This window comes from Sphingomonas sp. GW821-FHT02B09, from assembly GCF_059421875.1.
In genome coordinates this window covers 1-115,343 of record NZ_JBWKVV010000007.1, presented here as the reverse complement: position 1 = coordinate 115,343, position 115,343 = coordinate 1, and the positions used below count along the sequence as shown (strand labels likewise).

96 protein-coding genes and 3 pseudogenes (1 of these 99 running past the window's edge) are annotated in these 115,343 nt (G+C 65.0%); 61 read left to right on the top strand and 38 right to left on the bottom strand.

Annotation, left to right across the window (positions count from 1 at the left end; translation table 11 throughout):
- The 4 genes in view from AC07U4_RS20635 to AC07U4_RS20620 are tightly spaced (at most 30 nt apart) and all read left to right on the top strand, a layout consistent with a single transcriptional unit that may run on beyond the window.
- A protein-coding gene (locus AC07U4_RS20635; protein WP_495196856.1) for a metallopeptidase TldD-related protein crosses the window boundary here: on the top strand, positions 1-1,407 show its 3' portion. Its footprint begins 42 nt before the window's first position; the window shows 1,407 of its 1,449 coding nt (coding positions 43-1,449); its start codon lies beyond the left edge, outside the window; it ends in the stop codon at positions 1,405-1,407.
- A gap of 19 nt (positions 1,408-1,426) precedes the next feature.
- The gene (trxA, locus tag AC07U4_RS20630) at positions 1,427-1,750 is read left to right on the top strand and encodes a thioredoxin (protein ID WP_495196855.1); all 324 of its coding nucleotides are present in this window, start codon (positions 1,427-1,429) and stop codon (positions 1,748-1,750) included.
- Entirely contained in the window at positions 1,747-2,574 is an 828-nt protein-coding gene (locus AC07U4_RS20625) for a hypothetical protein (RefSeq protein ID WP_495196854.1), read from the top strand. Before trxA ends, AC07U4_RS20625 begins: the two co-directional genes overlap by 4 nt.
- A gap of 30 nt (positions 2,575-2,604) precedes the next feature.
- A complete protein-coding gene (locus tag AC07U4_RS20620) occupies positions 2,605-4,476 on the top strand; it encodes a DUF6055 domain-containing protein (protein ID WP_495196853.1) in 1,872 nt (623 codons plus the stop codon).
- A 360-nt stretch (positions 4,477-4,836) separates the two neighbouring features.
- Here AC07U4_RS20620 and AC07U4_RS20615 read toward each other — a convergent pair whose 3' ends face one another.
- Positions 4,837-5,106 carry an HU family DNA-binding protein gene (locus tag AC07U4_RS20615; RefSeq protein WP_495196852.1) on the bottom strand — a complete coding sequence of 90 codons (270 nt, stop codon included), beginning with the start codon at positions 5,104-5,106 and terminating at the stop codon, positions 4,837-4,839.
- Between the two features lie 190 nt (positions 5,107-5,296).
- Here AC07U4_RS20615 and AC07U4_RS20610 point away from each other — a divergent pair, with 190 nt between their 5' ends.
- From AC07U4_RS20610 to AC07U4_RS20585, 6 genes are all read left to right on the top strand, one after another.
- Entirely contained in the window at positions 5,297-5,644 is a 348-nt protein-coding gene (locus AC07U4_RS20610) for a hypothetical protein (RefSeq protein ID WP_495196851.1), read from the top strand.
- On the top strand, positions 5,641-5,871 hold the full coding sequence (locus AC07U4_RS20605; RefSeq protein ID WP_495196850.1) for a hypothetical protein: 231 nt from the start codon (positions 5,641-5,643) through the stop codon (positions 5,869-5,871). Before AC07U4_RS20610 ends, AC07U4_RS20605 begins: the two co-directional genes overlap by 4 nt.
- A 66-nt stretch (positions 5,872-5,937) precedes the next feature.
- A complete protein-coding gene (locus AC07U4_RS20600; RefSeq protein ID WP_495196849.1) occupies positions 5,938-9,261 on the top strand; it encodes a DEAD/DEAH box helicase in 3,324 nt (1,107 codons plus the stop codon).
- On the top strand, positions 9,261-10,070 hold the full coding sequence (locus AC07U4_RS20595; RefSeq protein ID WP_495196848.1) for a hypothetical protein: 810 nt from the start codon (positions 9,261-9,263) through the stop codon (positions 10,068-10,070). The genes AC07U4_RS20600 and AC07U4_RS20595 overlap by 1 nt, the downstream gene beginning before the upstream one ends.
- A 140-nt stretch (positions 10,071-10,210) precedes the next feature.
- Positions 10,211-10,501 (top strand): I78 family peptidase inhibitor, encoded by a 291-nt coding sequence (locus AC07U4_RS20590; RefSeq protein ID WP_495196847.1) that lies wholly within the window; start codon positions 10,211-10,213, stop codon positions 10,499-10,501.
- Between the two features lie 15 nt (positions 10,502-10,516).
- On the top strand, positions 10,517-10,882 hold the full coding sequence (locus tag AC07U4_RS20585; RefSeq protein ID WP_495196846.1) for a hypothetical protein: 366 nt from the start codon (positions 10,517-10,519) through the stop codon (positions 10,880-10,882).
- Between the two features lie 504 nt (positions 10,883-11,386).
- Here the strand turns inward: AC07U4_RS20585 and AC07U4_RS20580 are convergent.
- From AC07U4_RS20580 to AC07U4_RS20560, 5 genes are all read right to left on the bottom strand, one after another.
- The gene (locus tag AC07U4_RS20580) at positions 11,387-11,572 is read right to left on the bottom strand and encodes a hypothetical protein (RefSeq protein WP_495196845.1); all 186 of its coding nucleotides are present in this window, start codon (positions 11,570-11,572) and stop codon (positions 11,387-11,389) included.
- Between the two features lie 292 nt (positions 11,573-11,864).
- On the bottom strand, positions 11,865-12,212 hold the full coding sequence (locus AC07U4_RS20575; RefSeq protein WP_495196844.1) for a lysozyme inhibitor LprI family protein: 348 nt from the start codon (positions 12,210-12,212) through the stop codon (positions 11,865-11,867).
- A gap of 113 nt (positions 12,213-12,325) precedes the next feature.
- Positions 12,326-14,026: an FAD-dependent monooxygenase gene (locus AC07U4_RS20570; protein ID WP_495196915.1), complete on the bottom strand. Its 1,701-nt coding sequence runs from the start codon at positions 14,024-14,026 to the stop codon at positions 12,326-12,328.
- A 260-nt stretch (positions 14,027-14,286) separates the two neighbouring features.
- Complete coding sequence (locus AC07U4_RS20565; RefSeq protein WP_495196843.1) at positions 14,287-14,676, bottom strand: hypothetical protein; 390 nt, start codon at positions 14,674-14,676, stop codon at positions 14,287-14,289.
- Between the two features lie 13 nt (positions 14,677-14,689).
- Positions 14,690-14,962: a type II toxin-antitoxin system Phd/YefM family antitoxin gene (locus AC07U4_RS20560; RefSeq protein ID WP_495196842.1), complete on the bottom strand. Its 273-nt coding sequence runs from the start codon at positions 14,960-14,962 to the stop codon at positions 14,690-14,692.
- A gap of 638 nt (positions 14,963-15,600) precedes the next feature.
- Here AC07U4_RS20560 and AC07U4_RS20555 point away from each other — a divergent pair.
- The 3 genes from AC07U4_RS20555 (at position 15,601) to AC07U4_RS20545 (ending at position 18,246) form a co-directional block, all read left to right on the top strand.
- Positions 15,601-16,422 carry a site-specific integrase gene (locus AC07U4_RS20555; RefSeq protein ID WP_495196841.1) on the top strand — a complete coding sequence of 274 codons (822 nt, stop codon included), beginning with the start codon at positions 15,601-15,603 and terminating at the stop codon, positions 16,420-16,422.
- Between the two features lie 211 nt (positions 16,423-16,633).
- Positions 16,634-17,701, top strand: coding sequence for a DUF3500 domain-containing protein (locus tag AC07U4_RS20550; RefSeq protein ID WP_495196840.1), 1,068 nt, complete (start codon positions 16,634-16,636; stop codon positions 17,699-17,701).
- Positions 17,683-18,246: a hypothetical protein gene (locus AC07U4_RS20545; protein ID WP_495196839.1), complete on the top strand. Its 564-nt coding sequence runs from the start codon at positions 17,683-17,685 to the stop codon at positions 18,244-18,246. Before AC07U4_RS20550 ends, AC07U4_RS20545 begins: the two co-directional genes overlap by 19 nt.
- A 63-nt stretch (positions 18,247-18,309) precedes the next feature.
- Here AC07U4_RS20545 and AC07U4_RS20540 read toward each other — a convergent pair whose 3' ends face one another.
- The 3 genes from AC07U4_RS20540 to AC07U4_RS20530 are packed head-to-tail and all read right to left on the bottom strand — an operon-like array spanning position 18,310 to position 23,608.
- Positions 18,310-20,769: a PepSY domain-containing protein gene (locus tag AC07U4_RS20540; protein WP_495196838.1), complete on the bottom strand. Its 2,460-nt coding sequence runs from the start codon at positions 20,767-20,769 to the stop codon at positions 18,310-18,312.
- Entirely contained in the window at positions 20,766-21,452 is a 687-nt protein-coding gene (locus AC07U4_RS20535) for a hypothetical protein (protein ID WP_495196837.1), read from the bottom strand. Before AC07U4_RS20535 ends, AC07U4_RS20540 begins: the two co-directional genes overlap by 4 nt.
- Positions 21,452-23,608 carry a TonB-dependent siderophore receptor gene (locus AC07U4_RS20530; protein WP_495196836.1) on the bottom strand — a complete coding sequence of 719 codons (2,157 nt, stop codon included), beginning with the start codon at positions 23,606-23,608 and terminating at the stop codon, positions 21,452-21,454. Before AC07U4_RS20530 ends, AC07U4_RS20535 begins: the two co-directional genes overlap by 1 nt.
- A gap of 192 nt (positions 23,609-23,800) precedes the next feature.
- On the opposite strand from AC07U4_RS20530, the gene AC07U4_RS20525 reads away from it, so the two are divergent.
- The 4 genes from AC07U4_RS20525 (at position 23,801) to AC07U4_RS20510 (ending at position 27,935) form a co-directional block, all read left to right on the top strand.
- A complete protein-coding gene (locus AC07U4_RS20525; RefSeq protein ID WP_495196835.1) occupies positions 23,801-23,980 on the top strand; it encodes a type IV toxin-antitoxin system AbiEi family antitoxin domain-containing protein in 180 nt (59 codons plus the stop codon).
- A 73-nt stretch (positions 23,981-24,053) separates the two neighbouring features.
- Positions 24,054-26,519, top strand: coding sequence for a TonB-dependent receptor (locus AC07U4_RS20520; protein WP_495196834.1), 2,466 nt, complete (start codon positions 24,054-24,056; stop codon positions 26,517-26,519).
- 7 nt (positions 26,520-26,526) lie between these two features.
- Entirely contained in the window at positions 26,527-27,258 is a 732-nt protein-coding gene (locus AC07U4_RS20515) for a tetratricopeptide repeat protein (protein ID WP_495196833.1), read from the top strand.
- A complete protein-coding gene (locus AC07U4_RS20510) occupies positions 27,252-27,935 on the top strand; it encodes a Fe2+-dependent dioxygenase (RefSeq protein WP_495196832.1) in 684 nt (227 codons plus the stop codon). The genes AC07U4_RS20515 and AC07U4_RS20510 overlap by 7 nt, the downstream gene beginning before the upstream one ends.
- Before the next feature lie 68 nt (positions 27,936-28,003).
- On the opposite strand, the gene AC07U4_RS20505 is transcribed toward AC07U4_RS20510, so the two are convergent.
- On the bottom strand, positions 28,004-28,780 hold the full coding sequence (locus AC07U4_RS20505) for a COG4705 family protein (protein ID WP_495196831.1): 777 nt from the start codon (positions 28,778-28,780) through the stop codon (positions 28,004-28,006).
- Positions 28,781-28,901: 121 nt separating this feature from the next.
- On the opposite strand from AC07U4_RS20505, the gene AC07U4_RS20500 reads away from it, so the two are divergent.
- The 5 genes from AC07U4_RS20500 to AC07U4_RS20480 are packed head-to-tail and all read left to right on the top strand — an operon-like array spanning position 28,902 to position 36,441.
- Positions 28,902-29,897, top strand: a complete 996-nt coding sequence (locus tag AC07U4_RS20500; RefSeq protein ID WP_495196830.1) for an efflux RND transporter periplasmic adaptor subunit — start codon at positions 28,902-28,904, stop codon at positions 29,895-29,897.
- The gene (locus AC07U4_RS20495; protein ID WP_495196829.1) at positions 29,897-32,998 is read left to right on the top strand and encodes an efflux RND transporter permease subunit; all 3,102 of its coding nucleotides are present in this window, start codon (positions 29,897-29,899) and stop codon (positions 32,996-32,998) included. The genes AC07U4_RS20500 and AC07U4_RS20495 overlap by 1 nt, the downstream gene beginning before the upstream one ends.
- Positions 32,995-34,371 carry an efflux transporter outer membrane subunit gene (locus AC07U4_RS20490; RefSeq protein ID WP_495196828.1) on the top strand — a complete coding sequence of 459 codons (1,377 nt, stop codon included), beginning with the start codon at positions 32,995-32,997 and terminating at the stop codon, positions 34,369-34,371. Before AC07U4_RS20495 ends, AC07U4_RS20490 begins: the two co-directional genes overlap by 4 nt.
- A 4-nt stretch (positions 34,372-34,375) precedes the next feature.
- Positions 34,376-35,050 carry a response regulator transcription factor gene (locus AC07U4_RS20485; protein WP_495196827.1) on the top strand — a complete coding sequence of 225 codons (675 nt, stop codon included), beginning with the start codon at positions 34,376-34,378 and terminating at the stop codon, positions 35,048-35,050.
- A complete protein-coding gene (locus tag AC07U4_RS20480; RefSeq protein WP_495196826.1) occupies positions 35,050-36,441 on the top strand; it encodes a sensor histidine kinase in 1,392 nt (463 codons plus the stop codon). Before AC07U4_RS20485 ends, AC07U4_RS20480 begins: the two co-directional genes overlap by 1 nt.
- Here AC07U4_RS20480 and AC07U4_RS20475 read toward each other — a convergent pair.
- A complete protein-coding gene (locus AC07U4_RS20475) occupies positions 36,358-36,678 on the bottom strand; it encodes a LysR substrate-binding domain-containing protein (RefSeq protein ID WP_495196825.1) in 321 nt (106 codons plus the stop codon). The genes AC07U4_RS20480 and AC07U4_RS20475 overlap by 84 nt on opposite strands.
- Positions 36,679-36,905: 227 nt before the next feature.
- Here AC07U4_RS20475 and modA point away from each other — a divergent pair, with 227 nt between their 5' ends.
- From modA to AC07U4_RS20460, 3 genes are read left to right on the top strand one after another with little or no spacing between them, the layout of a single operon-like run.
- A complete protein-coding gene (gene modA, locus AC07U4_RS20470) occupies positions 36,906-37,694 on the top strand; it encodes a molybdate ABC transporter substrate-binding protein (protein WP_495196824.1) in 789 nt (262 codons plus the stop codon).
- Positions 37,695-37,703: 9 nt separating this feature from the next.
- Positions 37,704-38,369 carry a molybdate ABC transporter permease subunit gene (gene modB / locus AC07U4_RS20465; protein WP_495196823.1) on the top strand — a complete coding sequence of 222 codons (666 nt, stop codon included), beginning with the start codon at positions 37,704-37,706 and terminating at the stop codon, positions 38,367-38,369.
- The gene (locus AC07U4_RS20460; protein WP_495196822.1) at positions 38,362-39,075 is read left to right on the top strand and encodes an ABC transporter ATP-binding protein; all 714 of its coding nucleotides are present in this window, start codon (positions 38,362-38,364) and stop codon (positions 39,073-39,075) included. Before modB ends, AC07U4_RS20460 begins: the two co-directional genes overlap by 8 nt.
- Before the next feature lie 71 nt (positions 39,076-39,146).
- Here the strand turns inward: AC07U4_RS20460 and AC07U4_RS20455 are convergent, their stop codons facing one another.
- Entirely contained in the window at positions 39,147-39,461 is a 315-nt protein-coding gene (locus tag AC07U4_RS20455) for a hypothetical protein (protein WP_495196821.1), read from the bottom strand.
- A 341-nt stretch (positions 39,462-39,802) separates the two neighbouring features.
- Between AC07U4_RS20455 and AC07U4_RS20450 the strand changes: the two genes are divergently transcribed.
- From AC07U4_RS20450 to AC07U4_RS20440, 3 genes are read left to right on the top strand one after another with little or no spacing between them, the layout of a single operon-like run.
- Entirely contained in the window at positions 39,803-40,804 is a 1,002-nt protein-coding gene (locus AC07U4_RS20450) for an SDR family oxidoreductase (protein ID WP_495196820.1), read from the top strand.
- Between the two features lie 5 nt (positions 40,805-40,809).
- Complete coding sequence (locus tag AC07U4_RS20445; RefSeq protein ID WP_495196819.1) at positions 40,810-42,630, top strand: glycoside hydrolase family 15 protein; 1,821 nt, start codon at positions 40,810-40,812, stop codon at positions 42,628-42,630.
- A 28-nt stretch (positions 42,631-42,658) separates the two neighbouring features.
- Complete coding sequence (locus AC07U4_RS20440) at positions 42,659-43,552, top strand: SDR family oxidoreductase (RefSeq protein ID WP_495196818.1); 894 nt, start codon at positions 42,659-42,661, stop codon at positions 43,550-43,552.
- 93 nt (positions 43,553-43,645) lie between these two features.
- Here the strand turns inward: AC07U4_RS20440 and AC07U4_RS20435 are convergent, their stop codons facing one another.
- Positions 43,646-44,749: an NAD(P)-dependent alcohol dehydrogenase gene (locus AC07U4_RS20435; RefSeq protein ID WP_495196817.1), complete on the bottom strand. Its 1,104-nt coding sequence runs from the start codon at positions 44,747-44,749 to the stop codon at positions 43,646-43,648.
- Between the two features lie 207 nt (positions 44,750-44,956).
- Here AC07U4_RS20435 and AC07U4_RS20430 point away from each other — a divergent pair, with 207 nt between their 5' ends.
- The 3 genes from AC07U4_RS20430 (at position 44,957) to AC07U4_RS20420 (ending at position 48,057) form a co-directional block, all read left to right on the top strand.
- Positions 44,957-45,163, top strand: a complete 207-nt coding sequence (locus AC07U4_RS20430; RefSeq protein WP_495196816.1) for a TOBE domain-containing protein — start codon at positions 44,957-44,959, stop codon at positions 45,161-45,163.
- A 1-nt stretch (position 45,164) separates the two neighbouring features.
- Positions 45,165-45,536, top strand: coding sequence for a winged helix-turn-helix domain-containing protein (locus AC07U4_RS20425; RefSeq protein ID WP_495196815.1), 372 nt, complete (start codon positions 45,165-45,167; stop codon positions 45,534-45,536).
- Positions 45,537-45,636: 100 nt separating this feature from the next.
- Complete coding sequence (locus AC07U4_RS20420) at positions 45,637-48,057, top strand: TonB-dependent receptor (protein WP_495196814.1); 2,421 nt, start codon at positions 45,637-45,639, stop codon at positions 48,055-48,057.
- 27 nt (positions 48,058-48,084) lie between these two features.
- Here the strand turns inward: AC07U4_RS20420 and AC07U4_RS20415 are convergent, their stop codons facing one another.
- On the bottom strand, positions 48,085-49,017 hold the full coding sequence (locus tag AC07U4_RS20415; protein ID WP_495196813.1) for a cytochrome-c peroxidase: 933 nt from the start codon (positions 49,015-49,017) through the stop codon (positions 48,085-48,087).
- Between the two features lie 26 nt (positions 49,018-49,043).
- Positions 49,044-49,538, bottom strand: a complete 495-nt coding sequence (locus AC07U4_RS20410) for a homogentisate 1,2-dioxygenase (RefSeq protein WP_495196812.1) — start codon at positions 49,536-49,538, stop codon at positions 49,044-49,046.
- A gap of 93 nt (positions 49,539-49,631) precedes the next feature.
- Here AC07U4_RS20410 and AC07U4_RS20405 point away from each other — a divergent pair, with 93 nt between their 5' ends.
- The 3 genes from AC07U4_RS20405 (at position 49,632) to AC07U4_RS20395 (ending at position 52,779) form a co-directional block, all read left to right on the top strand.
- Complete coding sequence (locus AC07U4_RS20405; protein WP_495196811.1) at positions 49,632-51,710, top strand: TonB-dependent receptor plug domain-containing protein; 2,079 nt, start codon at positions 49,632-49,634, stop codon at positions 51,708-51,710.
- Between the two features lie 440 nt (positions 51,711-52,150).
- A complete protein-coding gene (locus tag AC07U4_RS20400) occupies positions 52,151-52,396 on the top strand; it encodes an AbrB/MazE/SpoVT family DNA-binding domain-containing protein (protein WP_495196810.1) in 246 nt (81 codons plus the stop codon).
- Positions 52,393-52,779, top strand: a complete 387-nt coding sequence (locus AC07U4_RS20395; RefSeq protein WP_495196809.1) for a type II toxin-antitoxin system VapC family toxin — start codon at positions 52,393-52,395, stop codon at positions 52,777-52,779. The genes AC07U4_RS20400 and AC07U4_RS20395 overlap by 4 nt, the downstream gene beginning before the upstream one ends.
- Before the next feature lie 513 nt (positions 52,780-53,292).
- On the opposite strand, the gene istB is transcribed toward AC07U4_RS20395, so the two are convergent.
- Together istB and istA are read right to left on the bottom strand one after the other, a co-directional pair.
- A complete protein-coding gene (gene istB / locus AC07U4_RS20390) occupies positions 53,293-54,021 on the bottom strand; it encodes an IS21-like element helper ATPase IstB (RefSeq protein ID WP_495196808.1) in 729 nt (242 codons plus the stop codon).
- Complete coding sequence (gene istA / locus AC07U4_RS20385; RefSeq protein ID WP_495196807.1) at positions 54,008-55,519, bottom strand: IS21 family transposase; 1,512 nt, start codon at positions 55,517-55,519, stop codon at positions 54,008-54,010. The genes istB and istA overlap by 14 nt, the downstream gene beginning before the upstream one ends.
- A gap of 232 nt (positions 55,520-55,751) precedes the next feature.
- On the opposite strand from istA, the gene paoA reads away from it, so the two are divergent.
- From paoA to AC07U4_RS20335, 10 genes are all read left to right on the top strand, one after another.
- Entirely contained in the window at positions 55,752-56,393 is a 642-nt protein-coding gene (gene paoA / locus AC07U4_RS20380; RefSeq protein WP_495196806.1) for an aldehyde dehydrogenase iron-sulfur subunit PaoA, read from the top strand.
- On the top strand, positions 56,390-57,343 hold the full coding sequence (locus AC07U4_RS20375) for an FAD binding domain-containing protein (protein WP_495196805.1): 954 nt from the start codon (positions 56,390-56,392) through the stop codon (positions 57,341-57,343). Before paoA ends, AC07U4_RS20375 begins: the two co-directional genes overlap by 4 nt.
- A complete protein-coding gene (paoC, locus tag AC07U4_RS20370) occupies positions 57,340-59,550 on the top strand; it encodes an aldehyde oxidoreductase molybdenum-binding subunit PaoC (protein ID WP_495196804.1) in 2,211 nt (736 codons plus the stop codon). Before AC07U4_RS20375 ends, paoC begins: the two co-directional genes overlap by 4 nt.
- Positions 59,551-59,656: 106 nt before the next feature.
- Positions 59,657-60,751: an aldo/keto reductase gene (locus AC07U4_RS20365; RefSeq protein ID WP_495196803.1), complete on the top strand. Its 1,095-nt coding sequence runs from the start codon at positions 59,657-59,659 to the stop codon at positions 60,749-60,751.
- Positions 60,752-60,795: 44 nt separating this feature from the next.
- A complete protein-coding gene (locus AC07U4_RS20360) occupies positions 60,796-61,455 on the top strand; it encodes an isochorismatase family protein (RefSeq protein WP_495196802.1) in 660 nt (219 codons plus the stop codon).
- Positions 61,456-61,588: 133 nt separating this feature from the next.
- Complete coding sequence (locus AC07U4_RS20355; RefSeq protein WP_495196801.1) at positions 61,589-63,979, top strand: membrane-bound PQQ-dependent dehydrogenase, glucose/quinate/shikimate family; 2,391 nt, start codon at positions 61,589-61,591, stop codon at positions 63,977-63,979.
- A gap of 17 nt (positions 63,980-63,996) precedes the next feature.
- Entirely contained in the window at positions 63,997-64,395 is a 399-nt protein-coding gene (locus tag AC07U4_RS20350; RefSeq protein ID WP_495196800.1) for a (R)-mandelonitrile lyase, read from the top strand.
- An 11-nt stretch (positions 64,396-64,406) separates the two neighbouring features.
- Positions 64,407-64,904 carry a (R)-mandelonitrile lyase gene (locus AC07U4_RS20345; RefSeq protein WP_495196799.1) on the top strand — a complete coding sequence of 166 codons (498 nt, stop codon included), beginning with the start codon at positions 64,407-64,409 and terminating at the stop codon, positions 64,902-64,904.
- Positions 64,905-64,930: 26 nt separating this feature from the next.
- Positions 64,931-65,650, top strand: coding sequence for a LysR family transcriptional regulator (locus AC07U4_RS20340; protein WP_495196798.1), 720 nt, complete (start codon positions 64,931-64,933; stop codon positions 65,648-65,650).
- Complete coding sequence (locus tag AC07U4_RS20335) at positions 65,635-66,333, top strand: transposase (RefSeq protein WP_495196797.1); 699 nt, start codon at positions 65,635-65,637, stop codon at positions 66,331-66,333. Before AC07U4_RS20340 ends, AC07U4_RS20335 begins: the two co-directional genes overlap by 16 nt.
- A gap of 42 nt (positions 66,334-66,375) precedes the next feature.
- Here the strand turns inward: AC07U4_RS20335 and AC07U4_RS20330 are convergent.
- From AC07U4_RS20330 to AC07U4_RS20320, 3 genes and pseudogenes are all read right to left on the bottom strand, one after another.
- Positions 66,376-66,630: pseudogene (locus AC07U4_RS20330) on the bottom strand (hypothetical protein); the annotation flags it as partial.
- Positions 66,599-66,874, bottom strand: a complete 276-nt coding sequence (locus tag AC07U4_RS20325; protein WP_495196796.1) for an EAL domain-containing protein — start codon at positions 66,872-66,874, stop codon at positions 66,599-66,601. The gene AC07U4_RS20325 and the pseudogene AC07U4_RS20330, both read right to left, overlap by 32 nt.
- A gap of 332 nt (positions 66,875-67,206) precedes the next feature.
- A complete protein-coding gene (locus AC07U4_RS20320) occupies positions 67,207-67,851 on the bottom strand; it encodes a sigma-70 family RNA polymerase sigma factor (RefSeq protein WP_495196795.1) in 645 nt (214 codons plus the stop codon).
- A 192-nt stretch (positions 67,852-68,043) separates the two neighbouring features.
- Here AC07U4_RS20320 and AC07U4_RS20315 point away from each other — a divergent pair, with 192 nt between their 5' ends.
- The 4 genes from AC07U4_RS20315 (at position 68,044) to AC07U4_RS20300 (ending at position 72,962) form a co-directional block, all read left to right on the top strand.
- A complete protein-coding gene (locus AC07U4_RS20315; protein WP_495196794.1) occupies positions 68,044-68,586 on the top strand; it encodes a TetR/AcrR family transcriptional regulator in 543 nt (180 codons plus the stop codon).
- A gap of 110 nt (positions 68,587-68,696) precedes the next feature.
- A complete protein-coding gene (locus AC07U4_RS20310; protein ID WP_495196793.1) occupies positions 68,697-69,893 on the top strand; it encodes an HlyD family secretion protein in 1,197 nt (398 codons plus the stop codon).
- A 1-nt stretch (position 69,894) separates the two neighbouring features.
- On the top strand, positions 69,895-71,472 hold the full coding sequence (locus tag AC07U4_RS20305; protein ID WP_495196792.1) for an MDR family MFS transporter: 1,578 nt from the start codon (positions 69,895-69,897) through the stop codon (positions 71,470-71,472).
- Positions 71,472-72,962: an efflux transporter outer membrane subunit gene (locus AC07U4_RS20300; protein WP_495196791.1), complete on the top strand. Its 1,491-nt coding sequence runs from the start codon at positions 71,472-71,474 to the stop codon at positions 72,960-72,962. The genes AC07U4_RS20305 and AC07U4_RS20300 overlap by 1 nt, the downstream gene beginning before the upstream one ends.
- Before the next feature lie 843 nt (positions 72,963-73,805).
- On the opposite strand, the pseudogene AC07U4_RS20295 reads toward AC07U4_RS20300, so the two are convergent.
- The 11 genes and pseudogenes from AC07U4_RS20295 to AC07U4_RS20245 all read right to left on the bottom strand — a co-directional run bounded on the left by AC07U4_RS20295 (position 73,806) and on the right by AC07U4_RS20245 (position 94,503).
- A pseudogene (locus AC07U4_RS20295) lies at positions 73,806-74,160 on the bottom strand (MucR family transcriptional regulator).
- Between the two features lie 570 nt (positions 74,161-74,730).
- Positions 74,731-75,006: a hypothetical protein gene (locus AC07U4_RS20290; protein ID WP_495196790.1), complete on the bottom strand. Its 276-nt coding sequence runs from the start codon at positions 75,004-75,006 to the stop codon at positions 74,731-74,733.
- 732 nt (positions 75,007-75,738) lie between these two features.
- On the bottom strand, positions 75,739-76,797 hold the full coding sequence (locus AC07U4_RS20285; RefSeq protein WP_495196789.1) for an AAA family ATPase: 1,059 nt from the start codon (positions 76,795-76,797) through the stop codon (positions 75,739-75,741).
- An 84-nt stretch (positions 76,798-76,881) separates the two neighbouring features.
- Positions 76,882-77,553, bottom strand: a complete 672-nt coding sequence (locus AC07U4_RS20280) for a response regulator transcription factor (RefSeq protein WP_495196788.1) — start codon at positions 77,551-77,553, stop codon at positions 76,882-76,884.
- A 63-nt stretch (positions 77,554-77,616) separates the two neighbouring features.
- Positions 77,617-80,760: a TonB-dependent receptor domain-containing protein gene (locus AC07U4_RS20275; protein WP_495196787.1), complete on the bottom strand. Its 3,144-nt coding sequence runs from the start codon at positions 80,758-80,760 to the stop codon at positions 77,617-77,619.
- Positions 80,761-80,976: 216 nt separating this feature from the next.
- Positions 80,977-82,359: a sensor histidine kinase gene (locus AC07U4_RS20270; RefSeq protein WP_495196786.1), complete on the bottom strand. Its 1,383-nt coding sequence runs from the start codon at positions 82,357-82,359 to the stop codon at positions 80,977-80,979.
- A gap of 79 nt (positions 82,360-82,438) precedes the next feature.
- A complete protein-coding gene (locus AC07U4_RS20265) occupies positions 82,439-87,916 on the bottom strand; it encodes a hypothetical protein (protein ID WP_495196785.1) in 5,478 nt (1,825 codons plus the stop codon).
- Entirely contained in the window at positions 87,913-90,381 is a 2,469-nt protein-coding gene (locus AC07U4_RS20260; protein ID WP_495196784.1) for a VWA domain-containing protein, read from the bottom strand. The genes AC07U4_RS20265 and AC07U4_RS20260 overlap by 4 nt, the downstream gene beginning before the upstream one ends.
- 11 nt (positions 90,382-90,392) lie before the next feature.
- Positions 90,393-92,096, bottom strand: a complete 1,704-nt coding sequence (locus AC07U4_RS20255) for a hypothetical protein (RefSeq protein WP_495196783.1) — start codon at positions 92,094-92,096, stop codon at positions 90,393-90,395.
- Positions 92,093-93,004, bottom strand: a complete 912-nt coding sequence (locus AC07U4_RS20250; RefSeq protein WP_495196782.1) for a DUF58 domain-containing protein — start codon at positions 93,002-93,004, stop codon at positions 92,093-92,095. Before AC07U4_RS20250 ends, AC07U4_RS20255 begins: the two co-directional genes overlap by 4 nt.
- Entirely contained in the window at positions 93,001-94,503 is a 1,503-nt protein-coding gene (locus AC07U4_RS20245) for a hypothetical protein (protein ID WP_495196781.1), read from the bottom strand. The genes AC07U4_RS20250 and AC07U4_RS20245 overlap by 4 nt, the downstream gene beginning before the upstream one ends.
- 218 nt (positions 94,504-94,721) lie before the next feature.
- On the opposite strand from AC07U4_RS20245, the gene AC07U4_RS20240 reads away from it, so the two are divergent.
- From AC07U4_RS20240 to AC07U4_RS20215, 6 genes are read left to right on the top strand one after another with little or no spacing between them, the layout of a single operon-like run.
- The gene (locus AC07U4_RS20240) at positions 94,722-97,469 is read left to right on the top strand and encodes a M16 family metallopeptidase (RefSeq protein WP_495196780.1); all 2,748 of its coding nucleotides are present in this window, start codon (positions 94,722-94,724) and stop codon (positions 97,467-97,469) included.
- Positions 97,470-97,512: 43 nt separating this feature from the next.
- Positions 97,513-98,394 (top strand): aspartyl protease family protein, encoded by an 882-nt coding sequence (locus AC07U4_RS20235; RefSeq protein WP_495196779.1) that lies wholly within the window; start codon positions 97,513-97,515, stop codon positions 98,392-98,394.
- Positions 98,391-99,368 (top strand): SGNH/GDSL hydrolase family protein, encoded by a 978-nt coding sequence (locus AC07U4_RS20230; RefSeq protein ID WP_495196778.1) that lies wholly within the window; start codon positions 98,391-98,393, stop codon positions 99,366-99,368. The genes AC07U4_RS20235 and AC07U4_RS20230 overlap by 4 nt, the downstream gene beginning before the upstream one ends.
- A complete protein-coding gene (locus AC07U4_RS20225) occupies positions 99,368-100,663 on the top strand; it encodes a GDSL-type esterase/lipase family protein (protein WP_495196777.1) in 1,296 nt (431 codons plus the stop codon). The genes AC07U4_RS20230 and AC07U4_RS20225 overlap by 1 nt, the downstream gene beginning before the upstream one ends.
- Positions 100,663-102,069: an MBOAT family O-acyltransferase gene (locus tag AC07U4_RS20220; protein WP_495196776.1), complete on the top strand. Its 1,407-nt coding sequence runs from the start codon at positions 100,663-100,665 to the stop codon at positions 102,067-102,069. Before AC07U4_RS20225 ends, AC07U4_RS20220 begins: the two co-directional genes overlap by 1 nt.
- Positions 102,070-102,085: 16 nt before the next feature.
- The gene (locus AC07U4_RS20215) at positions 102,086-102,439 is read left to right on the top strand and encodes a hypothetical protein (protein WP_495196775.1); all 354 of its coding nucleotides are present in this window, start codon (positions 102,086-102,088) and stop codon (positions 102,437-102,439) included.
- 5 nt (positions 102,440-102,444) lie between these two features.
- Here AC07U4_RS20215 and AC07U4_RS20210 read toward each other — a convergent pair whose 3' ends face one another.
- Positions 102,445-103,005, bottom strand: coding sequence for a cell wall hydrolase (locus AC07U4_RS20210; RefSeq protein ID WP_495196774.1), 561 nt, complete (start codon positions 103,003-103,005; stop codon positions 102,445-102,447).
- 272 nt (positions 103,006-103,277) lie between these two features.
- Here AC07U4_RS20210 and AC07U4_RS20205 point away from each other — a divergent pair, with 272 nt between their 5' ends.
- Positions 103,278-103,715 (top strand): M16 family metallopeptidase, encoded by a 438-nt coding sequence (locus AC07U4_RS20205; protein ID WP_495196773.1) that lies wholly within the window; start codon positions 103,278-103,280, stop codon positions 103,713-103,715.
- On the opposite strand, the gene AC07U4_RS20200 is transcribed toward AC07U4_RS20205, so the two are convergent.
- Together AC07U4_RS20200 and AC07U4_RS20195 are read right to left on the bottom strand one after the other, a co-directional pair.
- Complete coding sequence (locus AC07U4_RS20200) at positions 103,604-104,800, bottom strand: IS1182 family transposase (protein ID WP_495196772.1); 1,197 nt, start codon at positions 104,798-104,800, stop codon at positions 103,604-103,606. The two genes, AC07U4_RS20205 and AC07U4_RS20200, sit on opposite strands and share 112 nt — an antisense overlap.
- A gap of 177 nt (positions 104,801-104,977) precedes the next feature.
- Positions 104,978-105,220 (bottom strand): HAD family hydrolase, encoded by a 243-nt coding sequence (locus tag AC07U4_RS20195; RefSeq protein ID WP_495196771.1) that lies wholly within the window; start codon positions 105,218-105,220, stop codon positions 104,978-104,980.
- 29 nt (positions 105,221-105,249) lie between these two features.
- On the opposite strand from AC07U4_RS20195, the gene AC07U4_RS20190 reads away from it, so the two are divergent.
- Positions 105,250-105,567 (top strand): hypothetical protein, encoded by a 318-nt coding sequence (locus AC07U4_RS20190; RefSeq protein WP_495196770.1) that lies wholly within the window; start codon positions 105,250-105,252, stop codon positions 105,565-105,567.
- 295 nt (positions 105,568-105,862) lie between these two features.
- Here AC07U4_RS20190 and AC07U4_RS20185 read toward each other — a convergent pair whose 3' ends face one another.
- Positions 105,863-106,522, bottom strand: coding sequence for a hypothetical protein (locus AC07U4_RS20185; RefSeq protein WP_495196769.1), 660 nt, complete (start codon positions 106,520-106,522; stop codon positions 105,863-105,865).
- A gap of 302 nt (positions 106,523-106,824) precedes the next feature.
- On the opposite strand from AC07U4_RS20185, the gene AC07U4_RS20180 reads away from it, so the two are divergent.
- From AC07U4_RS20180 to AC07U4_RS20170, 3 genes and pseudogenes are all read left to right on the top strand, one after another.
- On the top strand, positions 106,825-107,220 hold the full coding sequence (locus tag AC07U4_RS20180; protein WP_495196768.1) for a hypothetical protein: 396 nt from the start codon (positions 106,825-106,827) through the stop codon (positions 107,218-107,220).
- 489 nt (positions 107,221-107,709) lie between these two features.
- A complete protein-coding gene (locus AC07U4_RS20175) occupies positions 107,710-108,396 on the top strand; it encodes a nucleotide-binding protein (RefSeq protein WP_495196767.1) in 687 nt (228 codons plus the stop codon).
- A gap of 638 nt (positions 108,397-109,034) precedes the next feature.
- Positions 109,035-109,992 (top strand): annotated as a pseudogene (locus AC07U4_RS20170) (IS481 family transposase).
- Between the two features lie 436 nt (positions 109,993-110,428).
- On the opposite strand, the gene AC07U4_RS20165 reads toward AC07U4_RS20170, so the two are convergent.
- The gene (locus tag AC07U4_RS20165; RefSeq protein WP_495196766.1) at positions 110,429-111,577 is read right to left on the bottom strand and encodes a hypothetical protein; all 1,149 of its coding nucleotides are present in this window, start codon (positions 111,575-111,577) and stop codon (positions 110,429-110,431) included.
- Positions 111,578-111,734: 157 nt separating this feature from the next.
- On the opposite strand from AC07U4_RS20165, the gene AC07U4_RS20160 reads away from it, so the two are divergent.
- Both AC07U4_RS20160 and AC07U4_RS20155 read left to right on the top strand, forming a co-directional pair.
- On the top strand, positions 111,735-112,967 hold the full coding sequence (locus AC07U4_RS20160) for a site-specific integrase (RefSeq protein ID WP_495196765.1): 1,233 nt from the start codon (positions 111,735-111,737) through the stop codon (positions 112,965-112,967).
- A 498-nt stretch (positions 112,968-113,465) separates the two neighbouring features.
- On the top strand, positions 113,466-113,735 hold the full coding sequence (locus AC07U4_RS20155; protein WP_495196764.1) for an HU family DNA-binding protein: 270 nt from the start codon (positions 113,466-113,468) through the stop codon (positions 113,733-113,735).
- Between the two features lie 502 nt (positions 113,736-114,237).
- On the opposite strand, the gene AC07U4_RS20150 is transcribed toward AC07U4_RS20155, so the two are convergent.
- Positions 114,238-114,435 (bottom strand): hypothetical protein, encoded by a 198-nt coding sequence (locus AC07U4_RS20150; protein ID WP_495196763.1) that lies wholly within the window; start codon positions 114,433-114,435, stop codon positions 114,238-114,240.
- Positions 114,436-114,538: 103 nt separating this feature from the next.
- Positions 114,539-114,979 carry a hypothetical protein gene (locus AC07U4_RS20145; protein ID WP_495196762.1) on the bottom strand — a complete coding sequence of 147 codons (441 nt, stop codon included), beginning with the start codon at positions 114,977-114,979 and terminating at the stop codon, positions 114,539-114,541.
- Positions 114,980-115,343: the final 364 nt, after the last annotated feature.

Genomic DNA, 115,343 nt, shown 5'->3' with positions numbered 1-115,343 from the left:
TACGGGCTCGACGATGCGGTATTGTCCCGCGCACTGGCCGATGCGGCGCCACGCGGCACCGACCTCGCCGACCTGTATCTGGAAGCTGCGACAACGCGGCGATGGACGTTGGAGAACGGCCGCGTCACCGGCGGCGGCTTTGGCAGCGAGCAGGGCGCGGGCATTCGAGTCGCTCAGGGCGCGGAGATCGCGTTCGCGCACGGTGCTGACCTGCGCCCGGTAGCGCTGGCGCAGACAGCAGCGGCCGCTGCGGCGCTAGCCGGTCGGTCCGGCAACGGCGCGATGCCCGCAGGACTCGCCTTGCACGCGGTCCCGTCCGCATCGACGCTATATCCCGCGATCGATCCGGTCGGGAGCGCCGACGACCTGGGTTGGATTGCCCTGCTCAAGAAGGTCGAAACGCTGGCGCGCGCAGCCGATCCGCGCGTGATCCGGGTCGATGCACAGGTGATGGCGGTGGGCCATGTGATGATGGTCGTCGACCTCGATGGCCGCCTGTCGGGCGACGTGCGGCCGATGGTCCGCCTGTCGGTAACGGTGCTTACGGAGCAGGGAGCGCGGCGAGCACGGGGCCATGCTGCGATCGGGGGGCGCTATGGACTGGACGGGATCGACCCGGCAACGCTGCGCGGCACCGTCTCGCGCGCGGTGCGCATCGCCTGCGTCAACCTAGACGCGCGGCCAGCGCCGGTGGGCGAGCTGCCGGTGGTGCTTGCGCCCGGCTACCCCGGCGTGCTGTTTCACGAGGCGGTGGGCCACGGTCTGGAGGCCGACCATCACCGCAAGCGCCTGTCGGTGTTCTCGGACCGTATTGGCGAGCGGGTAGCGGCACCGGGAGTCACCGTGATCGACGACGGCGGCGTGCCGGGGCGGACCGGGTCGCTGGCGGTGGATGACGAAGGCACGCCCGCTGACCGTACCGTGCTGATCAAGGACGGCATCCTCGTCGGGCTGATGTACGATCGGCTGAACGCCGGATTGATGAACGCGCGCCCGACCGGCAACGGCCGGCGTCAGTCCTATGCCCACCTGCCGATGCCCCGCATGACCAATACCTTCCTGGCGCCCGGCAGCGACGATCCGGCGGACATCGTCGCCTCGGTGAAGCGCGGCATCTACGCCGTGGAGTTCGGCGGCGGGCAGGTCGATATCACCACCGGTCGCTTCAATTTCAGCACCACCGAGGCGTATCTGATCGAGGACGGACGCATCACCGCGCCGATTTCCGGGGCGACCCTGATCGGTGCGGGGGATGAAGCGTTGCGCCACGTCGACATGATCGGACCCGACCTGGCACTCGACAGTGGCGAGGCGACCTGCGGCAAGATGGGACAATGGGTTGACGTGGGCGTCGGCCAGCCGACCGTGCGGATCAACCGAATGATGGTCGGCGGGCGCGGCGGCTGATCGGAATAGGAGAAGAAGGATGAGAACGATCGCTCTGACGCGGGAAGATTTTTCCCCGCGCGCGCTGGCGGCGGACGCGGGTGTCGTGCTGGTGGATTTCTGGGCACCGTGGTGCGGCCCGTGCCGCGCGCTTGCTCCGGTGCTGGAGGATTTGGCTGAGGATTTCGCCGGGCGCGCGACGATTGCGAAGGTGGATACGGAGGCAGAGCCGGCCCTGGCGGCGGAACACGGCGTGTCGTCCTTGCCCCTGCTCCTGCTGTTCCGTGACGGACAGGAGGTTCGCCGTGTCATCGGCGTGCAGTCGCGCAGCCGGTTGGCGATGATGATCGAGGACGCGCTTTGAGCGGAGTGGGCGGGGCGTTCGGCGGCAGCCAGACCGTCAAGACGGCATTGCTGGCCCGGATCGATGCCGCGCTGGCGGATGGCAGGCTGGATTTCGACCCCGCACGCGGGGGGGCAACCAGCGCACTGTCAATCGCGGTTGACAGTGCCGATCCGGCCAACTTCGCCGCCGCGTTCGGCTTTCCGCTGCCGCTCGCCGCGCTGCTGGATCCGGTTGCGCAGACGCAGCCGTCCGCCGTCGCGGCAACCGCTTTCGTACGAGACTGGGTGCTGGTGGTGCGGCCCGGCAGCGATCTGACCGATGTAGGCTCGGCGCTGATGCTTCACATGCTTGCCGCGCCCGAACTCGCTCTTTGGCGTTCCGATATAAGCGAAGGCCTCGCCACGCTGCACGGTGCCCGCAACGCGACTGCCGACGATTGGCGCAACGAGAGGTATCGTGTCATGGAAGCGGCGGATACCGCCGGGAATGCCGAAGAGCGATCGATCGCTGCGCTTTGGGAAGCTGCGGTCTGGCCCACCGATCGCGGACGCTCCACCCTGTCCGCCGCTTTTGGCGCATGGCGAAGGCTGCGCAGTTACGCGCCGCAATGGTCAGCCGCTCAGGAAGAGAGGGCCCAAGCCGTGCTTGGAAAGATCAGAGATGACCAGCACGCCCGACACGGACCGGAGGTCGAACCGGATTATCCGAGCCTCTTTCACCAACGTGACGAAGCGCTGGCGGTCGGTTTCGAAAGCAACCTGCGGTGGGTGAACGAACACGCTCTTCAGCGCGCGCGGGATTTTGCGCAACGCTGCATCGCTGAGCTTGGGGCGGCACGCTGAGCGTGACTGATGAATTGAAGGGGACGAAATATGAACCGGACGATGCGCCTGCTTATCTCGACTGGCATCGGCGCGGCGTTGGCGGGGTGTGGCGGCAGCAGTGGCGGAGGTGACGTCCCCGCTGTAACGCCGACACCCTCGCCCTCCGTCACACGCGATGCTTTTGGTTGCGTTAGCGGGAATTGGAACGTCATCGGCGGCGTTCCCACCCAGACCCGTTATCAGACCGACCACTTTGCTTTTCACTGGAACGGCACCGCCGTCTCCGATGCCGATGCGACCCAGGCCGGGCAAATCCTGGAAAACGCCTACGCGTTCTATGCGACAAAGATCGGATTCAAGCCGCCGCAGTGCGAATCGTCGTCAAAGACGAAGATCAACGTCAACATCGGCGGCGACGCCTCGGTCAGTACGGCTGGTAGCCGGGATGGTACCGGCTATATCGACATGACCCCGCTGGGTCTGGCCACACCTCATACCGTCGCGCATGAACTGGTCCATGTCTTCCAAAGCACGACGCCGGGGTGGACGGTGCTGCCGCGCTCTTTTTGGGAGACGCACGCCAACTTCATGGTGGCGCAAATCCCGAATTTTCGAAGTGATGTAGATTGCTCGGAGGACGCGGTAAACTCCGCTTACCTAGCGCATGGCAACGCCCGCACCCGGTACTGCGGGTGGCAGTTTTGGGACAGGATCGCGCAGACATATGGTTATGCTGCGGTGAACGACGTCTGGGCACGGCCCGGAACGACCGGGGATCAATATGCAGCGCTGGCCGCCAATCGGAGCTGGTCCGCGGCGCAGCTCAATGACGTGTTCGCCGACTGGGCGATCCGCAACGTGACCTGGGATTATACCGGCCCGGACGGCTTCGATCGTGGATCTGTGTTCCGTGCGGCTTACGGCGCATACGAGCCGGACACGCCCGTGGCGTTTCGTGCTCGCCGACTGACCACGCTGGAACCGCTCGATATCGCCAAGCGACGCTTTTCGGTTCCGTTTGCGTGGGCACCACAGCGCTGGGGATACAATCTCGTACGGCTGGTCCCTGATGCGGGCGCGGCATCGCTCTCCGTCAGCTTCCGGGGCGTGCCGCAGGAGCGGTCCGCCGTCGCTACGCTGCCGGGGGCATCGAATGAACCGCAACCGCTGCCAACGCCTGCTTCAGGGTGGCGCTGGTCCGTGGTCGTCGTCGATGCTCAGGGTTCGCCACGCTATGCGCGCGTCCTGCAAGGCGGCGACGAAAGTCTCTCTGTTCCCCTGCGTGCAGACGACCGTGGCGCCTATTTGATGGTCATGGCCGCGCCGACCATGCTACAGCACATCATTGACGACCAGCCCTATTACTCGATCTACCGCTATCCCTGGATGGTGCAAATCGATGGCGCGATGCCGTGGGGTTATCAAACCGCCGCGCCGGATCGCATCGCGAACGGGCGGCGCCATGCCAATGGTGGGGGCTGGGTAGGCCCTAGAGCCAGCGTCTCGGCATCGGCCTATGTCGGCCCTTACGCCCGCGTCTACGGCGGCACGGTCGTGGGTAATGCGCGGATCGAAGACCATGCTATCGTAGCCTCCGGCACCATCGGCGGCAATGCCCGTGTCGATGCGCTGACTGTTCTGGCAGGCACGTCGACGCTGGGTGACGATGCGCGAATCGGCGGCGTATTCGGCACGATCGCTGGTAACGGTTTCGCGCTGTCGGGCACCGCGCAACTGCTGGGGGACGTCCAGATCTACGGCGACAACCGCCAGATCAATATGCCGCTGTTCAGCGGTTTCTCACGAGGTGTATATTACGGCATGATCCTGCAGTCAGATGCAAGTGACGTGGCCAAAGGCGCGTCACGCACCGATCCCGTTCTTGAAGTATCGATGCAGCCTGGTTTTGTATGGCGCTAGCGTCTGTATCCTGAACGACATCACCCCGATGGCCGCTATTGGAGCAACGGATGCTCCCTCAGGCCCGGTAGTGCCGCTAGCGAGCAGAGGCCGGCGATCGGATGAGGAGCCAATGCACAAGTTCGTGATCGAAACCCTGCTGTTCCTCGTCGGCGTGCTCGTCTCCTTTGGTCTGCGGTGGCTGGTATGGCGCTGGTTGCGATCCCGCCGGCCATCAATGACGCCGGCACCCATCGCCGACGATGGTGACGGCGGAAAGGTCATCCCGCTGGTCGCGACCTTCACCGGGCTGCGTGGCCTGTCGTGGGTCGGGCTCGCAGTCAAATTAGCGCCGGCGAGCTGCCCGCCGGCGCCACACCATCAGAGCTTGTCCTTCAACGCCTTGGCTGCCGTAAACGACACCGTCTTCGACGCGGCAATGGTCATTGCCTCCCCGGTCGCCGGGTTACGACCCTGACGTTCCGGACGATCTTTGACGGCAAATTTGCCAAAGCCGGGAATGGAAACGTCTTCGCCCTTGGCAGCCGCACTGGCGATCTGGTCGAATACGGCAGTGATCGCCGCCTTGGCATCGCTTTCACTCGAACCAGTCGTGGCTGCCACGCCCTTTGCAAGCTCACCGATGTTCATGCCTGATTGTCCTCCTTGGAAAGGATGAGACCGTAGTCAGGGTCTGTGATCTGGCAATGACTGGCTTTCACGATTTCAGGCTATCTTGCGCGGTGGCAGCCATCCAGCCGGTCGAGTGTGGACGCGCCAATGGTTGCGGCACCGGCTCAATCTGCGCATATCTTGCAGAGCCCTGAGTGAGTTGCCCCTGATGCTCGAAACCGAGCTGCTGACCACCGACCCCGCTGCCCGAAACTCGTCTGTCGGGCTAAAGGCCTATCTCGACGAAAATATCACAAGTCTTGGTCAACAAGCGATACAGAATGCCAAGCGAGGTCTGGATGACTGTCAGTCCGCCATCGCTACCATCCGTGAGCGCGCAGAAGCACTCCATCCGCGAACCGTTCTCGCCGCAGGCTATACCATCTTGCGCAACCAGGCAGGCGAACCGCTGACTGGCATAGCCGCGGTGAGAATGGCAGATTTGGTCACAGCGGAAATGCGTGACGGAGCGACACAGCTACGAAGCACCGACCAGCAAGGAGATAAGCCGGAATGAATACCAGCGTGACGATCAAAGGATCGAACGAGCCGGCGCCTGCCAAATTCGCAGATGCCTATGCCGAATTGCAGGCGATCGCCGCCAAGCTGAAGCCGGAGCAGGGGCAGATCCCTGACGTGGACGCGATCGAACCACTGGTAAGGCGGGCGAATGTGCTCGCGGCACATTGCCAGGAGCGCATTGAGTCCGTCCGCAAGCTGATTGGGGAGCAGTCGTTATCATGATCGCCTGGCTTGATCGCGTAGCGCTTCTGTTTGCCTTCGTCTGGTCGACGGTTAAGCTCGGCGTGGATGAACACACTACGCCCCTATGCCGACCTAGGTATTGACCAACTTGAAGAGCTGGTCACCGATATCTCCGGGTCTCATCCGATCAATGATCAGATCCTGGCTGAGCTAGGGCATCGCAATACACAGCGCGCGCTCCGCCTGCGCAGCAGGCTGGAAAAGATGCGTGGCGATTCCCACGCGCCGGCAGAAGCTCAGATAGCCAAGCAGCCGCCGACGCCAGCAAACCTATCACCATCGCGTGCGGCCAGCTCGCCTAGACGTCCCGTGTCGCTGCCTCCCAGAAGCACCGATCCGAACGATCCGCAAAACATATTGCGGGCTTGGACGGTGTTGGAAGTCTTATCACCTGCATCCTTCAAGACCCCGGCTGATCTAGCAGCCGGCGATGGTCGCCGTATCGCCCGTTTCGAAAAAGGGCTGCCGTGGGCGGATGGGACAGCAAAATCCCCTCACAACACGCGACTCTTTTTCCAGATCGTGCTTGGCTCGTTAGCCATGCAGCCTGCCATCGAGCAACTGCTTCAGCGCTTTGCCGACAATCGCCCTGAGCGACCAAGTGCGCGTGGTGAAACACCCCTCGCAGTCGTGATCGTCGATCGTGAAGGCCGACCGATCCCTGACAGCTGTGCGGTAATATCCAGCTTTGCATGGGGTCTGCCGCTTGCCCTGACGGACGACCCGGCAACGCTTAGCGAATGGCAAGCCGTAGGCGAGGGCTTACAGGAAACGCTGCATGATCGGCTGTTTCGCGAAGGCCCGGACGGCAGACCCAAGCCCCTCGACATGGCCGCTATTACAAATGCCCACGAGTGGCTGGTCGACGAGTTAGGCATCGATCGGACCATGGTCCGCCCACCAGTCTTTGCCGTGCGTAGCCTGGTGGCTTTCAAATCGAATAATCCACCCGAGCCGCTTCTGCTTAACAGCTTCTTCCTCAAGGATTTGCACGCTGCCACCCTGCTGTTCCGCGACAAACAGGCTCCGCCGGCACTCCAGCGGTTCATAGGAGCGCTGGCACCCTCATCACGCCGCGATCTGCTGAACGACGAGACGGCGATTGAGCAGGCCGTGGCTCCTGCACGGTTTCCAGCTGCTCGCTGGCCTGGCCCCGGGCGGCATCCGCTCGTTTTGATGCAACAGGCAGCGGTCAACCTTGCCGTTGAGCAGGGCAATGGTGAGATCCTGGCGGTCAACGGCCCGCCTGGTACCGGTAAGACCACATTGCTGCGTGACGTTGTTGCCGCTCTCGTCACCCAGCGTGCCAGCGCCATGGCTGCGCTGGACGATCCGGAAAAGGCATTCTCGCCATCTGGCCATAAGCTGCAAGCCGGCAATGGCTGGCTCCAGCTATATCGCCTCGACAAGACCCTCAAGGGGTTCGAGATGCTGATCGCATCGTCGAACAACAAGGCGGTTGAAAATGTCAGTGCCGAGCTGCCGGCGCTGGGAGCGGTAGCCGATGATGCGCCCGACCTACGATATTTCAAGCCGCTTGCTGACGGGCTGCTTGGAGCCGAAAGCTGGGGTGCCATCGCAGCGGTGCTCGGCAACGGCGCCAACAGGGCTGCCTTTAAAGACAAATTCTGGTGGGACCCCGACACCGGTCTGTTCAGCTATCTGAAGGCGGTCGACGGACGTAAGCCGGAGATTGAACAAGCTGACGGCAGCAAGCGCCCACCAATCATCGTTACCGAACTCCATCCTCCGGTCGAACGACGTGAAGCCCTGCGCCGCTGGCAGGCTGCGCGCGCCCACTTCCGCCTGTTAGAGAAGCAAGTCACCGAGACTACGGCAGAGGTAGAAGCCTTCCGTCAGCGCTGGCGCTACCTTCCCGCCGTTGAGCGATCGTTCAACGCTGCACGCGATCATGCCATGGACCGACCTGGCTGGGTGCAGCAGCTTCTTCGGCTAGCCGATTACCGCCGCTGGAAAGCCGAGCATCTACCGCTATCCTCAGCACTGGCCGCAGACGCCGCGGCAGCATCCGATGCCGGCGTGATCTCAAAGCCGTTGGCTGGATTGGTCGCGCGCTCCCCATGGCTTGGGTTCGGCGCCGCGTCCCGTGCTGTCAGCATTGAGCAGAGCTTACGTCCGCTGCTGGAGCAGCTTCGGCATGATCGGGCGGCACGTCAGGCCCCGATTATCGACGACGCCTTTTTCGATCAGGCAAACGAGCAGCGCCAGCCGACCGCGCCATGGCTAACTGCCGAAGAGCATCGTCAGCGTGACGTGCTGTTCCAAGCCGCGTTGGACTTGCACCGCGCCTTCGTCGACGCCGCCGCGAAACCACTGCGCCACAACCTCAACGTGATGTTGCAGGTTCTCGACGGCAAAGGCTTCGCAGATCAAACCAAAGACGTGATGATCCCGGATCTGTGGTCCAGCCTGTTTCTCGTGGTGCCGGCGGTATCAACCACCTTCGCCTCGGTCGGCACGATGCTTGGCCGTGTTCCAGCAGAAGCATTGGGCTGGCTGCTCGTCGACGAAGCCGGCCAAGCTGCCCCGCAGCAGGCCATAGGTGCGATTATGCGCACCAGCCGAGCTATTGTGGTCGGCGATCCTGTTCAGGTGCAACCTGTCGTTCTCCTGCCCGATCGGTTAACCGCGGCAATCTGTCAGACGTTCAATGTCGATCCTCAACGCTTTGGTGCGCCTACTGCTTCGGTGCAGACGCTCGCCGATGATGCCACGGCTTGGTTTGCCGAGTTTCCGGCTCGTATCGGTAGTCGGACCGTTGGGGTACCGCTGCTGGTGCATCGTCGCTGTTCGTCTCCGATGTTCGATATCGCCAATCGGATCGCCTACGAAAATCTGATGGTGCAGGCCAAAGTCGACCGCCCGTCAGCTATTCGCGACCTGCTCGGGCCATCCCGCTGGATCGATGTTATCGGATCAGGCGAGGACAAATGGTCCCCACGTGAAGGCCAGGAAGCGCTGGCAATAATCGAACGGATCGTCAGCGCCGGTATCAAGCCCGACCTCTATATCGTGACGCCGTTCGTGATTGTCGCAAATGGCCTGCGGCGACTGTTTCGCGACAGCCCCTTACTCGCCCATGCCATTCCTGAGCTTGATCGTTGGACCCGCACCCACATCGGCACCATCCACACCGTTCAGGGTCGCGAAGCTGAGGCCGTGATCTTTGTTCTCGGCGCTCCGAACGAGGACCAGACGGGCGCTCGTGCCTGGGCCGGCAAGGACCCCAATCTCCTCAACGTCGCCGTCACGCGGGCAAAGGAAGCGGTTTACGTCATTGGCAACAAGGCACTGTGGCAATCGGCTGGGGTGTTTTCAGATCTCAGCTCAGTAATGTCGAGGTACTGATGACAGGATCGAATTTCGGCATACCGCGTCCGATCGGCACCGGGCTGCCGGCCGAACAGCCAGTCCTGCTCACCCACGCCGCCAGCACTTTCCTCGATGCCCATGCGCGGATCGTGGCCGCAGGCAAGGTGGTCAAGGCCAAAACAGACAAACGCGAGACACGGATGGTGGCCGTGCCGGTGCTGATTGCCCTGGTGACCATGCTGTATTGCGTATTCCACGGCTACATCCTGTCAGGTTTCATTCTGGCGGCGATCGTCGGATTTGGAGCACTCTGCCTGGCAGGCATGGTCTCGGCGGTTATCGGCAAGCCGACCGATCCGACGCCTGCGCAGTTGATTGCCATTGGCGTCGAGGAGGTGAAGCGCTTCGTCCCACTCATGAACCGGGGGCGCTACCAATGGGTTCGCCGGGACTATGATTTCGTCGGCGTGTTCCCCGATACAGGGTTCGTCTATTACTTCGGCCCGACGACCCGCTGGCAGCATCTGCTGATGGCCGGCCGTCAAAACGTCCGCCAGGTCCGGGTCAGCATAACGACAAAAACCAGCCAGACATCGACCAGCACGACCGAGCACGGCCGGTGCTATGTCGTAGCACCCACCCGCAACCTGGCGGTGCTGTCCAAAGGCAAATCGACCACCACACACCAGACATCGACGACCACGCACACCAGCCATGTGCTGGAGATCCAGTATCAGGCGGAGCAAGGGACGGCGCCGGCCTGGTTGTCGGTTAACTTCGGCGAAGATGGGCGACTGGCCGAGGATTGGCGGCTAATGATCGCTCAGACGGCCGGGCTGGCCTAGTTTCAAGCTACCATCCCGGTTGGACGACTTCCCTGATGCTGGCCGGCCGACTGACGGCAAGGTCATCTCCTGCCACCTCCGTCTACCGTTCAGCTTCGCCCCGTTACAAAGCCGGGCAGACTGTTGCTGACGGAGAGACGATGATGACGAAGAACGTGATCGGCATGCTGGTGCCGATATTGGGCCTCGCCAGTCTTGGTGCATGTGCAACGACCGGTGCGACCGAACCCGGACGTACGGTCTGCCGCCCCGCCGCTGCCGCGTCTCTGGTCGGCAAGGCCGCTCGCGACGATGGTACCATCCTCCAAGCGACAGGAAGCTCGATCGTACGCCGCATCGCTCTTGGTGATGCAACCACGAAGGACTTCCGCGAGGAACGCGTCACGGTCACGATCGACGACGGTCGAGTGGTTGCTGCGTCCTGTGGCTGAGCGTCACCGGTGAGGATGACATCGATCGTCCCGATCATGCTACTTCTCGCCGGCTGCGCTTCTACCCGCCCGGTGGAAGGGCCGGTACGCCTGGGGCAGATGGCGGCCGTCAACGGTCCTCGGGTTCGAGCGGATCGCGTGATCGAGGACAGCCGCTGCCCGGCCGACGTGCTGTGCATCGAGGCGGGCCGTCTGATCGTGCAGGTGACCGTGTTCGGAGGCGGGTGGTCGAGAAAGTTCGATCTTCAGCCCGGCGTGCCCGTCCATGTCGTGGACGGCAATTTGACGCTGATCGAGGCAACTCCGCTCCCGCGCACGACACGACCTCGAACCAGAATGCGATCGTACCGCTTCACCTTCAACTTTCAGGGAGGGTTGTGACAGCAGGCGTACGGCAAGAGCAGCTAGCCTGCTGACGCTGCCGTCCGGACGGACGTCGCTAATCTGCCGATGCATGGCAGACTAAAAAAGGGCCGGTCGAGCCGGCCCTGAAGTTTTTTAGGAGAGGATGCCTGAAAGGCACGGCCATGGTGTGCCGACTGCCCTCACCACGCAAACAGTTTTTGTGCGCCGCAGCAGAAACTAGTTAGCTGGTCGTGCTATTGCAGAGGAATAGGCCGCGCGACCTTGCCGTGCCGCAGCAGCCTCCTTCGACCGTTCGGCCTGGTCCGCCAGCTCGTCCCACCGTCTTGCCGCATGGAGCGCCCTGTCGCGAACATTCGGCAATATCGTACCGTCAGCGATCTGACGTTCGACCGTGGCACGCTTGCGGTACAATCTTGCTTCGTCTGCCATTTTAAAAACCACCCCCACCCATCCTGGCTGTTCGACAGCGATATCCTGACTGTCCGCCCCGTCGATCAGCTCCGATCTTGGGTGGCAAAACTACTCGATTTCCTCGACTTTTACGATCGTGGGAATCGATGACCCACCATGTGCGGTCGCTTCCTGTCCCAGCGCCGCGTCGCGCGCGCCCTCGTCGGTGGCGTGATGGACCTCGAAGACCTTCTCGATCGGCTTACCCATCGGGAAGAGGCAGCTCACTGTCACCTTCCAAAGCCTGTCCGTCATCGTGCCTTCTCCCTTGACGCCTGATCCTGCCTGCCGCTTGCAGTCGCTGTATCGAGCCGAGACAGGGTAGGCCACTGGAGCCTTAAAAGGGCGCGTCGGGCGCGTCGGGCGCGTCGGCGGCCCGCGGTCAGCGTCTTGAATATGCACATGAACAAACGGCGGAAGTCGGGAAGCCGATCAGTCGCCTTGAACGTCGGATTATGGGTCGTTGCCGAAGGTTTGCTGCTTCTGGCTACCTGCGCAGCGCGAAGGCCTACTCGGTCCGCGATCGCTGCCGATCAAGGTGGCATGATCAGCGAAAGCGGGAGAGCCATGTAATCCGCTGCTTCGTCTGCTTGGCAAGGCAGGCCGGGTGGTTCAACATCTCAATCGTCCCTGCGCCCTCGCTATTGTCGAGCGGGCAAGCACGGTCACGCTGAGCAAGCCATGCGCGCTGCGAAGTGCGCAAGGCCGACTGACGCGCGGTAGAAAGTCGTCCCATCGTCGATCGATAGGTCTCATTCAGCCGAGCGTCGGCGCGTCTATAATCAGCAACGAAACAGGCCGACATTGCCGAGGTCACACCCTGGGCTGCCTCACCAGCGTTAAGGCAGCGATCCAATTGGTCAGAAGCGGCAAGCGCTAAGGCAAGTGTGATCATCAGTAATCTCCATCATCTGCAAAACGATGCGGGCTTCGGCAGGTTGCCGATCTACTCAAGCGCCACAGTGCGTCCCTGGGATCGCGTGACAGCATGGAGCGACAGACGAATTATCATGCCGGCGCACCCAACGGATCAAACAGACGCGCCATGGACTGGGTCAAAGCCAAGCGATCGATGATCGAACCTGCCCAGGCGACTATGCCATCAGGGCGTATCAGTGCGGCGTCCGCATTGGCTTTGTCGCCTGAGGAAGAGACACAATAGTCAAGCTGGGTAGACGTGTCAGCAATCTCGGCGAATTGCTCGGAATGGTTGAAACCGAGCAACAATGCCCGCCCGCAACGCAGCGCCTCGTTCAGTGTGCGTCCGTCCGCAAGTGGCGCGTCAGGTACGCTGCGGCCCACGAGAGGATGTGCGGCGCCGAGTTCATCGTATCGCAGCCCGGCGCCCCATGCCCGTTCGGCGAAGAACGTAGACCCGTCACGCGTCGCCATCAGTTCGCGAACCACGGCTCGCAATGCCGCGGCGCCGGGATCTGGTCGAAGCAACGCTACCTGTGAACGCGACCATTCGAGCACTTGCTCCGCGATCGGACGCCGTTCCCGCGCATAGCTGTCGAGCAACGAGGGCGACGCGCGGCCAGTGGTCACCGCAGCGAGCTTCCAACCCAGGTTCATGGCATCGCCGATGCCGAGATTGAGGCCCTGACCGCCTAGCGGCGCGTGAACATGCGCCGCGTCGCCGGCGAGGAGCACGCTGCCCTGCCGATAGCTGGTGGCGAGAAACGCGCGATCGGTCCACGTCGTGGCGAGTTCCACCCCGGCGACTGTGACGTCGGTGCCCGACACGCGTCGCAGTACCGCTTGCAGATGCTCGTCGCTCAGCGGGAATGTGCGATGGCTTACACCGCCATCAAAGTCGACCATGGTGACGGTGCCGGGCGGTGCGTAGGTGTACATACCTGACGCGGTATGCCGGCGACCGGGGCGAAGCCGGTTTGGCTCCTCGAGGCACAGCGTCATCGAATAGCCGGTGAATTCCGGCTCAGTGCCAACAAAGCTGATCCCGGCGGCCTTGCGAACGGTACTGCGGCCGCCATCGCATCCGACGATCCGACCGGCCCGATGCGCCATACCGCCGGCATGGACCTCGATGCCGTTTGCCGTTTGCGTGACGCCGTCGACGCCACACCCGTGGCGGATTACGACGCCGAGATGGCTTGCTCGAGTAAACAGCACGTGTTCGAGGTCGGCCATCGTCACCGCGAGCGCTTCGATTGCACCGCTCCAGCGCCACGGCCACGCGTTCGTGTCTACCATGTCGTGAAAAAATTGCAGGCCGGCGAAATGCCCAGCGGGACGGCGCGCTCCGGCGGTCCAAGGTGCGGCGATGACTGTGTCGGCCAACGCCATGCGGGCCTTGAGCGGCGACAACAGATCACGCCGTTCGAGGCTCTCCATCGTCGGCAGGTTCAGCCCGCGAAGACCAAAGGGCAAATTTTTCAGCGGCGACGCCGCTGCCTCGCTACGTTCGAGCACCAGCACGCGGCAACCGGCAAGCCCGAGCTCGCATGCGAGAAAGAGGCCAACCGGCCCAGCGCCGGCAATGATGACGTCGTATGTGGCGTTGTGCTCGAGTGACACGGTAAAGGCTCCTTCAGTCGATTGTTCGACCGGAGCGTTCCCCATCCAGGCACCCTCGCGGACGAACGGACAGGCGCCGCGAAATGGCACCCGCTGTTCGTCGTGGGGATCCTGGCCGAGGCCAAAGACCAGAGCTTCCGTTACCGAAAGGGCTTGGGCTGACCACACCAAGCCTGCCTTTTCCGACCTCGCCAACGTAGCTGATCGCTAGCTGTAGTGGAAGACCGTCGCAGCGCGTCAGCAAGCCGCCTGGCGACAATCCGCCAAGTCGACAATAGCTGAACGGACGTCTGCTCGCGGAAGGGACTGCGACCGTACCAACGGCCGCTTCTGGGTCGGTTTGATGTCCGAAGCCACCATACGTAGTGTCGTCGAAAGCACGAACCCCAAGGGCAATGACCATTTGATTTCGGTCGCCGACGGTTGCGTCAGTCGCGATTCACTGGACGCCCGATCCCAGCCGCAACGATCGCGTCACGGACACGGCGGAAGAAGCTCGCCGGCAGATAGCCATAGCTGACGGACGGCTCCCGGCCGGGGACAGGCCGAATGTCGTAACCCGGCCAGGCGAAGCGGTTCCACTCGGTAATGACGATCCACGACCGATCGCCCGATAGGCCAAGGTCGCGCCGGACGGCATCCGGCACTTCGATGGCTAGCTGATCGCGGGCAGGGGGCTTGGTGGTCAGCGGCACCACGTGCACCTGATCGATCCCGTCCTCGGTCTGGGTTACCAAGACGACCGCAACCGGCCGGTCTTTTATACCTTCATCGCGACCTTTAACGTACTCATATTCCCACAGGTAGCTGTAGTTCAAAACCTCGCCTGGCTCAGGAAGCGTTGAGCCTCTTTTCAGCCGCTTCGCAGCCGCGGCCGGGTTCGACGTCCCGGATGGCTTCGAGGGTTTGGTCATCAAGATCCTCCACACGGCCGGCGATCCGTTCACGACGGCGCAGGCGCTCATATTCATCGACGGGGACCATGACGAAGCGCACGCGGCCGTTGCGACTGACTCCGACCGGGCGGATCATCGCCTCATCGGAATAGCGGCCGAACTGCTTTTGCAATTCGCCCGAAGGTACGATTTCCATGCTCGTCGCCATGAGCGGGTGTTCCTGTGCTGGATGCGTTGCGGGATCTCGATCGCATGCAGGTGCTGCCTGTACGCGGGGGGCTCGGTCGCGCGTGCGGCTTAGCCTGCACGCGCGGATCGGTAGGTGAAGCACGACCGGCTTTAAGCCGATATCGCCAAAATAGGGAAAACCGGGATAATCGTCAAGAAGCGTTGAAGCCGCTGTAGGCGACAAATCCGTATAAGTGGTATAAGTGGTATAAGCCGCTAGACAGGGCATATCTGACAAATCATTCTAGCGATAAAACGGATTCCTGCTAAATAGGCGATGGCACGAAACCGGGCGTTCTGGTACCGGTCAGCGACTGCAAAAAGTGGCAAACGCGGTAATCGGGTATCGGATGGGCTGACGTGTCACGAAATGACGAGAGGGACACAAACACCGCCATTGACCTCATTACGGGTGGTCGGATCGATGCGCTTGCCATGTACCTGCGCGACCTTGCACCTCATGATCGCGACCGGGTCGATGGCTATGTCGCACGCGCATCGGCCGCGGCGACGCTGTGTGCCTATCAATCCGACTGGCGGCTGTTTTGTGCGTGGTGTGCCGAAAGCGGGTATCGCTCGCTGCCGGCGACGCCCGCGATCGTCGCCGCATTCCTGACGTTGCTCGCCGAACGCGGGTTCGTGCCACAGGCACCACGGCAATCGCGGGGCGGACGCGCGGCGGTTGCGAAACCACTCGGTCGCTCGACGATCAGCCGGCGCCTCGCAGCGATCGTCTTCGCGCACCGCGCGGCCGGGATCGATCCGCCCACCCAGCAGCCCGACGCCGCCCGGCTCGACAAGGCGATGCGGGCGATCCGCCGCGACAAGCGTGACGATCCGCCCGGCAAGAAGCGGCCAGCCGATGGTGACGTGCTGCGCGATATGTTGCGGACGATCGATGGCGATGACCTACGCGCGTACCGGGACCGGGCGCTGCTCGCGATCGGGATGGCTGGCGCGTTTCGACGTTCCGAATTGGTCGCTATCACGGTGGGGCGGGTGTCGGACGATGCTCGCGGGTTGCTGGTGCGGGTGCCGACTTCGAAAACCGATCAGGAGGGCAGGGGGCATAGCGTTGCCATCCCCGACGGACGGCGGCTCGAGCCAGTACGGCATTATCGTGCATGGCTGGAGAAGGCAGCAATCGACAGCGGTCCAGTGTTCCGCAAGCTCACGCCACAGGGGCGCCTGACCGATCATCCGATGAGCGCGCAAGGTGTCGCCCTCGTTGTGAAAGCGGCTGCCCGATCGGCCGGCTATCCTGAAGCCTTATTCTCTGGACACTCGCTGCGGGCTGGCTTCCTGACCGTGGCAGGCCGGCAGAACGCCAACCTGTTCAAAATGCGCGAGCATAGCCGGCATGCCTCGATCGACATGGTCGCTGAATATGTGCGGGACCATGAACGCTTCCGCGAACATGCCGGCGAGGGGTTCTTGTAGGCATTATGTATAGGGACATCGAACAACGGTGACCGTCTGGCCAAATGCGATCGGATGATTGGCGAAGCCACGATGGCTGGCTGCGCGGTCATTTGAGCCCACAGAGCTCCCGTGAGAGCGGCGTCCGCATATCTGCGAGGTGCGCCAAGTGATTGGACCGGTTCTAATAAGGCGGCTTGCGGTCAGCGCATCCGTCAGGAAGAGTCTGATGATGAAGCGTTGTCAGTCCTTTTCCTTTATCATCGCATTTGCCATGCTTTCAGCCTGCGGCAGGGGCGGTCCGCCCGTTTCCACACCCGTCGGTGACGGCGCGCCGGGATCGTTGATCCACTCGGAGGCTCCTGACGATCAATCGCGCCGCATCGTCACGGCAGCGCAGGAATTTCTGAGCAGCCTCGATGCGTCGCAGCGAAAGGCCGTGCTGTTTCCGTTTTCGGATGGGGCGCAGCGGGTAAAATGGTCCAACTTTCCAACTGGCTTCGTGCCACGTGCGGGCACGCCCTGGGGCAAGTTGACGGCGCAGCAACGCGGCCGCCTGACTGCGCTGCTGCGGGCGGTGCTGAGTCCGCAAGGCATGGAGATGGTCATCGAGCAGATGCAAGCCGACGACATCCTTGCTCGCAAAGAACCCACGATGTTTGGAGCAGATCGCTATTTCGTCAGCATGGTTGGCATGCCGTCGCTCGACCGTGCCTGGACGCTCCAGTTCGGAGGACATCACCTGGCGATCAACGCTACCGTGGCGGGGCCGCACGTCACGTTGTCGCCTAGCCTCACCGGCGGTGAGCCGCTGAAGTTCATCCGCAACGGCAAGCGCATCTACATCGTCGAGAACGAGGTCCTCCAGGCGCAGGCGCTGATGCGGGCATTGACGCCCGGTCAGACAAAATTGGCAGTCCGCTCAACACAGAAAATCGATCTCGTGCTTGGTCCTGGTCATGATGGCCAGGTACTCCAGCCCGAAGGCCTAGCGGGCAGTGCGATGACTCCGAGGCAGAAGCAGCAATTCCTTCGGCTGATCGAAGCGCGACTCGACTTCCTCAACGCGGACGACCTGGCTCCGCAGGTGGCTGCAATACGCGCGACGCTGGACCAGACCTATTTCGGTTGGTGGGGAGCGACATCGCCGCTCGGTGCTGCCTACTACCGCATCACAGGTCCGCGCGTGCTGATCGAATTCTCGCCGCAGGACATGGACGGCGACGCCACCAATCACGCGCACAACATGTTCCGCGATCCGACAAATGAATATGGCTCGGCATGGACGAAGCTACGTTGAAGGCGCTCCGAACGACGCTGGCGCTGACAGCGGCAATGGTGACTGGTGCGGTCTCTGCCCACCCGGTGCACGAGGTCGTGCAGAACGCCTATCTGACCTTATCGCCGGGTACGGTCGGGTTAGAGCTGGAGTTGACCGCTGGACCGCAGGTTGCCGGCCGGCTTATCCGCGCGCTCGACCGCAATGGCGATAAGCAGATCATCTCCGCCGAGGCACACGCCTTCGCCGGCCGCGTACTCGCGCAATCCCGCCTCACGATCGACCGCCGCCCGCTCGTGATCCGGACCTTGTCCGTCGATGTGCCCTCCTACGCCGCGCTGCTCGGCGCGCATGGCACAATCCGGATCGTCGCCGCTGCGGCGCGGCCGGCTCAGCGCGGGGGAGCGACGCTAGCCTATCGGAATGGCTATAGCCCGGCGGAAAGCCGCTGCGATGCCAATATCTTCGTCAAGCCGGGGAGGCGGGTGGCCGATCGCATAGAGGGTCAGGACCATAGCCCGGACGGACGAGCTTTGATCGTCCGCTACGTGAATGCGACCCGCTAAAGGCGCCGTTTGAAAAGTAGAGCGCTCATTTAGAAGCAACGCGGGGAGCCTCTGCAGCTGAGTTTAATAAACATCTCGCTGATAGCAGCCCGCCTCTGCCATCGCTTCGAGCCGTACGTCACTCAAAATGGCTCGAAGGGCCGCATCGACATCGCTGGCCATGCCGACCAGGCTGCCGCAGACGAAGAACGCCGCGCCACGATCCGCCCATTCACGAATAGCATCTGGGGCTTCTGCAACGAGATGCTGCACGTAGCGTCCACAGTCTGGCGCACGGGAGAAGGCGAGATCTATCCGTTCCACCGTGCCGTCCGCAACTAGCCCCTCGATCTCGGCCGCAAAGGGTCGGTCGTGATCGCGCGATCGTTCGCCGTAGAGCAGCCATGCGGGGGCCGCGGCCTTCCCTGCGCGTGCCCGGTCGCGGAGGTGGGCCATCAACCCGGCAATTCCGGTGCCGTTGCCGATGAGGACGATCGGCGTCGCGGGGTCTGCCGGCGCGAAGCCTGGATTGTCGCGAACACGCAGTTCGATAGTTCCGCCGATCGGCGCGATCTGGTTCAACCAGCCAGAACCGATCCCCGGTTCGCCGTCGGGGGCGGTGCATGATCGCACGAGCAACTCGATCTCTTCGCTGGTCGCAAGCGACGCGATCGAATAATCGCGATGGCTGAGCAGACGTGGTGAGTGCTGCCCGTCATCCGCCACAAGTACCTTATCCATCCAGAGTTCGCGCAGGGCCGCGTCCCGGCCGTGAGCTGCGAGCCATCGATCGACGCGGGCCGGATCGTGCCGGGGCATGACCTCCGCGACCGCGCCGGGCGTCCAGATGGTCGGTTCCTCAGACCTCAGGACAATGCGGTGGACAGGCGCCCCCGGACTGCCGGGATTGATGTGCTCCCGGTCGGTCAGCGTCCACCGCTGATAGGCGGCCGGCGTCCAGTCGGGCTGGATCGCCGCTCCCGCAATGGCGGCAAGCTGGGTTTGCCAGTGTCGTTCGGCATCGCCATCGGTGCCGTCCATCTCGATCATGTCAAACAGCCGTCGTCCACCGCCCGCATGGAGCCACGCATCGACGCGATGACCGAAAGCGCAGAAGTCCGGATACTCCCGATCCCCGAGCGCCAATACGGCGTAATCGAGTCCCGCGAGATCGACGGGCACCGACATCGTCGTGGTATCGAACCGCCGGGATCGGTCTGGCGCGTCGCCCTCGCCATAGGTCGCCACGACGAACAACGCGCGTGATGCGGACCTTAGTCGATCAGGGTCGAGCCCGGCGAGCGGGAGCACGGTCGATCCGGGGAAGGCCATTGCGCTGAGTCGGGCAATCCGTTCGGCGTTGCCCGTTTGAGAGGCGTGGATGACGAGCATCGACGATCCATCGCCACTGGCGAGCGGCAGGCATGAAGCGGTGACCGCGGCCAAGGCCCGTTTAGATCGCCGCCGCGCGATGTAGAGCAGCAGGCCGGTGATCGTGAACAGGGGCATCGTCACGCTGCTGAGAAGCAACGCGATCCGCCCGGTGATACCGAAGAAGGCACCGGTGTGGATGGCATAGAAGTTGGCGGCGATCGTCTCGCCTAGCGCGCGGGCGGCATAGCGCTCCGTCTTCATGGGTGCGCCGCTGAGTGCGTCGAAGCGCAGTTCGTCGGTCATACGGTCGAAGCGGGCGTCGCGCGGCAACATCCGCATGATGATAGGCTTGTCTCCCGTCGACAGGGTGATCGAGACCCGTTCGAAACGCGTGCCGTCGCGCTTCAGGAATTGGGCCCATGCCGGTGCGAGCGGCAACGTGGCGCCTTTCGTCTCGGTGCGGCGCTCGTTTGATGGCCCGCTCTTGCCGGTCAGAACGTATCGCGCACCTTGCTTGTACCAGTCATACGACCAGGTAAGCCCGGTCAGTGCGCTGACCAGGTAAAAGGCGACTAACCATCCGCCGATTACAGCGTGCAGGGCGCGATACAGGTTGCGACCGGTCTTGCGCAGGTCGAGCACCAACCACGATCGCCAGTCGAGCGCGCGGCGCGGCCATCGCAGATACAAGCCCGACAGCGCGAAGAAGATAAGTGCCAATGCGGAGAAGCCGGTGATCTGTCGCCCGATCCCGTTAGGGCCACCGGGCAAGGCCAGCCAGCGGTGAAGGTCCATCACCGTCCGAAAGAATGCCTCGCCGGTTGCCGGGCCGAGCAGCGTGCCATTGCGCGGATCGACGAAGACATGCTCGCCGCGGCGCTGGCCCTTCTCAGGCGCAAAAGTTACCGCCGCAGCTCGTGTCGGGTCGCGTTCGATCACGAGTTGTGTGACGCGAGTACCGCTACGTTGGCTGGCGGCCGCGTTGAAAAGCGCATCCGGAGACAGGGCGGGGGCGGCGGACGGAGCGAGGGTGACGACGCCGGGGCTTAGCGCCGCCATGATCTCGTCCTCGAAGCTCATCAACGCACCGGTGACACCCATCACTGCCAGGACAAGGCCTGCCGTGATCCCCAGGAACCAGTGAATCTGGAATAACACCCGCCGGGTCATCGTGACGTGCGCCCATCGCCGATCGCCCAATCGATCGCCGCATCGAACAATCGTTGCCCCACTGGCGACAGGTTGGTGAAGCCGTCGTTGCCAAGAAACAGCATGACACGACGAGCAGGGGCGATCGCCTCATAGTCCATCGTCGCACCGGTATCGTAGCCGAATATCACGGCCTTGTCGGGTTGGCCATACAAGGAGGCGATCGTCGTAGCCCCCAATCCGGGCCTGCCCCAGCTCATCGGTGCTTGCTTTACATAGACGTTGGCAACGCCAGCCGGCAGTCCCGCCGCCATCGGTTGCGGCGCGTTCACGATCCAGACGTAGCGTTCCCGTTCGGCCTCGCCGAAATCCACATCATGGCGCTTGCCGGTCATCGCCAGATCGTCGAGCAGGTCGTTTTCCCACGTTACAATCGGTACAGCGAGGCTGCGCCAGCCTGGCCTGACGTCTTTGGACGATACGCTGGCCGAGATGACGACCAGCGCTGCATCTCGGGCCGACGTCGGATCGGTCCCCTCTGCGGCAGTCCGAACGGTGAAACCACGCGACGAGAGGTGCTCCCGGACCTTTTCATCGGCAGCCGCGGAAGGGCCATTCGATTGCATCACCAAAATCGCGGTCCGAGCCTTCGCGTGCGCTGGCACGGCCAGCACCGGCGCAAGCAGTAGGAGAAGCCAGCGCATCAGAACCGGAAACTCATCGTGCCGATCGCGCGGCGGGGATCGCCGATTGAGACGCCGTATATGTTGACTGCGGAGGTGTAATAGGTCTTGTCGAAGATGTTCTTGAGGTTGAACTGGAACGCTACCGCCCGGCCGCCCAGGATCGTGTCATAGCTCAGAAAAGCATCGGCAACGGTATAATCGGGGAGCCGGAAGCTGTTGGCGCTGTCACCGAACCGACGCGCGACATAGCGCGCGCCACCGCCAATCCTCAAGCCATCGTCGCCGACGATAGAGCCGAGGTCATAAGCGGCCGACAGCGATGCGGTATGCGGCGCGACATTTGCTAGTTCGTTACCGGCGAATACCGGGTCCTCGATCGTGCGAGCGTGCGTGTAGGCATAGCTCCCGATAAGGCTGAGCGCGGACGTGACCTGACCCGAGACATCGAGTTCAATCCCCCGCGAAATGGCCCGCCCGGCGGTGCGATACTCGTTCAATGCAGTCGCGGCGTTGAATTGCGAAACGAGCACATCGCGTTTGTCGATATCGTACAGGGCCAGCGTAGCAGTGACGCGATCGGGAATATCGAGCTTGGCGCCCACCTCGAACGACCGCCCTCGCTCGGGCGCGAAGGCTGATGTGATCGTAACGCCGCTGGCGAGTGGCGCGATCGTCGAGGTGGGTTTCAGCGAGCGGGTGTAGCTGGCGTACAGTGAGAATATGTCGGCAGCCTTCCAGACCAGACCGGCCTGCGGCACGAATTCCCAGTCGCTCAGGTCGGTGTTTGCTGTGAAGGGGCGTCCACGTCCCGCCCGCTGATCGAAACCGACGAGACGACCACCCGCCACGACGATCCAGCGATGGCCAATATGGATCGCATCCTGCCCAAACACGGAATAATTGTAGAGCCGGTCGGTCTGATCGCTGTCGCTCGCCGAGACGGCGGTTGGGAATGGTTCGCGGCCGTAAACCGGGGCGAGATAGCTGAAGGTCGACCGCACCGCCTGGCGGATCAGGTCGCGGCGATAGAAGCGGCGGTACTCGCCCTCAATCCCGAACTGCACCTTGTGATCAAGACCCAACAACCCAAACCCGCCGTCAAGATAGGCTTGCGCGTAGGCATCCGTGCTGAGCGACCCCACCGTCGCGTCGTTACTGCGCGTTAGCGTTCCACGCGCCGTATTGACGCCTGACACGCGCAATTGACCCGCGTCGTAACGCTCGCTGTTGAAGCTGGAGGCGAGGTGGGCTGCCCAACCGCCGCCCAGCTGGTGATCGACCGCGAGTTGCACCAGATGGCTATCGCCCGACATCCGATTATTCAGATCATCGAGGCGTCGCCGGCGTGGCACGGCAAGCGGCGTCAGGGTGCGGGAATCGAGGACGGTACCGCGGTCGAACGGATAGTCGAACTTGCGGTATTCATACCAGATCACCGCCTGGGTCGACGCGCCATACCAGCCGACCGACGGCGCGATCAGGGTGTCGCGGCGTTCCCCGAAATTGCGCCAGTAATCCTCGTCCTGATGATCGATGACGAGACGGCCGGCCAGATTGCCGCTGAGCGACCCGGTCAGATCAGCCATTGCCTCCAGCCCGGAGCGACCTGCGGCATAGCTCGATCCGGTAAGGGCGATCGTCAGCTGCGTATCGAGCAGCGGTTTGCGGCTGACGATGTTGATGACGCCGCCAGGGTCCATGATGCCATAAAGCAGCGAGGATGGTCCCTTCAGTACCTCAACGCTTTGCGTGGCGGCATTCAAAGCCCGTCCCTGCACGACCGGCATGCCGTTGTGCATGATCGACCCGTCGCGATTACCGCCAAAACCACGCTTCAGGACGGTATCCTGCGTTGCAGCCAGTGTGTTGCCTTGAGTGATACCGCTGACGTTCGTTAGCGCATCGTCGAGATACCGCGGGCGCTGGTCGCGAATGGCCTGGGCGGGAACAATGTTCACAGCCTGAGGTGTATCAAGCGTAGACGTCGCGGAACGCAGAGTGGAGGCATCGGGCGTCGGCTTATATCGATCGTCCGCTGCTTTCGGTGCCGGTGACGCTCGACCGGTCACGACGATATCTTGGTCGTTATCCTCGTCTGGAGTGGCGTGCGCAAGCACGCTGCTCGAGCATGAGATCGCAACCATGACGAGCGCGCAACGTGAGAATTGATGCAACCGACTACCTTCCCCGACCGATTTTTCGCGCCCTAGTGATATTGCGAGCAAATCGCAACAGCCTGTCAGGGGGGGGGGGGCTCACTTGGTTCTGAGCGGATTGGGGTAGGCTCGTTATCGACTTTTTGCGCAGGATACGGTGTAAACAGATGACGGTCGCGGCGTCAGCCACGCGGGAAGTAGGAAATTGGCATGGCTCTCAGTCGGCTTGGTGTGATCAATATGTTGAGCGGGAAAGGCGAGCGTTCCACCGCTGAGCTAGAGGGATGGGGGATCTCGCGACAGTATATAAGTTTGCTGAAGCGCGCCGGGGTCCTGACGCGGGTCCGGCATGGCAGATATTGTCTGGCAGTGCGACACGAGCGGAAGTAGGCGATGAGAGCGACTCTCATTAGCGTTGACAGCGATAACTGTTCGCAATAGGCCCCCCGAAAAGGGGATCTGAATGACCAATCACATGCAGCGCACAAGCGCTTTTCTAGCGCTTTCATGCGTCGGGGCTTTCGCAACCGCTCCCGCTTTTGCCGAGGACAAGGTTACTACCCCAGATCCACAGCAAGCGCATGGTAGTGAGGACATTCTGGTCACTGGTGAGCGGATGCGGCGCGACGCCGATCCGAAAGACGTGGCCCCTGTCGTCAATACCCCACGTTCGATCGTCGAATTGAATGCCCAGACAATCGAGCAGACGGGGTCTGTGTCGTTACAGGACGCGCTTCGAACCGTGCCTGGTATCACTTTCGGTGCGGCGGAGGGGGGCAATCCGGTAGGCGATCGGCCGTTCATCCGCGGCTTTGACAGTCAAGGCTCGATCTATGTCGATGGTGTCCGTGACCTTGGATCACAGAGCCGCGAGGTGTTCGCGGTGGACTCAATCCAGATCGTCCGCGGTTCGGACTCCACGCTGGGTGGTCGCGGCTCCGCTGGCGGCACGATCAACATCATTTCCAAGCTGCCGCAGGCTCGCGATTTTGGAACCGTATCCGGCAGCTATGGCAATGCGGACTTCAAGCGGCTCACCGCTGACCTCAATCTGCGTATTAGCGATATCGCCGCCTTCCGCATCGAGGGCGTCTATCATGACCAGGACGTTGCGGGACGCGACGCCATCTGGTCCAAACGCTGGGGTGTATCGCCGTCTGTGACGATCGGGCTCGGCACACCGACCCGGCTGACCGCGCTATATTACCACTTGGAAACCGACGAGCTACCCGACAGCGGATTGCCCTATCGCTATACGCTGGCCAACGCACCCGGTACCGGTGACATCCGCGTCGAGCCAGTCCTCGGGAGTTTCACGACGCGCGGCGGGGTCACCGGCAATGTTGATCGCTCGACCTTCTACGGCTTGAGAAATCGGGATTTCCGTAAGACGAACACCGACCAAGTGATGCTGCGCGCCGAGCATGATTTCGGAGGTGTAACGCTGCGTAACACCGCCCGCTTCACCGATACCCGGCAGAGCTACATCTTCACACAACCCGACGACAGTCAGGGCAACGTTTTCGGTAACGCGGCGACCAATCCCAACGACGCAGTCGGATCGCTTACCAGCGGCGGTTATGTCTGGCGCCGTGCCAATACCCGTTGGGGTTATACCCAGGGCCTGATCGATCAGACCGACCTGTATGGAACGGTAAAGACGGGCGGGATCGAGCACAGCTTCTCGGTCGGCACCGAATTCGCTTGGGAGAAGACCCGGCGGGGGACGTTCCTGCTGGCGACGGGGGCCACGGTATCGCCTCGCTGCAATACCTCAACGATCGCGCGCTATAACTGCACAAGTCTGTTCACGCCCAACCCGAGCGATCCTTGGGTGAATTACGTCAACGATACCTCCAACACGACCACGCCGATCGTGCGTAGCCCAGTGACCGCAGAGACGCAGAACGACGGTACGACGCAGGCGGCCTACGGCTTCGACTCGATCACGATCGTACCGCAACTGATCCTGAATCTCGGCGCGCGCTACGACCGGTTCAAGTCGACGGCGATCACCGCGCCTACCACGACGACGCAGCTGAGGCTGTCGCGCACCGACAACCTGTTTAATTGGCAAGCGGGCCTCGTCTTCAAGCCGACGGAGCAGACCAGCCTTTACGGCAGCTATGCGACCAGTGCGACGCCCCCGAACAGTTTGCTGGGCGAGGGACGCGAAGACAATGCCCTGCCGACAACGGCTGCTACGACCAATTTCCTCGATCAGCTGAAGCCTCAGAAGACCAAGTCATACGAGCTCGGTGCCAAGGCGAGCCTCGTGGGTGATCGCCTCCAGCTCGGTGCTGCCGTTTTTCAAACCGACATCAGCAATACCCGGGTGCAGGTCGATCCCAACACGATCCAGTTCATCGGGGAAAGTCGCATTCGAGGGTTCGAACTGAACGCCAGCGGGACGATTTTGACCGGCTGGACCGTGTTCGGCGGATACAGCTTCCTCGATACCGAGATTATTGATGGCGGCACCAGCACGCTCACCGCGCCTGCCGTTGGAACACGTCTGGCGCAGGTCGTCTATGTACCGTCCATCAATACGGGTAAGCACCTGCCGCAAACCGCCCGCAACAGCTTCACGGGCACGACCAACGTGACCCTGTTTGGCCGATTGCAGTTGGGCGGTACGGCAATGTACCAGAGCCGGGTCTATGGCGGCTATCAGGATAATCGTTCGGCGGTCCAATCCGCAGCGGGCGTAGTTACCGTCAACCCAGCGACCAAAGTGCTCTATCGCTCTACGCCGGGCTATTGGCGCTTCGACGCACGTGCCAGTGTCGACCTGACGCCGAACGTGTCTGTTGCAGTCAATGCACAGAATCTTACGGACAAGGCCTATTTCAGCCAGACGTTTACGACGCACTATGCTGCGATTGCGCCGGGGCGGACGGTATTCGGTACGGTCAACGTGAAGTTCTGATGGCCGCATGACCGCCCTCGATGCCATGTCCCGCGATGATATCGCCGCCCGCCTTGCCGCTTCACCGGCGGAGCGGGCGGCGTTTCTGCGTGGTGCGGCGGAGCAGGGACATGCCGAAGCACAAACGGTCTACGGGCAGATGCTCCTTGATGGGGTGGGCGTCGCGGTCGATCCTCGAGCAGCGCTTGGCTGGTTCGTGAAGGCTGCCGCGCAGCATCACCTGATGGCGCTGAATATGGTTGGGCGCTGCTATGACCTCGGTTGGGGCGTGGCAGTCGACAAGGCTCGGGCGGCCGATTGCTACCGCGTGGCGGCATCGCGTGGCCTGGTCGAGGCGATCTATAATTACGCAACCCTCCTGACACTCGGACAGGGAGTAGCCGAGGACAAGGTTGCAGCGCTTGCGCTGTTCGAAGAGGCGGCCGCGAAAGGCTATGCCAAGGCGATCAACTATGTTGGCAGCTTCGCGGAAGACGGCTGGGCGTGCGAGCGCGACCTACACCATGCCGCAGCCTGTTACGCGCAGGCAGCGGAGGGTGGAGATTTTCGCGGTGCCTTCAATCATGCGCGAATGCTGGTGATAGAGGGGAAGGTCGCCGAGGCAGGTCGTTGGTTCGGTCGCGCGGTTGAAGATGGTACGCCAGATTTCAGGGCCAAGGTCCTGGCTTGGCTCACTGCCTATAATCTTGCCGAGGTGCGTGCGATCAGCGTCCTACTGTCCGAAGACCGCGCATGCTGATCGCCATTCCCGATCTATTGACGCCTGACGAATTGGCACATGTGCGCCGCCTTCTCGGCTCCGCCGATTGGATCGATGGCAACGCAACCTCCGGCGTTCAGTCCGCGCTTGCGAAGCGCAACGAGCAACTGCCCGAGGGATGTACCGCGGCGCGCGAGGCAGGCGGTATCGTGCTGGATGCGCTCGGGCGGTCGTCATTGTTCATAGCGTCATCGCTTCCACGCAAGGTATTCCCGCCGCTTTTCAACCGTTACGCCGGCGGGCAGAGCTTCGGCACGCATGTCGACAATGCGATCCGCATGCAGCGAGGTACTGATTTCCGGATCCGCAGCGATTTGTCCGCGACCCTCTTTCTCGCCGACCCGGACAGCTATGATGGCGGCGAACTCGTGGTGGAAGAGCAGTTTGGCGAGCAGCGGGTCAAACTACCAGCGGGCCATATGGTCGTATACCCGGCGTCCAGTCTCCACCGTGTCACGCCGGTGACGCGCGGAAGCCGGGTGGCGTCTTTCTTTTGGATCGAATCCATGGTCCGCGATGATGGCGAACGCCGGCTCCTGTTTGAGCTCGATCAGACCACCCAGACTATTGCGGGCAGGCATGGACCGGATGACTCCGCCGCTATCCAGCTGACTGGAATCTACCATAATTTGCTTCGGCGGTGGGCAGACGCATGATCGTACTGATCAGATGATGCGTCTGAAAACGAACGTTCGGCTGGCCGGATAGAGCAACTTGAAGACGGCTATTCGCGCGCTTCGCCGGCCGCCTGGCGCGGCAGTATCGATACCAGTAGCACAATTACAGCCGCGAGCAAGATCGAGGCTAATGGTCGGCTGAAGGCCAGCCCACCGTGATCGATAGGTTTGTCGAGGAAATCGCCGACCGCGGCACCGAGCGGACGAGTGAGGATGAAGGCGGCCCAGAACAGCGCGACGCGGCTGGTTTGTGTCGTGAGGTAAAGGGCGACTAGCAATGCCAGCCCGATTGCGAAGACGCCTGCTGCGCCGATATAGCCGAGCCCGCCAGTGTCCGCGAGCCAATCACCAAGCGCGGTGCCCAACGTCTGTGAGAGCGTGATCGTGATCCAGTAGAAGAGTTCGGCTCGTGGTTCATGGACGGTCTCAACCCAGATCGATCCAAGCGTGTGATACCAGGCGAACAGCGACGCCAGCACCAGAGCCAGCAGCAGCGTCGATCCGCCGGTATAGCCGATCCCCAACGACCGCGTGGCAAAGTCCGCCATGGTCGTACCCGCCGTGGTCGAGGCGACGATCGTCGCCCAATACAGGAAGGGGCGGTAACGATCGGCTCTCATCTGCAAGGCAACGAACAGCACCAGCACGCTCAGGAAGATCGCGCTGCCGACGAGATAGCCGAGGTCCATCGACATGCTGACGGTATCGCCCGCGGTTTCGCCGAGCGTCGTCGCGAGAATCTTGATGATCCAGAAGCCAAGGGTGACGGCCGGGACCTTCACCAGCGTTCTGCGTGCGTCGTCAGACAAGGTCATGATGGGCATCCGTTGGCTAGAGCTCCGATCTACGCCCGGTCGCGTGCCTGACGAAGCCGGACATCGCGACATTGGGATATTGTATAGTTTCCCCAAGTTGCCCCCAACGATGTCCGGGTAGGCGGGATGGATGATCCGTCCGTTCTCGTCGCCCGTATGGCTGTTCCCCACGCTGCTGCTGCACGGCTGCGGCACCGAACCTGCCGCGCCTCTGAAGCCGCCTGCCAAGGCGGAGACCGTCGTTCACGAAGCCGATCTGTTGCGGCTGACGCTTACGCCCGAGGCCGTCAGGCGTCTCGGCATCCGTTCCGCCCGGATTGGTGATGGTGCGACGACGCAGGTCCGCACCACGAGCGGGGAAATCGTCGTACCGCCGATCGGCGCAGCGGGCGTTCCGACCGGCTCGACCAGCAATCTCGCTCAGATCGGCACCGCGCAGGCTGCAGCCGACGGTGAGGTCGCGCGGACACGGGCCTTGGCGCGTCTCGGGCGCATCGCGCTGGACCGGGCGTCGGCCTTGGTTCGCGAGGAAGCCGGCAGCGTCCGCGCGCGTGACGAGGCGGCAGCGGCACTCGCTACGGCGAACGCCGCGGCGTACGCCGCTGTCGCGCAGCGCCGCCTGCTCGGCCCGCCCGTGGCAGCGATGGCGAATCCCGGAACGGTATGGGTGCGCGTGCCGGTCTTCGGCAGCGACGTCGCCGATGTCGCGCGCGGCGCATCGGCGATCGTCCGGCCACTCGGCGACCAAACCACCGCACCTCGATCGGCACGACCGGTGCAGGCGCCGCCTTCCGCCAATGCCGTCGCCGGCACCGTCGATATGTTCTTCGCGCTCGACAATCGCGACCGGGCGTGGCGCGTAGGCCAGCGGGTCGCGGTCGCTTTGCCGCTTGGAGGTACGGCGCAGGGAATGGCAATCCCGGCCGCAGCGATCGTACGCGACATCTATGGCGGCGAATGGGTCTATCGCCGTTCCGCGCCCGACAGCTTCGTTCGCCAGCGGATCGAGGTGGCGAGTGTCGATGGTGGCCGGGCAATCCTGTCGCGGGGGCTGGAACGTGGTGCGGAGGTCGTCACCGACGGCGCGGCCGAGCTGTTCGGCACCGAGTTCGGGACGCCCCACTGATGCTGGCCTGGCTCGTTCGTGCCGCGCTGACGCAGCGCGTGCTGGTGCTGGCCTGTGCCGCACTGCTCGTCGTCCTCGGACTGCGCGCAAGCGGCAACGTGCCGCTCGACGTTTTCCCGGAGTTCGCTCCGCCGATCGTGGAAATCCAGACCGAGGCCCCCGGTCTGTCTACCGAGGAGGTCGAGAGCCTAATCACGGTGCCAATCGAGACGCAGGTCAACGGCGTGCCGGGGCTCGCCACGCTGCGGTCGAAGTCGGTGCTCGGTCTGTCGTCGGTACAGATCCTGTTTGATCGTGGCACCGACGTGATCCGCGCCCGACAGCTGGTACAGGAACGCGTCGCGCAGGTGCAGGCACGCCTCCCTGTCGCTGCACGCCCGCCGGTCATGCTGGCGCCGTTGTCGTCAACCAGTCGGGCGATGAAGATCGGTATCTCGTCGACCAAGCTCGACCAGATGCGATTGTCCGAGCTGGCGCGCTGGACGATCAGACCGCGGTTGATGGCGGTGCCCGGCGTCGCCAATATCGCGATCTGGGGCCTGCGCGACCGCCAGCTCCAAATTCTCGTCGATCCAGATCGGCTGCGCGCGGCCGGCGTCACGCTCGCGGAAGTACGTGCCGCGGCGGGCGATGCGGTGTTGATCGGCGGGGGCGGGTTCGTCGACACCGCCCAGCAGCGCCTGGCAGTCCAGCAGACCAGCGCTATCCAGAGCGCATCCGATCTCGCCCAGGCGATCGTCAAGCAAAGCGGCGAGGCGCCGGTGCGGATTGGCGACGTCGCGCGCGTCGTAGACGGCTATGCTGCGCCTATCGGCAACGCGATCATCGACGACGGTCCAGGCCTGATGCTAATCGTCGAGAAGCAGCCGACCGGCAACACGCTCCAGCTTACCCGTGCGGTCGAAGCGGCCATCGCCGAGCTGAAGCCGGGGCTTAAGGACGTGAAGATCGATACCACGATCTTCCGTCCGGCGACCTTCATCGACCGCTCGATCGACAATCTGACGCGCGCGCTGATGATCGGCTGCCTGCTGGTGGCCATCGTGCTGTTCGTGTTCACCCGCGACTGGCGACAGGCGGTCATCAGCCTCGTTGCAATACCGCTGTCGCTGCTCGGCGCGGGGCTCGTGCTGTTGTGGAGTGGGGCGACGATCAACACGATGGTGATCGCGGGCCTGGTCATCGCACTCGGGGAAGTGGTCGACGACGCGATCATCGACGTCGAGAACATTGCGCGCCGGCTGCGGCTCAACCGCGAGGCAGGCAATCCGCTATCCGCGTTCGACGTGGTTCTGTCGGCATCGCTGGAGGTGCGGTCGGCGGTGGTGTTCGCCTCGCTGATCGTGATGTTGGTGTTCCTGCCGATCTTCTTTCTCGGCGGGGTGGCGGGCACGTTCTTCCAGCCGCTGGCGATCGCCTATGTACTGGCGATCGGCGCGTCGCTGCTGGTCGCACTCGTCGTGACTCCGGCACTGTGCCTGTTCCTGCTGCCCAACGCCCCCCTCAAGGCGGAGCGCGACACGCGGATCGCCGGTGCCCTGAAGCGCCGCTATGCCGGCGTGCTGCCGAGGATGGTGGCGCGACCCGCGCTTGCGATGGGCATCGTGGCGGGTGGGCTGTTGCTGGCAGGCGTCGGCTATGCCTCGTTCAAGGACCAATTCTTGCCCGATTTCCGGGAAACCGACTTCCTGATGCACTTCGTCGAGAAGCCGGGCACCTCGATAGAGGCAATGGACCGGATCACGATCCGTGCCTCGAAGGAGCTGCGCAGCATCCCGGGTGTCCGCAATTTCGGCGCGCATATCGGTCGAGCCGAGGCGGCGGACGAGGTGGTGGGGCCGAACTTCACCGAACTCTGGATCAGCCTCGACGAGAAGGCGCCCTATGATGCGAGCGTCGCACGCATCAAGGCGGTGATCGACGGCTATCCGGGTCTCTACCGCGACGTGCTGACCTATTTGCGCGAGCGTATCAAGGAAGTGCTGTCCGGCGCTGGGGCGACCGTCGTCGTCCGCATCTTCGGTCCCGATCAGGTCGAGCTGCGCGCCGCGGCCGAGCGGGTACGCGCGAAGGTCGCAGGCGTTGCCGGCGTCGCCGATCTGCGGGTCGAGCAACAGGTGCTCGTGCCGCAAATCCAGGTCGTGCCGCGTCCGGCCGACCTGGCGACGCTGGGCCTGACCGCCGGGGAGGTGCGGCGTCAGGCGCAGACGTTGGTGGCAGGACAGAAGCTGGGCGAGATCTACCGCGACCAGAAATCGTTCGATGTCGCGCTGTGGGGAGAGCCGACGATCCGCGGCGACCTGCACACGCTGGCCGACCTGATGATCCAGACGCCTGCCGGCGCTCCCGTCCGCCTGCGCAATGTCGCCGATGTCCGTGTCGTCCCTGCGCCTAACGAGGTGAAACGCGAAAACGGTCAGCGGCGCATCGATGTGACGCTGAACGTCGCCGGTGCCGACCTGGGCTCTGTCGCCCGCGGGGTCGAGGCTGCGGTCGCGCAGGTGCCGTTCGCAACCGGCTATCACCCGAAGGTAATGGGCGAATATGCGTCGTTGAAAGAGTCGCGGCAGCGGTTGTGGACCACCGGGTTGCTCTGCCTGATCGGCATCCTGCTGCTGGTGTGGATGGAGTTCCGCTCGACCCGCATCACCGCGCTGGTCGGTCTCAGTCTGCCGTTCGCGCTGGTGGGAGGGGTCGTCGGCGTCGCGCTGACCGGAGGGGTGTTGTCGCTGGGGTCGCTCGTCGGGTTCGTCACCGTCATCGGCATCTCGGCGCGCAACGGGATCATGCTCCTGTCGCATTATGCCCATTTGCGCCGGCATGAAGGCGAGGCGTTCGGACCGGCGCTGATCCTGCGCGGGGCAGAAGAGCGGCTGATCCCGATCCTGATGACCGCAGCATGCGCGGGGCTCGCGCTCGTACCGTTGATTGTCGCCGGCAACGCGCCGGGGCACGAGATCGAACATCCCATGGCGATCGTGATCCTGGGGGGCCTGGTGTCCTCTACCGCGCTCAACCTGTTCCTGATGCCCGCGCTCTATGCCCGCTTCGGCCGGGAGAAGGACGCGGCGCGTGTCACCACCACGGACGTGCCGGCATGAAGCGCTTCGCCCTCCTCACGGTCCTGAGCCTGTCCGGCTGCATGACCGCCCCAACGCCTCCGCCGACGACTGCCCCCGCCAGTGCTACGGGAGCCTTCGCGCCCTTGCCAACAGCCTCGATCGCACCAGTCCCGGACGATTGGTGGCGGCTGTACGATGACCAGGTGCTCGATGCGCTCGTGCAGGCGAGCCTTGCCGCCAATGCCGATCTTCGCGTCGCCTATGCCAACCTCGACGGTGCCCGTGCCGCACTCCGGCAGGCGCAGGCTGCGCGATTGCCGCAGACGACGATCGAAAGCGGACTGACGGTCGATGGCACCGCGAGCCAGCCAAGCGCCTCCTCCAACGTCCCCACGACCGATTACGATCTGGCGCTCACCGCCAGTTGGGATGCGGATCTGTTCGGACGGCTTCGGTCATCGGCATTGGCCGCTCGCGCCGATGCCCAAGCACAAGCTGCGGCCCTGGATGGGCTGCGTGTCGCGGTCGTGGCCGATACGGTCCTCGCCTATGTCGATCTATGCGGCGCAACCCAGGTACTAAGAGTCGCCGACGAGCAGATCCGGGTGCAGTCGCGCTCCGTGGCGCTGGTCCGCGACCAGCTTGCCGCGGGTGAAGTCTCTCCACTGGAAGTGTCGCAAGCAGCCAGCCTGCTGGAAACGACACGCGCGACGCGCGCACCGTTTGAGGCGGCACAGGCCAACGCCCGCTATCGGCTGGCGACATTGCAGGGACGCCCGCCTGCCGAGGCACGATCCGCCAACGTCACGTGCCCGCGCCCACCCGCCTTGCGAACTGTTGCCCCGGTGGGCGATGGACAGGCGCTACTCCTAAGGCGTCCCGACATCCGGGAGGCAGAGCGCCGACTGGCAGCGGCAGCGGCCCGGATCGGAGTGGCGCGTGCCGACCTGTATCCACGCGTCAATCTGGGCGGGGCGATCGGCCTGCTGACCGGCGGTTTCGCAGCGACCGCTGCCCCTTTGGTCAGCTGGGCCTTCCCCAATCAGGCACCCGCTCGTGCCCGGCTGGCACAGGCGCGGGCGACCGAGCGGGCGGCGCTGGCCGGATGGGACGTCGCAGTGTTGCGGGCGCTCCGCGAGGTCGAAACCTCACTCGCCGCCTATGATGCCGAGACCCGTCGCAACCAGGCGCTCGTCACGGCGCGGACGCAGGCCGACCTGTATGCGCGGCGTGCCGCTGCCCGCGTGCGGCTGGGCGACGCCGCATTTCTGATCCAGCTCGACGCACAGCGGACGGCCGCCTCGGCCAGCCTCGCCCAGGCGCAATCCGACCTTGCGGTTGCCCAAGGGCAAGTCGCGCTGTTCCGCGTGCTCGGCGGAGGGTGGCGGACCGGCGCGCCTGCGATAGAATGACCCCATGCGTATCCTAATCGTCGAAGACGACGCCGAAACCGGCCGTTTCATCGGCAAGGGACTGACCGAACTGGGCCATCACGTTTCGCTTAGCGGTGACGGGCGCGACGGCCTGTTCCAAGCGACCGAAGGTGGGTTCGGCGCGCTGATCGTCGACCGCATGCTGCCCGGTCTCGACGGCCTGTCGCTGGTCAGGGCACTACGCGCGGCAGGCGACATGACGCCCGTGCTGATGCTGACTGCGATCGGCGGCCTGGCCGATCGCGTGGAGGGGATCGAGGGCGGGGCGGACGACTATCTTGTCAAACCCTTCGCCTTTACCGAGCTGGCCGCCCGAGTACAGGCGCTCGGGCGCCGGCATGCAACAGCGGTCGAACCGGCGACACTGGTCGTCGGCGACATCAGCCTCGACTTTCACCGGCGCACGGTCGTGCGCGCTGGCCGGCGCGTGACGCTGCAGCCGCGCGAATTCACGCTGCTGGCGGAACTGATGCGCAACCCGCGGCGGGTCATGACCCGCACGATGCTCCTCGAGCGCGTCTGGGATTTCGACTTCGATCCCAAGACCAACATCGTCGAGACGCACCTGAGCCGACTACGGAGCAAGCTCAATGCCGGCTTCGACGACGATGCGATCGAGACGGTGCGCGGCGCCGGCTACATGATCCGGGGCGGGTGATGCTGGCCGGAACAAAGCGCTGGTGGCGCACGACGTTCGGTCTAGTCGCGATCGTGGCGTTGGGGTTCGCACTGGCGACACTGGCGATCGGGGTCGTAGCGTTCGAAACGACGCATGAGGCGTTGGAACAGCAGCTCGATCACCGAATTGCCACCGAGACACAGGCGCTGATCGACGAGGGCGATGACGGCTCGGCGGGCGTTGCTAATGCCATTCGGCGACGCGAAGCAGCACAAGGGGCCGGTAGTCTCGACTATCGTCTGATCGGGCCGGACGGCGCCGTGATCGCCGGACGTCTCGATGCCGAGGCTCCGGGGAAGGCGGGCTATGTCGAGTTGCTGCCCTACGAACGCGGCGGTGAAGAACGGGTCGCGCAATCGCTCACCACGATCCTGCCCGGTGGGCATCGCTTGCTGGTCGCGGCCGATCGCGCCGTCATCGACGACATGGACGCGACACTCATGCGGCTCTTCGCAGGTGCCTTTGGAGCGATGCTCGCGCTCGGCATCGCGGCGGCGTGGATCGTAGGCCTCGTCACCCGCAAGCGCCTCGCGCGGATCGATCGGACCGCGCTTGCCATCATCGATGGCGACTTGTCGCTACGGATGCCACTTGGCGGCACCAACGACGAGTTCGACCGCGTCAGCGCTACCCTCAACCGGATGCTCGATCGCATAGGGCTGTTGATGGACAATCTTCGTCAGGTCTCGAGTGACGTAGCGCATGACCTGCGCACGCCCCTCACGCGGTTGCATAACCGCCTGGAGGAGGCGCTGGCGACGGAAGCACGCGAGGATCAGCGTGCCGCGATTCTCGCTGCAACGGATCAATCGCGCGAACTCCTCGATATCTTCGGCGCTTTACTGCGGATCGCCGAGGTCGAGGGGCAGGCCGCTCGGACCCACTTCCAGCGTGTCGACCTCAGTGCGCTGATCGACAATGTCGTCGAGACCTACGTTCCCGACCTGGAGACCAATGGCCATTGTTTGACGACGAGGATTACGCCCGCGCTGACAATCGCCGGCGATCGGCGCCTCCTCCAGCAGCTTGTCGCCAACCTGCTCGACAATATTCTGACGCATGCGTCGGCGGGTGCCGGGGTCCTCATCGAACTTGCACCGATACCCCGCGGCGTACGTCTTGTAGTATCAAACGACAGCCCCGGCTTACCCGTTGGCGATGTGGACCATCTCTTCCGGCGATTTTCACGTGGTGAAGCGAGCAGGTCTAAGGCGGGACATGGGCTCGGCCTCACACTGGTTCGAGCGATAACTGAGGCTCATCGTGGTCAAGCAACTATCCAAACGTCATCGGGTTTTGCTGTCATCCTTTATTTGCACGAAGACGAGGATGTTTGGGATCCGAGCGGAACAGCACAACGATTGCTGTGACCAGCCGTGTCGTGATTCGATTTTATGCCACAAGGCCGTCATGGTCACAGGACTGGAATTCCAATCCGGCAGTACCCTGACGAGCCGTCCGTCCTGCATCGGCTCGTCGACGAGAAACGTCGGCAGATTGGCGGCACCAAGACCGGCGAGCGCCGCGTCGACAACAACCGTCTGCCGGTTGGCCGAAAACACGATATCAGGTTGCACGGTGACGTCGGCGCCATCCGTCAGATACATCCTGCGCTATACGGCTTATGGGCGTTCTAATTTCCGGATTTCGGTCGGGAAGGCCCCGGCTTTCTCGCGGGCTGTTCCTGATGAAGGACCGGGCGTTCAAGAATGCCTTAGGGGATTCGGCGATCGGGAAGTGATCGACTAGCTCGAACATCCCAGCGCATGTTGTATTTGACAGGTCGTTCCAGGCGTGGCGATGTATACCGCAAAATATAACAACCGAGGCGCTCATGAAGCCACTTTCTCGAATTTCCCGCCGTGTTCTTCTGGTCGGGCTAACGCTGGGCCTCGCAGCGCCGGCAGCGGCGCAAGACGTGCCCAATATCGCGGCCGCGGCGGACTTGCGTGTGGCGCTGACCGATGTCGCAGCAGCATTCAAGCGCGATACCGGACAGGAGGTGAAGCTGACGTTCGGGTCATCCGGCACCTTCTTCCAGCAGATACGGCAGGGCGCGCCGTTCCAGCTCTTTCTCTCGGCCGATGAGCAGTATGCGACCGATCTTGCCCGTGCCGGCAAGACCGTAAATGCGGGCACGCTCTACGCGATCGGGCGTCTTGCTGTGGTTGCACCAAAGGGCTCTCCGCTGACGCTCGACAGCAACCTTATCGGCCTGCGCAACGCCCTCGCCCGTGGGCAGATTACCCGGTTCGCCATCGCCAACCCTGAGCATGCTCCCTACGGGGCGAGGGCACGTGAGGCGCTGCTGCATGCCAAGCTATGGCAACCGCTCGCCAGCAAACTGGTGTTGGGAGAGAACGTATCCCAAGCGCTGCAATTCGCGATCGCGGGCGGTGCCCAGGGCGGCATCGTCTCTTATGCTCTGGTGCTCGACCCCACATTCGCGGCTCGCGCAAGCTACAAGCTGCTGCCCGCGACGTGGCACAAGCCGCTCCGCCAACGGATGGTTCTGATCAAGGGGGCCAGTCCGACTGCGCAGCGGTTCTACAGCTACGTTCAGCAACCCGCTGCACGTCGCATCCTGGTGCGGTACGGATTTGCCCTTCCCGGCGAGCGTTGATCGCGGCGGATGGACTGGCAGGCGCTCCGCTTATCGCTGTGGCTCGGCCTTCTGACGATTGCAGTGTTGTTGCCCGTGGCGATCGTCGCCGGGCGGTGGCTTGCAACCACGCGACTGCGGGGGCGTGCGCTGATTGAAGCAGCGTTGACGCTACCTCTCGTTCTGCCCCCAACCGTTATCGGTTTCTATCTTCTGGTCGGCATGGGGCCTGACTCCCCGATTGGCCGTGTCTGGCAGGCACTGTTTGGAGGCGCGTTGGTATTCAGCTTTCAAGGCGTGCTGGTCGCATCGGTGATCGTCAATCTGCCCTTCGCGATCCAGCCCGCGCAGCGGGCATTTGAAGCGATCAGCCAGGAGCTACGCGATGCGTCGGCAACGTGCGGTCATTCGCGCTGGCAGACCTTCCGGCGTATAGAGCTGCCGTTGGCATGGCCTGGTATCGTCACTGGCGCCGTATTGGCGTTTGCCCATACGCTGGGTGAGTTCGGCGTCGTGTTGATGGTAGGCGGCTCGCTGCCCGGCGAAACGCGGACGCTGGCGCTGTCTATCTATGACCGAGTGCAGGCATTCGACAATGCGGCCGCTGCCCGCATGGCGGCGGTGCTGATGGGGATATCGCTGATTGCGGTGACGATCAGCTTCATCCTGACGGGGCGTAAGCGACGGCATGGCTGACGGCCTGGATGTCTGCATAAGAGCCACCACGCCGATCGAGATCGACGTGGCGTTCCGGGTTCACGCGCGTGAGACGCTCGCGCTGATCGGCCCCTCGGGCGCGGGGAAATCCACGATCCTACGAACGATCGCGGGGCTGCACCGCGTTCCAGAAGGTGCAATCCGGGCAGATGGCGACACGTGGCTCGATACCGCGGCCCGAATCGAGCTAGCTGCCTCTCAGCGGCATGCTGGCATCGTGTTTCAGTCCTATGCGCTCTTTCCGCACCTCACTGCCGGACAGAATATTATGGAAGCAATGCTTGACCGGCCGCGTGTTGACCGCCGGCACCGTGCAGACGCCCTTCTGAAGCGTGTTCACCTTGAAGGGCTCGGCGATCGCCTGCCTGCTACATTATCTGGGGGGCAGCAGCAGCGGGTCGCACTCGCGCGGGCACTTGCTAGAAGCCCCAAAATCCTGCTGCTTGATGAACCCTTCTCGGCGGTCGATCGGCCGACGCGCCGATCCCTCCACCAGCTTTTGAGAGAGCTCCGGTCGGAAACACCGCTCCCGATCATCTTCATCACCCACGACATCGAGGATGCTTTGGCGAGTGCTGATCGCTTATGCCTGATCGAAGCCGGAAAAATTACAGCCGACGTGGAGGCGAGCCGGATGGCCACGGAACGTGATAGCCGATTGTCAGCCTGGCTAAATGACGTCTGATTTAAAGCAATCCATTCCCCAATCGCTGTGAGGCGATGCGCTGCACAGCCCTCGTCGCCCCCCGAACTTTCTCAAGCTTCACAGAACCAACTGTAGATCCAAGCATTATATATGGCCGTATATAACAATGCGCGGGGTGTCAGGTGCCGAGGAAGTTGCGGATCGACATGGAAGGGCGGCGGTATGGCCGGCTTGTCGGCGTTGCCTATTCTCACACCTCGCCAGGCGGCCGCGCCCACTGGCATTTCCATTGCGACTGTGGTGGCACGGTTGTCGCGGATGGCTGCAACGTTCGCGCCGGTAATACCTCGAGCTGTGGCTGCCTTCATCGCGAAATCTGTACTGAACGCCTGACCGTCCACGGTCATCGCGCTGGCAAAAACCACGGCCCCACCTATCGAAGCTGGCAACTGCTCAATGACGGTGCCCGCAACCCCGCATCGCCAGCTTGGGCTATGATGGGGGCATTGGGTCTCACGCCGTGTCCCGCATGGTCGGCATCCTTCGAGCACTTCTTGAACGACATGGGTGAGCGACCCGTCGGCACCGGTCTAATTCGTATCGATCACACGCGAGGCTTCGAGCCGGGAAACTGCCGCTGGTCACCAATCGACGATCGCAGTGTCCGAGCATCCAAGGGATGGGCGAAACGTAAAGCCGCGACCAGTTCGCTACTCGGGCGTTTAGCGACCGGGCAAACCTCTCATTCGGAAACGAGACCAATCTTATGAAGAGTGTCGTAGTAACGGGCGCGAGCGCCGGTATCGGCCTCGCGACTGCGGATCGCTTCGCGCGTAGCGGATGGCAGGTTGCGATCATCGCGAGGGATCCGGCACGCCTCGATGAAGCCAAAACGATGCTTGAGCAGCATGGCGGTAAAGTGCTGGCGATCTCAGTCGACGTTGCCGATGCGAAAGCCGTCGACGAGGCCGCCGATAAGGTCGCCACCGAATTTGGCGCGATCGACGCCTGGGTCAACAACGCCATGTCGACGGTAGTTGCTCGCGCGCACGACATCACGCCGGAAGAATATGCCCGCGTCACCGGCACAACGTACCTGTCGCAGGTCTACGGAACGCTCGCAGCGCTGCGTCACATGCGTACGCGGGATAAGGGTGCGATCATTCAGGTGTCGTCCGGGCTAGCGATCCGGGCCGCCCCCTTACAGGCCGCGTATTGTGGCGCGAAGGCTGCGGTGGGCGGGTTTACGGATTCGCTGCGCTCGGAGCTGATCTCGGACAAATCAAAGGTTACGCTCAGCGTTGTGTATCTGCCCGGTGTTAATACGCCGCAGACGAGCTGGGCACGCACTCACACTGGTCGTGAGCAAATCATTCCCGATCCACTCTTCGACCCGCGCCTTTGCGCCGAAGCGATTTGGACCGCAGCGCACGATCCTCAACGTGAGTTCTGGGTTGGGCGTTCGACACTGATGATGGCGCTCGGGCAGTCTGTCGCACCAGGCTTCTCCGATCGTGAGGCAGCCGGAATGCTCGATAAGCAGCAGGGCAATCCGATGCCCGATCGCGCTGGCAATCTTGACGAGGCGGTTCCGGGACCGGCGCAGATCGACGGAAATAGTACCGATCGGGTGAAGGGCAGCCGCCGCGAGTTCTTCACGAGCCGTCAGCGCGATATGCTGAAGGTAGGCGTAGTGGGTGGTCTGCTGGGTGCGGGTGCTTTGATGGGCGTTGGTGCGTCACGCGCGCTGCCGCGTCTTCTTCGTTGACTGGGGTGCTGGCGCGGCTGCTGCCGCAGCATCATAAGCGTATCGAACTCGGCGTTCGCAAGGACGGCTATCTGCCGCTTGAGCAATATGGCGCGCTTGGGGATGGCCGATCCGTCGCACTGTCCGGTGCCGATGGATCGATCGACTGGTGGTGCGTGCCGAACATGGACTCGCCTCCACTGTTCGACCGATTACTCGATGGTGAGAATGGCGGATGCTTCACGCTCCAGCCTGATCGGCCGTTCACGGTCGAGCGCCGTTATCGCCCTGCCAGCAACGTACTCGAGACGATCTTCACGACGCCAAGCGGGCGAGCCAAACTAACGGAATCTCTTAATAGCGGCACGGCTGGGCGTTTGCCTTGGGCCGAGTTGGCGCGGCGGATCGATGGGTTGGATGGCACCGTTCGCTTCAACCTGACGATGAAGCCCGGTCGACGGGGCGATACGGTCAATCCATACCACTCGAAGATCGGCGACCACACAGTCTTCCATGTTGAGCGCGTTCTTGGTCTCTTTGTCTGCAGCGACACAGTACATTGTGACTGGGCCGACGAAGGCATCACCGGGGAAGTGACGGTGGCTGCTGGCGAGCGTCAGACTGTTGCGGTCGTGGCTGGTCGCGATGAACCTCTCGTGGCGCCAACAATTGAGCAGATCGACGCACGGATCGACATCTCAGACCACGAATGGCGGGATTGGAGCGAGCACGTCGCCTACACGGGCGAGGACCGCGACGCGTTCCTGCGCAGTGCGCTGGCGCTGAAGCTCCTGCTCTATTCACCATCTGGCGCCATCGCAGCTGCGGCAACGACATCCATCCCGGAAGGCATCGGCGGAGCCAAGAATTACGACTATCGGTACGCCTGGATCAGGGATGCCGGCTACACGATCAAGGCGTTTTTAACGGCAGGTCTTGAAGCCGAAGCGAAGGCTGCGTTCAGTTGGCTGCTCGATCAGCTGCGCAGCGTCGGCACCCGCGTGGTTTACACACTCGACGGCAAGGTCGTGCCTGGCGTGTCCGAATGGGCCATGCCAGGGTATCGGGGATCGACCCCGGTCCGCACTGGTAATCAGGCAACTGACCAGCGCCAACACGGCGTTTACGGGGACATTTTCGAGACGGCCGCCTGCTTCGTGGGGTGTGGCAATATCCTCGACTCCGCGAGCGCGGAGCTGCTCTCGCACCTTGCCGATGAATGCGCCGACAGCTGGCGCTTGCCTGATGCTGGTATGTGGGAACTCGAAGAGCCACAGCATTATACTATGTCCAAGGTGAGCTGCTGGCAGGCTCTGGCCCGCGCCGTGGAACTGGCGGACCAAGGTCAGCTGCCGACCACGTGCCGGGAACGCTGGTCGCGTGAACGTGACCGCATCAAGGACTGGATCGAAGGCGAATGCTGGTCGGAGAAGAAGCAGGCCTTCGTCATGTACCCGGGTACCGACAAGCTCGATGCCTCGTTGGCGCTTGCTGTCCGCTTCGGCTTTGATGGTCATGATCGCCTACTGGCCACGATGGATGCGATTGATCGTGAGCTCGGCAGCGGTCCTTTTCACTACCGTTATACCGGCATGGCCAAGGAAGAAGGGTGTTTCCTCGCCTGTTCCTTCTGGATGGTGGAGGCCCGGGCGGAACTTGGTCAACGGCCTGAAGCGCGTCAGCGGTTCGATAGGTTGAACGAAGTATTGTCTCACGGACACGGCATCCTTTCCGAGATGATCGATCCGGCGAGTGGCGCGTTTCTCGGCAACCTTCCTCAAGGTCTCAGCCATCTGGCGCACATCATGGCGCTGTCCGTTCTCGACGAGGCAGCGGCCTGCAACTGACTCTGATCCTATCGCAATGGAGATAAGCATGACCGACCGTCTGACTATGCAGGATCCTCGCTCGCAGTATCCGCAGCCACCTTTCCCGCGACAGCCGCAGCCTGTCCCAGGCGAAGCGTCAAAGATGGATCCTGTGCCTGACCATGGCGAAACGAGCTACAAGGGCTCAGGCAAGCTTGCCGGGCGCAAGGCGCTTATCACAGGCGCCGACAGCGGCATCGGTCGCGCGGCTGCTATCGCGTTCGCACGTGAGGGAGCCGACGTTGCCCTGTCATATCTCGAGTCCGAGAAGAACGATGCAGCCGAGGTCATGCAGCTGATCGAGGCGGAGGGGCGCACCGCCGTCGACCTGCCCGGTGACATCACCGACGAAGAGTGGTGCAAGACACTCGTCGCGCAGGCTGTCGAAAAGCTTGGCGGGCTCGACATCCTCGTCATCAACGCCGGACGGCAGCAGAACCGTGAGGACATCTCGAAGGTCACGTCGGAGGATTTCGACAAGACCATGAAGACCAATCTCTACGCCATGCACTGGATCGCGCAGGCGGCCGTACCGCATCTCCCGGCAGGCGGCTCGGTCATCACCACCGCTTCGGTGCAGGCCTATGAGCCGTCCGCGATCTTGCTCGACTACGCCACGACCAAGGCTGGGATTGTGGCCTACACTAAGGCGCTCGCCAAGCAGCTGCTGGAGAAGGGCATTCGCGCCAATGTCGTGGCTCCTGGACCGTTCTGGACGCCACTCCAGACATCCGGTGGTCAGCCGCCTGAGGCGGTGATGAAGTTCGGTTCGGAAAGCCAGTATGGCCGCCCGGGTCAGCCTGTCGAAATCGCCCCTGTCTATGTGCTGCTGGCGAGCCAGGAAGGCAGCTATATCAGCGGCGAGGTCTACGGCGTTACCGGTGGTGCCGGGGTCGCCTGACATATAAGAAAACCCTCGATCGGTTCATCCCGATCGAGGGTCTTCAACACGGCATGGCATCGTTCGAAACGATGATGCCATGCCGCTTTTATATCAGGCGGCTTCTGCCTTTTCTTGTGCGAGGCTAGCGCTGTCGATGACGTAGCGGAAGCGGACGTCACCCGACTTTACCTTCTTGTACGCCTCGTTGATCTCCTGGATCGGGATCACCTGCACGTCAGGCGCGATGCCATGCTCGGCGCAGAAATCGAGCACCTCCTGCGTCTCCGCGATTGACCCGATCAGCGAGCCCGCGATCGTCTTGCGGCCCATGATCATGTTCATGTGGTTCCAGCCCGGCATAGGGGCGAGAGCACCCACCGAGACATACGCCGCGTCATGCTTGAGCAGCGGAATGAACGGGTCGACCTTGTGCTTTTCCGGGATGGTCGAGAGGATGAAGTCGAACTGACCCTCGAGCGCTTCTGAGGCTTCCTTGTCGCCTTCGACGACGCCCTTGGCGCCGAGCTTCTCCGCCTCGGCGACCTTATCCTTGGTGGTGGTGAAGACCGTCACATCGGCGCCCATCGCAACCGCGATCTTGACCGCCATGTCGCCCAGACCGCCAAAGCCGACGACGCCGACCTTGTCGCCTGCTTTTACGCCCCAATGCTTCATCGGCGAATAGGTGGTGACGCCGGCGCACAGGATCGGGGCGGCCGCTTCGACCGGGATCGACGCCGGGATTTTTAGCACGAAATCCTCCCGCACGACGAGGACGTCCGAGTAGCCGCCGAACGTATTATCCCGGCCGTACATGTTCGTGCCCGTTTTTGCCTGCGACGCGGGCTTCATCGGGCCGTTATAAGTTGCCAGCCAGCTGTTCGGCCCTTCGCAATATTGCTCGTCACCCGCCTTGCACGGGCCGCATTCATGGCAGCTGTCGATCATGCAGCCGACGCCGACCAGATCGCCGACCTCGTGCTTGGTGACGCTATCCCCCTTGGCCGAGACCCGGCCGACGACCTCATGGCCCGGCATGCACGGATAGACCGTGTTGCCCCAGTCATTCTCGCACTGGTGGATGTCGGAATGGCAGACGCCGCAATACAGGACGTCGATCTGTACCTCGTTAGCCTTGGGTGGATCGCGCTCGATCTCGATCGGCTTGAGACGCGAGAAACTATGCTTGGCGGCGTAACCGGTAGCGGTGACCATGATTGATGACCTTTCGCGAGGCTGGAGAGTGATCGCCCCCTAAACGTCCTGCTGGCCACGGTTATCCTAGGATAGGGCACTATATTTTCGTCGATACATTGTATCGCAAGCGCATGACGGAAGGTCGCGCAGTCGCACTTTTCCAATGGTTACGGTACACACCGGTCGGTTGCCCAGATGGGCAAACTCGAATGCAGGGAAGCTTCCATGAAGATCAGCGCGCGCAATCAGATTACCGGCACCATCGTGTCGATCACCCCCGGCGCGGTGAATGGTTCGATCAAGGTCGACATCGGTGGTGGGAACGTCGTCACTGCCAACATCACCGAAGAGGCGATCGCCGACCTTGGGCTGGCGGAAGGTGAGGCGGTCACGGTCCTCATCAAGGCCAGCGATGTGATGATCGGCAAGTAAGATGAAGGTTGGACCCCTCTGGCTGAAAATCCAGATCGCGTGCGGCGACGCACTGGCGATGGGACCGGGTAAGGCCGACCTCCTGGAGGCAATCCAGTCGGAGGGGTCGATCAGCGCGGCAGGTCGTGCGCTCGGCATGAGCTATCGCCGTGCCTGGCTGCTGGTCGATGAAATGAACCGGTGCTTCGATCCTCCACTGGTGGATACCGTCAAGGGTGGCGGGCTCGACCGCGGATCAAGGGTGAGCCCTACCGGGAAGGCGGTACTGGAAGCATACCGCGAAATGGAGCGGGAAGCATCCGCTGTTGCCAACCAGCCAGCTTATGCCCGTGTGCAGGGCTTTTTGCGGCCTGCGCCACTACCCACCGGCTGAGACGTACCGGCATCAAACCCGATATATACGGACGGATATCACATCGATATATGGCCGTGCATAGAACCGCGGCTGAGACCGCGAAAAGGGGTTTCCATTGATGTCGAAGCGTATTGCAGTCCTGCTGTGTGCCGTAGCCGTGCCTGCCATCTCCGCACCTGCGGTAGCTCAGACGGCCGTGCCCGCAACCGCCACGGAGCAGGAGAGAGCGCGGCCATCGGAAACCGATGAGGGTCTGCCCGACGTCATCGTCACGGCCCGTCGCCGTGCAGAAGACGCACAGCGTGTGCCTGCCGCACTGTCGGTGGTGGGAGGAGCGCTTCTCGATCAGAGCTACACGGTCAACACGCAGGGACTGACGACGCTGATCCCGACGCTGAACTACAGCTCGGCCAACCCGCGCAATACCGCCTTCACCATCCGCGGGCTTGGATCCAGCGTCGTTGCGGTCAGCCAGGCGAACGATGGCTTGGAGGGCGGCGTCGGCTTCTACGTCGACCAGGTCTACCACGCGCGCCCGGCAACGGCTGCGTTCGACTTTGCCGATATCGAGCAGGTCGAGGAGCTGCGCGGGCCGCAGGGCACGCTGTTCGGCAAAAACACGACGGCGGGCGCGCTCAACATCACCACGCGCGCGCCGACCTTCACCCATGAAGGCTTCGCCGAGCTGTCCTACGGCGACTACAACTTCGTCCAGGCCAAGGGCTGGGCATCGGGGCCGATCACGGACACGATCGCCTATCGCATTTCGGGCGTCTCGACCCGCCGCGATGGCGTGCTCGATAACGTCCGCACCGGCCAGGCGGCGAACACGCTCGGCACACAGGCGGTGCGGGGCCAGCTTCTGTTCAAGCCCGACGACACGATCCAGATGCGGGTCATCGCCGACTTTACCAATTTCCAGGCCTATTGTTGCACGCAGGTCTATGTGCGCACCGGCACGTCCTTGCGCGCCGCCAACCGCCAGTTCGGTGGACCGAATGGTCTGGCAGCGCAGTTCGGTTATACCCCGCCCAGCACCAACCCCTATGATCGCAAGGTCGATATCGATGGGCCGCTTGGCGTCGACACCAACGAGGGAGGCGTCAGCGCGATCACCGACTGGAACCTGGGGCCAGTGACCTTGACGTCGGTGACGGCATGGCGGTTCTGGAACTGGGATGCGGAGAACGACCGCGACTACACCGGCATTCCGGTCCAGCTGTCGCAGCACATTCCGTCCCGGCAGGATCAGTACAGCCAGGAGCTTCGTCTCGCCTCGAATGGTACTGGGCCGCTCTCCTACGTCGTCGGCCTCTACGGCTTCCGCCAGCGCCTGACCGGGCGACCGATCAGCATCTATGGTCCTGCCGCCGCGCGCTATCTGATCGGCACCAGCGTCGTCACCGGCACCGCACCGAACCAGGTGACGACGGCGGTGCCGTCCAATCTACTCGACGGCTATGGCCAGGACGGTCGCACCGATTTCCGCAGCCTGAGTTATGCGGCCTTCGGCGAGGTCAACTACCGCTTTTTTGATCGCCTGACCGCGACTGTCGGACTGCGCTACACGCAGGAAGACAAGGACGGCTATTACAATACGACCGTCTCCGGTGGTCCGACGACGACCAGCACGGCGCTCATAAACGCACGCCTCGGCGTGCTGCGCCCACAAAGCTACGAGGCGCATGACAGCGACGGCAGCCTTACGGGACGCGGCAACCTCGCCTGGCAGGTGACTGATACGACGATGGCCTATGCGAGCTATGCGCGTGGGTTCAAGTCGGGCGGGATCAACATGTCGGGTTTGCCGCTCGACACCAATAACCGGCCGGTACTCGCGACTGCGGTGGTACGGCCCGAGCGTAATGAGACGTACGAGATCGGCATGAAGAACACGCTGTTCGACAACCGGCTGATCTTTAATATCGACGGCTTCTACACTAAGGTCCACGACTTCCAGGCGACTGTCGTCGAGAACTCGCTGACCCAGACCGTGCAGCTCCGCGGCTATCTCTCCAACATTCCGGAGGTAACGGTGAAGGGCATCGAGGCGGACGTGACCGCCCTGATCTTGCCGGGGCTGAGCGTGCGAACCAACTTCGCCTATTCGGACGGCGAATACACCAACTACCCTGCCGGACCGTGCCCGTTGGAGGTGCAGACTGCCGCCACGACGCGGTGCAGCCTGACCGGGCGGCGCCTCGCATCGCTACCGCGTTTCGCGATTACCGCCGGGCTGGATTACCAGCGGCCAGTGGGTGACGGGCAGGTGTTCGTTCACGTCGATACTGCGTCGCGCAGCGGCTTCAACGGCGACCCCAGCCTGTCGCAATTCACCTACATTCGCGGCTACAACCTGACCAACGCCAACATCGGCTATCGCTTTGCTGATGGGCTGGAGCTGATCGTCTGGGCACGCAATCTGCTCGATGCGGATTACCTTCAAAATCTGACGATTCAGGCAGGTAATTCTGGGCTTATCGTCGGCACGCCGAGCGATCCACGCACTATCGGTGGGACGATCCGCTTCCGTCTGTGATCGTTCAACGTCCCTGTGGCGGCATCGTCATTTGCCGTCACAGGGAACGTCTGGATACGCGAAGGCGGGATTTTCGATGAAGCCGCGATCCGTCAGCGCCTCCAGATAGGCAAGCAAGCGGTCCGTATCGTTAGCATCCAGCGTGACCGGGTGGCGGGCGACGGCCTCTCGGAGCGTGCGCGCGGATCCGTCGTGGAGCCAGGGACCGGTCATGGCGACGTTGCGCAACGGAGGCGTACGGAACTGGCCCTCGTCCTTCGCCTGGCCTGTTGCCTCCGCCAGACCGCGATCCGCGGCAGTGACCGGCAGGATCGTATGAAAGCGGCCATCGGTGAATTGAGGGCCGGAGTGGCAGGATGTGCAGGCACGAGCGAACACCGCTTTGCCTGACTTAGCTTCCGGTGACAGCGCGCCGCGATCGGCGGGCGTGTCGAACGCCACCATGCTACGCTCGAAGCTTGCTAGCGCCATCGCGACGCCAGTCATATCGATGCGGCCACCGCGTTCGGGAAAGGCGTCTCGGAACTGTCGGCGATAGCAGGCGTCCCGCGACAGGCGGCGGGGGATTTCCTTCTCGCTACCGTGCATTCCCATCTCGATCGGCGTGAGACCGAAGATTGGGATCACGGCCTGCGCCTCCAGTGTCGTGACGCGCGGATCGCCAGCAGTCAGGACGGGCAGCCACGCGACATTGGCAAGGCCTGGCACATTGCGGCGTCCGGCGTCCCCATGAACCCCGGGCCGGGTCGGGTTGCCGTCCGCGAAGGCGTGCTTCTGCTCATGGCAGCTCGCGCACGATATCGTGCCGTCGATCGACAAGTCCGCATCGTAGAACAGGCGGCGACCGAGAGCGACCTTGGCGGCCGACATCGGGTTGTCGGCAGGGACGATCGGCGCGGTGATCCCTTCCGGCAGCGACCAAACCCAGGGGGCGGCGATCGCTGCGGTCAGGATCAGCACCGAAAGTGCCAGCGCTGCCCGTCCAATCACGCCGGCAGCTTTGTCACCATCAGCGGCAGAGTGGCGGCGCCATTACCCGCGACCTGAAGCACATAGCGCCCGGCCGCCAGGTCGAAGTCCACCATTTTGCGGATGCCGGTGCAGGCAGGTCCATGACCGTGCGCGACGGACGTCGCAGGCTTGCCGTTCGCCAGCACATCAATCCATGCGCCCGAGCCCAGCGCAATCCGATAGCGGCCCGGTGTCGCGAGGGTGAATGCGAACACGCCGCCATAGCTCACTGACCCGCCAGGCTTTTCCGGTCGCACGGCGTACTTCACGTCCCGTGTGGACGGGAGGCGTGCCGTGACCGCTACGCCCGGTGTCAGCATTGCTGCCTGCGCGACTGTGCGACCGGCACCAAGCGGACGCGGCGAGGCCCAGCCCGATAATTCCGCAGGCGGCGCGGTGACCGCGGGACACGCATCAAGGGTGGGAGCGGACGCCTGCAACAGCAGGGCGGCGAGCAAGGCATTGAACATCGGCGGCAACTCCTCCAACAGGGTATATATCTCGTCGTATATAGATGATCGATGCCTCGAAACAGTCGGCTCGATCGCAAAGGGGGACCATCGATGCGTCATACGCTGACCGCAGCCATGTTGCTTGCTTCATCCACCATGCCGGCGTTCGCGCAGGATGCGTCCCCGGCACCGCGTGACGATCAGGACAACAGCTTCCGGCTCGGCGAGATCATCGTCACCGGCGCGCGCCCGCAGGGCGTCGAGATCGGAAGCGAGTCAGTCGGCCAAGAGGCGATCTACAAGTTCGATCGCCAGTCGCTTGACGAGGCGGCGAGCCTGATTCCTGGCGTCACCGCCGGCAACAGTGGCGGGTCGCGTAATGAGCGGCTGCTGTTCGTGCGCGGCTTTGACCGATTCCAGGTGCCGGTGTCGATCGACGGCATCCGCGTCTATCTGCCCGCCGACAACCGGCTCGACTACGGCCGCTTTCTGACGCCTGACGTGGCGCAGCTTCAGGTTGCCAAGGGCTATGCGTCGGTGCTGGACGGTCCCGGCGCGATGGGCGGCGCGGTCAACCTCGTCACCCGCAAGCCAACCAAGGCGCTGGAGATCGAAGGTCGCGCCCAGCTCAATCTCGACCGCGGCGTGGATTACGCCGGCTACAATGCCTTCGGCCTGATCGGCACCCGGCAGGATCACTGGTACGCGCAGGCGAGCTACGCGATCAACGACACCGATCATTGGGATTTGCCCGGCAGCTTTACGCCGACCGCGAATGAGAACGGAGGCGCACGCGACTTTTCGGCGACGCGCGACTGGCGGGTGAACGCCAAGCTCGGCTTCACCCCGAATACGACGGACGAATATTCGCTGAGCTACACCCGGCAGGAAGGCGAGAAGAACGCGCCCCTCCACATCACCGACCCGATCGGCACCCAGCGCAACTGGACATGGCCCTCCTGGAACATCAAGAGCATCTACTTCCTCTCCACGACTGCACTGGGCGACCGTGCGACGCTGCGCACGCGCGTCTATCGCAACACCTTCGACAACCTGCTCAGCGCCTTCGACGATCGGACACAGACCACCCAGACGCGCGCCCGTGCCTTCAACAGCTATTACGAGGATGAATCCTGGGGCGGATCGGCCGAACTGGCGCTTCGTCCGACCGACGCGGACCGCCTGTCCCTCGCAGTCCATTATCGGCGCGATCGGCACGACGAGTTTCAGCAGAGCTTCCCGAGCGGCTTCACCGAACCCCGCCAGCGCAGCGTCGAGGACACCTATAGCATCGCCGGCGAATATGCCCGCGACCTGACCCCGACCGTGGCCCTGACGCTGGGCGCGAGCTATGACTGGCGTGACCTGTCGCGCGCCGAGGAATACGGCACCCCGCCCACGGGCGGCGCGGTACGCATCTTCAGCTATCCGCTGCGCAACGCCGACGCCTGGAACGCGCAAGGACGCGTCGAGTGGAAGCCGGTCGAGAATAGCCGGCTCTACGCCAGCGTCTCGTCGCGCGCCCGCTTCCCGACCCTGTTCGAGCGTTTCTCGACGCAGTTCGGAACCGCCGCATCTAACCCCGGCCTCAATGCCGAGCGCGCGACCAATTATGAGTTGGGCGGCAGTCATGCGATCGGCGCGCTGACCGTTACCGCGGCGCTGTTCTATAGTGACATCAACAATGCGATCGTGGCGGTGCGTCCGGCAGGCTTCCCGGCTAACACGTCCCAGCGCCGCAATCTCGGCTCAGCGGACTATTATGGCGGCGAGATCGGGATCGTCGCGCGGATCGCACCGACGCTCGACGTGGGTGCGAACTACACGCACATTGAGCGCGACTTCGCGATCAGTCCCGAGTCCGGCGTCGTTATCCCTGCGTTCGAGCTGACCGACGTGCCGTCCGACAAGGGCTTCGTCTATGCGAGCTGGCGTCCACTCATGCGACTGGAGCTAACCCCCAGCGTTGAGTTCGCATCCAACCGCACCACAGTCACCACGGCATCGCCCCCGGTCTATTATCGAACCGGCAGCTATGTTCGTGCCGACGTCCGGGCGGACTTCGCGCTCACGGAGCAGCTGTCGATCGGCGTCGGCGCGCGTAACCTGTTCGACGAATATTACACACTGGCGGATGACTTCCCGGAGGCGGGGCGCAGCTCTTTTGCAGTCATCCGGGCGCGGTATTGATCGGAGCTTGGGTCTAATATTTCTCAAACATTGGTCTGCAAATGGGTTTTGTGATGTGAGCCAAGTTCCGTAACAGTCGATTTGGCTTCCTCCTTAGATCTCGATTTAGCCTATGGTGATCGTTTGCTAGAGGCGGTCTTTGTAGGGTAGGTGCTAGATGGTCCGCTATACCTTTAGAACCTAAAAGGAATTAGCATAAAAATCCTGGCTGTTTTTTGAAGTTACGTTCGCACGGAAAAGAGACCGACGCTTTGTGCTTCCCTGAGGGCATACCCAAAGCGCACCTGCTAAATATGTTATCTGGCAGAGTTGTGGCTGCGCACCACATGGCACCGTCAGAGGCATGGGAATAAGATTGTGGCACAAAGTGAGCTTGTTGCCGTAGGGGAGCGCCTAAGCTATGTAATGCTGGCGTAATCCACAGAGGCAGATGTGCCAATATGACCTTGCAAATTAACATCACACCTAACGGGCGCATGAGTCTGCCGTCTGACGTTCGGAAGCGTCTTGGTCTGAGTGGCGGTGGTGCGGTCTACCTAGATGAAACTGAGGATGGCGTGGTGTTGCGGACGGCAAGCCAAGCGGTGGCACGCGCCCAGGCTCTGGCCAAGCAGTACACCGGCGGTAACCCCGACGCATCCGTCGACGCTTTTCTTGCTCGACGTAGGGAGGAGAGCGGCGAATGAGCGTGGTGCTGGATGCGTCTGCGATCATCGCCATGCTCAAGGGCGAACGCGGAGCGGCAAAGGTCGCGGCCGAGGTCGGTGGGGCGCGGGTGAGCAGCGTCAACTATGCCGAGGTCGTCAGTCACTTCGTCCATGCTGGGATGCCCGAGCGCGAAGTCGATGCCATGCTTGATCCACTGCCACTGACGGTTGTGCCGGCTGACAAGGCGCTTGCGCAGATCGCTGGACGGCTGCGTGTGGCAACCGCCGAGGCGGGGCTTAGCCTTGGTGACCGCTTCTGCCTGGCACTTGCCCAGCGTGACGGTTTGCCCGCGTGGACCAGCGACCAGAACTGGAAGAAGATCGCTGATGCCGTTGAGGTCAAGGTTGTCGCGATCCGCTAACCTGGCACGGTTACGGGGTAGGGGAGGGGGCAAGACGTCCTGCTAGACAGCCATGGTGGTTAGCGGCCTGTCAGGTTTTAAGTCGTCGATCGCGACAAAGCAGACGTCCGTTCACACGGTAGCGGAGGGGGCCGGGCGCCCGCCGGTGGTAGAAAGCCGCCTTTCAGCTTTTGCATGGCGAGTACGAGCAGCAGACGATCGTTCAGGCGGCGGGCGCGACACTGCTAAATGTGAGGGATAGGGCTCTGCATTCCGCGACGCGGTGGGATGAATTGGCAGGACATGTCAAACGCGGTCGTGCCGGCATTGCGGAGCGTGCCGCTAATTCCTCCTCGAAAATGTCAATCGGCGTCCAAAAAGGACCCCCTATCGGCGTGCAAAAGGGACCCCCTTCGTCGAGCAGCGTGACGGGTATGACGGGCGCACCGTTCGCGCTGGTTGCGGCGTAGGGCGGGCGTAGCCCGACCGGAGGCGCAACCAGCGCGAAGCGTTCTCTGCCGGTGGCCCCGGGCGTCAGCTGCGGTGCTTGAAGCGCCAGCTGTCGTTGCCGGTCTCGACGATGTCGCAGTGGTGGGTAATGCGGTCGAGCAGCGCGGTGGTCATCTTGGGGTCGCCAAATACGGTCGGCCACTCGCCAAAGGCCAGGTTCGTGGTGACGATGACCGAGGTCTGCTCGTAGAGCTTGCTGACGAGGTGGAAGAGCAGTTGACCGCCCGAGCGGGCGAACGGCAGGTAGCCAAGCTCGTCGAGCACCACCAGGTCGAGCCGGGAGAGCTGGGCTGCCAGCGTGCCGGCCTTGCCAAAGCGCGTTTCCTCCTCAAGCCGGTTCACCAGATCAACCGTGTTGAAGTAGCGCCCCCGGGCGCCGGCCCGTACCACATTGGCGGTGATGGCGGTGGCGAGGTGCGTCTTGCCGGTGCCCGTCCCACCGACCAGCACGACGTTGCGCCGGCCCGGAAGAAACGAGCCGCTGTATAGCGAGCGCACCAGTCCCTCGTTGATGGGGGTGTCGTCGAAGACGAAGGCGTCGAGGTCCTTCACCGCGGGCAACCTGGCGGCCGACATCCGGTAACGGACCGACGCTGCATGGCGGTGCGTCGCCTCGGCACGCAGCAGGTCCGTCAGGACCTCCATGGTCGTGCGCTTGCGCTGGAGACCGGTGGTGACCGCCTCGTCGAAGGCGCCAGCCATGCCCTTCAGCCCCAACTCGGTCATGGCCGTCATCATCTCATGCCGCTGCATGGAGGCCTCGCAGGCTGTCATAGCGGTTGCAGTCGGCGCGGGGCGGATGGCGCAGCGTCAGGTCCTCGGGTGTGACAATGGTCAGCGGTCGTGGCGGTTCTCGCCTGCGGGCCAGGATGTTGACGATGACGTCGTCGCTGGCGGTGCCGGCCAGCAGCGCCTCGCGCACGGTCGCTTCCACAGCCTCCAGCCCGTCATCGAGCACGGCTGCCAGCACCCGCACGAACCGCCGGTCGGCATCGTCGCCGGTGCCGAGCTTGCGCCGCAGTCGTGCCAGCGCAGGCGGCAGCTCCCAGCCTTGGAACGGTGCGCCGTTGCGCAGGGCACCCGGCTTGGTCGCCAACACCGGTAGATAATGCCACGGGTCGTAGATGGTCCGGTCGCGGCCGAAGAACCGGGGATGGTCGGCGACGACTTCACCGTCGCAGCGCACGACGATGCGGTCGGCATAGGCGCGAACCTGCACAGCGCGTCGCACCACCCTGGCAGAAACGGAGTAGCGGTTGCGGTCGAAGCTGATGAGGCATGTGCCGCTTACCGCATGCTCGCTCTCGTGGAAGCCGTCGAAGGGCGCGACAACAGGCTGGAGCACAGCCTGTTCGGCTGCCCATGCCTGGGCGACCGTCAGTTCCTTCTGCTCGGGATGCTGGTGCAACTCGGCCCAGCGCCGACACTCAGCTTCCAGCCAACCGTTCAGCTCCTCGAGACCGGTAAAGCGCAGGCGTGGCTGGAAGAAGCGGCCGCGCGCGGTCTGCACCTGGTTCTCGACCTGACCTTTCTCCCAGCCCGACGCGGGCGAGCAGGCGGTCGGCTCGACCATGTAGTGGTTGGCCATGACCAGGAAGCGCCGGTTGAAGACCCGCTCCTTGCCGGTGAACACGCTCGTCACCGCCGTCTTCATGTTGTCGTAGATGCCGCGCGTCGGCACGCCTCCGAAGAAGGCAAACGCCCGCGCATGCGCGTCGAACAGCATCTCCTGTGTTTCGCGGGGATAGGCTCGCACATACATGGCCCGCGACGCGCACAGCCGCACATGCGCGACCTTCACGCGCATCGGCTTGCCCGAGATCTCCACGTCCTCGTGGCTCCAGTCGAACTGATACGCCTCGCCCGGTCGGAACAGCAGCGGGATGAACGCCGGCGCATTCATCACGTCGCGACGCCGCGCTTGCCGCCAGCGGGCGGCATAGCGGCGCACCGCATCGTAAGACCCGTCGAACCCCTCGCGCAGCAGCAGGTCATGGATACGCGTGAGCCGCAGCTTCTCCCGCCGGGGCTGTGCCTCATCCTCCTCCAGCAATGCGTCCAGTCGCGCCTGAAACGGTCCCAGCTTCGGCAGCGGCTGCACCTCCCGCCGGTAACCCATGTCCGCCTCCGGCGCCCGGATCGCCTTGCGCACCACCTTGCGCGACAGGTGCAAGTCCCGCGCTATCGCCTTGATGGCCTTCCCCGACGCGTGCTCACGCCGGATCCTCAACACCGTCTCCAATACCAGCATCCCGATCTCGCCGCCTGACACACCGCCAAGCGAACAGCCTAGACCACCGGGATGAGGGGTCCTTTTTCGACGCCGATCACCCCGCTACCGGGGTCCCTTTTCCACGCCGATCCACAGCACAGCATCGTGTTGAGCTAATGATGTATCTATTTCGGCCTGCCCGCGCACTACCTGACCGGAGGCGATCCTGCGGGCGCTGCGACAATAGCTGTAATCAGGAGGGCTTGTCCCAATGCCCTATGGGCCGAGCGTATCTAGGCGTGGCGTTCTGGTGAGTGGTGCCGCATCGGCTGCGGTCGTTGCGACTGCTGTCGGTGCCGAAATCGCCGTCTCACCTCGGGCGAGCGCGGCTCCCATGCCTGTCACATTCGAGGTGAACGGCAAGAGCCGGCATCTCGACCTGGACCCAAGGACGACTCTGCTCGACGCGCTGCGCGAGCATCTGCAGCTCACCGGCACCAAGAAGGGCTGCGACCATGGGCAGTGCGGCGCCTGCACGGTGATCGTAAATGGGCAGCGGATCAACTCCTGCCTCAGTCTCGCGCTCCAACACAGCGGCGACGAGATCGTCACGATCGAAGGGTTGGGCACGCCGGAGAAACTGCATCCGATGCAGGCCGCGTTCGTGAAGCATGACGGATATCAGTGTGGCTACTGCACACCCGGCCAGATCTGCTCGGCCGTGTCGGTGCTGAAGGAGATCGAGGCCGGCGTCCCCAGCCACGTTCAGGCCGACATCGTCGGCAAGGCACAACCGACCAACACCGAGATGCGGGAGCGGATGAGCGGCAACATCTGCCGTTGCGGCGCCTACTCGAACATTGCGGAAGCGATGGCTGAAGTCGCGGGAAGCTCGAAGGGAGTGGGGGCATGAAGAGCTTCACCTATGCACGGGCGAAGAACCCGGCCGAAGCTGCGGCCGAGGTTGCGCACACGCCCGGTGCCAAGTTCCTGGCCGGGGGGACCAATCTGCTCGACCTCATGAAGCTTGAGATCGAGGCGCCGACACATCTCGTGGACCTCCAGGACCTCAAGCTTGACCGGATCGAGAATACCGACGACGGCGGCCTGCGCATCGGCGCGTTTGTCAGCAACACCGCGCTGTCGGCCGACGAGCGAGTGCGGCGCGACTACGGCGTGCTGACGCGTGCGATCCAGGCGGGCGCGAGCGGCCAGCTCCGCAACAAGGCGACGACGGCGGGCAACCTGCTGCAGCGCACGCGATGTCCGTATTTCTACGACACCAACCAGCCCTGCAACAAGCGCAAGCCGGGCTCGGGCTGTGCCGCGATCGGCGGCTACAGCCGCCAGCTCGCGGTGATCGGATCGAGCGAGGCGTGCATCGCGACCTACCCCGGCGACATGGCGGTCGCGATGCGGGTGCTCGACGCGACCGTGGAGACGGTCGACCCGTCTGGACGCACCCGCGCCGTCCCAATCTCCGAGTTCCACCGACTTCCAGGCGACACGCCGCACATTGAGAACGTGCTTGCCCGCGGCGAGCTCATCACCGCGGTGACACTGCCGCCACCGCTCGGCGGTCGCCATATCTATCGCAAGGTGCGGGATCGCGCCTCCTACGCATTCGCGCTCGTTTCCGTCGCGGCGGTTATCCAGAGGAACGGCACGGGGCGCGTGGCGTTCGGCGGCGTCGCCCACAAGCCGTGGAGGGTCGAGGCAGCGGAGGCAGCGATGCCGCAGGGTGCAAAAGCAGTGGCGGCGCAGGTTTTCGCAGACGCGAAGCCCACCCAAGACAGCGCCTTCAAGGTGCCGCTGGCGATGCGGACACTCGCATCGGTGATGTCGGAGGCGAAAGCGGCATGAAGTTCGACACGCCTTCGGGCAGCAATCCGACCGACCGCCAGCACGTGCTTGGCAAGGCAACCGACCGCATCGACGGTCCCCTCAAGACGACGGGCACCGCGACCTACTCCTACGAGCATCGGGACGTCGGTGGAAAGCCGGCCTACGGCTACGTGGTCGGGGCGGGCATCGCGAAAGGCAGCATCCGGTCGATCGACACGAGTGCGGCGCGGGCCGCGCCGGGCGTGCTGGCGATCGTCACGCACGAGAATGCCGGGCCGCTCGGCGTCGGCGACTTCTACATCGACAAGCCGCTCGCCGGCCCGCGCGTCGACCACTACCACCAGACGATCGCGGTCGTCGTCGCCGAGACGTTCGAGCAGGCGCGCGCCGCGGCCGGCCTGCTGGTCGTCGACTATGCCCGCGAGCAGGGCAGCTACGATCTGAAGGCGATCAAGCCGACCGCGGTCGTCGCGGAGAAGAGCGAGTACGGCAAGGTGCCGTCCGAGGACATCGGCGACTTCGCCGGCGCGTTCGCCGCGGCGCCGGTCAAGCTCGACGAGACCTACACCACCCCCGACCAGACCCATGCCATGATGGAGCCGCACGCCACCATCGCCTTCTGGAACGGCGACAGGCTGACATGCTGGTGCCCGATCCAGCAGCTCAACTGGGGTCGCCGGGATCTCGGCAAGATCCTCGGCATCCCCCAGGAGAATATCCGCCTCGTCACGCCGTTCATCGGCGGTAGCTTCGGTGGCAAGGGGACCGTGCTGGCTGATACGGTCGCGGCGGTACTCGGCGCGCGCGCGGCGGGTCGACCGGTCAAGGTGGCGCTGACGCGACCGCTGATGACGAACAACACCACGCACCGCGCCGCGACTATTCAGCGCGTACGCCTGGGCGCCAAGCGCGACGGCACGCTCACCGCAATCGGGCACGAATGTTGGAACGGCAATCTGCCCGGAGGCCGGACGGAAAACGCCACCACATCGACCCGGTCGCTCTATGCCGGCGCCAACCGCATGATCCGTCAGCGTCTCGGCGTGCTTGATCTGGCAGAGGGCAACTCAATGCGTGCACCGGGCGAGGCGCCGGGCATGATGGTGCTCGAGATCGCGATGGATGAGCTGGCAGAGAAGCTCGACATGGACCCGGTTGAGCTGCGCATTCGCAACGATACGCGGGTTGATCCGAGCGACCCCAAGCGGCCATTCTCGACACGCAAGCTGGTCGAGTGCCTGCGCACCGGTGCCGATCGGTTCGGGTGGGACAAGCGGGTAGCGAAGCCCGCCTCGGTGCGCGACGGTGACTGGCTGGTCGGTCTCGGTATGGCGTCCGCCATCCGTGGCGCGCCGATCACCAAGTCAGCCGCCCGGGTGCGCCTGGATGGCAAGGGAGTTGTTACTGTTGAAACCGACATGACCGATGTCGGCACCGGCAGCTACACGATCATCGGACAGACCGCGGCCGAGATGATGGGCGTTGAGCTCGATCGCGTTGTCGTGCGCCTCGGTGACTCGACCTTCCCGGAGTCGCCGGGGTCGGGTGGCCAATGGGGCGCGGCTTCGGCCACGTCGGGCGTCTATGCCGCGTGCGTGAAGCTGCGCGAGGCGGTGGCGCAGGCGCTCGGGTTTAACTCGGCCAATGTCTCCTTCGCCGAAGGCTATGTAACCTCGGGCAATCGACGGGTGAAGCTGGGCGACGCGGTGAAGGCGGGGGAACTCGTCGGCGAGGACGAGATGACCTATGGCGACCTGTCGAAACAGTATGCCCAGCAGACATTCGGGGCGCACTTCGTGGAGGTCGGCGTTCATGCCGACACCGGCGAGATCAGGCTGCGGCGGATGCTTGCGGTCTGCCACGCCGGTCGCATTCTCAATCCGAAGTCGGCGCGCAGTCAGGTGATCGGCGCGATGACGATGGGAGCGGGCGCGGCACTGATGGAGGAGATGGCGGTCGACAAACGGTTCGGCTTCTTCGTGAACCACGACCTCGCCAGCTACGAAGTGCCGGTCCACGCCGACATCCCGCACCAGGAGGTGATCTTCCTCGCCGACAGCGATCCCACCATGTCGCCGATGAAGGCGAAGGGCGTCGGCGAACTCGGACTGTGCGGCGTTGCCGCGGCGATCGCCAACGCGGTCTACAACGCGACCGGTGCGCGGGTGCGGGATTACCCGATCACGCTGGACAAGATCATGGACCGGCTCCCTGCGATCGCGTGACCGTGGGGAGGTCTCTGCATTGTGGTGATGACCTCACCTCAACAATCTGTCTGGCGCGCCTGCGCGTTGTAGCGGCAGCCAGTCACCCCGAAAGAGTGCTCTTCCTATGATATACGGCAAACTCGGCCACTCGGGCCTCGCAGTCTCCCGCTTCATCCTCGGCACGATGTATTTCGGGTCGGAAACGTCGGAAGAGGACGCATTCGCGATCATCGACCGCTACGTCGAGGCGGGCGGCAACCAGCTCGATACCGCGGACGTGTACGTCGGTGGAAAGGCCGAGCATATCGTGGGGCGGTGGTTCGCCTCGCGTCCGGCCGACGTCACCGATCATGTCATCCTGGCCAGCAAGGGACGGGCGACCGCGGAGGCCGCGCCCGGTCCGAACGATCAGGGCCTGTCACGCCGATATCTCTCCCGCAAGCTCGACGCGTCGCTCAAGAACCTCGGCCGTGACACGATCGACCTCTACCAGCTCCACGCCTCCGACATGCACACGCCCGTCGAGGAGACGATCGCGTTCCTCGCCGACGCGCGCGCCGCGGGCAAAATCAACTATGTCGGCCTGTCCAACTTCACCGGCTGGCAGCTCCAGCTCTTCGTCTCCACCGCCAAGGCGATGGGCGCCCCGGTGCCGGTCAGCTTCCAGATTCAGTACAGCCTGATGTCGCGGGAGAGCGAATATGAGCTGGTTCCCGCCGCCATCCACAACGAGCTCGGGATCCTGCCCTGGTCGCCGCTCGCCGGCGGGTTCCTTTCCGGCAAATATCAGCGCGGCGGCACCCCCGACGCCGGCACGCGCGCGGGTTCGGACAAGGATCTCTACCAGTGGACGTCGGCCGAATATGCGGAGTCCGACCAGAACTGGGCGACGATCGACACCGTCGTCGACGTGGCGCGGCAGCTCGGCGTCACGCCCGCCCAAGTTGCGCTGAGCTGGATCGCCGATCGGCCGGGCGTAGCGGCGCCCGTGTTTGGCGCGCGCACCGTAGAGCAGCTCGAGGAGAATCTGGGCGCCGTCGATCTGGTGCTCGACGAGGCGACGACGGCACGGCTGGAAGAGGTAAGCCGGCCAAAGCCGGGCGGTTATCCCTACGGTGCGTTCGGTCGGGGGCAGCGCAACCGCGACATCGGTGACGGCGTGCCGGCGCCGGCGATCCCGGTGAAGGGCGGTTCCGACCACCCGCTTGGCCGGGCATGACGAGCGGTGCGCCCGGAACTGCTTCAGTCAGTCGGCGTGGGCTGATGGCGATCGGTGCCACGACCGGCATGGCGGCGGCGATACCGGTCCAGGCGGCGAGCGAGACGGCGACGGGCGCCCGCCGGAACACTTATGGTTCGCTGATCGAACCCGGCTCCGTCCAGCTCCTCTTCGCGGACCTCCAGTCTCCGCTCGTCGCCGGCTCCAGGACACAGCCGCCCGATCGCATAGAGCGAGCGGCGGCCGTGCTGGCGGAGGTGGGCACAATCCTGTCGCTGCCGATGCTGTTCAGCGTGGTCATGGAAGGATCGTCGCCCCCGCACCTGCTGCCGGCGCTGAAGACCTATTCGCGGAAGGAGAATACCCTGCTGCGAATACCGGTCGGGCCTTTTCACGATTTTGCGACGGTTGCGGCGCTTGCCGGTCATCGTCGGCGCATCCTGGTGATCGCCGGCTTCGCGGCCGAAGTAGTCGTCCTGCAAGCGGCGCTCGATGCCCTGGCTGCGGGCCACGAGGTCTACTTCGTCACCGATGCGATCGGCAGCCAGTCCGAGCGGACGGAGGCTGCGGCGTTCCGTGAAATGGAGTTGGCCGGCGCGAAACCTACTTCGGTGCTGAGCTTCGCGACGCGGATGGTGCCGGATTTCGTCGGCACACCGGGCAGACAGGTTTTCGCGGCATTGAAGCCCGTGCTGGGTCAATAGCCGGGTTAGCACGAGAATGAAGCCCCATTGAGCCGACAATGAGCGCAGCTCAGGACGCAAGTATCGACCCAAGCGTTAACTACAACGCATTCCGAACGAAGAGCAGGCCGCACAAGGCCGTGAAAGGCGAGCTATGACGTTTCCCGAACGACTGAAGCCCCGGAGCGGCTGGCTTGCCGGCATCTATGCCGTCGTGCTGGCGATCGTCGGCGCGATCCTACTTGTTGGCGGAGTGATCCTCGCCGCGGCGGGGGGCTCGCTTTATTATCTGACTGCCGGCGCGATGACGCTGGCAAGCGGAGTTTTGATCTGGCGCGGCGATCGACGCGGTGCCTGGGTCTACGGCGCGCTGCTGGCGATCACGGTCGCTTGGTCGATCTGGGAGGTCGGCGGCACCGTATGGCAGCTCGTGCCGCGCATCGTCGCGCCGTTCATCCTCGGATTGGGCCTGCTCCTGCCTGGCGTGCGGCGCGCTCCGCAACACGCGCCGGTGTCGAGGCGGATCGGTGGCCTGCCGGCCTTCGGCGCAGCGCTCGTTGCGGCGCTCGTGGTCGGCATCGGCCTCCACGCGGCGGGTCCCGGCACGCCGCCCGATCCGATCTGGCAGACCGGAGGTCCGGTTGCGGCGCCCGGTCGGCTCGCGCAAGCGACCACGGCCGCGACGGCCGAGTGGCAAGCCTATGGCAACGACCAAGGCGGCTCGCGGTTCAGCCCGCTCGACCAGATCAACGCCGGCAACGTCCAGAACCTCAAGGTCGCCTGGGAAGCCGACACTGGGCCTAAACCCAAGGGTGCCTACACCGGCGGCCTCGAGGTGACGCCGATCATGGTCGGCGACAGCCTCTACATCTGCAACAATTACGACGGCGTGATCGCCTACGACGCCGAAACCGGCAAGCGGCGCTGGGCCTTTCAGATGACCGACTCCGCATCGGGCAAGCCGTGCCGCGGCGTCACCTACTATCGCGTTCCCGGCGCGGTCGGACCGTGCGCCGAGCGCATCTATGCGGTTAGCCAGGTGCCCGATCTAGTCGCGCTCGACGCGCGCACCGGACGGCTGTGTCCCGGCTTTGCGAACGCCGGCCGCTACAACCTCCAGCGCGGCATGACGCCGGCGCCATTTGGCATCTACTATGTCAGTTCGGCACCGCAACTCGTCCGCGGCAAGCTGGTGGTGGGCGGTGGCATCCTGGACAACCAGTTCTGGGGCGCGCCGTCGGGCGTGGTCCGGGCCTTCGATGCCGTGACCGGCACGCTCGCCTGGGCGTTCGACGTCGGCAATCCGACGCGCAAGGGCGAGCCGCCCGCAGGGCAGACCTACACGCGTTCGACGCCCAATAGCTGGGCGCCGCTCAGTGCCGACGAACGACTTGGCCTCGTCTACCTGCCGATGGGCAACTCGACGCCCGACCTCTACGGCAAGCAGCGTCGGCCGTTCGACGACGCCAACAACAGCTCGATCATCGCGATCGACGCCAACAGCGGCGATGTTCGCTGGCGCTTCCAGGCGACGCATCACGATTTGTGGGACTACGACATGCCGTCGCAACCCACGCTCGTCGACGTGCCGACCGCAAACGGCATCCGCCCCGGCCTGATCGCCCCGACTAAGCGCGGCGAGATCTTCGTGTTGGATCGCGCGACGGGGCAGCCGATCAAGACCGTTCGCGAAGTGCCGGTGCCCCAGGGCGGCAACGGTCCCGGTGATCGACTGTCGCCGACCCAGCCCTTCTCCATCGGCATGCCGTCGTTCCGCGGCGCCAACCTGCGCGAGGCCGATATGTGGGGCCTGACGCCGATCGATCAGATGCTGTGCCGCATCCAGTTCAGGCAAGCCCGCTACGAAGGGCCGCTGACGCCTGTCGGGCTCGAGCGTCCTACCATCGTGCAGCCCGGCTATGGTGGCGGAGTCAATTGGGGCAGCGTTTCGGTCGATCCCGAGCGGGGCATCATGGTCGTGCCGTGGATGAACCTGCCGACGAAATCGCAGCTCATCACCCGTGCCGAGGCGAACCGCCGCGGCAACGTCCTGGAGCCGACGCACGGGCCGGTGAACACCAAAAACCCGATGGCGAACACGCCCTACGGCGCCGCTAACGGCCCGTTCCAGACCTTCCTCGGCGTTCCCTGTACCTCGCCTTCCTGGGGCAATATGTCGGCAGTTGATCTGCGGACCGGCCGGGTGATCTGGACAAAGCCATTCGGCACCGGCGCCGACACGGGGCCACTCGGCATCCACAGCCATGTGCCCTTCACGATGGGCGTACCCTTCTCGGGTGGCGGGATCACGACGCGGGGCGGCCTGACCTTCATCGCCGCTTCGGTCGAGCAGGCGATCCGCGCCTACGACGTGTCGACCGGTGCCGAGCTATGGAAAGCGCGTCTGCCGGCGGGCGGGCAAGCGACGCCGATGACGTACCGTTCGCCCAGCGGTCGCCAATTCGTCGTCATCGCCACCGGCGGCAAGCCGACGCTCAAGACGACGCAGGGCACCAAGCTCGTAGCCTACGCCCTGCCTAACTGAAGCCGAAAGGACATGTCATGAAGATCACTCGCAACGCATCCTCCCCGTCGAAGCCTGGTTCGACGCCCGACAACTTCACCGGCACCGTTCGCGTTGATAACGGCGCCATGCCGGACGCGCCGGGCCGCGCCTCGACCGCAAGCGTCACCTTCTCCCCCGGTGCGCGGACGGTGTGGCATACGCACCCGGCCGGGCAGACGATCGTCATCACCGCCGGCAAAGGCTGGGTCCAGCGCGACGGTGGCCCCGTCGAGGAAGTCAATCCAGGCGATACCGTGTTCTTCCCGGCCGACGAAAAGCATTGGCATGGGGCCACGGCCACCACTGGCATGACGCACATCGCAGTGACGGAGATGGTCGATGGAAAGAACGTCGACTGGCTCGAGCCGGTCACCGACGAACAGTATCAGCGTTGAAAGGCGGCATCATGAAGACACTCATCCTGGCATCTTCCCTTGTGATCCTGTCACCTACTATTGTGGCCGCTCAAGACATCTCGGGCTCGCACCAGCAGGTGGTCACCCGTGCTGGTTCGGTCGCGGCTAAGCCGGGTCCGGCGACGAGCTTCACCGGACAGGCCACGGTGACAGCCTTGGCAAATCCGGTGGCTCCCGGGCGCACAGCGTTCGGCCAGGTGACGTTCGCGGCGGGGGCACGAAGCCGGTGGCATACGCATCCTGCCGGACAGACACTTTACGTCCTCAAGGGCTGCGGCCTGACCCAGCAGGAGGGCGGCCCCGTCATGCGCATCTGTGCGGGCGACACCGTCTACACGCCGCCGGGCGTGAAGCATTGGCATGGTGCGACGCCCGACGGCGGCATGGTGCAGCTCTCCGCGACCGAGACGGTGGACGGTCGCAACGTGGATTGGCTGGAGCCAGTTACGGACGGTCAATACCATCAGGCACCGGCCGCACCTCGCTGATCCGAACGGCGGGGTTTGCGTTGCCAATGATGGCTGAACCGCGCAAGATCGCGACCATGCAATTGAGCCGGTCCGATCTCGCGGATTTCTACTACTTCATAGCGATCGCGAAGCATCGCAACTTTCGCCGTGCGGGACTCGAATTGGGCGTGAGCGCGTCGGCACTCAGCCACGCGCTCAAGGGCCTGGAGACTCGGCTGGGCGTACGCCTCCTCAACCGCACCAATCGCAGCGTGACGCTGACCGCCGCCGGCGAGGAGTTGCAAGCTTCCATCAGCAGGCCGTTCGACCAGATCGGCGATGCGGTGGAGCGGCTGAACCGTTTTCGGGACGCCCCCACAGGTCGCATCAGGCTCAGCGTTCCAAGCGATGCGTCCACGCTGCTGCTTGCGCCGGTCCTGCCGACGTTCGTTGAACGCTATCCCGACATCGAGGTGGATGTCGCGGTGAACAACCATCTGATCGACGTCATCGATGGCGGGTTCGATGCGGGCATTCGCTATGGCGGGACAGTGCCGGAGGACATGATCGCACAACGGCTCTCCGCGGACTTTCGCTGGGTCGTCACCGGAGCACCGGCCTATTTCACGAGCGGCTTGAGGGGTATCTGGCCGAGTTGGATGCCATCGACCGTGGCGAGGATGGCAGCGGACCCGGTCGCGGTGAGGCACTGTCCGCCAAGATCGCCAAGATCGCCAAGGTGCGCGAACGGCGGCAGGCTCAAGAGGCAGTGCTGGAGCAGCTGACCGCCAGCGGTGAAAGTCAGGTCTCGCTGACCGACCCCGATATGCGCGCGATGGTTACGGGTCAAAAGATCACGGTCGGCTACAACGCGCAGGTGGCAGTCGATGCGAAGCACAAGCTGATCGTCGAACAGCACGTCACCAACGCCGCCACCGACATGGGCCTGCTGGTGGCCACTGCCGGGGCAGCCAAGGATACTCTTGGCGTCGAGCGCATCGCAGCCGTGGCAGACATGGGCTATTACAAGGGCGAGGACATCGAGGCGTGCGAGGCGAACGGCATCACTCCTTATGTCGCCCGACCCCAGCGTGGCAGCGCGGTCGCCAACGGCCGCTTCCCCAAAGAGCGTTTTAGCTACGATCCGGCAGCCGACGCTTATCGTTGCCCCGGTGGCCAGCTTCTCGATACCCGCTACCGCTCGGTCACGTGTGGCCATGTGTCGATCCAGTATTCCAGCCCTTCCGCCTGTGCCGCCTGCGCGATCAGGGCACGGTGTACCGGCGGTCGCTGGCGGCGCATCAACCGTTGGGAAAACGAGGCGGTGTTCGAGCGCATGGCGACGCGGCTCGCAGCCCGGCTCGGCGTTCTTGACGTCCGTCGGCAGACGGTCGAGCATCCGTTCGGCTCGATCAAGCAGTGGATGAACCAGTTTAGCGGCGGTCTCGATACCTTCGGCGGTACCTAGCACGCCTGCAACAATGACACGGCGGGCAGCGGACTTGTCGATCCCGCGTATGAGCGCCATATCAAGTTTAACCATGTCGGGGCGGAGGTCTACGAGCAGCCCGAGGCCTGCGTAACCGGCACCGAAATCATTGATCGCCGTCGTAAACTCTCGAGCCGATAGGCATCGATAATCCGCCGGACGTGAGCCACCTCGCGCATCCGCTCGTCTTCGGTAAACTCGAACATCAGTCGCTGAGGATCGAAGCCGACATGATGAGCTGCCGTCAGTGACGCCGGATACAGGCGTCGGGTTCATAGACGGCGTTCGGCATGAAGTTGATCGGCAGGTTCGTAGAGTTATTCGGCGGAAAGAGCCGCCCGGCCAGTTCGATTGCCTTGACCCGGCACGTCTGGTCGAACTTGTAGATCAAGTCCGCATCGACGCTGGCCAGTACCTCTCCGGCGGACTGCCCGTCCGCGCCGCGGACGAGAGCTTCGTAGGCGAAGACCGCCCCGGACTCGATGTAGACGATTGGCTGAAACGCCATTGCGATCGCCATAGTGAGGGGGCACAGGTTCTACATTCCTGGCACGTCTTCGACCTGGCCAATGACGTCGATTGTGCAGCATCGGCAGCTGTGATTGGGGAATACATCATGCCGGTCTGCTTGGTGCATAACCCCTTAATTATGGTTGAAGCGATGATCGTTTCAGCGGCATCGACCACCTGGCAGCTCTCAGCTGCAAACATCCTAATTTCGAACGTCGCATATTTTGTCACTTCTACGACATCTATCATCAATACGATGGTACGAAGCATGCCGTTCATAACGGTTAAAGTGTTGCATAGGCCGGTCTGTTGGGTAGAAGGCGATAGATGTAGAGAATGAGATTACCCGATCATCAAGGGTTGGCCCAAGGCCTTCATCCGCTTCCACTCGCCACGCCGTGTCTGTTCGCGATGGGCGATCGAGGTGGGCACCGGAGCTGGGATGAGACGCCGCTGGCGATGACCCGCAATAAGAGCGCGCAGTCCCGTGCGAGCGCGTGAGACCCGGCTCTTAAGCGTGCCGGCCGGCACGCCGACGCGCGCGGCTGCCTCGTCGTTGGACAGGCCGACGATGCTTACCAAGCGCAAGGCCTCCCGCTGCTCGGCGGGAAGGTCTTCCATCGCGTCAGTGACCTCGGCCAGTTCGATCACGGCCTCTTGGTTGCCATCCGTAGCCATGATCCGCTCTGCAGCGACCTCGTCATAGTCTCTATTGAACCGGTCATGCCGCCGCATGCTGAGGAAGCGGTTGCGCAGGATGGTGAAGGTCCAGGCCTTTAGGTTGGTGTCGGCGACAAAGTTGATGCGCGCGCGCCATGCCCGCAGCATGGTGTCCTGCACGAGGTCATCCGCCGTGTCCACATCACGCGACAGCGACCGCGCATAGTTCCGCAAGGCGGGACGGAGCATAACCAGCGAAGCCTCGAACGCGTCATCCGCCTTGGACGTCGCATCCTTGTTGCTCGTCTGTGTCGAGCCGTCATGCATGTCATAATCCTAGAACAAGCGAGTGGTTGCGCTTTCACTAAGCGGACACTGTGTCCGCTATATGGCATGCTAAAAGTATCGACGTCTCCCATGGTTCCCTTGCAATGATAGACCGCAAAGAACGGATTTGGCAGGCACAAACGATGATCAGCAGAAACCGATACGGCCAGATGAAGCCGCAGAGTGTCTCGAATGCGTCGTGACGCTCGTGCGCGTCGCGACGCGCTTCTCACTGCTGCTGCGGCAAGCTTCGCCGAGCGAGGCTATGGCATACCGTTAGAGGATGTCGCCGCGCGTGCTGGCGTCGGCCGGGGTACACTCTACCGCAATTTTGCCGACCGTGAGGCGTTGGCCCTTGCGATCTTCGAACGCGACGTTGACGAGGTGGACGCGATCGTGGCGCGCAACCAAAACTATCATCAATCGATGCTCAATCTCGCGCTTGCTGGCCGGCGCAGCATGACATTGTTTGCGCGCATCGCGATCGATCTGGTCGCGAACACCGAGAACATGGCCGCATTCGAAGCGCTCGGCGAACGCCTAGCCCGCTCGCTCGATCCGCTTGCCGCCCGCGCCAGGGCGATGGGCGAGGTCAGGGACGATGTTGACGGTGCGATGCTGGCGCTGGCGCTTCGCATGGTCGGCGGACTGTCGCACAATCCGGATGCCCACGACAGGGCCATGCAGGAGCTACAGGTCGCGCTAGAGTTGGTCATGCGCGGACTGAAACCATGAGCCCGGCACCGCAAGGATGCCTTAACCGGACGACTTGTCCGGAAAGAGTTGGCCTTCTATAACGCGCTGAATGCTCGGGCCGATCGGCGCGATGATTAACGAGGCCTTCTGTGAACCGAGACGACAATGCGCTGCACGGCGGCGACCATCAACGCGATGCCGCAATCGAAGCCGGCGATGACTCGACACCGACCGATGCCCCGGCAAAGAAGGGCGTGAGCTCCCGTGCCAAAATCATCCTGGTCCTGCTGGCGTTGGCAGCCGTGTTGGCTGGTGCCCTCTGGTACGTCCGGCACGAGACTAGCGGCAAATATCTCCAGGAGACGAACGACGCGCAGGTGATGGCCGACATGGTCACCGTGTCGCCGCGCGTCGCCGGCTATGTCGCTGAGGTGCTGGTCCGCGACAATCAGGACGTGGTCGCCGGCCAGCCGCTCGCCCGCATCGATCCGCGCAATTCGCAAGCGCAAGCCGCCCAGGCTGAGGCGCAGATCGCGGTTGCCGAGGCGCAGACCGATGCCGCCCGCGCGCAGATAGGCGAGCAATATGCGACCATCGAACAGGCGCGCGCGCAACTGGCCGCCGCGCAGACAAAGGCGGCGTATGACGCCGCCGAAGTAGCCCGGTATCGCCCGCTCGCCGCGTCGGGTGCGGAGACTCGCCAGCAGCTCGCCCAGCTGACGGCAAACGCACGTCAGTCGGCCCAGAATGCCCGCGCACAGGGTGCAGCCCTGGCTATGCAACAGCGCCGCGTTTCCTCCTACCGCGCGCAGGTGCAGCAGGGTGTCGCCCAGGGGCAGGCCGCGCGCGCGCAGCTCGCCTCGGCCAACGTAGACGTAACCGCGACGCTGATCCGCGCTGCCAGCGCCGGGCGGATCGGCGACAAGAGCGTCACAACCGGCCAGTACGTCCAAGCCGGCACCCGGCTGATGTCGATCGTGCCGCTCGACCGGCTCTACATCACCGCCAATTTTAAGGAGACCCAGCTAGCGCTGATGCGGCCTGGCCAGCCGGTGTCTATCCATGTCGACGCGCTCGACGGCATTGAGATCAGGGGGCGCGTTGAGAGCGTGGCGCCGGGTACTGGTGCGCAGTTCTCGCTGCTGCCGCCCGAGAACGCGACCGGGAACTTTACCAAGATTACCCAGCGCGTGCCCGTCCGCGTGTCGATAGAGGCAACGCCGGCAGCCCGGCGTCTGCTCGTTCCCGGCCTGTCGGTCACCGCCACCGTCGACACGATCGGGGCCAAGGATGAATTAGAACGCATCCGCGACCAGCAGAAGCACGTCAACGGCAAGGAACGCTGACATGGCAGGCGCGGCCACTGCCGGCGCGCCGGCGACCACGACGCGACGCTCGCCCGCCGAGCGCGCCGACACCGCCGCCTGGCTCGCGGTCGGCGCGGGTACGTTGGGCGCGTTCATGGCGGCGCTCGACATCTCGATCGTCAACTCGGCATTGCCGACAATCCAGGGCGAGATCGGCGCCAGCGGTACCGAGGGTGCCTGGATCGCGACCGCCTATCTGGTGTCTGAAATCGTCATCATCCCGATGGCCGCCTGGCTGGAGCGTATGCTGGGCTTACGTACCTTCCTGCTGATCGCCGCGGGGCTGTTCACCGCCTTCTCCGTCGTATGCGGCTTTTCGACGAGTCTTGGTATGATGGTCTTCGGCCGCATCGGCCAGGGCTTCACCGGCGGAGCAATGATTCCAACGGCGCAGGTCATCATCGCGCAGCGCCTGCCCCGATCACAGCAGCCGATCGGCATTGCAGCATTCGGCGCGACTGCGATCCTCGGGCCGGTGCTCGGGCCGCTGATCGGCGGCTGGCTCACCGAGAACATCAGCTGGCACTATGCCTTCTTCCTCAATCTGCCGATCTGCGCGATCCTGGTCGCACTGCTGCTGGTCGGCTTACCCCATGAGAAGGCCAAACTGCACCTGATCCGCGAGGCGGATTGGAAGGGGATCGCCGGCCTCGCCCTCGGTCTTGGCGGCCTGACCGTGTTCCTGGAGGATGGCCAGCGCGAGCAATGGTTCGACTCCGGCCTGATCCGTGCGATGTTCGCGGTCATGCTGGTCGGCTTCGGCCTGCTTTTCTGGGGGCAGGCAACCGCCAGGCGGCCGATCATCAAGCTTAAGCTGCTGCTCGACCGCCAGTTCGGATCGGTCGCGCTGATGGGCGTCGTCCTTGGCATCGTCCTCTACGGCACCTCCTACGCGATCCCGCAGTTCCTCGCCTCCGTCGCCGACTATAACGCGTTGCAGTCAGGCAAGGTGGTGCTTTTGTCGGGGGTGCCGAGCCTGTTCATGATGGCGATCGTTCCGATTCTGCTGCGCCGGGTAGACATCCGCCTCGCAGTCGCGGCGGGCCTGGCGATCATGGGCGGCGCGGCATTGATGGACGCTAATCTGACCATCGCTTCTGCCGGCGACGATTTCACCGCCAGCCAGCTGATGCGCGGCGTCGGCCAGATCGCGGCCATGCTCTTCCTGAGCCAAGCCGTCGTGCGCTCCGTCCCGCCGGAAGACGCGGGTGACGCATCGGGGCTCTTCAACGCTGTGCGCAATCTAGGCGGAAGCTTCGCGCTGGCTGGCATCTCCATCCTGCAGGATCAGCGCATGTGGTTCCACTCGCGCCGGATGGAGGAGACGCTGCGAGCGAACAGCGTCGCGGTGCAGGACTATGTCGGTGGCCTTAGCCAGCAACTCGGCACGCCCTCCGTCGGCATCCGCCTGCTCGGCCAGCAAATCCAGGGGCAGGCGCTGGTCATGACGTACAACGACATCTTCTGGATCATGGGCGTCGGCACGCTCGCGGTGCTGCCGCTGGTCCTGTTCTTGAAACCGCTGCCCAAGGACGCCGAACCGGCGATGGTGCATTGATGCGATACCACACTCTGCTGCTGTCTTCCGTAATGGGCGCGGCACTTGCCGGCTGCACGGTCGGTCCGACCTATAAGGCTCCGCCCGCCGCGGCGTCGGACGCCATCGCGCGCGGGACGTTCGTGCGAGCCCGCGACGCGGTGCTGGCGTCGGCCCCTGGGCTGGCACGCTGGTGGGAAACGCTGCGCGACCCCACGCTGACCGTGCTCATCGACGACGCCCTAGCGCACAGCCCCTCGATTGATGAGGCGGAGTCACGCATTCGCGCGGCGCAGGCTCAACTCAAGCAGCAGCGCGTCGCACAGCTCCCAAGCGTCAGCGCCAATGCCAGCTACCTGCGCGCGCAGCTGCCCGGCGTCGGTTTGGGTCAAAGCACTGATGGCAGTAGTGGCTCTAGCGGCTCTAGCTCGCTCGACTTCTACAATCTTGGTGCCACCGCCTCTTGGGAAATCGACCTGTTCGGCGGAGGACGCCGCGGCGTGGAGCAGTCGCGCGCCACGGTGGGTGCGCGGTTCGCCGACTTGGCCGATGCGCAGGTGTCGTTGTCGGCGCAGGTCGCACAGGCCTATGTCAATCTGCGCGACGTGCAGGCGCGCATCCGCCTCAACGAGCAATCGACTGTGTTGCAGCAGCGGCAGGTCGCGCTGGCGCAGCAGCGCTATGCGGGTGGCACCGCCTCGCTGCTCGATGTCGAGCGGTCGCGCAACCAACTGGAAAGCACGCAGGCCGACGCGGTCCCGCTTGGCAGCCAGCGCGACGAGTATCTGAACCAGCTCGCTGTGCTGACCGGCCGCACCCCCGGCGCGCTTGATGGCACGCTCGCAACGGTCGTTCCCGTGCCGCTGCCGCCCGCGCAGGTGCCGATCGGCAATCCGGCTTTGCTGATCGCCCATCGTCCCGACATCCGCGCAGCCGAGCGCACGCTCGCCGCCAACACCGCAGCGATCGGCATCAACAAAGCCAAGGAACTGCCTGGCATCCGCTTCATGGGCATCCTGGGCCTTGGCGGCACCAGCCCGGGCGACGTGTTCGACACCAGCAATCTGACGACGCTGCTCGCGCCGATGCTAAGTTGGTCGTTCCTTGACTTCGGCCGCAACCGTGCTGTGACCCGTCAGTCGGAAGCGCAACGCGACGAGGCTGATGCGACTTACCGGCGTACCGTATTGGAAGCCTTGCAAGACGCCGAGAACGCGCTGTCGCGCTTCGGCACGACGCGGACGCAGCTTGGCCAGCTCGCCCGAGCAGAAGCGACGGCCGCACGATCGGTTGCGCTTAACGCACAACGGGTCGGAGCCGGGACGAGCTCGGCGAGCGATCAGCTCGACATTGAACGCCAGCGTTTGTCTGCCGCCATCGCGACCGCCCAGGCACGCGCGCAGCTGACCCAGAGCTACATCGCCGTCAACAAGGCGCTTGGTCTCGGATGGGCTGCGGATGCAGCGCTGGCTCCAGTACCGCAGCCAATCAAAGGAACTGTTTCCGATTAATCGGCTCGCCAGCTGCGTGCGTCTGTCGCTGATCTCCTGACTTTTGCGACAGCAAAAATACACGTCGGGCTATCATCGTATCAGCGTCGCAAAAGTCTGTTGAATAGGATTTTCTGTTGGCGAACGCCTGCGCAGCCCCGTGTAGCTGTCATGATCGCCGACTGTAATTCTTTGATCAATTTATCAATCCCGGCCGTTTGATTATTCACCTCCGGCATTCACGTACGTGTATCAAGCTCACCATCCCGGATGCAAATTTCCCTCATTCGATGTGAAGCCGTTGAAGCTGTCTCGTGCTATAAACACCTGGGTTAGGGTAGGACGGACTGTCGGAAATTAGATATCGACAACCATGGTCATCATTTTGACGCCGCCCTGCTCTTGCTTTTTAGGAGCATAAGTAATGCACCAGCTGAGTTTAAGCACTTGACGGCCGATAGTTATAGAAGGAAATATTTAAAACATTGCGCCTAGTCCGTCATAGGTGATGTAAAAGCAAAGCTATAACCACCTTTCTACTCTAATCTCGCAAGAGTATTTACTGGTATAGTATGCCTTTTGTGCCAAACCTGCTTTTGGCAGCGGATAATTTCAAAATAAGTCTTAGTGGGCGATTCAAAATTAATTGGAAAATAAAAAGACGTAAAACGCAAGTTTAATAATTTAGCGTAAAATATTGATCATCATAATGCTCCACTTTAGCAAAAACCCATTTGCTGAGACGCTCTATCAAAAATAGGCAGTGCAAGTGTTTTAGCCCGTCGTGTGTTAGATTGTACGATCAATGCAAAAATCATGATCTTTGCATAGCAGCCCGCCGGCGACGCCGGCGGGCTGCTCACGTCATCCGGCCGCAGCGGGGGTCCGCTTCCTGACCTTCGGCGCTGCCGGCTCGGCCTGCGCCGCCTTCGGCTTGCGTCCCAGCCCGATCGTCTTTGCCATTGCGCGCCGCGCTTCCCAGTAGTTCTCAGCCACCATCGGATAGTCCGACCGGAGATTGTACCGCTCGCGGTATTCCTCGGGCGTCAGGCCGTTGGTGCTGGCGAAGCGTCTTGGAGGGCTTGCCGTCAATCATGGAGATGATGTGATCCTTGTTCGCCAGCGACTTTCGAACGCTGACGGCTGGCGTATGCTCGGTTGCAACCTCGGAGGGCTCTGCGGCCGGCGAGTTCGTCAGCGACACGATCGCACTGTGCATCGCATTAAGGAACGCTGGCACGCCATCGACTTCGGTGCGCGTATTCGGGTTACCAAGCCATGCGATCGTCAGTTTGGTCGAAGCTCGATGGTGTTCGGCGTCTCGTCCATTGGTGATCCTTCCCCCTCGTGGGTGCCCGTAATAAACCATCGCGTATGTTGCGGCATGGCCCTCTTCAGCCACTACCTGTCGCCGGTTAGCTTGATCAACGGTCTTGGCTGAGGATCGCGCGGGGGGGGGGGGGGGGGGGCTAACGTGTATCCCGTCCGGCAATTCTCGTCCACTGGCTTTGATTGCGGGACGTTGAATTACGGGGCATTCGATCTGGCCTTGTCAATTCTGCACAGGCTGCTGCCGCCGGTGCTTCGGAGCGTCGAACGCAGTCACGACGACACTGACGATCGAACCTACCGGCGCAATCGAGGCGGGCCCTGCGCAATGGTCGAAGTGGCTGAACAACGCCTCGTGCCGGATCTCGCTGCTGGCGTGGAAGCTGCACGCGCACTTCGCGACCGACGTCGTTGCGCGGATCGATCGCGACGGCGGGCATATCCCGATCAAAGATTTACGCTACTGGATTGATGCCTGGGCGCCATCGGTGCGAGGCTGAAAGCCTTGCGGCTCCACGGCTTCAAGATAGGCGTTCAGCCGCTCTAATGAGCGGCGATCGGCTTCAGCATCGTCGCTTAGTGGAGCCTGCACCAGTTCGTTGATCGCAGCGGTAAGGTCGGCCGCGGCGCCGGCTTCGCCGGTGGCATCCAGAAAGCGCAACGCGTCAACCATATGGTTGAACGCTTGAAGCTGGGGACCAGATAGCGGTCGGTAAACGACAATTGGTGGGGTCATTGTTAATCTCTCTCTTTGACGCGTTCTTAGCGCGGATCACGCAAAATGCGGCCATTTAGCGGGCGAGGTATTCTATTATGAACGAGGTCGTCACCGACACCTAAGCTGATTCAAACAGCGATAATGCTTGTCAGGATGGAAAACACCATTGTGGGGGCATGACATAGAACGGGCACGAAACTACGCTTAGCCTGTGGGAATACCCAAGCAGGCCCATTGCCGCACATGCCGGCAATCCGACAGGGATTGCCGGCTATGCTACGCAAGGTTGGCAAGCGGTTGCTTGATGGTGCCGTTGGACGACGGCAAACATGTGTTTCCCGACAGATTGGAGCGTCCCATTTCTCCATCGATCCAGCACCATTTCGGGAAAAGGCAATCGGGAACAGGATTTGGGAAAGCCCGCTCCTGTTGCCGCGATCCAACTTCACACGAGCACCGTGGTTCTTGATCGACCTTCCTTTGCGGGAAACTGATCGGGTACCGATCTCGGCTGTTCCGTTGACCCTCCGGCCTATCCGATTATTGAACGGTGCCGCTCTTGCGGGCTGCCGGAGTGGAGGACGCATGCCGTTGGAAGGCGCACGGCTGGTGACGTGATGGGGTGGACGGCCTAGCAGGTGGCAACCGCAATCGGCATCGCCGATCGGACAGAGACCGCGTTCTTCTAGAGCTATCAAACACCTAGCTTCGATCAGAGAAGCAACAGCCTCGCCGCCCCGCCAATAATCCTCAATGATGAGGTCGCTCCACCGAGGCTAGGATAGCATTTAGCAGCTGATCAGAGCCAATCCCGCTCGCTTGCGCATGAAAACTGGTGACAAGGCGGTGGCGTAAAACCGGTCGCGCGACCGCAGCTATGTCGTCGGTGCTTACCGCAAACCGATTGTCGAGGAGCGCTTGGACCTTGGCGGCGAGCATCAGCCCCTGCACGCCGCGCGGCGACGCGCCGAGCGCCACCGTCTGGTCGACGATGTCGGGGGCGTAGGCGCTGCCCGGCTGCGTCGCCATAACGAGGCGGATCGCGTAGCTCTTGGCGGCATCGGGCACGGGCACGCGGCGGATCACCGCACGCATCGCGCGTAGCGTTGCGGCGTCGGTCACCGGCTTGATCGTCACCGCCTCGGCGCTGGTCGTCCGGTCGACGATCAGCCGATACTGCTCCTCAGTCGGATAACCGACGACCAGCTTGAATAGGAAGCGGTCGAGCTGCGCCTCGGGGAGCGGGTAGGTACCTTCCTGATCAACCGGGTTCTGTGTCGCCATGACGCAGAAGGGGTCGGGCATCGCAATCGTGCGGCGACCGACCGTCACCTGGCGCTCCTGCATCACCTCGAGCAGTGCCGATTGCGTCTTGGGGGTAGCCCGGTTGATCTCGTCCGCCAGCACCAGGCTGGCGACGATCGGTCCCTCCTGGAAGGTCAGCTCGTGTCCGCCGCCCGCGGTCTCTGCCAGCACGGTGGTGCCGATGATGTCAGCGGGCATCATGTCGGGGGTGAACTGGATGCGCGAGAAGGGCAAGTCGAGCGCGCGGGCGATCGAGTGGACCAGCATCGTCTTGCCGAGACCCGGCACGCCTTCGAGGAGGACGTGGCCGCCCGCCATCATCGCGGTCAGCACGCCGTCGAGCACCTCCGCCTGGCCGACGATCATCCGCGCGACCTCGGCGCGGATGCGCTCGAAGACCGTCTTGAACATCGCGGCGTCCGCCCGCGCGACCTCGACGGCGGCGTCCGCCCGGTCGGAGATGGCGGCGTCCGGCTGCGCGTAGGGGGTATCGTGGGTCGGCATGGCGGGTCCGGACAAGGAGGGAGGGAGGAGGATAGAGAGTCATCGTGAGTGGGATTGCTTGCACCAGCCTTGCAATCGGCGGGTTCAGCTTTCCGCCAGCTGGTAGCCGAGGCCACGGACGGCGTTGATGCGGACGCGATCGGTGCGTCCCGCGATCGTCTTGCGCAGCCGCGAGATGGTCGATTCGAGCGTGTTGGCGTTGACGAACTTGTCATATCCGTAGACCCGTGCCTCCAGCGTCTCGCGCTGCACCACGACGCCGCCCCTTGCCATCAGCGCGGCCAGCACCAGCGACTCGGCGCGGCGCAGCGGCAGCGGCTCGTCGTCGAGGAAGAAGGCGCCGCCCTCGACGTCGTGGAGCAGCGGGCCGAAGCGTCGCAACTGCCGCATCAGATGCAAGTCCTGGCGGAGCGCGGCGCGGATGCGGGCAAGGAGCTCGCGCGGCTCGAAGGGCTTGCTGACGTAGTCGCGCGCGCCGAGCTCCAGCCCGGCAACCTTGTCGTCGATCCCGCCGAGCGCGGAGAGCAGCAGGAAGCGCTGCGGACGCTGCCGCGCTTCTGCGTAGGCGATCAGCGTGACGCCGTCGCCGTCGGGCATCAGCCGGTCGAGGAGGACGAGGTCGAACTCGCCGTTGTCGACCGCCTCGCGGGCGATTTCCAGCGTCGGTGCGCGATCCACGACGAAGCCCTGGCGTTCAAGATACGCGAGCAGCGTCTCCGCGATGTCGGCGTCGTCCTCGACGAGCAGGAGTCTCATGTCCTGCATCTTCGTCGCGGCGGCCGCCTTTGCCAAGCAGGCATCGGCGGCCGCCCTCGCCGGTCAGAAGCTGCATTGCGCGGAGAACGACAAGGTCCGCCCCGCGACGTTGTAGCGCGCGGTGTCGTAGGGGAGGGTGTCGACAACGGTGAACGGCGGATTCGCCTTCAGGATGTTGCGCCCGGCAAATTGCAGGCTGAGCTGTTTGCTGGCGACCCACGAGATGCTGAGGTCGGCGGTGGTGAACGAGCGCACCTTGGTGATGAGCTCGGGCGCTTGTTCCTGCCCCGCGAAGTAGAAGGAGCCGTAGTCGTTCAGGTAGCTCGGCGTGTGATAGACGAAGAGGTTAGCGCTGAACGGCCCCTCGTTCCACTGGAGCGATCCCACAGCCCGGAACTTGTCGACGCCGAGGATGCGGCCACGCTGGTCGAGAACGAACGAGTTCTGCGTGCCGACGGTGTGCGCGACAAGGTTCTGGACGACGGTCACCTTGGGCTGGAAGCTGCCAATCCCGGTGTTGAATAGGTAGCTCGCCTCGTAGGTCAGGGATTTGTAGTCGGAGCCGATGATGTTGAAGCGGATGTTCTGCTGGCTGGTGATCTTGCCGGTGGCGTCGCGAGGGTAGAATTGCGGGATGCGTAGGATTTCGGTCAGCGGTAAATATCGCTGGAGCTCGGTGATCGTCGCGAACTGGTTGCGGATGCGGTTGTGATTGTAGGTGAGCGCGAGATTAAGACCGGTCAGGAAGCCGGTCGGCTGCCATGAGCCGCTGAACACCTGCTGGCGCGACGTTTCGGGCTTCAAGTCGGGGTTGGGGCTGATGCGCGCCGGAACCGCGTAGAAGGGGATGCCGCCGATCACGTAGGCGCAGTCGGTGGTGCAAGTGTAGAGCGGGTCGCCACCAATAAAGGTCTCGTAGACATTGCTACCCTGCAGCGTGAACAGCTGCGTCGGCGGCGGAGCCTTGAACCCCGAAGTGAACTTGGCGCGGAGATCGAGGCTGCTGAACGGCGACCAGAGCAGGCCGTAAGCAGGCGTGGTGCGGCCAAAGCGGCTCTTGCCGTAGATGATCTGTCCGCCCCGATCGATGGGGATGTTGTCGACCGTACCGACCGCGCCCGTACTGCTGGTCACGTCGCGTCGGACCGCGACGTTGAACAGGAGCCGCCGCACGAGCGGCAGGGCGAAGTCCTTGCCCAGAATCGGCACGGTTGCCTCGCCGAAGAAGGCATAACGGCTGGCGACGCCCGATCCGCCGACCAAGCTGGCGATCTGCGTGCTGCTGGTGCTGCTGCGCGCGTACTCGCCCCCGACTGCGTAGTTGATCTGGCCTGCGGGCAGCTTCAGCACCGAGCCGGTCAGTCGGGCCTCGACGTTGTGTAGTGTCGCGCCGAGATCGTCGCGCAACGGCACGTAGACGAACTCGTTAATGCTGGCGCCGCCGCCGTTCGTCGCCGACTTGAAGGGGTTGAACGCCTTAGCGGGATCGGTGCTGGTGAGCGCCAAGCACTGGCGGTCGAACGCCGCCTGGAACGCGGCGAGCTGGTCGTTGGCCACGATGCCGTTGGCAAGATCGGAGTTGACGCAGCGAAAGCCGCCCGGCGCGGTCGGATCCTCGACGAAGTCGGTGACGAGATTGCCGGCGTCACGTGAATTGCCCGACGTGCTGCTGCCCGAGACGGTGTAGATGACCTCCAGCTTGGTGCGCGGATCGAAGTCGTAACCCGCCCCGACGCTGGCGTTCCACGAATCGGTCGTGTTGCGGACCGACCCCGCCTTCAGCGTCCCGTCGGCGATCTCGCTGCCCGGATAATAGGCGACGCGCGTCCCGGCCGAAAAGCTGGCGACCTCGTAGGCGTCGAACGGATTGTAATACTGGCCCGGTCCGAGGAGGATGGAGACGCCGCGCAGCGCGAGCGATTCCTGACTGTTCTTGGCGCGGGTGTAGAGCCCGTTGGCGAAGACGCGCAGCTTGCCCGTGATCCGTTGCTCGCCCGATAGCGTGGCGCTGACGGTGCGCGATGACGGCCCTGCATAGGTCGGCACGTAGTCGCGTGCGCTGTCGAGGCCGATCTGGACGAAATCGTCCCGCGTCGGCCTGCCCGCGAGGCCGTTGAGCACGGTCAGCCCCGTCTCGGGCTGGAGCAGACTGCCGGTCTCAGGGTCGAAGACGGCCGGACGGTCGATAACGCCCGGCTGCAGACCGGAAGTGAACGACCTTTTGTCGTAATAGGGATTACCGTCGAACCGGTCGGCGTAATTGTTGGTGACGTAACCCGTCTTGCGATTGACGATCGGCTTCCGCCGAACGAAGTCGAGCGTGCCGGAGATATTGCCGCTGCCCCAGGCGTAGCCCGAGTAGACGTTGGCGCGCGTGGTGTCCGCGCCGCCGCTTGAGAACTCGTGCTGGAACGAGGCGGTGGTGCCGACGTAGTTTTTCTTCAGGATGAAGTTGATGACGCCACCCAGCGCATCGGCGCCGTAAATCGCCGACGCGCCTTCGGTGCTGACCTCCACTCGGTCGATCGCGCTCAGCGGGATGCCGTTGAGGTTGGCGTAGCCCCCCTCGATGCCGGCGGCACCGGCGATGCGGCGGCCGTTGATGAGGATCAGCGTGTTGCCGGCGCCCACGCCGCCCAGGTTCGCGGCGGCGACGCCGAGCCCGCCGACGGCGGAGACTATCGGCGTGCCCCTGCTGTCGCGCAGGGGGCCGCGCGTGCGGTTATTGGTGATCGCGCCCACCGTGGCGACGTTCTGCGGCAGCGTGCGGATCAGCTCCTCCACGCTGGTGACGCCGCGGGCGCGGATCTCCTGGGCATCGATCACCGTCAGCCGCGACGTCTGGTCGCCGTTGCGCAGGCGGCTGCCTGTCACAGTGATCGTGCCCTCGTCGACCGGTTTTTCGGGAGGCAGGCTACGGCGGAGCTTGACGATCTGCTCGGCCTTGGCGCGCTCGGCGGCCTGCTCGTCGACCTCGGCGGGGTTCTTCTCGCGCTCCTTGGCGTCGACCGCGTCGCGGACCTTCTGGTCCTCGGCGGCATCGCTGTTGGTCGGGACGGGGGTTTCCTCCTCGGGCGTCGCCGGATTGGTGATGGCGTCCTGCCGGACCCGTTGCTGGTCGGCCGGAACCTGCTGCGCATGCGCCGCCGTGCTCGACAGGCACACCGTCGCAATTGAGCACGACGCAAGAAAAGACCACTTCCCCATGTACACTCCCCTGACGTCGGCTCGGATCGGAGGCGTGGAGGGCCGGTGATTGTTTCAGGTGCCGCCCATCGTCCCCGACGAATCCGTACGGTTCGAGCCGGTTAAGGTGTGGCTATGCCCGATGCCTTGCATGAACCTTGCGCGGTGAGGGAAACCGACCATTATAGCGGCAATTGTTGAAACAATATTACATCGTGGTGAGAAATTTGAGTGGTCTTAAGCGGTCGGATCGAACCAGATGCGGAAGACCGCGCCACCGCCCTCCGCGTTCGCCGCCGTTGCGCGGCCACCGTGGAGCGTCGCGATCGCCTTGACGATCGCCAGGCCCAGCCCGTGCCCGTCGCGGTTCGGCGGGAAGCGGACGAAGGGCTCAAACATCATGCTCGGGTCGTCGCCGGTCAGCCCGGGGCCGTGATCGCGCACGCTCACCATGCCGCCGCCGTCGAGCATCACCTCGACCCGCCCGCCGGGGGGCGAGAAGCTCACCGCGTTGCGGATCAGATTGCCGACCGCCGAGCGGATCAGCGCGTCCTCGCCAGCGATCTCCAGGCCTTCGACCACGCTGGCGAAGGCGATCGTCACCCCGCCCGCGGCCTGCTCCTCCGCCACCGCCTTGCGGCAGCAGGCGACGAGGTCGACGAAGCCCGCCGCCTCGCTGCGGTTCGCGATGCTCATCAGCGCGAGCAACTGGTTGACCAGCGTGACCAGCCGGCGCGCGTCGCGGGTCAGTTTCTCCTTGAGCACCCCCTCGTCCATCAGCTCCATGCGGGTGCGCAGGACGGTCAGCGGCGTGCGCATCTCGTGCGCGGCGGCCGACAGGAAGAAGCGGTTGCGTCGCTGCGATTCCTGGACACGCACCAGCATGTGGTTGACCGCGCGAACCAGCGGAAGGATTTCGGTCGCCAGCCCTTTTTCGGGCAGCTTGCGGTCGAGCTTCTCTGGATCGATCGACGCCGCCAGCTTGGCGACGCGCCGGATCAGCAGCATGTGGCCGAGCATGATGAGCGCGAAGATGCCGAACATTCCCAGCGCTGCGATCAGGAAGGTGTTGCCGAACGCCAACAGCCATTTCTGATAGACCGGGGTGAGGCTGTCGTTGTTGGCCACGACCGGGTGGACCAGCCCGCGATATTCGAAATAGGTGAGCGAGTCGCACATGTAAAGGTAGGAGAACCCCGCCGCGTTATCGAGCGAGAGCGGCTTCGACGAATAAACGCACAGGCCGAGGTCGGGCATCTCGCGCCACAGCCGCTCGGCGCGGTCGAGGTGCAGCGCCCTGAAGTAGAGCGCTCGGCCGTTGCCGAAGGTTCGGTCGCCGACGCGGACGTAATAGCGGAAGTCCGGGTTCTCCGCCTGCGCGGCGCGGATCGCCGGATTGGTGGCGAGCGGGCGGACGCGCGACGGATCGTCGCGCTGGTCGATCATGAAACTCTGGATGGCTTCCTGGACCGACGCGGCGGTCGCCTCGATCGGCCGCCTGGGCTCGGCCAACGGGATCTCCAGAACCGGCCGGACGACGAAGGCATAGACGCCCCAGCCGAGGAACACGATCGTGAGCAGCGTCATCTGCGCCAGCATCGAGCGCCGGAGCAGGAACATCCTGCCGCCCCCCCTGCCGATCGCACGCACGAACCCTTCACCCGTCATGCGGACAGCATGACGCGGATCGTCGCGTTCGTCACCCGCCCGTCGTAACAGCCGACGCCGCAGCAGCAAGGGCAGGCGGGTCGAACGGGGGCAGCGGCGCCTCTTGACCGGCGCGAAGCCCCCTGGTCCGTTCCTGCGCCACGCCGAGTAGCGTCGCATACCCTTCCCGCGCCGCCGCCTGGTCGGGCCAAGCCCGGAGCGCCGCGACGATCCGCGCGCCTGCCATGTCCATCCCGCCGACGTCGTCGAGCGGCGTGTAGGAGAACAGCATCTGCATCAGCGCCGCGCGGAGCAGGTCGAGCGCGAGCCCGTTGTCGCCTGCCCGCGCGAATAGGCCGGAGACGAGTACGCGTGTGCCGAGCCCGAGCGCCGGCGTGGCCTGCAGCCAGACCGCCAGCGCAGCGCGCTGCGCGGGGTCCAGCGTGCGCCCGGTCCGATCCGCCAGCGCCAGCAGCAGCGGCATGTCGCTTCCCGGCAGGGTGCCGCTCGCCAGCGCGGACAGCAGCGCGTCGAGGCGAGCGTCGCCCTGTCGCTGCGCGATCAGCCCGCGCGCGACCAGGTCGTAGAGGATGCCCGCGGTGGCGCGCGCCTCGGCATCAAGCGCGGTCAGGTAGCGGTCGAGTTCCGCCGTCACGTCGGGCCGCGCGACGATTGCCGCCATCGCCTGCCCATCGGTACCATCAGCCGCGACCGCGGCTGCCAGCACGCGCAAGAGCGCGGGGTGGCCACCGCTATCCTTGTCGATGCTCTCGCGCCAGAGCCGGCGCAGCAATCCCGGCACGGTGGCGGGCGCCCCCGCCTGCGCGGTGCGTAGCCGGTCCGACACGCTGTTGGTCCCCGCATCGGCCGTGGTGGCCGACGGACGCCGCGCCGCGACGGCCCTGACCATCTCGTCGGCGGGGTTCCGCTGCGCGTAGGTGGCGTAGACCGCGGCAAAGCGTCCCGGCATCCCGCGCTCCGACTCGGCGCGCTTAAGCAGTTGGACGACGCCTCCGGCGTCGCTGGCGTCTACCCCGGTCGCGCGCGCGACCGCCGCTTCGTCCACCGCGCGGCCGAGCAGGCGATCGGTGAGCGCCAGCGTCAGGGCCGCGTCCTCGTCGTCGGAATGAGCCGCGACGTGGTCGCGGAGTAGCTGCACGAAGGGCTCGGTCATCCCCTTCTCCCAGTATAGTCGCAGCAGTCCGTTGCGGTAGTCGGGCTCGTCGGGCGCTACCGCAATCAGCTTCCGGTAGAAGGCGATCAGCCGGTCTGTGTCAATGGTGCCGGCTTCCGGCGCGACGAAGCGGGTGTAGAAGCGGCGGGCCTGGGTGGCGTCGGGCTTCTCAGCCGCGAGAAAGGCGTCGATCGCCTGCTGGCGCACGTCGGGGAAGCGGGCGGCGATGATCTGGTCGATCATGTCGTCATCGCGCGACTGCGCGCGGATCGCGACATCGATCGCGTCGAGCAGCGAGAAGGCGCGCGCCCGGTCGCCGGCGAACCACGCCTGGAGGAAGGCGGGGACCTGCCGCGCGCCGGGAAGCCGCACCGCCGCCTGCGCCGATTCGATCAGCATCGCCTGGTTCGAGCGCGCGGTGTCGAGCAGCAGCAGCCGCTGCAAGACCGGCATCAGCCCACCCTGGCGCTGGTCGCGCCCGAAATCGAGGTCGCGGCGCAGGATCGCCTTCACCCGCGCCAGCTGCGCGGCGTCGAGCGGGGCGGCCAGCAGTCTCTCCAGCACGCCCGGCATTATCGCCGACTCGCCGCCGCCCTGCTCCATCCGGGTAACCAGCCCGTCGTAGAGCCCGATCCGCTGGTCGACCGAGAAGCGTTGCAGCGACGCGCTGCCCCTCCACGCCATGCCCGCGCGGGCGCTGAAGTTCATCGGGCTGTTGCCCCGCTCGACCAGCATGGTCAGCAACCGGTCGTCGGCCATGAGCGGCCTGCCGGCGATTTTCTCCAGACGGGCGTACTGGGAATACGCCCCCCGGTACAGGTCGAACAGCAGCGCGTCGCGGACCGGCGCGGCGTCGATAGGCGCCAGCACGATCGACCGGGCCCGGTCCTCGGGCAGCGCGTCGAGCAGCACGGGCAGCAGGTACAGGAACATCGGCGGCCGCGACATCGGCGTGAACCCCCTCGCCGAGGCGTCGCGCCACGCGACGTCGGCGGCGAGCGCGGAGGCGGTCATTGCCGCGACCGCGGCATCGTCGTGCTGCTCGATCGCCAGCACCAGCGCGAGCATCTGGTTGTCGCTGTCGGTCGCCTGCCGGCGCAGCGTCGCCGTCGCCCAGCCGGGCGCCGCCGGCACGGGAGGAGCGGCGCCGGTCAGGTCGCGGTGAAGCGCCGCGCCGCGCCGGTAATCGGGGTCGTTAGCGAAGATCTCGCCCAGTTGCACCTCCCAGGCGGTCGCGGCGCCGCCGTCGCGGCCGTCGTCGTGCAGGTGCCGCATCAGGTCGAGCATCAGCGCCAGTTGGCGATGGCTCGCCAGCGCGCCCGGTGCTGTCCGGTCGATGCCCGCGAGCGAGGCGGCGGCGAGTTGGGCGATCGCCGCCTGCGCCGCCGCCGCCGCCTGCGGGTCGGCGGGCCAGGTCAGCAACATGCCCTCGACCAGCGTGTCGAGGTAGCGGTCCACCTCGACCGCGCCGTCGGATGAGTCGTCGGCGGGTCTGTCGGACTGGCGGGCGATGAGTCTCGTCAGCGTGCGCCAGTACCACGGGAAGGCCAGCGCGCCCTCGCCGAGCTGCTCGCGCAGCACCGACGTCCTCACCACCAAGTCGATGTTGCCCTGATCGCGTGCCAGCGCTCGGGCGTAGTTGGCGAGCGCCGCGGTTGGCAAGCCCGCCGAGGCGAAGGCGCGCGCCTTGACCTCGTCGACGTTCACCAGCCCACCCATGTCGGTCATCATCGCGAAGGCCCGATCGGCGCCGGCCTCGTCGCCCTGCGTCAGCAGCGTGCCGGCGAGGTCGGCGTAGAAGTCGGGCGGGAAGCTCTTGTGCAGTGCCAGCAGCCGCCGGCCGTAGACGATCTTGCGCCGCGCGTCGGCGCTCGCCGCGTCCGCCTGCGCGCCCGCCGTCCCGCCCGAGCTCAGCGTGATGAGCTGGCGGAGCGCCGCCGGCCGCTGCTCCCCCGCCGCGGCGAGTGCGCCCTCGTAGGCGCGGTACTGAAGGTCGTCGTCGCCGAGCAGTTGCGCCACGTCGGTGAGCAGGCCCAGCAGTCGCGCGTCGACGCCGCCTTCCGCGATCTGCTCGAGCAGCAGCCGCTCGACCCAACGCAGCGTGGGACGCCGCGGCAGGGGCCGGTCGCCCGGCTTACCCGCAGCGTCCCCGGCGATGAGGTCGAGCAGCCCGCCCGACGCGGTGACGAAGGCGCCGGTGGAGGGCGCTCCGGCCACCGCGTAAGCGAGCATCGCGCCGGCCTCGCCGCGGCGGCCCTGACCCCTCAGCGTCGTGGCGAGCTGGAGGAGCGCGTCGGGGTCCTGCGGGGCGGCTGCCTGCGCCTTGCGGAACTCGGCGAGCGCGCGATCCTCGTCGTCGTTCATCGCGCGGACGGTCGCCCGGAACAGGTGGGCGGCGTCGTCGTCGCCGTGCGCGGCCTCCGCCATCAGCCGCTCCAGCTCGTCCCGTCGCGCCGGCCCAGTGTCGTCGCCGTAGCGGACCAGATCGAGGATCAGTCGCCTGACGTGATCCTCGTGGTTCGCCGGGTCGACCTCGACCAGCCGGCGCAGCGTCCGCTCCAGCGCCGGATGGTCGCCCAGCCGCCCGTACAGCCCGGCCACCTCCTCCAGCCGCGCCACCTCGCCGGAGCCGTGGGGCGCGGCATAGCGCGTGATCGCCGCCGCCGCGCTCGTCCGGTCGCCCTGCGCCATCCGCAGGGCGGCGAGCAGGCCGATGTCACCGGGGCGCAGCGTGCCGCCTGCGAGCCGCGCGTCGAGCTCGCGAGCGATCACGTCGGTCGTGCCGGTCTGACGCGCCAGGTGGACGATCTGCCCCTCCGCGTAGCTGCGGCGGGCGGGCAGCGCCTCGGCCTGCCAGACCTGCCGCCAGCGGGCGAGCGCCTCGACGCGCAGCCCTGCGCGCTCGGCGAGCCCCGCCATTTGCAGCTGAAGATCGTAGCCGGCAGGCTTCCCCGGCGTCTCCAGCCGGCGGAGCAGCGCCAGCGCCTTGGCCGGCTCGCCCATCGCGTCGTAGCTTTGCGCGGCGTAGGTGAGCCAGGACTCGCCGCTGGCCTCGCGCGCGAGCGCGTCGAGCTCGCCAGCCGCCTCCGCCGGCCGCCCCTGCGCCGAATAGGCCTCGAACAGGAAGCGGTGCGCGGCGGGTAGCCGCGCGACAGCGGCGTCGCCCGTCACCATCCCGATTGCTTGGTCGGTCAGGCCCATGTCGATCATGGCCGAAGCGCCGCGCAGCAGCGCGTCGGGCCGGCCGCGGTTGGCGTCGCCGAACGAGCGGAAGAGGGCGATCGCCTGCGCACGATCGTCCGCCGCGACGAAGATCGCTGCCAACCCCGCGTAGCCCTCGGGCCTCTGCGGCTTGGTGGCGATCAGGCGGCGGTATTCCACGACGGTGGCGTCCTTGTGTCCGGCGAGCTCGAGGATGCCGAGCAGCCGCGCGTGGAGGTCGGGGTCGCTCGACCGGCGGATCAGCGCGATCGCCTCGTCGGACCGGGCCAGCTCGAGCAGCACGTCGACGCGCGCCGCGGTCAGCTCGGCGGACGGCGGCTTGGTGGCGAGGAAGGCGGCGGCGCCCGCCAGATCCCTGGCGTCGCGATAGGCCTCGACCAGCAGCGCCAGCGCGTAGCGCCGATCGCTTGCACTCTTCGCATTGGCATAGGCCTGCCAGGCGACGTGGCGAGCGACGGCGGTGTCGCCCGCCGCGATCGCCCATTCGGCGGTCTGCAGCGCCGCCACCGTTCCCGCAGGTCCGGGGGGGGGCGGCTGCGTGACGGCGAGCGCGTCCGCCGGCCGGCCGAGCAGCGCCAGCACCGGGGCGAGGCGGTCGGCGGCGGCGGAGGGCTGCTGCCGGGTCCACGCCGCCAGCGTCTCCGGTCGGCGCACCGCCTCGATCAGCGCCAGGCGCAGGTCGAGTTGCGCGCGGGCGGCCTGGTCGGTCTGGGCGTCGCGCGCCTTGCGGTACCAAATCGCCGCCGTCGCAGGCGCGCCGCCAACGTCCGCCAGCTGCGCCTTGAGCAGGAGGGCATCGCGGTCGGGTCGGAGTGCCAGCGCGGCATCGATCGCCACGGTAGCGCCGGCGAGGTCGCCGGCGCGCCACGCGACCCGCGCCGCCATTGCCAGCGCCGACGCGCGCTGCCCAGCGGGCGCCGACGAACGACCGATCGCCTCCAGCTGCGCGCGCAAGCCCGGAACGCCGTCGCCGAGCACGGCGCGATCGTACAGCCGGTCCACCGCCGCCGGGTCGACGTGCGCCGCCGCCGCCAGTGCGGCCGGCGTTTCCGCGGCGGGCGCGACGGCCAGCACCGCGGAACTCGCCGTCGCCAGCAACAGGGCGACCGGCAGGGACAGGCGCTTGGTCATCACGGCTGGCGTTCCTGGAAGTGGGATGGGGAGGGGCGCGCCGGCCAGCGACGCCACGCGATCTCGCCGAGGTAGAGGACGAGCGCAAGGAGCGACAGCCACGGCCAAAGGTCCGCGGCCGTCGACCCGCCGCCGGTCGCGGGCGGCAACAATGCCGCCACGCCGGCGCCCTCGCCGTATCGCCCGCCGCTCACGCTCGCCAGCGCGGCGAGCGGCAGTGCATGATCCGCAGGGATCGCGTCGGCGGGCGCGACGTCGGAGAAGGCGCGATCGGCGGCGCGCGTTACCGTGTCGCCGTCGCGTGCCTCGACCAGCGCGGCCTGTGCCGCGGGGTAGGCGACGTCGGCAACGTATAGTCCGGGCGCGCGCTGCTCCAGCGTCGCGGCCAACTCGATCGCGACGCCCGCGGGGGTAAGGAAGCGGAGCGACGGGACCCCGCCGGCGTCGCCGTCAAGCCGGCGCACTGCGACCTCCAGCCGATTGAAGCGGCGCGTCAGCGTCACGGTCGCGTCGGGTCGCTGCCGCGCCGTCACGGCCATGATCCGCGCCAGCCAGCGGCCGTAGGCGGGCCAGCCGCGCCAGCCTGCGGTGCCCGCCCCCAGCGGCTCCGTGGCGAGCGCGGTGACCCGGCCGGCGCCGTACTGCCAGCTCGCCAGCACCGGGTCGCCCGAGTCGGCGCGCAGCAGCACGTCGGCCTGGTCGCGCGCGGCGACGCGGGTATAGCCGGCTAGCGGCGGCGGGGCGCCGACGTCCTGCCACCAAGCCGGCGCGGACGCCGCGGCGACGGGGTAGCTGCCCGCCCGGTAGTCCGGCTGCGGCTTGATCTGCGGCTGGCGGAAGTCGATCGCGACCAGCCCCGCCTCGTCCGGCACCGCGTAATAGCGCCCTCGGCCGAGCTGCGCCCACTGTGCCATGCTGCGCACGCCCGACAAATCGCTTCCGACGCGCACGGTCGACACGGTGATGCGGTCGTCGGCGATGTGGCGGAGCAGCCGCTCGTAGCGCTCCTCCTCGACGCCGCCATCGGAGATGACTAGGATGTGGCGGAAGCGCGCGTCGACGTCCTTGAGCCCGTAATAGGCCTCCTCGAGCGCGGGGAAGAGCGTAGAGCCGCCCGACGCCTCCATCCGCGCGATCGTCCGCTCGACGTCGGGTAGCTGCGTGGCGGGCTGCATCGGCACCGCCCACTGCCGGGCGCCGTAGAACTCGACCACGCCGACCTGGTCGGAAGCTTTCAGCTTGCGCACCGTCAGGCGCGCGACCTGCTTGGCGATGTCGAGCGGCGCGCCGCCCATCGAACCTGACGTGTCGATGACGATCGCCAGTCCGACGGTCGGCTGCTCCAGCTTCTCCTCCTGCCGCGGCCGCACGGGCAGCGCCGCGACGAGCGGCCCGGACGCGTAGCCGCCCGGCCCGAACGCGGCCTCCCCGCCCGAGGCGAGCAGCCCCGTGCCGGCCCCCGCCACAGCGCCCGCCAGCCGGCGCTGCGCGCCCGCGCCGATCCGCGCCACAGGCAGGTCGTCGAGGACCACCAGCGGGTAGCGCGCGAAGGCCGACCCGTCGCCGATCGCCGAATCCGCGCGCCGCTCCACCGCAAAGCCGCGCCCGACCAGCCGCTGCAACTGCTGCCCGGCGCCCTGCTGCCGTTCGCCGAGATACAGCACGTGCATCGGATCGCCGATCGCCGCCACCGCGTCGACGCCGCCCGCGGTTCCCGACAGCGTCGCCCTGATGGGCACGAAGCCCGCGCGCTCGGCCGGCACGTCGAGCGCGACGCGGGTCGGCCCTTGGTCGCGGAAGATCGCCGATCGCGCCAGCGGGCGCCCGTTGCTCGACAGCATCACCTGATGGTCGCGGCCGTCGCCCTCGACCGCGACGACGACGCGGAGCCGCTCGCCGACGCGGGTCGCGGAGGTCGCGACGTCGCCGATGAAGGCGGCGCCGGGCACACCCGACAGCGCGACCGTGTTGACCGCGATGCCGCGCCGCAGCAGTGCGTCGACCTGCCGCTCCCAGTGGCGGTCGGTCGAGCGCCCGTCGGTGACCAGCGTAATCGCGCCGCCGCTGCCTGCGGGCAGCGCTTCCAGCGCGCGGCTCAGCGCGGCGGACAGCGAGCCGGCGGGGAGCGTCACCCGCTCGTCGACGCGCGCCGCGATCGGCGCGCCGCCCAGCTGCACCAGCGTTCGGCGCCCCCCGTCCTGCCGGGCGAGCAGCGTCGCCAGCGCCGCGCGCGCCTCCGCGCGGGCGGCGGCGCCCAGCCCGGGGCGCTGGTCGACCACGAACACCTGCGGCGCCGCGCCCGACCGGCGGATCAGGCTCGGCTGCATGATCGCCAGGATCAGGACGGCGCAGATAGCCACGCGGACCAGCAGGTGCGCCGGCCGCAGCCGCCCGCGCGCGACCCACCAGAGGAGCGGCAGCAGCAGGAAGAGCCAGCCCGTGCGTGGGTAGAGGAAGGTGACATCCATCGGCATCGTCCTCACCGCATCCAGCCGCGCCGCACCAGCACCCACTCGCCTGCCAGCAGCAGGAGCGCGATCGCGATCAGGATCGTGAAGGGCGGGTCGGGCAGCGCGCCGCCGCCGCCCGGCGACAGCGCCAGCCGCCGCGACGCGTCGCCGGCCGCGAGCGTGGTCGCCCGATCGACCAGCGACACGGGCAGGGCTCCGCGCCCGTCCGCCCTCGGCGCGAACGCGGGGGTATCGGGCAGGCCGCGGCGGCCGGTCGCGCCCGCGGACCAGCCAAAGGGGTCGCCGGGGAGCACGGCACCCGCCTTGGCGTAGGGCAGCCACGGCTCCTGCCCGGCGAGCCAGCGTAGACCCTGCGATACGAACAGCGGCATGGTGGCGGTGCGCACGAAGCCCGACCGGTCGGCGAACAGGTCCTGCCACACCGTGATCCGTCGAACGGTGGCATCGGCCACGGCGATCCCGATCGGGCGGTGGAGCGCGTCGGCGAGCGCCGCGGCATCAATCCGGTCGAGCCCGAACTCGTCCAGCCGGTGCGCCAGCTCGCCGCGTTCCTCCTCGCCCGGCCCGGCGAAGCGGAACGCCGGCGCCGTGCCCGGCGGCGCCAGCACCAGCGCCGGCAGGTCGTGCGAGGGCAGCGCCGCGCCGCCCGCGTAGCGGACGATCACCTGCGCGTCCGCGGGTGCGGCCTGGACGAAGGCTTCGTCGGCGCGCACCGCGTCGCGCACCGCCGCGGGCAGGCCGGCGGCGAGCGCGACGCGGATCGGGCGCCAGTCGGGCAGCCGAATCGCTGCGTGGTCGTCTGCGGCGAAGCGGTCGCCGTCTTGCAGGGCGACGCCGATGATGCGGCCGTCGGCGTCGACGTCGCGCAGTAGCAGTCTGCCGGGCGCGAGCAGCGTCGCCGCCGGCGCCGCTGTCACGCCGCCGTCGCGAGTGAAGCGCAGCGCGTCGATTCCCGGTGCTGCACCCTGGGCCGCCGCTGTCTCGACCAGCACGTCGGCCTTGCCCCAGCGGCCCGACGCCGCGGGCATCGCGCCCAGCGCGACGATGCCGCGGTTGCCCGGCACCGGCGCCGCTAGATAGCCGAGTGCGACCGTCGCCTTGCCCGGGACTGCGGCGCCGGCCGCGCGCGCGGCCGGCCAGCCGCCGTAGTAGCGGACGATCGTACGCTCCCCGGGCATCTCTCGCGTGGCGCGGTCGCGCAGCCATTCTGGGAAGGTCGACGGATGCGCGCCCACGCCGATCCCGTCGAGGCGCTGTGACAGGAGCGGCAGGCTCTCGCCCGGCGCCAGCAGCCGCGTGCCCGTCGCGTCGCCCAGGAAGACCTCGCGCCGGTCGGGGGCCGCGGCCGCGGCATCGGCGATCAGCGCGCGCTTGGCCGCCTCCCACTCGCCGCCGCCGCTCAACACCGCGGAGCCGTCGAAGTAGAAGAGCTCGGGCCCTGCCGCGCGCGCGCGCATCAGCAGCGACGGATGCGCCGCCGCCAGCCACAGCGTCAGCACGATCGCCAGCGCCAGCAGATAGGCGAACCAGTAGCGGAAGCGCGTGCCGAGGACGCGCAGCGGAGCCTCCTCGACCGCGCGGCTCCATAGACCGGCCGCGGCGAGATGGACCACCCGTCGCCGCGATCGCAGCCGCTGGAGCAGGTAGAGGATGCCCGCCAGCACGACGGCGCCCGCGGCGACGACCGGCCAGGGAAAGGTCGCGACGGTCACAGCACCGTCCCCCGGCCGAGCAGCGGCAGCAGCTGGTCGAGCACGTCGCGGTCGGCGTCGATCCGCACCAGCCCGGCGCCGCGTGACGTCGCGAACCCGGTCAACGCGTCTTCAAAGGCGCGATACACCGCGCGGTAGCGGTCGATCACCTGCGGCGTGATCGACAGCGACACCGCCCGCTCGCCCTCGCCGTCGTCGATCAGCAGGTCGCCGGTCAGCTCGGGGTGCTGGAGCGGGTCCTCGTCGTGCGGCTTGACCAGCTGCGCGAGCAGTAGCCGGTGCGGCAGCCGGCCGAGCGCGTCCACCACCGGCTCAATGCCGCCGTCGTCGAAGAAGTCGGACACGACCACCACCAGCCCACGGCGCAGCCGCATGCCGCCGACCCGGGCGAGCGCGGCGGCGAGGCCGGTGCGCCCCACCGGCCGCTGATCGGCCAGCGCCCGCACGACGCGGGCGATGCCCGCGCTGCCCGAGACGCCGCGCAGCTGCACTATTATGTCGTCGGAGAAGGGTAGCAGGCTGACCGCGTCGTGCTGACCCAATGCTACCCCGGCGATCGCGAGCGCGGTGCGCAGCGCCGCGTCGATCCGCGGCGGCTGCTCGACGAACATGCTGCGCGATACGTCGACCAGCAGGTAGACAGGCAGGTCCTGCCGCTCCTCGAACACGCGGACGAACAGCTTACCAAGGCGGCGATAGATGTTCCAGTCAATCGTGCGCAGGTCGTCGCCCGCGACGTAGGGCTTGAAGTCGGCGAAGTCGGAGCCCTGGCCGCGCGCGGTGGCGCGCTGGTCGGCGAGCCGGCCGCCCTTCTGCGCCCGCGCGATGCGGAGCGAGAAGGCCGAGAGCCGGGTCAGAAAGTCGGGGTCAAACAGTTGCTCGAACGTGGGGACGGGCGCCGGCGTCATCGCGACGCCTCCGCGCCCGCCGCCGGTGGTTCGCCGCGGCGTAGGCGGAAAAAGTCGCGCAGCACGCGCGCGTCGTGGGCGGTGTCGGCGCGGTGGAGCAGCTCGCCGCTGTCGCCGTTCTGCCGGCCGCGGTCCTGCGCGGCAACTTGGCCCGCCGCCGACGGGCGGGGAGGAGCAGCACGGGTGACGCTGTTGACGCGGCCGGGGCTCGGCATGCCGATCAGTCGGTCCTCCATCGGCACCGCAAGCAGCAGCGACGACGATCCGCGCGTCCGCTTCACCGCGTCCTGGCCGGCACCGCGCCCCGCGCCTTGGCCCTGGCCGGAGCTCTGACCCTGCTGACCCTGCTGTCCCTTGCCGCCCTTCTGGCCGCCGCCCTGGCGGCTGGCGGTGCCCGGCTGCGGCGGCTTGTTCCCCTGGCCGGCCTGCGAAGGAGGGGACGCAGACGGGCGTGCGGCGGAGGGCATGGGAAAGCCCGCCGGCATCCGCTCGCGATCCTGGCGCGCCGCTTGCCGGTCGCCGCCCTTCTCCTGGTCAGCCTTCGTCCCGCCGTTGGCTCCCGGCCGTCCGGCGCGGGGATCGCCCGACGGCACGTCGGTGCCGCCGCGCGCGGAAAATCCAGCCCCGCTCTTCGGTCCGGCCTCGCGCTTGGCGTCGCCGCCGCCAGCCCTGCCCGCCGCAGCGGCGGCGGCACGGGCCGGCTCGCTGGAGCGGCCGGCGGTCGCGCCGTCGCGCCCTGCCCGCCCCTGTGCGCCCGCCGCGGCGCTGCCCATGGGAGCGACCGCGTTCGCCGCCGACCGCGGCAGGGCGGTGCCGTCGGGCGTCCCTGCGCTGGCGGGGTTGCGCGCCTCGATTGCCCGCTCGCGCTCGCTCGGTCCAGCGAGGTCGGGGTCGCGAGCGGCCGCGGCGTCGGCCTCAGCGATGTGAGAGGCGCTGGCCGCAGCGCGCGGCGCGGCGTCCGACGGCCAGCGGTCGGCGTGGCGCACCAGCAGCGTCGCGGCGAGGATCGCCGCCGCGCCGGCCAGCCACGGCCATCGCCCCCCCCTCGGTCGCGCTGGGACGGGGGCGAGCGGTGTCCCCAGCGCCCGCTCGATCCAGGGTGCCGCCTCCGCCAACGCGGCTTCGTGAAAACCATCGCGGTCCGGCCGGCGCAGGAACTCGTCGCTGGTGGTGAGGCGATCTTTTAGCCGCAGTTGATCGTCGACGAGGCCCAGCGCGGCCTGCCGCCCGATCGACGCGCCGCGTCGCCGCCGGGCGTAGTCGAAGGCGAGCGCCGCCAGCCACGCCGCGACCGCCAGCGCGATCGCCGCGGCGGCGGGAATCGCCCGCAGCAGCGCCAGCGCCAGCGCCACGACCGCCGTCGCCACGGCGAGCGGCGCCGCCCGGCGCCAGGCGGCGTCCCACGCGTCGCGCCGCGCCGCCGCCGTCAGGTGGCGCCGGCCGTCGACCCGCAGCTGCTCCAGCCCGCCCTCCAAGGTCAGGTCGAGCCGGGAACTCATTGGGGAACGGCCGGGCAGGAGCCCGCATCGCGGCGTCGCATAAGTCAGTGAGATGACATCGAAGGCTTGCACGAACCTTGCCGATGCCGCGGCCAGCGGTCGCCATCGGGCGGTCGCGGCGCGCCGGGCGGGGCCGATGCAAGGCTGATGCAAGCTTGCCGTGCTTGATCGCGGCGCGGCCAGTGGCGTGAGGAATGCGAATGCGAATGGGGATGCGGATGCGGACGGGACGGACATCGTGGCTCTCCGTGCTGGCGGCCGGCACGGCCTGCGTTGCCTTCTCCTCCGTTCGCGCGGAGCCAGCAAGGCCCGCTCCCGCCGCTCCTGCCGAGGTCAAGGTCCCCTTCGAGCGGTTCACGCTCCCCAACGGGCTGACGACGCTGGTCTACACCGACCACAGCGTACCGACCGTCTACGTTGGGCTGCGCTACCGCACCGGCTCGCGCGACGAGCCGCCGGGCAAGACCGGGTTCGCGCATCTGTTCGAGCACCTGATGTTCCAGCCGACGATCCACCGGCCCGGTGAGTTCTTCGCGCCGCTCGCCAAAGTTGGTGGGACCGACATGAACGGGGCCACCGACAGCGACTACACCAACTATCATGAGACGGTGCCTTCCAACGCGATCGACCTCGCGCTGTGGATGGAGTCGGACCGGATGGGCTATCTCGGCGATAGCATCACCCAGCCGCTGCTCGACGAGCAGCGCGGCGTGGTGAAGAACGAGAAGCTCCAACGCGAGGCCGCGCCCGGCGCCAAGGTGCAGGATTATTTCCTGCCGGGTTTCTACTCGCCCGGCCATCCCTACGGTCACACCACGATCGGGTCGATGGAGGACCTCGAACGCGCCTCGCTCGACGACGTCAAGACCTGGTTCCGCGACCATTACGGCGCGTCCAACGCAGTGCTGGTGCTGGCGGGCGACATCGACGCCAAGGCCGCGCGCGAGAAGGTGACGCGCTACTTCGGCGGCATCCGCGCCGGCACCCCCGCCAGCCGGCCGATCCACTGGGCGCCCGACCTCGCTACCACGCACCGCACCGTCGTCTACGACCAGGTCGGCGGTGCGACGCTGATGCGCACTTGGTCGATCAACAGCGAGGACCCGCGCGAGGCGACGCTGATGCTGCTGCTAGCGAAGATGCTCGCCGGGTCCAAGCAGGCGTCGCTCTACCGCAGCCTGGTCGACGAGAAGAAGGTCGCGACCGACGTGTCGGCCCAGATGGCGGAGAGCGTGCTCGCCGATTCGTTCACCGTCTCGGTCGCGCTCCGCCCCGGCGTGACGCCTGAGGCTGCGGGCGCGGCGCTCGACGCGGCGATCGCCGACTTCGTTGCCAACGGCCCCAATCCCGAGCGGCTGCGCACGGTGATCGGCGCGAGCAGCGGCGCCGTGCTGGGGATGCTGGAGAACAACGGAACCATGGCGGACTTCCTGCTCGACGGCGAGGTCGGGCAGGGCGACCCCACCTATTTCCTGAAGCAGCTGCAATGGGTCAAGGACGTCCACCCGGCGGAGCTGGGCGGGCTAGCGGCGACCTGGCTCCGTCGTCCCTACTATGAGATGCGGCTGCTGCCCAAGCCCGCCGCGAAGCCCGCGGTCGTCGACGCAGATCGTACCCGGATGCCCGAGCCGGGACCGTTCAAGGGCAAGGTTGTGTTCCCGCCGATCACGCGGATGACGCTGGCGAACGGGATGACGCTGGTGGTCGCGCAGCGGCCGCGCGCGCCCGTCGTCGAGATGGACATGCGCTTCTCGACCGGCGCGCTGGCCGACGGCGGCTATGCGCCGGGCGCCGCCGGGCGCGCCTTCGCGATGCTGACCTCGGGCAGCCGCACCCTCGACGCCGCGGCGGTCGCCGAGCGGGTGTCGCGCTTCGGTGGCGCGATGGGGGGCAACGCCGGCGACCGGCAAAGCGACTTCACCTGGCGCGCGCTCAACACCAAGCTCGACGAGTCGTTCGCGCTCGCCGCCGACGTGCTGCGCCATCCACTCTATCCCGACGCGGCGTTCGGGCCGGCACGCGCCACCGTCGCTGCCACCACGCCGGTCGACATTGACGACGAGCGCGACGCGAACCCGGGGGACCAAGCGGGCATCCTCCTCGCCCATACCGTCTGGGGCAAGCCGCTGAGCGCCGGCGCGGTCAAACCCGCCAGACGCGATGCGGTGTTGCGCTTCCACGATCGCGAGATCGGCCCCAACAACGCCACGCTCTACATGATCGGCGACGTCGTGCCCGAGCAGGCGCGTGAACTCGCCGAGCTCCACTTCGGTGACTGGGGTCGGGTGTCGCCGTCGCCGCTGGTCGACACGCCGCCGCCGCCGCCGCGCGGCCGCATCATCCTGGTCGACGCGCCCGGGGCGACGCAGAGCACCATCGCCGTGGGCGGGCTCGTCCCCGCCTTCGATCCCGCGCGTTCGGCGGGCGAGTCGCTGGTCGATGCGGCCCTGAGCGGCAGCTTCCAGAGCCGGCTCAACCTTGGCATGCGCCAGCGGGGCTGGTCCTACGGCTTCACCGGCGGGATCAGCGACGCCCCGATCGGCCCGCGGCTCTACGCCGCCATGGGCAGCGTCCAGGCGGACAAGACCGCGCCCAGCATCGCCGCGATCCGCGACGAGATGCGCGGCTTCGTCTCGGCCAGGCCGATCACCGCGGAGGAACTGGAGACGGTGCGTTCCGCCAGCATCCACGCGCTGCCGCTCGGCTTTGACAGCAGTGGCGCTTTCCTGCAGTCGATGGTCACATCGACGACGTACGGCCTGCCCGCAGACCGCGCCGCCACCTCGGTCGACCGGCTGTCGGCGGTGACGCTGGACGACGCGCGCCGGACCGCGGCTGAGCTCTACCGGCCCGACGCCATGACGTGGGTCATCGTCGGTGACCTCCGCCGGATCGAGGCCGACGTCCGTGCGCTCGGCATTGCCCCCGTCGAGGTGTGGGACTTGCGCGGCAATAAGCTGCGATAGGCTCGCGCCGCCACGACCATCCGCCTTCAGAAAGTCTCCCACCATGCCTCTGCTGCTGCCGCTCGTCGTTCTCGCCGCTGCTGCGCCCGCCACCGCCAGCCCTGCGGAGGAGCTGCGCCACGACAATCGAGGCCGCCCGCTGATTGGGGTGGCCGTCAACGGGCAAGGACCGTTCGACATGGTGGTCGACACCGCCGCGCAGACCAGCCTGATCGTCGAGAGCCTGGCGCGCGAGCTCAGGCTGCCTCCCGCCGGGCAGACCCTCGACATTGTCGGCGCGACGGGCACGGGCGAGGCGCAGGTCTACAAGGTCAAGCGCTTCGCCAACGTGCTGTTCGACCGCCGCGACGACACGCTGGTGGCGCTGCCCAACGCCGGATCGACCTCGGCGCGCGGGATCGTCGGCATGGACCTGCTCGCCGACCGCAAGCTGGTGTTCGACCGCACCGCGGGCTCCCTCTCTGCGGTGCCCTCCTCGGCACCGTCGCCCGGCTACGTCGCGGTGAAGGGCAGGGCGACTGACGTGCTCTCGCTCGTCGTGCCGGTGACGCTCAACGGCGTGACGATGCAGGCGCTGGTCGACACGGGGGCCGCGGTGACGATCGCGAGCCCCGCCGCGCTCAGAGCGCTCGGCTGGAAGGATGACGATCCGCGGCTGAAGCAGGGTGGCACGATCAGCGGCGCCACCGCGAACGGGCAGGCGGTGCGCGTCGCGTCGATCGACCGGCTGACGGTCGGACCGGCGGCGCTGTCGAACGTGCGGATGATCTTTCCCGGCTCGGGTGCGCTCGACGGATCCGACCCCGCGGGTGAGGCGACGCTGATCCTGGGATCGGACATTCTGAACATGTTGGACGCGTTCGCGGTTGATCTGCGTCGTGGGGAGTTGCAGCTTCGTGTGCCGGGAGCGACTAGGCCGCGATGAACGACGTCACGCGGGGGATCGAGCCGGCTCCCGACAGCCATTCCTTTCCCAATTCGCCGCCGCTTCCCAAGCCGCGCGACGGTGACGCGGTCGCTCGCCCTGCGGCACGCGGTCTGGCGATGGTGCTCGATCGGACCGCGGTGCTCGTCGCCGGGCTGGTGGCGGGCTTCGTCGTCGGCCAGTCGTTCGTCGGACCGGCGGCACTCCCCGCTCCCGCGCCGGTGGCGTTGCCGCAGGCGGCGCCGACCAGCAACCGGGCAGATGCCCCGCTTCCGCGCCAGGCGACGCTCGATCCGCGCGTGGTCGGGCGCGTCCGCGCCGACGGCAGGCTGCGCGTCGGCGTGTTCGGTGACAGTTTCGGGAACGGCATCTGGGAGGCGCTCTACCGCCAGCTCCCCCGCGACGACGGGTTCGAGGTGCTGCGCTTCAGCAAGGAGGCAACCGGCTTCACGCGCTACCGCACGCTCGACCTCGAGAAGCGTGCGCTGGAGCAGCTGGCGCGCGATCCCGTGGACGTTTCCGTCGTCAGCTTCGGCGCCAACGATGCCTTCCCGCTCTACGACGACGGTCACCTCTACCCGCTGATGAGCGAGGGCTGGCAGCGCGTCATTGGCGCGCGCGTCGATCGTTTCGTCGCCGCGGTACGCTCGACCGGCGCGACCGTCTATTGGGTGGGCTTGCCAGTGATGCGCAACCCGGTGTTGAATGCGCAGATGCAGGCGATGGACCAATTCTACGCGCAGCACATGCGCGCACTCGGCGTGACCTTCATCGACACCCGGCCGCTGTCGGTCGACACAAAAGGTCAGTACAACGCCTACCTCCCCGACGAGAAAGGCGTGCCGCGGCTGATGCGGACGGGCGACGGGCTCCACATGATCGGCGTCGGTTACCAGCGGCTGACTGCCGGCGTCGCGGCGGACGTGCGCACCCTCGCCGGGCGCGCGCGCGACGTGGCAGGGCGACCGCGCTGATGGTGACGATCCTCGCGCTCGCGCTGCTTCAGGCCGCGGCGCAACCCTGTATCGGCGGAATGTGCGACGCCGATCGGCTCGGGCCGTTCCTCCGCAAGCTCGATCGGGCGCGAATGGGTCAGCGGCCGGTCAGGATCGTGCAGATTGGCGACAGCCACACCGCGGGCGATCAGGTGACCGGCGGCTGGCGCGCGCTGCTCCAGGCGCGCTTCGGCGGCGGCGGGCGCGGCGTGCTGCCGCCGGGACGACCCTACGCGGGCTATCTGACGCGCGGGATCACCGCCGCGCAGAGCGACGGGTGGACGGTCAACGGCATCTTCGGCCCCGCCTATGCCGGGCTGCTGACGCCGCCGATCGGCCTGACGGGCTACAGCCTCACCACCGACCGTCCCGACGCGTCGATCTCGCTGGCCGCCGATCCCGCGCAGGCCTTCGACCGCTTCACCGTCTGCGCGCTCCGCCGCCCGGGCGCGGGCAGCGTGACGCTGAGCGCGGGCGACCGGAGCGAAACGTGGTCGCTCGACGACGACCGCGAGGAGCCAGCCTGCAAGACGATCGAGACCGCGACCCCGGTCGCGGGCGCCGCGGTGACCGTCGCGGCGGGGCCGGTGACGATCACCTCCTGGGCGACCGAGCGGTCCGCGGGCGGCGGCGTCACCCTGTCGAACCTGGGTACCGTCGGCGCGCAGTTCCTGCATTTCGGCCGTACCGACGACCGCGTCGTCGCGCGCGAGCTGGCGGAATACCACCCCGACCTCGTCGTCGTCGCCTTCGGCACCAACGAGGCGTTCAAGCCCGGCTTCTCCGCCGCCGCCTACGAGGCCGCGCTGGCCGCGCAGATCACGCGGGTGCGCCGGCTGGTCGGGGCGGACCTGCCGATCCTGATGCTCGGCGCGCCTGACAGCGCCACCCGCCTCGCCGCGCTGCAGACGGGCGAGGCGGGCGTCGGCCCGGCTTGCCCGTCTGCGGGCGCACCTCCGGTCGCGGCGCACGCGGGCGGGACGGTGCAGCCACTGTCCATCGCCGTGTCCTCGCCGTGGCGGCCGACCGCGGCGCTCGCCACCGTGCAGGCTATCCAGCGCCGCCGCGCGCACGACGACGGCCTCGCCTATTGGGACTGGTCCGGCCGGATGGGCGGGCGCTGCACCGCGCACCGTTGGGTGTCGGCGGCGGTCCCGTTGATGCGCGGCGACCACGTCCACTTCACCAAGGACGGCGGCGCCGCGATCGCCAAACTGCTGGAGGCCGATCTGGAAGCGGCGATCGCCGCCGATCCCGCGACCGCCGCGCGCTGATGCTGTTTCCGACGCTGAGCTTCGGGCTCTTCTTCCTCGTCGTCTACGCCGTCGCCTGGTCGCTCCAGGCCTCGAACGAATGGCGCAAGATCGCGCTGCTGCTCGCCAGCTGGTTCTTCTACGGCACTTGGGACGTGCGCTTCGTCGCGCTGCTGTTCCTGTCCGCCGCCGTCAACTGGGCGCTGGCGCAGGGGATCGAGCGGGCGCCGCGGCCGGGAACGCGCAAGGCGCTGCTGGCGCTGGGCGTCGTCGCGAACCTGAGCGTGCTCGGCTATTTCAAATACGCCGGGTTCTTCTTCGAGCAGCTCGCCGTGCTAGTTCACGGGCTGGGCTTCGGGCGCGACCTGCCGCTGCTCCAGGTCGTGCTGCCGGTCGGTGTGTCGTTCTTTACCTTCCAGGCGATCTCCTACTTGGTCGACGTCCACCGGCGGCGGGTGGCGGCGGCGCGGCTGCTCGACCTGATGCTGCTGATGTCTTTCTTCCCGCACCTGGTCGCCGGGCCGATCGTGCGCGCGTCCGACCTGCTGCCCCAGTTCCGCGAAGCGCCGCGGCTGACCCGCGGGGCGGCATCGGCGGCGCTGCTGCTGATCGTCTGGGGGCTGTTCAAGAAGACGGTGATCGCCTCCGAACTCGCCTCCAGCCTGGTCGATCCGGCGTTCTTCGATCCCGCCAGTCGCACCGGTTTCGACCTGATCATGGGCGCCTACGGCTACGCCGTGCAGATTTACTGCGACTTCTCCGCCTATTCGGACATGGCGATCGGCATCGCCGCACTGCTCGGCTACACCTTCCCGCGCAACTTCGATCAGCCGTACCGCGCCGCCTCGCTGCAGGAGTTCTGGCGCCGCTGGCACATCAGCCTGTCGAGCTGGCTGCGCGATTACCTCTACATCCCTCTCGGCGGCAGCCGGAAGGGGCAGGGTCGGACCTACGCCAATCTCTTCGTTACTATGCTGCTCGGCGGGTTGTGGCACGGCGCGAGCTGGAGCTTCATGGTGTGGGGTGCGCTGCACGGCGGCTGGCTGGGGATCGAGCGCTTCGTGCGGCGGCACTGGCCCGTCGGCTGGCCGGCGCTGCCGGTCTGGGCCGGGGTGCTGGTAACCTTTCACGTCGTGGTGCTCGGCTGGATCTTCTTCCGCGCGCAGGGGATCGCGGCGGCGGTCGACTATCTGCGGGCACTGGCGGCCAACGGCCGGGGCAACACGTTGGTGACGCCGCTGTCGCTCGGGCTCGTGGTGCTCGGCCTCGCGATCCATTTCGTCCCGCCGCGGTTGCTCTCCGCGATCGCGGTGCGCGTGCGGCACTGGCCGGCGCCCGCGATCGGGGCGGCGCTGGGGCTGCTGGTGCTGGTCGTTGACGCGATGCGCCCCGCCGGGATCGCTCCGTTCATCTACTACCAATTCTGAAAGGGAGACGCCGACGATGACGATAGGCGCTGAGCAGGGAAAGATCGCCGAGGTCGGCTCGCCGGTGCTGATACTCGGCGACGCGATCGACGCGGCGCGCCCGCTATGCTGGACCAGCACCGCCGTGGCGATCGCCTCGGCACTGCTCGCGCTGGCCAACGCGCCGACGATCGGCGGCTGGTTCGACGAGCTGACGTCGACCCCGCTTACCGAGACGTTGAGGGCACCGATCGACTGGTGGGGCCGCACCACCGCGGCATGGCGCCTCGATGTGCCGCGCGGCGCGATCCGTGCGCGGTGGAAGGCAGCGCAGGCGACGCGGTTCGGCAGGGAACAGCCGGGCGAGCAGGGCGCGGGTGACGCGCCGTGACAAGCTCAGCGATAGAAGATGTGATCGGCGATCTGCGCCACGCGGATGCGCGACGGCATCGCCGCGCCGACGGAATGGAAGAAGAGTGCACCTGGCGCAACCTCGTCGCCCGAGCCGCTCAGCGTCTCCGACGCAATCTCCATGGCGGCCGTCCAGCGCCCGTCGGTACGCGAGGGATCGTAGGCATCGACGTCGAAGAACTGGCCGCGCTGCTTGACGACGCCGCAGGCGGTGTCGGCGAAACGACCGCTCTTAATACGCGCGCGGATAACCTGCGCGACCGCGACCTGGCCGCGGCGGGGCTGGTTGCCGGCCTCGTGGACGATGACCTTGGCTATGCACTCCAGTTCTTGGGGATCGGAGGCGACGGCATCGGGCGACACGTCAACCGAGGTCGCATCAAGAACGGTCGGGCGAAGCGTCGCCGCGGGGGCGGAGAGGGAGGGGGATGGAACGAAGAGCGTCGCGTTCCAGTCGCCCGGCAAGCCGGCGATAGCAGTGTGGGCGGTTCCTGCGCCGAGCAGGAGCAGAACGATACGGCCAATCGTCGACTTGCGTGCGAACATTCTCGATCAAAAACCAGTGCGCGAGGTAAGCCGAGCCCGGTCAGGCACGTTGTGCGATTCTCGACCAAGTGGCGTTCCCCACGTCTCGCCCTCGGCATCCTCGCGTGGCGAGATGGAACCGACGGGCTAAACGTTACACGCCCGTGCCGGATCAAATCCGGTCGAGTCAAACCCCAGGCGATCAACCGTGGCGATTCTCGGCTGAGCCTCTGCAACCAACCCCGATGTCTGATCGAGACGCGGCGAACGATCCTCGACAAGGGACAACGACAATGCGGCTGACCGCCCTCACCCTGCTGGCCGGCTGCGCGCTGCCGTTCACCGCGCTCGCCCGACCTGTCGATACGCCGGCGTCCGGCAGCGCGGCGATCAAGCTGCTCGCCTACAGCATCCGCACCTTGCCCAACGGACTGCGCGTCTACGCCATCCGTGACTCCTCTACCGCCAACGTCGCCGTACAGGTTTGGTACGACGTCGGCGGTCGCGACGACCCGCGCGACCGGTCGGGCTTCGCCCACTTGTTCGAGCATCTGATGTTCAAGGCGACGCGCAATCTCGCGTCGGAACAGATAGACCGGCTGACCGAGGACGTCGGCGGCTACAACAACGCGCAGACCGGTGTGATACGGCGGAAGTTTCCGCGGGCACACTGCGCCTTGAGTTCGCATCCGCCACAGGCGTGCGGGTTTGAATATTGCACGATGATGTGACCGCCCTGGAGCCAGCGGTAGCGTGTATCGAGGCGCTGGTCGCCGGGGCAGTGATAGCAGTCCGCGGCTTCATCGTAGCGGAACCGCTCTTTGGGAAAGCGACCGTCGCCGACCGCAGTGCCGCGCTGGGGGCGCGCGACATAGGGCGTGATGCCGGCCCGTTCGCAGGCGGCGATGTCCTCGCCCATGTAATATCCCATGTCGGCGACGACATCGATCCGCTCGACGCCGAGAAGGTCTTTCGCCGCCCCTGCCGTTTCGGCCAGAAAACCGAGATCGCTGCCAGCATTGGTGACATGCTGTTCGACGATCAGCTTGTGCTTCGCATCGACCGCAACCTGCGCGTTGTCGCCGACGCCGACCTTGGGATGGGCCGCCATCGCACGCGCGTCGGGATCGGCAAGCGAAATCTGGCTCTCGCCGCTGGCCTTCAACTGTTCCAGCATCGCCTCGCTGACCTGGCGCTGCTCGCGCACCCTGGCGATCTTCGCCGCCAGCGCCTCGCTCCGTCTGGTCGTGCCCGCCTCCTCGCCGCGGTCGGCATCGTCGAGCTGCGCGAGATACCTCTCCAGCCGCTCGTCGGCGGACTTGATGTACTTGTCGACCTTGGCCTTAGTGAAGTTTCGTGTCCGGCTGTTCACCGCCTTCAGCCGCGTGCCGTCCACCGCCAGCAGCTCGCGCCCGAACAGGTCGAGCTTGCGACACAGCAACACGAAGGCGCGGAACACCGCCTTGAATGCGGAGCGGTTGTCACGGCGGAAGTCGGCGATGGTCTTGAAGTCGGGCCGCAGTCCACGCAGCAGCCAGATTAGTTCGAGATTACGCGTTGCTTCCGCTTTGAGGCGGCGGCTCGACCGCACCCGGTTGAGATAGTCGTACAGGTACAGCTTGAGCATGTCGGCCGGATCGTAGCCCGGTCGGCCGGTGGCTCTGGGCTGCGTTCGAAGGAACCCTGCGTCGCCCAGATCGAGATCTTCGACGAAGGCATCGATGAACCGCACCGGGTTGTAAGCCGCCACATAGTCTTCGACCGATGCCGGCAGCAGCAGCGCCTGGTCGCGCGCGTGACCCTCAATATACGCCATGCCCGCAGCATACGCCGATCCGCGACCGGGCGGAATCACGGACGCGGCTTTTCACACAGTCTGGATCGTTTGTGGGACGGCCTCGGCCGTCTCGCTGGCCGTTCCTAAACGGGAAAGGCGGACCGCCGCAAACTCCTACGGGCGAGTTGGTGACGGTCGTTGCAGCTTCAATCGCAACTACATTCGTTGCGGCGGTCCAGACGCTAGCTCTAGGATTTCGAGAAGATCATCGACGCGGAGCATCGCGGGCGGGTGTTCGCTCGGCCATTCCATGCCGCGACGCAGCCAAACTGATCGCATTCCCGCAATTTGAGCGCCGAGGACGTCGGCAACCGGGCTATCACCTACAAAGAGGCATGCTTCAGGTGTGATACTCAGCGATCGGCTGCACGTTGGAAGAGGCGAGCATCCGGCTTTCACAAGCCTTCAGCCTCCGAAATGAGTATAGCGTGCATGGCATCGCAGACAACAATTGCATCTACTGTGCGCTGCGGGAAATCAGTCCAGCCGTTGCTGACAACGCCCAGTTTGATACCTGTCTGTCGAAGAGCGGTCAGGAGAGACAACGCCTCATCGGCTGGACGGGCGTGTTGGTGAAAATCTCTTCCGTACTCGGCAGTAAGCAGATTTCCCGGAACATCGTCGATTTCAAGCTCCGTCATCAAGCGCGCATAAAAGACGGACTTTGCAATCGAGCCATGAGCATCAAGACGCTAAAATCATCAACGAAGTTCTCTACCCCAACCCTGCCCATGAACGAACGCTGATGCTGCTTGATTAGAAATCGTCGTAACGAACCTGCTCGGTCGTGCAGCGTGTCGTCGAGATCGAATAGGACGGCAGAGAACATGAAGAACCGTTAGCCGAGCCTTTTTGATGGAGCTAGGTCGGCACCCCGCCTTCCCAGAACACCATCCCTGTGGGAACGCCCCCCTTCTCGGGAGGCGTTCCCATCGAAAACCGACGTTGTCGATCAGCGGGTCAGCGCTGCGCTAAGACGTGGCTCCGCACCGATCCCGCTACTATCACCAGAGCCTCCCAACTCGGTTCGAATGTCCGTTCTCATCGAGGCACGCGGACGACTTGGAAACCCTGCCTAATCGTTCGCATCTGAAGTTCCGTACCGCTGAGCATAGCCTGCAAGGCGGCGGCAGGCGGCATCGTGCCTTCCACCGGGTGGGATCGCAGGCCCCGAGCGAGTTCCGTGCCCGAGATCGGGCAGCTGGTCACCCGGCCCAATTCGGAGAGGGCGGCATCGAGCCGGTCGCCTCCGATGGAGATGACGATCGGATCGTTCTGGCAGTTGTATTTCACCGCGCCCGTCCGTCCGGCACGGTTCGACGCGACGAGTGCGTCCTTGCCGTAGCTCCGTGCGACGCCGCGGCGATCTAGTTCCACGTCGATCCCCCCGAGGGTCCGGTTATAGGACGCTAGTTCGGCAGCGCTGACGAAACCCTGCTGATCCGAAAGGCGTGTCATGCCGGTGCGCACCTGTGCGACCTGACGGCGGAGTGTCGCAGCTCGGACACGCGAAACAGCGTTGCCGCGCTGAGCTTCGGCAATCCGCTGCTCCGTCGCGACGATCCGGTCGCGCAAATCGGCCGTGGCCTGAATATTGGCCCAGCGCTGCGCCTGTATTTCCTGCGCCTGCGCCACGCCGGCGAACCCTCCGGTGACGGCAGGCGTGGCAAGCAACGCCAGGACAAACTTACCGAGCTTCATCAAAACGACAATCCTATCTTTACACCCGCCCCGAAGAACGATGAGGCCACTGTTCCGGTCCTAGCGTCCGCGAATGACGGTGCGGTGAACGGGTTATGTGAAGTCTGTCTGATCGACCATCTGTGGTCAGGTCGCCGGTGATCTGATTTCATGTCTTCCGCGCCCGCGTGAGCACGGGGTGCATCGCTGGGCTACCCCGGAATGGTCAACTCGTAGCCGCCTTCCTGATCGACGATCCCAGACGGGAAGTGGGAGTGGGCGCGGCATGCATATTAAAGCATTTTCACCGGGTGCCGCGGTGCTTGTATCTGCTCGCCCTCCTCGCCGATAAACATGACACCGCCATCGCTTTCTTTGTCGAGACGCTTGGCTTCGAGTTATTTGGCGACCCTGCGCTAACAGGTGGCAAACGGTGGGTAGTGGTCGCGCCGCACGGCGCAGCGATCGGTCCGCATCACGTGGTGCACGACAAGGTCGACAGCGACTTGCTGGAATTTAGAGGAGCTGGCCCATCACCGGTCAAAGGCGCTTCAATCGCTCGCCCAAGATGCGGCTCTCCCTATCCATCTGCTCCTCCATCATCGCCCAAATTTGGTGCGCAGCAGCTCGATCTGCTCGTCCGTGAGCCGAAACAGGTCGCTCATCAAGGTCTCCTCGCGGGCCGTCTGCGTCAGATCGCGGCGCTCACATCAATTTGACCTGATCCTAAATGTTTCTACCTCATGCAACAATCCTGCGACCACGTCTGACGCGTCGCTGCACCATTTTGCTATCGCGAGATCAGCGCCACCTGGCTTGAAGGCTCTTCAAGAACGCTAATCGGACGTCAGCGAGATCGCTGATGCTGGTCTATGTTGGTCGCACCTCGATCGAATATTGATCGCCGTAGCCACTACGATGTAAACTTCGGCGATCAAATTCGTGAAAGTTAGCAGGATACTAGCATTGGGACTCGGCAGCCAGTTGCGCCTCCTGGGCGATGCATTCACTACGACAGTACGACGGTTGCGCTATGGATGTGACAATCTACCGCAAGCGAAGCAATATGGTAGCAATAGGGTTGGGCAGCCAGACAGATCGAGAGCCGAAGTCCATGCAACGCACGAGCGAGAGCCTTGCGCCAAACCAGCACTACGCTTATAATCTCATACAGTTTGGTAGCAGGTCGCTTTCAGTTAGGATGCAGAATGCCAGTGATTACGTTCGTATCGCCGAAGGGGGGTGTTGGGAAAACGACGGCAACCCTTTTATTGGCGGGCGAGCTAGCTGACGCTGGCAGCACCGTCCGAATAATTGATGCCGATCCCAACCTGCCCTTGGTTGACTGGGCCGAATTGCCGGGGCGGCCTGAATCGATCAGCGTTGTGGCCTGCCGCGACGAAAACAGAATTATTGACGAGATCGAGCGTGGTGTCGGAGAGGCGCGGTTCACGTTAGTGGATCTTGAGGGTGCGGCCACGGCCGCGGTTACGTTCGCGATAGCTCAAAGTAATTTAGTTATCATCCCATGTAAGGGGTCGCATCTCGATGCTACGCAAGCGGCTCGAGCAATAAAGCTGGTGAAGCAAACTGGGCGTGGAACTCGAACCTACATTCCGTTTGTAATTCTATTCAGCCAAATGCCGCCGGCATTGCGGTCTAATAACCAGCGAGATATCACAGAGCAGTTCATGAGCGCCGAGGTGCCTGTTATTCCGGTGATGATCTATAACCGAGAAGCCTATCGTGTGATGTTCGCGGCGGGTGGCACCCTACGAACTCTGCGTGAGCAAGGTGTCGGGAACATCAAGGCAGCTCAGGAAAACGCCGAGGCCTATGCCGCTGCAGTTATTAATCAACTAAGAGCCAATAGGGCAGGGGAGAAGGGCGTATGACGAGGGCAAGATTGGACTTGTCAGATTTCGATGACACGCCAGCAAGCAAAAATCCTGCGGTCTTGCGCGAGATCAGCGACGAGGCGGGCTTCCCGTCGCGACCGGCAACTCCTCCGATTCCTCGACCAGCAACTGATGGCACCGCAGCGTCAGCAGCACCAGCTGGAACAGCTTTCCACCGTCCGGCGCGCCCGACGGCCAACCGATCCGTAGCGATCAACACGAGGCTAGAGCCAGGCGTTGCCTCCATGATCTACCAACTTCGCGACGCGGATCCGTCTCGTAAACGGGCGATCGCAGACGTAATCGGCGAAGCCGTCCGGCTGCTGTATCGTCAGGAAATTGGTGACGATTAAGTGCAGTGCGTCACACGTGATTAGCAAACGCTAATGACAGCAGCGGCGGGATTGCCTTGGAAGTGCCGGGATACGGCGGAGCAGGGCTCTTTTAAAGGGGCACGCAACGCATTGCATTTAACGAAAGCGATGCGGCTCAATACTCCCCGATGATAAATTCGAGGATTGACGTGGCTCTTCAGAAAGCAGGTCTGAGAGCGAGCCTTCTACTCATCCGTTAGCTAGGTGTTTGATCCCACGTTTTGATGGTGCGATCCTTTCGTTGGAATGGAAGGAAGCCGCATGGGACAAGTTCGTCATGGGTGCGCCACGACCACGCACGCCGTCAGAGCAGCAATACAGCGATCGCAAGCTTCGCTCGCGACGCTGAGCCGTGAGCTGGGGATCAACCCGAAGACGGTAGCGAAGTGGCGTAAGAGGGCGACGGTCGAGGATCTGAAGACCGGGCCGAAGGCCCCTCATTCGACCACCTTGACCGAGGCTGAAGAGGCGATGGTTGTGGCGTTCCGACGGTACACGTACTACCGCTCGACGATTGCCTCTACGCCCTGCAGCCGTCGATCCCGCACCTGACCCGGTCAGCGCTGCATCGTTGCCTGCAGCGGCACGGCATCTCACGGTTGCCGGATGTCGAGGGCGACAAGCCGAAGCGTCAGCGCTTCAAGCGCTACCCGATCGGCTTCTTCCACATCGATATCGCTGAGGTACAGACTGCCGAAGGCAAGCTCTACCTGTTCGTCGGCATAGACCGCACAAGCAAATTTGCGATCACGCAGCTGGTCGACAAAGCCGACCGACGGACAGCGTGGGAATTCCTGGAACACCTACTGAAAGCTGTACCGTACCGCATTCACACGATCCTGACCGATAACGGCATCCAGTTCGCCGACCAGCCGCACAACCGCAACACCGCCTGGTCGCGCCAGATGCGCTTCGATATGATCTGCGAGGCGAACGACATCGAGCACCGACTGACAAAGCCGAACCACCCGTGGACCAACGGCCAGGTCGAGCGGATGAACCGGACGATCAAGGTCGCGACCGTCAAATGCTTCCACTACGACAGCCATGACCAGCTGCGCACACAACTCGCCGACTTCATGGCCGCCTACAACTTCGCCCGCCGGCTCAAGACGCTCAGCGGCCTTACACCCTACGAATACATCGCCAAGATCTGGACGTCAGAGCCAGATCGGTTCATCGTCGACCGATCCACCAGATGCCGGGACTGAACACCTAAGCCCGGCTTCGGGAAAAGGTCAAATTAATCGCATTTCTTACATCAAAAATCTCGATCTTAAGATTAAGGCGCTCCCCGCTTGCGGTTACATCAGTGCTCCACAATGCTCAAATTATGCAACCAGAAACGAGCGCGGCCATGATGGCCAGGTCGCGCCTCACACAACAGGCAACAAGCGTGAGATAGCCGCAATCGAACCCTCCAAGCGAGTGTCCTGTTGCGCCATGTTCGATGCCGGTGACATTCGGGGGTGGCGAGACGAATGATGGTTACCCGAACACTTCAGACGTTGGAGCGTGGACCGCTATTTGCCCGCGCTGTACTGCGCGGACTGTGATCGGCAGCGCCAGCGGTTTGCTTGAGGATCAGGCGTATGTGCCGACTACGGATTTCCTCATCATACAAAGCCGATAGCGAAGCAGCTAACGTCTCGTCATCATTGACCACCGCCGTCGTTTTCTCTCGCGGCAACTGCAGCGTTTGGAGCAGGTCGAGCTAAGCCGGTTGGGGACGTCGCCAACAGCCGATTGACCAACGCCAAGCTGGCATCGAGATCATCGGTTGCGACAGCGAGGGCTAAGTCATCAAGGCGGGTTGACGTGCGGCTGATTGCTGAAGACCGTGTCGGCTGGATGCGCCCACCGGTCTCGAGCGTGACGAGCTGCGCGCGTGCGAGCGCATGCGCCTGAATGTCGGCTCCAGCGCGCGACAAAGCTAGGGCGCGCGCGACGTGGATCCGCCGGAGCGGCCCCAGCGCGACGATCAGCGCCCACGCGTCTCGCGCGCGGGCGTTGCGCGAGCGATCCACCAGCGCCGCGGTGCCGCGGGCGTAACGCCGGTGGATCTGCTCGACGCACAGGAAGCTCTCTAGCGCTGTGCGGGTCCAGTGGTCGCAGAAAAAGGCGGCGCGCTCCCCAGCGTCGAGATCGCGCCTGAACACCGCGCGGGGGATGGCGCCAGCCACGCCCGAAAGGTCAGCGGTACGCTCGCCCAGCAGCGCGAGGCTAAGCGCCCAGCAGCCCGCTGGCACCGCGGTGACATGATGATGGAAGGCCCCGGCCGGCAGTTCGATCGACGCCTGATGTCCCTGCGCCTCGGCAAAATCGAGATCGTCAAAGAGCGCGTCGATCGCCCCGATCGCGGCATGGACCCTGTGTAGCGGATCCTCGCCGTCCAGGTCGGGCAAGCCGGTGGCGCCGGCCAGCACACCCCTGGCCCTGCCGGCCTGCAACGCGGCTTGTGCGGCCTCGATAAGAGCGATGGCGTCGGGCGCGAAGCGCTGCCGCGCGTCGACCATGCGCGCGATAGTGGCTGCCGCTGCGGCGATCGCCGGCGTGCCGTGGTCGGCCAGCCACAGCACGACGGCATCACGGCGCGGATCGTCGGTGAGCACAATCGATGCGGCATCTGGCGAGCCGGCGTGGGCGATCCCTGTGTCACCGGCGCCGGCGTCGCGAAGGAAGGCACGCCAGGCGGCCGCGACGCTGGCCTGGGCGATCATCGCGCGATGCGGGGCATCAGCGAACTGCACCGCGCCATCGAGACGCCCGAGACGATGCGCAAGCGTGGACCAGGCCTGAGTCATCGTCAGACAGTAAGACAGTTATAATCGAATTGCTAGGCAGTCTATTGATCGCTTTTTATCGACTTACCATAATCGGACATTATGGTAACAACGGCAGTAGGTTTGGAGGCAGGAACGCCATGCAAAATGCGGGTTTGACGACGGCCGGTCCGCGGCGATGAGCGAGGTCGTCATTCACCGCACCGATGGCGTCGGTCTGCCGACCCGGGGGCGGCGGGGGGCCGCCGAGGCGGCCGACGTCCGGCTGACCCGGTTGATCGCCACCGCGCTGCCGGCCGACGTCGCGCCGGTCAGCGAACTCGGCTTCACGACCCAGCTCGCCTCGATCGCCGCGGCGAGCCAGGCGGCGCTGGCCGCCGATCTGGTCTGTTACACCGCATGGTGCGCCGACGAGCGGCGGCCGCCGTTGCCCGCCGACCCCGAGACGCTCGTCCGCTATCTCGCCATGCTCGAGGCGCGCGGCGCCAGACCGGCGACGATGGCACGGCGGATCGCGAGCCTCGCCAGCATCCACCAGCTCTGCGGCCTCACCGCGCAGGCGCTGCCGACCAGCCATGCGATGGTGCGCGCGGCGCTCAAGGGCGTGCGCCGGCGCCGCGGCGCCGCGCAGCGGCAGGCGGCGCCCTTGCGCCTCGGGACCGTGCTCGATCCACAGGTCAAGGGTTTCACGCTGTCCGCGCTGCTGGCGGCCTGTGGCGGCGATCTGCAAGGGTTGCGCGATGCCGCGCTGCTGTCGCTCGGCTATGACGCGGGATTGCGGGTCAGCGAGCTGGTCGCGGTCGAGGAAGAGCGGATCGATCCGCACGACGACGGCTCGGCGCTGCTGTTTATCGCCTCGTCGAAGACCGATCAGGAGGGGCAAGGCGCCTGGGCGTGGCTGTCGCCCGACACCATGCGCCGGGTCGGCGCCTGGCTCGAGGCTAGCGAGATCCGCAGCGGCCCGATCTTCCGGCGGGTCGGGATCGATCGTCGGCGCGCGCGCGTGGCGGTCCCGCCGGTGCCCTATGACGCCATTCCCGGCAACACGCGCCATTGGCAGGAACGACTGCGCGGCACGCCGGCGCGCGATGCGCGCACCGTCTATACCGTCGGCACTGCCGCGCTCACCCGTCAGGGCGTCAATGCGATCTACCGCCGCGTGGCATTGGCCGCTTACGATCAGGGGCTGGTCGTCATGCCGGTCGGCGAGGTCGAGGCGGCGATGCGTGCCCTGTCAACGCATTCGCTGCGGGTCGGGCTGACGCAGGATCTGTTTGCCGCCGGTGAGGACGGGGTCGGGATCGCGCAGGCGCTGCGCTGGTCGTCGCCGTCCACCGCGCTGCGCTACGGGCGCAAGCTCGCCGCGCGCAGCAACGTCGCGGCAAGGGTGTTAGCGCGGCTGCGGAGTTGATTTCACCCTTGGATTGAGCACGCTGCTATTCGAAATTCGTCTGCTAGCGTCCCTCGCTTGCGGCACATAGATCGCGTAATCTTCTGACAGTGCTGTCTTTTTGGCTTGCGCGTCGGTAACAGTTCCTGGCGGTGTCACGCCCATGGCAACCAGATAATAAGTGAACCGGCAAAATGGCGAAGGCGGATCGAGTTCGGCCGTCCCGGCATGCTCGTTCGTGCCAGTTCGTCTGCACCTTCAGGTGTCAGCGCTGATGGCACTGTTCTGTTTCATCCATAAGCCGGCCGAGCATCCGGATGAAGTTGTAAAACATCTTGATGGGGCGATCTGTTACTGGCATCGGCGACGTCGTGCACAAAAGGGGGTAAGGGTAGGGACGATGCAGATAATCGGTATACCTGCCATGTGGTGAGCTCCATCAATGGGGCTGCGTCCCGCCTTGCCGCGGTAGCGGTGGCAAGGATAAGGAGCATTCGATCTACTGGGAGCATCATCCATATGAATATCGGTGAACTAGCGAAGAACGTAGCTGGTGCGACAAGTTCCAGCGAGGCCAGCGCACGCGCTGCGGTCCTCGCGGTGTTCGATCAAATCTCTATCGCGGTGGCGAAGGGTGACGAGGTGTCCATCAATGGTTTTGGTAAATTCGTCGTCAAGGATCGCCCGGAACGCCAGGGCCGTAACCCGGCTACTGGGGAGGCAATGACAATCCCGGCATCCAAGAAGGTGTCATTCACGCCGGCCAAGAGTCTCAAGGACAAACTATGACCAGCTACAAAAGCTAAGAGGTTCTCCGTCGCGCTTGCACCCAAAAGTCCGCGGGCGTATAGCACCGACTTTATTAAAGTATCCTCTCCAAAAATTCAGACCGGCTTCCGCCGGTCCTTTTTTTACGGGACACAGTAGGAATATTGACCAAAGTAATCATATGACTATTCTGATGAGAATTGAAATAATATTTCACGGCTATTAAGTCCGTTGCATGACGGCACGGCTTCGCATCTACTCCCCCATCGAGCAAGAACCTCCAGGCAACGATAGGTCGCTCCTGTGAGAAGCGCGCGACCCCCTTGACAATTGCAGTAAAGAAGGCGCCCTTGCCGCATGCGGCGTCTCGCAGGCGCTAGGCCAAATGCTTTAGTCATGGATTGACGTGATGGGGGGGGCGGCTCATCGCCAAGCCGATGTACCAGCTGCTCGCACTAAACACCTGGATGGTGGCAAATTTGGACGGCGCGCGCTGACGAAGCCGTGCCTGAAGGCGAATCGACTAGAGGCTGATGCTGCGCCTGGTCATCTCTGCCTGAATGATCTGGCCCAGTACGCTGCCCGGCATTGCTTTGAAGATGTCGGCAAGGTCGAGGACGTCCTCGTCGTCTAGGATTTCGATCGAGGCCCTGATCCCGGCAAGGCGTTCAGTGGCATGATCGCCTTGGGCAGCTAGCCGCCGCATTCGTATTTTGAGCATTGCCAGCCTGTTAGCATGCAAGATTCAGCAGCGGCAGGGGGTTTCCACCTCATCGTCTCATAGGTGTGCCGTACCTCAAATGCGGCATGTATGCGATCTTAGATCACGCCGTCTGTGGATGAAGCGAAGCGGCATCGACCGTTATCGTACTCGCGGTAGTGGTGCTCGCCGCCTTGCTGATCAGATCGGCACCGGTCAGCGTGCGGTGATCGATCCACCACTTTGCGTCGATGATGGTCAGGCAGCTTTGCCAGCCGGTGCCAATCTCTGGGCTGGCGAGCATGGAGGCCAGGCAGCCGGCCCGGATCGTCGTTGCCCAGGCAATTTGCCGATCGCTACCGGCAAGTGCGGGCAGTTCGAGATGGGCGATGGCAGCGTCATTCCGAAGCGCGGCCTCGGTTTGCTCTGCCCTTTTGCCAGCAATGTAGCAGGACCGGCAGTCGGTCGTCTGCAACCAGCGCGCCTTGCGCTCCTGCTGGCTGGCATAGCCGACGAGGTGATGCGCCTGCACGTGACCGCAGGCATGCGTGATCAGCTGTTCCATGCGCCCACGATGCGTCGCTGCCGTTCCTACGCAACAATTATGAGTCGGGTTGAATCATCCTTGCGGTGGACCGCGCGGGGCAGGGCCTCTCCGAAGATTGCACGGTCAGGCAAGCGTCACGCCGCGTCATAAACCGTGCAGCCCACGCGAGCGTGCTAACTGGTAGCACCCGCTCCTTGACCAAGTTGGGGACATCGCAGAATGTCTTTCCGAACGTACGCTAAGGCAGATTGCCGATCCCGAGATCCGTAGGCTTTGAACCATTCGCAAGCCCTGCCGATCCCGCGCTAGTGGATTGATCGAGACGGAAGCATCCGTTTAGGATTCCTGTTATTGTCGCAGCATGCGATGGACCGGGAATGCG

Coding starts and splice junctions, on each gene's coding strand:
- trxA (WP_495196855.1), top strand. CDS start 1,427: ATGAGAACGATCGCTCTGACGCGGGAAGATTTTTCCCCGCGCGCGCTG.
- AC07U4_RS20620 (WP_495196853.1), top strand. CDS start 2,605: ATGAACCGGACGATGCGCCTGCTTATCTCGACTGGCATCGGCGCGGCG.
- AC07U4_RS20615 (WP_495196852.1), bottom strand. CDS start 5,106: ATGAACATCGGTGAGCTTGCAAAGGGCGTGGCAGCCACGACTGGTTCG.
- AC07U4_RS20610 (WP_495196851.1), top strand. CDS start 5,297: ATGCTCGAAACCGAGCTGCTGACCACCGACCCCGCTGCCCGAAACTCG.
- AC07U4_RS20605 (WP_495196850.1), top strand. CDS start 5,641: ATGAATACCAGCGTGACGATCAAAGGATCGAACGAGCCGGCGCCTGCC.
- AC07U4_RS20600 (WP_495196849.1), top strand. CDS start 5,938: ATGAACACACTACGCCCCTATGCCGACCTAGGTATTGACCAACTTGAA.
- AC07U4_RS20595 (WP_495196848.1), top strand. CDS start 9,261: ATGACAGGATCGAATTTCGGCATACCGCGTCCGATCGGCACCGGGCTG.
- AC07U4_RS20590 (WP_495196847.1), top strand. CDS start 10,211: ATGATGACGAAGAACGTGATCGGCATGCTGGTGCCGATATTGGGCCTC.
- AC07U4_RS20585 (WP_495196846.1), top strand. CDS start 10,517: ATGACATCGATCGTCCCGATCATGCTACTTCTCGCCGGCTGCGCTTCT.
- AC07U4_RS20580 (WP_495196845.1), bottom strand. CDS start 11,572: ATGACGGACAGGCTTTGGAAGGTGACAGTGAGCTGCCTCTTCCCGATG.
- AC07U4_RS20575 (WP_495196844.1), bottom strand. CDS start 12,212: ATGATCACACTTGCCTTAGCGCTTGCCGCTTCTGACCAATTGGATCGC.
- AC07U4_RS20560 (WP_495196842.1), bottom strand. CDS start 14,962: ATGGCGACGAGCATGGAAATCGTACCTTCGGGCGAATTGCAAAAGCAG.
- AC07U4_RS20550 (WP_495196840.1), top strand. CDS start 16,634: ATGAAGCGTTGTCAGTCCTTTTCCTTTATCATCGCATTTGCCATGCTT.
- AC07U4_RS20545 (WP_495196839.1), top strand. CDS start 17,683: ATGGACGAAGCTACGTTGAAGGCGCTCCGAACGACGCTGGCGCTGACA.
- AC07U4_RS20540 (WP_495196838.1), bottom strand. CDS start 20,769: ATGACCCGGCGGGTGTTATTCCAGATTCACTGGTTCCTGGGGATCACG.
- AC07U4_RS20535 (WP_495196837.1), bottom strand. CDS start 21,452: ATGCGCTGGCTTCTCCTACTGCTTGCGCCGGTGCTGGCCGTGCCAGCG.
- AC07U4_RS20525 (WP_495196835.1), top strand. CDS start 23,801: ATGGCTCTCAGTCGGCTTGGTGTGATCAATATGTTGAGCGGGAAAGGC.
- AC07U4_RS20520 (WP_495196834.1), top strand. CDS start 24,054: ATGACCAATCACATGCAGCGCACAAGCGCTTTTCTAGCGCTTTCATGC.
- AC07U4_RS20515 (WP_495196833.1), top strand. CDS start 26,527: ATGACCGCCCTCGATGCCATGTCCCGCGATGATATCGCCGCCCGCCTT.
- AC07U4_RS20510 (WP_495196832.1), top strand. CDS start 27,252: ATGCTGATCGCCATTCCCGATCTATTGACGCCTGACGAATTGGCACAT.
- AC07U4_RS20505 (WP_495196831.1), bottom strand. CDS start 28,780: ATGCCCATCATGACCTTGTCTGACGACGCACGCAGAACGCTGGTGAAG.
- AC07U4_RS20500 (WP_495196830.1), top strand. CDS start 28,902: ATGATCCGTCCGTTCTCGTCGCCCGTATGGCTGTTCCCCACGCTGCTG.
- AC07U4_RS20495 (WP_495196829.1), top strand. CDS start 29,897: ATGCTGGCCTGGCTCGTTCGTGCCGCGCTGACGCAGCGCGTGCTGGTG.
- AC07U4_RS20490 (WP_495196828.1), top strand. CDS start 32,995: ATGAAGCGCTTCGCCCTCCTCACGGTCCTGAGCCTGTCCGGCTGCATG.
- AC07U4_RS20485 (WP_495196827.1), top strand. CDS start 34,376: ATGCGTATCCTAATCGTCGAAGACGACGCCGAAACCGGCCGTTTCATC.
- AC07U4_RS20480 (WP_495196826.1), top strand. CDS start 35,050: ATGCTGGCCGGAACAAAGCGCTGGTGGCGCACGACGTTCGGTCTAGTC.
- AC07U4_RS20475 (WP_495196825.1), bottom strand. CDS start 36,678: ATGTATCTGACGGATGGCGCCGACGTCACCGTGCAACCTGATATCGTG.
- modA (WP_495196824.1), top strand. CDS start 36,906: ATGAAGCCACTTTCTCGAATTTCCCGCCGTGTTCTTCTGGTCGGGCTA.
- modB (WP_495196823.1), top strand. CDS start 37,704: ATGGACTGGCAGGCGCTCCGCTTATCGCTGTGGCTCGGCCTTCTGACG.
- AC07U4_RS20460 (WP_495196822.1), top strand. CDS start 38,362: ATGGCTGACGGCCTGGATGTCTGCATAAGAGCCACCACGCCGATCGAG.
- AC07U4_RS20450 (WP_495196820.1), top strand. CDS start 39,803: ATGAAGAGTGTCGTAGTAACGGGCGCGAGCGCCGGTATCGGCCTCGCG.
- AC07U4_RS20440 (WP_495196818.1), top strand. CDS start 42,659: ATGACCGACCGTCTGACTATGCAGGATCCTCGCTCGCAGTATCCGCAG.
- AC07U4_RS20435 (WP_495196817.1), bottom strand. CDS start 44,749: ATGGTCACCGCTACCGGTTACGCCGCCAAGCATAGTTTCTCGCGTCTC.
- AC07U4_RS20430 (WP_495196816.1), top strand. CDS start 44,957: ATGAAGATCAGCGCGCGCAATCAGATTACCGGCACCATCGTGTCGATC.
- AC07U4_RS20425 (WP_495196815.1), top strand. CDS start 45,165: ATGAAGGTTGGACCCCTCTGGCTGAAAATCCAGATCGCGTGCGGCGAC.
- AC07U4_RS20420 (WP_495196814.1), top strand. CDS start 45,637: ATGTCGAAGCGTATTGCAGTCCTGCTGTGTGCCGTAGCCGTGCCTGCC.
- AC07U4_RS20410 (WP_495196812.1), bottom strand. CDS start 49,538: ATGTTCAATGCCTTGCTCGCCGCCCTGCTGTTGCAGGCGTCCGCTCCC.
- AC07U4_RS20405 (WP_495196811.1), top strand. CDS start 49,632: ATGCGTCATACGCTGACCGCAGCCATGTTGCTTGCTTCATCCACCATG.
- AC07U4_RS20400 (WP_495196810.1), top strand. CDS start 52,151: ATGACCTTGCAAATTAACATCACACCTAACGGGCGCATGAGTCTGCCG.
- AC07U4_RS20395 (WP_495196809.1), top strand. CDS start 52,393: ATGAGCGTGGTGCTGGATGCGTCTGCGATCATCGCCATGCTCAAGGGC.
- istB (WP_495196808.1), bottom strand. CDS start 54,021: ATGCAGCGGCATGAGATGATGACGGCCATGACCGAGTTGGGGCTGAAG.
- istA (WP_495196807.1), bottom strand. CDS start 55,519: ATGCTGGTATTGGAGACGGTGTTGAGGATCCGGCGTGAGCACGCGTCG.
- paoA (WP_495196806.1), top strand. CDS start 55,752: ATGCCCTATGGGCCGAGCGTATCTAGGCGTGGCGTTCTGGTGAGTGGT.
- AC07U4_RS20375 (WP_495196805.1), top strand. CDS start 56,390: ATGAAGAGCTTCACCTATGCACGGGCGAAGAACCCGGCCGAAGCTGCG.
- paoC (WP_495196804.1), top strand. CDS start 57,340: ATGAAGTTCGACACGCCTTCGGGCAGCAATCCGACCGACCGCCAGCAC.
- AC07U4_RS20365 (WP_495196803.1), top strand. CDS start 59,657: ATGATATACGGCAAACTCGGCCACTCGGGCCTCGCAGTCTCCCGCTTC.
- AC07U4_RS20360 (WP_495196802.1), top strand. CDS start 60,796: ATGGCGATCGGTGCCACGACCGGCATGGCGGCGGCGATACCGGTCCAG.
- AC07U4_RS20355 (WP_495196801.1), top strand. CDS start 61,589: ATGACGTTTCCCGAACGACTGAAGCCCCGGAGCGGCTGGCTTGCCGGC.
- AC07U4_RS20350 (WP_495196800.1), top strand. CDS start 63,997: ATGAAGATCACTCGCAACGCATCCTCCCCGTCGAAGCCTGGTTCGACG.
- AC07U4_RS20345 (WP_495196799.1), top strand. CDS start 64,407: ATGAAGACACTCATCCTGGCATCTTCCCTTGTGATCCTGTCACCTACT.
- AC07U4_RS20340 (WP_495196798.1), top strand. CDS start 64,931: ATGATGGCTGAACCGCGCAAGATCGCGACCATGCAATTGAGCCGGTCC.
- AC07U4_RS20325 (WP_495196796.1), bottom strand. CDS start 66,874: ATGGCGATCGCAATGGCGTTTCAGCCAATCGTCTACATCGAGTCCGGG.
- AC07U4_RS20320 (WP_495196795.1), bottom strand. CDS start 67,851: ATGCATGACGGCTCGACACAGACGAGCAACAAGGATGCGACGTCCAAG.
- AC07U4_RS20315 (WP_495196794.1), top strand. CDS start 68,044: ATGCGTCGTGACGCTCGTGCGCGTCGCGACGCGCTTCTCACTGCTGCT.
- AC07U4_RS20305 (WP_495196792.1), top strand. CDS start 69,895: ATGGCAGGCGCGGCCACTGCCGGCGCGCCGGCGACCACGACGCGACGC.
- AC07U4_RS20300 (WP_495196791.1), top strand. CDS start 71,472: ATGCGATACCACACTCTGCTGCTGTCTTCCGTAATGGGCGCGGCACTT.
- AC07U4_RS20290 (WP_495196790.1), bottom strand. CDS start 75,006: ATGACCCCACCAATTGTCGTTTACCGACCGCTATCTGGTCCCCAGCTT.
- AC07U4_RS20285 (WP_495196789.1), bottom strand. CDS start 76,797: ATGCCGACCCACGATACCCCCTACGCGCAGCCGGACGCCGCCATCTCC.
- AC07U4_RS20280 (WP_495196788.1), bottom strand. CDS start 77,553: ATGAGACTCCTGCTCGTCGAGGACGACGCCGACATCGCGGAGACGCTG.
- AC07U4_RS20275 (WP_495196787.1), bottom strand. CDS start 80,760: ATGGGGAAGTGGTCTTTTCTTGCGTCGTGCTCAATTGCGACGGTGTGC.
- AC07U4_RS20270 (WP_495196786.1), bottom strand. CDS start 82,359: ATGTTCCTGCTCCGGCGCTCGATGCTGGCGCAGATGACGCTGCTCACG.
- AC07U4_RS20260 (WP_495196784.1), bottom strand. CDS start 90,381: ATGGATGTCACCTTCCTCTACCCACGCACGGGCTGGCTCTTCCTGCTG.
- AC07U4_RS20250 (WP_495196782.1), bottom strand. CDS start 93,004: ATGACGCCGGCGCCCGTCCCCACGTTCGAGCAACTGTTTGACCCCGAC.
- AC07U4_RS20245 (WP_495196781.1), bottom strand. CDS start 94,503: ATGAGTTCCCGGCTCGACCTGACCTTGGAGGGCGGGCTGGAGCAGCTG.
- AC07U4_RS20240 (WP_495196780.1), top strand. CDS start 94,722: ATGCGGACGGGACGGACATCGTGGCTCTCCGTGCTGGCGGCCGGCACG.
- AC07U4_RS20235 (WP_495196779.1), top strand. CDS start 97,513: ATGCCTCTGCTGCTGCCGCTCGTCGTTCTCGCCGCTGCTGCGCCCGCC.
- AC07U4_RS20230 (WP_495196778.1), top strand. CDS start 98,391: ATGAACGACGTCACGCGGGGGATCGAGCCGGCTCCCGACAGCCATTCC.
- AC07U4_RS20225 (WP_495196777.1), top strand. CDS start 99,368: ATGGTGACGATCCTCGCGCTCGCGCTGCTTCAGGCCGCGGCGCAACCC.
- AC07U4_RS20220 (WP_495196776.1), top strand. CDS start 100,663: ATGCTGTTTCCGACGCTGAGCTTCGGGCTCTTCTTCCTCGTCGTCTAC.
- AC07U4_RS20215 (WP_495196775.1), top strand. CDS start 102,086: ATGACGATAGGCGCTGAGCAGGGAAAGATCGCCGAGGTCGGCTCGCCG.
- AC07U4_RS20210 (WP_495196774.1), bottom strand. CDS start 103,005: ATGTTCGCACGCAAGTCGACGATTGGCCGTATCGTTCTGCTCCTGCTC.
- AC07U4_RS20205 (WP_495196773.1), top strand. CDS start 103,278: ATGCGGCTGACCGCCCTCACCCTGCTGGCCGGCTGCGCGCTGCCGTTC.
- AC07U4_RS20200 (WP_495196772.1), bottom strand. CDS start 104,800: ATGGCGTATATTGAGGGTCACGCGCGCGACCAGGCGCTGCTGCTGCCG.
- AC07U4_RS20185 (WP_495196769.1), bottom strand. CDS start 106,522: ATGAAGCTCGGTAAGTTTGTCCTGGCGTTGCTTGCCACGCCTGCCGTC.
- AC07U4_RS20175 (WP_495196767.1), top strand. CDS start 107,710: ATGCCAGTGATTACGTTCGTATCGCCGAAGGGGGGTGTTGGGAAAACG.
- AC07U4_RS20165 (WP_495196766.1), bottom strand. CDS start 111,577: ATGACTCAGGCCTGGTCCACGCTTGCGCATCGTCTCGGGCGTCTCGAT.
- AC07U4_RS20160 (WP_495196765.1), top strand. CDS start 111,735: ATGAGCGAGGTCGTCATTCACCGCACCGATGGCGTCGGTCTGCCGACC.
- AC07U4_RS20155 (WP_495196764.1), top strand. CDS start 113,466: ATGAATATCGGTGAACTAGCGAAGAACGTAGCTGGTGCGACAAGTTCC.
- AC07U4_RS20150 (WP_495196763.1), bottom strand. CDS start 114,435: ATGCTCAAAATACGAATGCGGCGGCTAGCTGCCCAAGGCGATCATGCC.
- AC07U4_RS20145 (WP_495196762.1), bottom strand. CDS start 114,979: ATGGAACAGCTGATCACGCATGCCTGCGGTCACGTGCAGGCGCATCAC.